At 52.5% G+C, this 115,343-nt stretch carries 112 protein-coding genes and 2 pseudogenes (1 of these 114 running past the window's edge); 113 read left to right on the forward strand and 1 reads right to left on the reverse strand.

Annotated features, from left to right (window positions below; all coding sequences use genetic code 11):
• From KQX66_RS16655 to KQX66_RS16665, 3 genes and pseudogenes are all read left to right on the forward strand, one after another.
• Positions 1-902, forward strand: a pseudogene (locus tag KQX66_RS16655) (hypothetical protein); the annotation flags it as partial.
• Positions 899-1,195 carry an EscU/YscU/HrcU family type III secretion system export apparatus switch protein gene (locus tag KQX66_RS16660; RefSeq protein ID WP_054972431.1) on the forward strand — a complete coding sequence of 99 codons (297 nt, stop codon included), beginning with the start codon at positions 899-901 and terminating at the stop codon, positions 1,193-1,195. The pseudogene KQX66_RS16655 and the gene KQX66_RS16660, both read left to right, overlap by 4 nt.
• Positions 1,192-1,566 carry a YraN family protein gene (locus KQX66_RS16665; protein ID WP_216793959.1) on the forward strand — a complete coding sequence of 125 codons (375 nt, stop codon included), beginning with the start codon at positions 1,192-1,194 and terminating at the stop codon, positions 1,564-1,566. The genes KQX66_RS16660 and KQX66_RS16665 overlap by 4 nt, the downstream gene beginning before the upstream one ends.
• On the opposite strand, the gene KQX66_RS16670 is transcribed toward KQX66_RS16665, so the two are convergent.
• On the reverse strand, positions 1,563-3,143 hold the full coding sequence (locus KQX66_RS16670) for a YifB family Mg chelatase-like AAA ATPase (RefSeq protein WP_216793960.1): 1,581 nt from the start codon (positions 3,141-3,143) through the stop codon (positions 1,563-1,565). The genes KQX66_RS16665 and KQX66_RS16670 overlap by 4 nt on opposite strands.
• 178 nt (positions 3,144-3,321) lie before the next feature.
• Between KQX66_RS16670 and KQX66_RS16675 the strand changes: the two genes are divergently transcribed.
• The 110 genes and pseudogenes from KQX66_RS16675 to KQX66_RS17215 all read left to right on the forward strand — a co-directional run.
• On the forward strand, positions 3,322-3,582 hold the full coding sequence (locus KQX66_RS16675; RefSeq protein ID WP_216793961.1) for a hypothetical protein: 261 nt from the start codon (positions 3,322-3,324) through the stop codon (positions 3,580-3,582).
• 314 nt (positions 3,583-3,896) lie between these two features.
• Positions 3,897-5,057, forward strand: a complete 1,161-nt coding sequence (gene sucC / locus KQX66_RS16680) for an ADP-forming succinate--CoA ligase subunit beta (protein ID WP_063186328.1) — start codon at positions 3,897-3,899, stop codon at positions 5,055-5,057.
• A gap of 60 nt (positions 5,058-5,117) precedes the next feature.
• Positions 5,118-6,050: a succinate--CoA ligase subunit alpha gene (gene sucD, locus KQX66_RS16685; protein ID WP_010491325.1), complete on the forward strand. Its 933-nt coding sequence runs from the start codon at positions 5,118-5,120 to the stop codon at positions 6,048-6,050.
• Positions 6,051-6,191: 141 nt separating this feature from the next.
• Positions 6,192-7,295, forward strand: a complete 1,104-nt coding sequence (dprA, locus tag KQX66_RS16690) for a DNA-processing protein DprA (protein ID WP_216793962.1) — start codon at positions 6,192-6,194, stop codon at positions 7,293-7,295.
• A 40-nt stretch (positions 7,296-7,335) separates the two neighbouring features.
• On the forward strand, positions 7,336-9,438 hold the full coding sequence (topA, locus tag KQX66_RS16695; RefSeq protein ID WP_216793963.1) for a type I DNA topoisomerase: 2,103 nt from the start codon (positions 7,336-7,338) through the stop codon (positions 9,436-9,438).
• Positions 9,439-9,472: 34 nt separating this feature from the next.
• Positions 9,473-10,801 (forward strand): FADH(2)-oxidizing methylenetetrahydrofolate--tRNA-(uracil(54)-C(5))-methyltransferase TrmFO, encoded by a 1,329-nt coding sequence (gene trmFO / locus KQX66_RS16700; protein WP_216793964.1) that lies wholly within the window; start codon positions 9,473-9,475, stop codon positions 10,799-10,801.
• 216 nt (positions 10,802-11,017) lie between these two features.
• Positions 11,018-11,560 carry an ATP-dependent protease subunit HslV gene (hslV, locus tag KQX66_RS16705; protein ID WP_010491321.1) on the forward strand — a complete coding sequence of 181 codons (543 nt, stop codon included), beginning with the start codon at positions 11,018-11,020 and terminating at the stop codon, positions 11,558-11,560.
• 11 nt (positions 11,561-11,571) lie between these two features.
• Positions 11,572-12,975, forward strand: a complete 1,404-nt coding sequence (gene hslU / locus KQX66_RS16710) for an ATP-dependent protease ATPase subunit HslU (RefSeq protein ID WP_216793965.1) — start codon at positions 11,572-11,574, stop codon at positions 12,973-12,975.
• A gap of 22 nt (positions 12,976-12,997) precedes the next feature.
• The gene (gene codY, locus KQX66_RS16715) at positions 12,998-13,771 is read left to right on the forward strand and encodes a GTP-sensing pleiotropic transcriptional regulator CodY (protein WP_216793966.1); all 774 of its coding nucleotides are present in this window, start codon (positions 12,998-13,000) and stop codon (positions 13,769-13,771) included.
• A 240-nt stretch (positions 13,772-14,011) separates the two neighbouring features.
• A complete protein-coding gene (gene flgB / locus KQX66_RS16720) occupies positions 14,012-14,413 on the forward strand; it encodes a flagellar basal body rod protein FlgB (protein WP_216793967.1) in 402 nt (133 codons plus the stop codon).
• A gap of 3 nt (positions 14,414-14,416) precedes the next feature.
• Complete coding sequence (gene flgC, locus KQX66_RS16725) at positions 14,417-14,872, forward strand: flagellar basal body rod protein FlgC (RefSeq protein ID WP_054972339.1); 456 nt, start codon at positions 14,417-14,419, stop codon at positions 14,870-14,872.
• A gap of 22 nt (positions 14,873-14,894) precedes the next feature.
• Positions 14,895-15,197 (forward strand): flagellar hook-basal body complex protein FliE, encoded by a 303-nt coding sequence (gene fliE, locus KQX66_RS16730; protein WP_216793968.1) that lies wholly within the window; start codon positions 14,895-14,897, stop codon positions 15,195-15,197.
• 44 nt (positions 15,198-15,241) lie between these two features.
• Positions 15,242-16,837, forward strand: coding sequence for a flagellar basal-body MS-ring/collar protein FliF (gene fliF / locus KQX66_RS16735; protein WP_216793969.1), 1,596 nt, complete (start codon positions 15,242-15,244; stop codon positions 16,835-16,837).
• Positions 16,838-16,841: 4 nt separating this feature from the next.
• Entirely contained in the window at positions 16,842-17,867 is a 1,026-nt protein-coding gene (fliG, locus tag KQX66_RS16740) for a flagellar motor switch protein FliG (RefSeq protein ID WP_029191232.1), read from the forward strand.
• On the forward strand, positions 17,860-18,678 hold the full coding sequence (locus tag KQX66_RS16745) for a FliH/SctL family protein (protein WP_216793970.1): 819 nt from the start codon (positions 17,860-17,862) through the stop codon (positions 18,676-18,678). The genes fliG and KQX66_RS16745 overlap by 8 nt, the downstream gene beginning before the upstream one ends.
• Positions 18,679-18,681: 3 nt before the next feature.
• Positions 18,682-20,001: a flagellar protein export ATPase FliI gene (fliI, locus tag KQX66_RS16750; RefSeq protein WP_216793971.1), complete on the forward strand. Its 1,320-nt coding sequence runs from the start codon at positions 18,682-18,684 to the stop codon at positions 19,999-20,001.
• A gap of 8 nt (positions 20,002-20,009) precedes the next feature.
• Positions 20,010-20,450: a flagellar export protein FliJ gene (gene fliJ, locus KQX66_RS16755; protein ID WP_216793972.1), complete on the forward strand. Its 441-nt coding sequence runs from the start codon at positions 20,010-20,012 to the stop codon at positions 20,448-20,450.
• Positions 20,451-20,477: 27 nt separating this feature from the next.
• A complete protein-coding gene (locus KQX66_RS16760) occupies positions 20,478-21,401 on the forward strand; it encodes a MotE family protein (protein ID WP_216793973.1) in 924 nt (307 codons plus the stop codon).
• Positions 21,402-21,428: 27 nt separating this feature from the next.
• Positions 21,429-22,901, forward strand: a complete 1,473-nt coding sequence (locus KQX66_RS16765) for a flagellar hook-length control protein FliK (RefSeq protein ID WP_216793974.1) — start codon at positions 21,429-21,431, stop codon at positions 22,899-22,901.
• A 34-nt stretch (positions 22,902-22,935) separates the two neighbouring features.
• Positions 22,936-23,385 (forward strand): flagellar hook capping FlgD N-terminal domain-containing protein, encoded by a 450-nt coding sequence (locus KQX66_RS16770; RefSeq protein WP_216793975.1) that lies wholly within the window; start codon positions 22,936-22,938, stop codon positions 23,383-23,385.
• Positions 23,382-23,759, forward strand: coding sequence for a TIGR02530 family flagellar biosynthesis protein (locus KQX66_RS16775; RefSeq protein ID WP_010491298.1), 378 nt, complete (start codon positions 23,382-23,384; stop codon positions 23,757-23,759). Before KQX66_RS16770 ends, KQX66_RS16775 begins: the two co-directional genes overlap by 4 nt.
• A 168-nt stretch (positions 23,760-23,927) precedes the next feature.
• Positions 23,928-24,752 carry a flagellar basal body rod protein FlgG gene (flgG, locus tag KQX66_RS16780; protein WP_216793976.1) on the forward strand — a complete coding sequence of 275 codons (825 nt, stop codon included), beginning with the start codon at positions 23,928-23,930 and terminating at the stop codon, positions 24,750-24,752.
• A 54-nt stretch (positions 24,753-24,806) separates the two neighbouring features.
• Positions 24,807-25,028, forward strand: a complete 222-nt coding sequence (locus KQX66_RS16785; protein ID WP_010491294.1) for a flagellar FlbD family protein — start codon at positions 24,807-24,809, stop codon at positions 25,026-25,028.
• 25 nt (positions 25,029-25,053) lie between these two features.
• Positions 25,054-25,509, forward strand: a complete 456-nt coding sequence (locus KQX66_RS16790) for a flagellar basal body-associated FliL family protein (RefSeq protein ID WP_193394388.1) — start codon at positions 25,054-25,056, stop codon at positions 25,507-25,509.
• 40 nt (positions 25,510-25,549) lie between these two features.
• Positions 25,550-26,551, forward strand: coding sequence for a flagellar motor switch protein FliM (gene fliM / locus KQX66_RS16795; RefSeq protein WP_025850745.1), 1,002 nt, complete (start codon positions 25,550-25,552; stop codon positions 26,549-26,551).
• On the forward strand, positions 26,541-27,803 hold the full coding sequence (gene fliY / locus KQX66_RS16800; protein WP_216793977.1) for a flagellar motor switch phosphatase FliY: 1,263 nt from the start codon (positions 26,541-26,543) through the stop codon (positions 27,801-27,803). The genes fliM and fliY overlap by 11 nt, the downstream gene beginning before the upstream one ends.
• A 50-nt stretch (positions 27,804-27,853) precedes the next feature.
• Entirely contained in the window at positions 27,854-28,216 is a 363-nt protein-coding gene (locus KQX66_RS16805; RefSeq protein WP_010491286.1) for a response regulator, read from the forward strand.
• A gap of 231 nt (positions 28,217-28,447) precedes the next feature.
• Complete coding sequence (locus KQX66_RS16810) at positions 28,448-28,921, forward strand: flagellar biosynthetic protein FliO (protein WP_253957220.1); 474 nt, start codon at positions 28,448-28,450, stop codon at positions 28,919-28,921.
• Complete coding sequence (fliP, locus tag KQX66_RS16815; RefSeq protein ID WP_216793979.1) at positions 28,918-29,682, forward strand: flagellar type III secretion system pore protein FliP; 765 nt, start codon at positions 28,918-28,920, stop codon at positions 29,680-29,682. The genes KQX66_RS16810 and fliP overlap by 4 nt, the downstream gene beginning before the upstream one ends.
• Before the next feature lie 25 nt (positions 29,683-29,707).
• Positions 29,708-29,977, forward strand: coding sequence for a flagellar biosynthesis protein FliQ (gene fliQ, locus KQX66_RS16820; protein WP_025850740.1), 270 nt, complete (start codon positions 29,708-29,710; stop codon positions 29,975-29,977).
• A 12-nt stretch (positions 29,978-29,989) separates the two neighbouring features.
• On the forward strand, positions 29,990-30,772 hold the full coding sequence (gene fliR / locus KQX66_RS16825) for a flagellar biosynthetic protein FliR (protein ID WP_216793980.1): 783 nt from the start codon (positions 29,990-29,992) through the stop codon (positions 30,770-30,772).
• Between the two features lie 18 nt (positions 30,773-30,790).
• Positions 30,791-31,882, forward strand: coding sequence for a flagellar biosynthesis protein FlhB (flhB, locus tag KQX66_RS16830; protein WP_216793981.1), 1,092 nt, complete (start codon positions 30,791-30,793; stop codon positions 31,880-31,882).
• 24 nt (positions 31,883-31,906) lie between these two features.
• The gene (flhA, locus tag KQX66_RS16835) at positions 31,907-33,940 is read left to right on the forward strand and encodes a flagellar biosynthesis protein FlhA (RefSeq protein WP_216793982.1); all 2,034 of its coding nucleotides are present in this window, start codon (positions 31,907-31,909) and stop codon (positions 33,938-33,940) included.
• Positions 33,937-35,235, forward strand: coding sequence for a flagellar biosynthesis GTPase FlhF (gene flhF / locus KQX66_RS16840; RefSeq protein WP_216793983.1), 1,299 nt, complete (start codon positions 33,937-33,939; stop codon positions 35,233-35,235). Before flhA ends, flhF begins: the two co-directional genes overlap by 4 nt.
• Positions 35,228-36,097, forward strand: coding sequence for a MinD/ParA family protein (locus KQX66_RS16845; RefSeq protein WP_216793984.1), 870 nt, complete (start codon positions 35,228-35,230; stop codon positions 36,095-36,097). Before flhF ends, KQX66_RS16845 begins: the two co-directional genes overlap by 8 nt.
• A 54-nt stretch (positions 36,098-36,151) precedes the next feature.
• Positions 36,152-37,267, forward strand: a complete 1,116-nt coding sequence (locus KQX66_RS16850) for a protein-glutamate methylesterase/protein-glutamine glutaminase (RefSeq protein ID WP_216793985.1) — start codon at positions 36,152-36,154, stop codon at positions 37,265-37,267.
• Positions 37,268-37,315: 48 nt separating this feature from the next.
• Positions 37,316-39,373: a chemotaxis protein CheA gene (locus KQX66_RS16855; RefSeq protein ID WP_216793986.1), complete on the forward strand. Its 2,058-nt coding sequence runs from the start codon at positions 37,316-37,318 to the stop codon at positions 39,371-39,373.
• Positions 39,374-39,424: 51 nt separating this feature from the next.
• Entirely contained in the window at positions 39,425-39,886 is a 462-nt protein-coding gene (locus KQX66_RS16860; RefSeq protein ID WP_036676403.1) for a chemotaxis protein CheW, read from the forward strand.
• A gap of 5 nt (positions 39,887-39,891) precedes the next feature.
• Entirely contained in the window at positions 39,892-40,512 is a 621-nt protein-coding gene (locus KQX66_RS16865; RefSeq protein ID WP_216793987.1) for a chemotaxis protein CheC, read from the forward strand.
• Positions 40,509-41,003 carry a chemotaxis protein CheD gene (locus tag KQX66_RS16870; RefSeq protein WP_216793988.1) on the forward strand — a complete coding sequence of 165 codons (495 nt, stop codon included), beginning with the start codon at positions 40,509-40,511 and terminating at the stop codon, positions 41,001-41,003. The genes KQX66_RS16865 and KQX66_RS16870 overlap by 4 nt, the downstream gene beginning before the upstream one ends.
• Positions 41,004-41,007: 4 nt before the next feature.
• The gene (locus KQX66_RS16875) at positions 41,008-41,424 is read left to right on the forward strand and encodes a hypothetical protein (RefSeq protein ID WP_063186383.1); all 417 of its coding nucleotides are present in this window, start codon (positions 41,008-41,010) and stop codon (positions 41,422-41,424) included.
• An 18-nt stretch (positions 41,425-41,442) separates the two neighbouring features.
• A complete protein-coding gene (locus KQX66_RS16880) occupies positions 41,443-42,225 on the forward strand; it encodes a FliA/WhiG family RNA polymerase sigma factor (RefSeq protein ID WP_054972313.1) in 783 nt (260 codons plus the stop codon).
• 23 nt (positions 42,226-42,248) lie between these two features.
• Entirely contained in the window at positions 42,249-43,658 is a 1,410-nt protein-coding gene (locus tag KQX66_RS16885; RefSeq protein ID WP_216794118.1) for a flagellar assembly protein A, read from the forward strand.
• A gap of 45 nt (positions 43,659-43,703) precedes the next feature.
• Positions 43,704-44,030, forward strand: coding sequence for a hypothetical protein (locus KQX66_RS16890; protein WP_308647246.1), 327 nt, complete (start codon positions 43,704-43,706; stop codon positions 44,028-44,030).
• A 24-nt stretch (positions 44,031-44,054) separates the two neighbouring features.
• Positions 44,055-44,654 carry a hypothetical protein gene (locus KQX66_RS16895; protein WP_216793990.1) on the forward strand — a complete coding sequence of 200 codons (600 nt, stop codon included), beginning with the start codon at positions 44,055-44,057 and terminating at the stop codon, positions 44,652-44,654.
• Positions 44,647-45,156, forward strand: coding sequence for a hypothetical protein (locus KQX66_RS16900; protein WP_216793991.1), 510 nt, complete (start codon positions 44,647-44,649; stop codon positions 45,154-45,156). Before KQX66_RS16895 ends, KQX66_RS16900 begins: the two co-directional genes overlap by 8 nt.
• Before the next feature lie 251 nt (positions 45,157-45,407).
• The gene (gene rpsB / locus KQX66_RS16905; protein ID WP_025850723.1) at positions 45,408-46,106 is read left to right on the forward strand and encodes a 30S ribosomal protein S2; all 699 of its coding nucleotides are present in this window, start codon (positions 45,408-45,410) and stop codon (positions 46,104-46,106) included.
• 94 nt (positions 46,107-46,200) lie between these two features.
• A complete protein-coding gene (tsf, locus tag KQX66_RS16910) occupies positions 46,201-46,851 on the forward strand; it encodes a translation elongation factor Ts (protein ID WP_054972308.1) in 651 nt (216 codons plus the stop codon).
• 97 nt (positions 46,852-46,948) lie between these two features.
• Positions 46,949-47,674: a UMP kinase gene (pyrH, locus tag KQX66_RS16915; RefSeq protein ID WP_010491262.1), complete on the forward strand. Its 726-nt coding sequence runs from the start codon at positions 46,949-46,951 to the stop codon at positions 47,672-47,674.
• A 3-nt stretch (positions 47,675-47,677) separates the two neighbouring features.
• The gene (frr, locus tag KQX66_RS16920; RefSeq protein WP_216793992.1) at positions 47,678-48,232 is read left to right on the forward strand and encodes a ribosome recycling factor; all 555 of its coding nucleotides are present in this window, start codon (positions 47,678-47,680) and stop codon (positions 48,230-48,232) included.
• A 59-nt stretch (positions 48,233-48,291) separates the two neighbouring features.
• Positions 48,292-49,059, forward strand: a complete 768-nt coding sequence (gene uppS, locus KQX66_RS16925; protein ID WP_216793993.1) for an undecaprenyl pyrophosphate synthase — start codon at positions 48,292-48,294, stop codon at positions 49,057-49,059.
• A 72-nt stretch (positions 49,060-49,131) separates the two neighbouring features.
• Positions 49,132-49,920, forward strand: coding sequence for a phosphatidate cytidylyltransferase (locus KQX66_RS16930; protein WP_216793994.1), 789 nt, complete (start codon positions 49,132-49,134; stop codon positions 49,918-49,920).
• Between the two features lie 23 nt (positions 49,921-49,943).
• Positions 49,944-51,086: a 1-deoxy-D-xylulose-5-phosphate reductoisomerase gene (locus KQX66_RS16935; protein WP_216793995.1), complete on the forward strand. Its 1,143-nt coding sequence runs from the start codon at positions 49,944-49,946 to the stop codon at positions 51,084-51,086.
• A 199-nt stretch (positions 51,087-51,285) separates the two neighbouring features.
• Positions 51,286-52,545, forward strand: a complete 1,260-nt coding sequence (gene rseP / locus KQX66_RS16940) for an RIP metalloprotease RseP (protein WP_216793996.1) — start codon at positions 51,286-51,288, stop codon at positions 52,543-52,545.
• A 32-nt stretch (positions 52,546-52,577) separates the two neighbouring features.
• Entirely contained in the window at positions 52,578-54,035 is a 1,458-nt protein-coding gene (proS, locus tag KQX66_RS16945) for a proline--tRNA ligase (protein ID WP_216793997.1), read from the forward strand.
• Positions 54,036-54,355: 320 nt separating this feature from the next.
• Positions 54,356-58,669 carry a PolC-type DNA polymerase III gene (locus tag KQX66_RS16950; protein WP_216793998.1) on the forward strand — a complete coding sequence of 1,438 codons (4,314 nt, stop codon included), beginning with the start codon at positions 54,356-54,358 and terminating at the stop codon, positions 58,667-58,669.
• Between the two features lie 529 nt (positions 58,670-59,198).
• A complete protein-coding gene (gene rimP, locus KQX66_RS16955) occupies positions 59,199-59,657 on the forward strand; it encodes a ribosome maturation factor RimP (protein WP_216793999.1) in 459 nt (152 codons plus the stop codon).
• A gap of 59 nt (positions 59,658-59,716) precedes the next feature.
• Positions 59,717-60,814, forward strand: a complete 1,098-nt coding sequence (gene nusA, locus KQX66_RS16960; protein WP_063186411.1) for a transcription termination factor NusA — start codon at positions 59,717-59,719, stop codon at positions 60,812-60,814.
• A 45-nt stretch (positions 60,815-60,859) separates the two neighbouring features.
• Positions 60,860-61,174: an RNase P modulator RnpM gene (rnpM, locus tag KQX66_RS16965; RefSeq protein WP_010491249.1), complete on the forward strand. Its 315-nt coding sequence runs from the start codon at positions 60,860-60,862 to the stop codon at positions 61,172-61,174.
• Positions 61,161-61,505 (forward strand): YlxQ family RNA-binding protein, encoded by a 345-nt coding sequence (locus KQX66_RS16970; RefSeq protein WP_216794000.1) that lies wholly within the window; start codon positions 61,161-61,163, stop codon positions 61,503-61,505. Before rnpM ends, KQX66_RS16970 begins: the two co-directional genes overlap by 14 nt.
• Complete coding sequence (infB, locus tag KQX66_RS16975; protein WP_216794001.1) at positions 61,486-64,299, forward strand: translation initiation factor IF-2; 2,814 nt, start codon at positions 61,486-61,488, stop codon at positions 64,297-64,299. Before KQX66_RS16970 ends, infB begins: the two co-directional genes overlap by 20 nt.
• 6 nt (positions 64,300-64,305) lie before the next feature.
• Positions 64,306-64,662 carry a 30S ribosome-binding factor RbfA gene (gene rbfA, locus KQX66_RS16980; protein ID WP_036676353.1) on the forward strand — a complete coding sequence of 119 codons (357 nt, stop codon included), beginning with the start codon at positions 64,306-64,308 and terminating at the stop codon, positions 64,660-64,662.
• Positions 64,659-65,645, forward strand: coding sequence for a DHH family phosphoesterase (locus KQX66_RS16985; protein ID WP_216794002.1), 987 nt, complete (start codon positions 64,659-64,661; stop codon positions 65,643-65,645). Before rbfA ends, KQX66_RS16985 begins: the two co-directional genes overlap by 4 nt.
• Positions 65,642-66,583 carry a tRNA pseudouridine(55) synthase TruB gene (truB, locus tag KQX66_RS16990; protein ID WP_216794003.1) on the forward strand — a complete coding sequence of 314 codons (942 nt, stop codon included), beginning with the start codon at positions 65,642-65,644 and terminating at the stop codon, positions 66,581-66,583. The genes KQX66_RS16985 and truB overlap by 4 nt, the downstream gene beginning before the upstream one ends.
• 46 nt (positions 66,584-66,629) lie before the next feature.
• Positions 66,630-67,589, forward strand: a complete 960-nt coding sequence (locus KQX66_RS16995; RefSeq protein WP_216794004.1) for a bifunctional riboflavin kinase/FAD synthetase — start codon at positions 66,630-66,632, stop codon at positions 67,587-67,589.
• A gap of 173 nt (positions 67,590-67,762) precedes the next feature.
• The gene (gene rpsO, locus KQX66_RS17000; RefSeq protein WP_010491237.1) at positions 67,763-68,032 is read left to right on the forward strand and encodes a 30S ribosomal protein S15; all 270 of its coding nucleotides are present in this window, start codon (positions 67,763-67,765) and stop codon (positions 68,030-68,032) included.
• A gap of 317 nt (positions 68,033-68,349) precedes the next feature.
• Entirely contained in the window at positions 68,350-70,452 is a 2,103-nt protein-coding gene (pnp, locus tag KQX66_RS17005; protein ID WP_216794005.1) for a polyribonucleotide nucleotidyltransferase, read from the forward strand.
• 169 nt (positions 70,453-70,621) lie between these two features.
• The gene (locus tag KQX66_RS17010) at positions 70,622-71,662 is read left to right on the forward strand and encodes a polysaccharide deacetylase family protein (protein ID WP_216794006.1); all 1,041 of its coding nucleotides are present in this window, start codon (positions 70,622-70,624) and stop codon (positions 71,660-71,662) included.
• 69 nt (positions 71,663-71,731) lie between these two features.
• Entirely contained in the window at positions 71,732-72,982 is a 1,251-nt protein-coding gene (locus tag KQX66_RS17015) for a M16 family metallopeptidase (RefSeq protein WP_216794007.1), read from the forward strand.
• Positions 72,942-73,430, forward strand: a complete 489-nt coding sequence (dut, locus tag KQX66_RS17020; protein WP_216794008.1) for a dUTP diphosphatase — start codon at positions 72,942-72,944, stop codon at positions 73,428-73,430. Before KQX66_RS17015 ends, dut begins: the two co-directional genes overlap by 41 nt.
• Positions 73,431-73,612: 182 nt before the next feature.
• Complete coding sequence (gene dpsA, locus KQX66_RS17025; protein ID WP_216794009.1) at positions 73,613-74,512, forward strand: dipicolinate synthase subunit DpsA; 900 nt, start codon at positions 73,613-73,615, stop codon at positions 74,510-74,512.
• Positions 74,509-75,102 carry a dipicolinate synthase subunit B gene (locus tag KQX66_RS17030; RefSeq protein WP_063187831.1) on the forward strand — a complete coding sequence of 198 codons (594 nt, stop codon included), beginning with the start codon at positions 74,509-74,511 and terminating at the stop codon, positions 75,100-75,102. Before dpsA ends, KQX66_RS17030 begins: the two co-directional genes overlap by 4 nt.
• A 43-nt stretch (positions 75,103-75,145) precedes the next feature.
• A complete protein-coding gene (locus KQX66_RS17035; RefSeq protein ID WP_216794010.1) occupies positions 75,146-76,186 on the forward strand; it encodes an aspartate-semialdehyde dehydrogenase in 1,041 nt (346 codons plus the stop codon).
• Positions 76,187-76,270: 84 nt separating this feature from the next.
• Positions 76,271-77,488 carry an aspartate kinase gene (gene dapG, locus KQX66_RS17040; RefSeq protein ID WP_216794011.1) on the forward strand — a complete coding sequence of 406 codons (1,218 nt, stop codon included), beginning with the start codon at positions 76,271-76,273 and terminating at the stop codon, positions 77,486-77,488.
• A gap of 28 nt (positions 77,489-77,516) precedes the next feature.
• Positions 77,517-78,392 carry a 4-hydroxy-tetrahydrodipicolinate synthase gene (dapA, locus tag KQX66_RS17045; RefSeq protein WP_216794012.1) on the forward strand — a complete coding sequence of 292 codons (876 nt, stop codon included), beginning with the start codon at positions 77,517-77,519 and terminating at the stop codon, positions 78,390-78,392.
• Between the two features lie 208 nt (positions 78,393-78,600).
• On the forward strand, positions 78,601-80,277 hold the full coding sequence (locus tag KQX66_RS17050) for a ribonuclease J (RefSeq protein WP_010491225.1): 1,677 nt from the start codon (positions 78,601-78,603) through the stop codon (positions 80,275-80,277).
• 200 nt (positions 80,278-80,477) lie between these two features.
• Positions 80,478-81,230, forward strand: coding sequence for a ClpP family protease (locus KQX66_RS17055; RefSeq protein WP_216794013.1), 753 nt, complete (start codon positions 80,478-80,480; stop codon positions 81,228-81,230).
• Positions 81,227-81,463, forward strand: coding sequence for a YlzJ-like family protein (locus KQX66_RS17060; RefSeq protein ID WP_216794014.1), 237 nt, complete (start codon positions 81,227-81,229; stop codon positions 81,461-81,463). The genes KQX66_RS17055 and KQX66_RS17060 overlap by 4 nt, the downstream gene beginning before the upstream one ends.
• Positions 81,464-81,578: 115 nt before the next feature.
• Positions 81,579-84,149 carry an FtsK/SpoIIIE family DNA translocase gene (locus KQX66_RS17065; protein WP_216794015.1) on the forward strand — a complete coding sequence of 857 codons (2,571 nt, stop codon included), beginning with the start codon at positions 81,579-81,581 and terminating at the stop codon, positions 84,147-84,149.
• A 127-nt stretch (positions 84,150-84,276) separates the two neighbouring features.
• Positions 84,277-85,086, forward strand: a complete 810-nt coding sequence (sleB, locus tag KQX66_RS17070) for a spore cortex-lytic enzyme (RefSeq protein WP_216794016.1) — start codon at positions 84,277-84,279, stop codon at positions 85,084-85,086.
• 97 nt (positions 85,087-85,183) lie between these two features.
• Positions 85,184-86,488: an EF-P 5-aminopentanol modification-associated protein YfmF gene (gene yfmF, locus KQX66_RS17075; RefSeq protein ID WP_216794119.1), complete on the forward strand. Its 1,305-nt coding sequence runs from the start codon at positions 85,184-85,186 to the stop codon at positions 86,486-86,488.
• Positions 86,489-87,781: an EF-P 5-aminopentanol modification-associated protein YfmH gene (gene yfmH / locus KQX66_RS17080; protein WP_216794017.1), complete on the forward strand. Its 1,293-nt coding sequence runs from the start codon at positions 86,489-86,491 to the stop codon at positions 87,779-87,781. It abuts the gene before it with no gap.
• Positions 87,771-88,532 (forward strand): elongation factor P 5-aminopentanone reductase, encoded by a 762-nt coding sequence (gene ymfI / locus KQX66_RS17085; RefSeq protein WP_216794018.1) that lies wholly within the window; start codon positions 87,771-87,773, stop codon positions 88,530-88,532. Before yfmH ends, ymfI begins: the two co-directional genes overlap by 11 nt.
• 75 nt (positions 88,533-88,607) lie before the next feature.
• The gene (locus KQX66_RS17090; RefSeq protein WP_216794019.1) at positions 88,608-88,862 is read left to right on the forward strand and encodes a DUF3243 domain-containing protein; all 255 of its coding nucleotides are present in this window, start codon (positions 88,608-88,610) and stop codon (positions 88,860-88,862) included.
• A gap of 140 nt (positions 88,863-89,002) precedes the next feature.
• Positions 89,003-89,839, forward strand: a complete 837-nt coding sequence (locus KQX66_RS17095; RefSeq protein WP_216794020.1) for a hypothetical protein — start codon at positions 89,003-89,005, stop codon at positions 89,837-89,839.
• A gap of 87 nt (positions 89,840-89,926) precedes the next feature.
• Complete coding sequence (locus tag KQX66_RS17100; protein WP_010491203.1) at positions 89,927-90,706, forward strand: DUF3388 domain-containing protein; 780 nt, start codon at positions 89,927-89,929, stop codon at positions 90,704-90,706.
• Positions 90,707-90,746: 40 nt separating this feature from the next.
• Positions 90,747-91,628 (forward strand): helix-turn-helix domain-containing protein, encoded by an 882-nt coding sequence (locus KQX66_RS17105; protein WP_216794021.1) that lies wholly within the window; start codon positions 90,747-90,749, stop codon positions 91,626-91,628.
• A gap of 166 nt (positions 91,629-91,794) precedes the next feature.
• Positions 91,795-92,286 carry a YajQ family cyclic di-GMP-binding protein gene (locus KQX66_RS17110; RefSeq protein ID WP_216794022.1) on the forward strand — a complete coding sequence of 164 codons (492 nt, stop codon included), beginning with the start codon at positions 91,795-91,797 and terminating at the stop codon, positions 92,284-92,286.
• A 142-nt stretch (positions 92,287-92,428) separates the two neighbouring features.
• On the forward strand, positions 92,429-93,757 hold the full coding sequence (gene rimO / locus KQX66_RS17115; RefSeq protein WP_216794023.1) for a 30S ribosomal protein S12 methylthiotransferase RimO: 1,329 nt from the start codon (positions 92,429-92,431) through the stop codon (positions 93,755-93,757).
• Positions 93,754-94,341 (forward strand): CDP-diacylglycerol--glycerol-3-phosphate 3-phosphatidyltransferase, encoded by a 588-nt coding sequence (gene pgsA, locus KQX66_RS17120; RefSeq protein ID WP_010491195.1) that lies wholly within the window; start codon positions 93,754-93,756, stop codon positions 94,339-94,341. Before rimO ends, pgsA begins: the two co-directional genes overlap by 4 nt.
• Before the next feature lie 38 nt (positions 94,342-94,379).
• The gene (locus tag KQX66_RS17125) at positions 94,380-95,627 is read left to right on the forward strand and encodes a competence/damage-inducible protein A (RefSeq protein ID WP_216794024.1); all 1,248 of its coding nucleotides are present in this window, start codon (positions 94,380-94,382) and stop codon (positions 95,625-95,627) included.
• A 185-nt stretch (positions 95,628-95,812) separates the two neighbouring features.
• The gene (recA, locus tag KQX66_RS17130; protein ID WP_216794025.1) at positions 95,813-96,868 is read left to right on the forward strand and encodes a recombinase RecA; all 1,056 of its coding nucleotides are present in this window, start codon (positions 95,813-95,815) and stop codon (positions 96,866-96,868) included.
• Between the two features lie 66 nt (positions 96,869-96,934).
• The gene (locus KQX66_RS17135) at positions 96,935-97,639 is read left to right on the forward strand and encodes a RecX family transcriptional regulator (RefSeq protein ID WP_216794026.1); all 705 of its coding nucleotides are present in this window, start codon (positions 96,935-96,937) and stop codon (positions 97,637-97,639) included.
• Positions 97,640-97,892: 253 nt separating this feature from the next.
• The gene (gene rny, locus KQX66_RS17140) at positions 97,893-99,437 is read left to right on the forward strand and encodes a ribonuclease Y (protein WP_108534252.1); all 1,545 of its coding nucleotides are present in this window, start codon (positions 97,893-97,895) and stop codon (positions 99,435-99,437) included.
• 96 nt (positions 99,438-99,533) lie between these two features.
• Positions 99,534-100,328, forward strand: coding sequence for a TIGR00282 family metallophosphoesterase (locus tag KQX66_RS17145; RefSeq protein WP_216794027.1), 795 nt, complete (start codon positions 99,534-99,536; stop codon positions 100,326-100,328).
• Positions 100,329-100,447: 119 nt separating this feature from the next.
• Complete coding sequence (locus tag KQX66_RS17150) at positions 100,448-100,708, forward strand: stage V sporulation protein S (protein WP_006286829.1); 261 nt, start codon at positions 100,448-100,450, stop codon at positions 100,706-100,708.
• Positions 100,709-100,823: 115 nt separating this feature from the next.
• Positions 100,824-100,949, forward strand: a complete 126-nt coding sequence (locus KQX66_RS37805; RefSeq protein WP_284439820.1) for a hypothetical protein — start codon at positions 100,824-100,826, stop codon at positions 100,947-100,949.
• Positions 100,950-101,065: 116 nt separating this feature from the next.
• Positions 101,066-101,386, forward strand: a pseudogene (locus tag KQX66_RS37435) (membrane dipeptidase).
• Between the two features lie 218 nt (positions 101,387-101,604).
• On the forward strand, positions 101,605-103,356 hold the full coding sequence (locus tag KQX66_RS17160; RefSeq protein WP_216794028.1) for a 2-oxoacid:acceptor oxidoreductase subunit alpha: 1,752 nt from the start codon (positions 101,605-101,607) through the stop codon (positions 103,354-103,356).
• Positions 103,344-104,210 (forward strand): 2-oxoacid:ferredoxin oxidoreductase subunit beta, encoded by an 867-nt coding sequence (locus KQX66_RS17165; protein ID WP_010491176.1) that lies wholly within the window; start codon positions 103,344-103,346, stop codon positions 104,208-104,210. Before KQX66_RS17160 ends, KQX66_RS17165 begins: the two co-directional genes overlap by 13 nt.
• Positions 104,211-104,324: 114 nt before the next feature.
• A complete protein-coding gene (pduL, locus tag KQX66_RS17170) occupies positions 104,325-104,894 on the forward strand; it encodes a phosphate propanoyltransferase (protein ID WP_216794029.1) in 570 nt (189 codons plus the stop codon).
• A gap of 273 nt (positions 104,895-105,167) precedes the next feature.
• Positions 105,168-106,643 carry a tRNA (N6-isopentenyl adenosine(37)-C2)-methylthiotransferase MiaB gene (miaB, locus tag KQX66_RS17175; protein WP_216794030.1) on the forward strand — a complete coding sequence of 492 codons (1,476 nt, stop codon included), beginning with the start codon at positions 105,168-105,170 and terminating at the stop codon, positions 106,641-106,643.
• A 28-nt stretch (positions 106,644-106,671) separates the two neighbouring features.
• The gene (locus tag KQX66_RS17180; RefSeq protein WP_063178572.1) at positions 106,672-107,115 is read left to right on the forward strand and encodes a YlbF/YmcA family competence regulator; all 444 of its coding nucleotides are present in this window, start codon (positions 106,672-106,674) and stop codon (positions 107,113-107,115) included.
• 144 nt (positions 107,116-107,259) lie between these two features.
• On the forward strand, positions 107,260-108,609 hold the full coding sequence (locus tag KQX66_RS17185; protein ID WP_216794031.1) for a cytochrome P450: 1,350 nt from the start codon (positions 107,260-107,262) through the stop codon (positions 108,607-108,609).
• A gap of 102 nt (positions 108,610-108,711) precedes the next feature.
• On the forward strand, positions 108,712-108,864 hold the full coding sequence (locus KQX66_RS17190; RefSeq protein ID WP_216794032.1) for a hypothetical protein: 153 nt from the start codon (positions 108,712-108,714) through the stop codon (positions 108,862-108,864).
• Positions 108,865-109,027: 163 nt separating this feature from the next.
• Positions 109,028-109,477, forward strand: a complete 450-nt coding sequence (nikR, locus tag KQX66_RS17195; protein ID WP_216794033.1) for a nickel-responsive transcriptional regulator NikR — start codon at positions 109,028-109,030, stop codon at positions 109,475-109,477.
• A gap of 187 nt (positions 109,478-109,664) precedes the next feature.
• Complete coding sequence (locus KQX66_RS17200) at positions 109,665-111,365, forward strand: molecular chaperone HscC (protein WP_216794034.1); 1,701 nt, start codon at positions 109,665-109,667, stop codon at positions 111,363-111,365.
• Positions 111,365-113,320: a J domain-containing protein gene (locus KQX66_RS17205; RefSeq protein WP_216794035.1), complete on the forward strand. Its 1,956-nt coding sequence runs from the start codon at positions 111,365-111,367 to the stop codon at positions 113,318-113,320. The genes KQX66_RS17200 and KQX66_RS17205 overlap by 1 nt, the downstream gene beginning before the upstream one ends.
• 22 nt (positions 113,321-113,342) lie before the next feature.
• Positions 113,343-113,984 carry a DUF1266 domain-containing protein gene (locus KQX66_RS17210; RefSeq protein WP_216794036.1) on the forward strand — a complete coding sequence of 214 codons (642 nt, stop codon included), beginning with the start codon at positions 113,343-113,345 and terminating at the stop codon, positions 113,982-113,984.
• A gap of 36 nt (positions 113,985-114,020) precedes the next feature.
• Positions 114,021-115,343, forward strand: partial view of a J domain-containing protein gene (locus KQX66_RS17215; RefSeq protein ID WP_216794037.1) — the 5' portion only. Its footprint extends 12 nt past the window's final position; only the first 1,323 of its 1,335 coding nucleotides appear in the window; the start codon lies at positions 114,021-114,023; its stop codon lies off the right edge, out of view.

Below are 115,343 nucleotides of genomic sequence, written 5' to 3' on the forward strand. Positions count from 1 at the left end.
CGGGAGCGCAAGCAGCGGCGCAGCCGGGAGCGAGCGCAAGCGCGGGAGCGCAAGCAGCGGCGCAGCCGGGAGCGAGCGCAAGCGCGGGAGCGCAAGCAGCGGCGCAGCCGGGAGCGAGCACAAGCGCGGGAGCGCAGGCGGCGGCGCAGCCTGTACAAGCGCCGCAAGAGGGCGGCAACTTGATCGGGCGTCTTATGAAAACGCTTGGCATCGAGCATGAGCATCAAGCGATGAAGCTGCTGGAGCGGACCATGCCGGATGCCCCGCAGTCGGGACTGTCTCATGCATCGGCCGGTGCGCAAGCTGACTTTGCCAAATCGGCGGACACGCTCAAAAGTCTGCTGATGCAGCTGTCACAGGCTTCCGATGCTCCGCAAGGCTTGAAGGACGCGGCCCAGCAGGCGGTGCAGCAAATTACCGGACAGCAGCTCATGTTAAGCGCCGACCGGAATGCGATGCTTTCTCATCTTACGCTGTTTGTGCCGATCATGCATGCCGGCGGCGAACAAACGGCTGCGGTCCATATTCAATCGCGCAAAGGCAAAAACGGCAGCCTGGACGCCAGTAACTGTCGGCTTGTGTTTGACCTGCGCATGAAAATGCTTGGAGATACCATGGTTGATGTGCAGGTGGTAAATAACATTGTCAGCCTGCATGTTCATAACGATTCGCCTTTTACGCAAGAGCTGCTGGAAGCGCATAAAGAGGAGATTGCGGCCGGACTTGCGTCCATCGGCTATCAATTTATTTCGATGAAGTACAGTCCGTACCCGACAAAAGCCGTTCAGGAGGGCAATGAAGCCGTTTCGGCTTTTGCCGAGACCCTTAACCATCCCGGAGCCGGCCGGCTGCCGAACGCATACTCGCAAAAACCGTATAAGGGAATGGACATTCGGATATGAAGGAGAAACCAGTCGGGTTAAAAAAAGCGGTGGCCCTGAAGTACGCCCCCGAAATGTCGGATGCCCCGAAGGTCATCGCCAAAGGAAAGGGCAGAGTCGCCGAGCAAATTATGGAGAAAGCCAAGGAGAGCGGCGTTCCGATTCAGGAAGACGCTTCCCTGGTCGAAGTATTGTCCAAGCTTGACTTGGATCAAGAAATACCGCCGGAGCTCTATAAACTGGTCGCCGAGGTGCTTAGTTATATTTACCGTTCGGATCAACGAGCCAAGGAATGGAGGAGCGATGTCCGATGAAGGAAGCCCGGCTGAGCCGCAAGGAGCTCGGAGCCCTCGGTGAAGCGGCTGCGGCCGATCATTTGCAGAGGCAAGGATTGAAGCTCCGTACCCGAAACTGGCGCTGCCGGACCGGCGAAATCGACTTGATTGCCGAGGATCACGATATTTTGGTTTTTATCGAGGTACGGACCCGTAGCATAGGCGGGACCTTCGGCACGCCGCAGGAGTCGGTCAACCCGCGCAAGCAGCGGCAGGTGATGGAGACCGCTCAAGTATACATGCATATGCAGCGGCTCCAGGACAAGCAGGTCCGTTTCGACGTCATCTCGATCCAAACGGACCCGACCGGCGCCGTCCGGGAGCTTGAGCATATCCGCAACGCTTTTTAACCGAAAAGCGTATGCGGATTTATTTTTTTATCGAGCACCCGATACTGCAGCGCCTCGGCCACATGATCTGCCCGGATTTCGGACTGCCCTTCCAGATCGGCGATCGTGCGCGCGATTTTCAGAATCCGGTCATGCGCGCGCACGCTCAAACCGAGCGCTGAAAAGGACCGCTCCAGCAGCTGCGCAGAGGGAGGGTCCAGCTTTACATGCTCCTGCAGCTTTTTGCCGTTAAGCTCACTGTTAAACATGATACCCGCCTCAGCGTATCGGCGTTTTTGGATTTCGTGCGCCCGCTCCACGGCGTCGCGCATTTCGGCAGACGACAAAGGCTGCTGCGGCCCGCGTAAGTCCTTATACTCGATTCTCGGCACTTCGACGTGCAGATCAATCCGGTCCAGGAGCGGCCCGGAAATTTTCGCGCGATAATGCGATATTTTAAGCGGACTGCATACGCAGCCTTGCTGATCGCTCGCCGCTCCCCAATACCCGCACGGACACGGATTCATCGAGGCCGCGAGCAGGAAATGCGCCGGGAAGCGATAAACGGCCCGCGCGCGGCCGATGGTCACAAACCGGTCCTCCATCGGTTGGCGCAGCACTTCCAGGGCGACCCGGGAAAACTCCGGAAGCTCGTCCAGAAAAAGTACGCCGCGATGCGCCAGGCTTACTTCTCCAGGCTTGGGAATGCCCCCGCCTCCCACAAGGCCTCCGGCGGAAATCGTATGATGAGGCATCCGAAACGGTCGCTCGCGGATGAGCTGCCGCCGGTCGGCGAATTTTCCCGAAGCGCTGTAAATTTTCGTGACGTCCAGCGACTCCGAATCGCTCATGGGCGGCAAAATGGTAGGAAGTCTTTTGGCCAGCATCGTCTTGCCGGTCCCCGGAGGACCGATAAGGATGAAATTGTGCATGCCGGCCGCACTGATCATGAGTGCCCGCTTGACATGGAGCTGACCGCTGACGTCGGCATAATCGTCCTCCGCTGTACTCGTTTCCCGAGAAGCAGCCGTTAAAGATTCCATCGGCCCGGCACTCAATTCCTCGGCTCCGCCAGCAACAGCCGCCTCCGCATCCCCCTCGGACTTCCGAAACTGGCTCAAATGCCGAACGCAGCGAACCTCGCACCCTCCGATCCAAGCGGCTTCCTCCGCATTTTCCGCCGGTACGATCACACGGGCTATTCCGTGTTCCCGGGCCGTTGCGATCATCGACAAGACGCCGGGGACCGACCGGACGGACCCGTCCAGCGCAAGCTCCCCGATAATCAACGTATCGCTTAGCGCTTCGTCCGGCAGTTGCCCGCTCGTTTTGAGAATGCCGAGGGCAATGGCCAAATCGAAGGCCGAGCCTTCTTTCCGCAGGTCCGCCGGCGCCAGATTCACCGTGATCCGCTGCAAAGGAAACGTAAATCCGCAATTTTTGATCGCGGCCCGGACGCGCTCCATCGACTCTTTGATGGCCACATCAGGCAGCCCGACGATCATCATTTGCGGCAAACCGTTGCTCAGATCCACCTCGACTTCGACGAGCTTTCCGTCCACGCCATGCAGACAAGCGCTTACCACTTTCCCGTACATAAATAAACACACCTCTCCCATGTCGATTCATGGCGAAAGGTGCTTCCTTATCTGCCGTATTCACTTACCTGTATTGTAATATGTCCCCTTGTCCAGCGCAACCGAATCGTACCGATCCAGGATGTTTCCGGATAAAAAATCAACAATTGGCAAACATACTCGATGAGGTGATCATGAGATGCAGGAAAAACCTTACTTTTGTCCGAACTGCCGTTCCAACCGGATCAAATTCAGTATGATCTCGAGCTTTTCCCAGCCTTTTATCAAGGATGCGATTTCCGGAACCGTCCAAGAGGTGGCCGAACCGCAGCGCATCGACGAAACCGAACCGACCATTCAATGCATGGTATGCAGTTTTACCGGAAACGAAATGCGTTTTTTAAAGCAAGCGGAGCGGGAGCCCCGGGCGGGAACGCCGGCCAACCCGACTTATTATTAACAGGTATTGCGTGCGGCGCATCTATTTTCGGTATGCAGAGTATCGGGTAGATGCGCTTTTTACATATTTCGCAGCCGCGCATGGTTAATTTTCCAAATAACTATTCTTTTCGACGCTTATAAAAAAGATGTATCAAATATTTAACACAAAATATAAGGAAACCGCTCGAAAAAAGTGGTACAATGATAAAGGTTTGCCGTTTAGGACATGCTAGTGTTTGGCAACCGGACGTTTATTAGCGAGTGGACTCGTCCCGAGCTTGGGAAGGGTCGATTCCATATAGTAAGTTATTACTGATAGGAGGATTTTGCTAAATGAATATCCATGAGTATCAAGGCAAAGCAGTGCTGAAACAGTACGGGGTTGCCGTACCGGAAGGAAAAGTGGCTTTCACGGTAGACGAAGCGGTGGAAGCAGCGAAATCGCTGGGTACTCCCGTAGTTGTCGTCAAAGCGCAAATTCACGCCGGCGGCCGCGGTAAAGCGGGCGGCGTCAAAGTTGCCAAGAATCTCGACGAAGTTCGTACATACGCACAGGAAATCCTGGGTAAAGTCCTCGTTACGCATCAAACCGGTCCGGAAGGTAAAGAAGTAAAACGCCTCCTGATCGAGCAAGGCTGCGATATTAAGAAAGAATATTACATCGGCCTTGTGGTCGACCGCGCTACGGGCCGCGTCGTCATGATGGCTTCCGAAGAAGGCGGAACGGAGATCGAAGAAGTAGCCGCCCACACTCCGGAGAAAATCTTCAAAGAAGTAATCGATCCGGCTGTCGGTCTGCAAGCGTTTCAAGCGCGCAAGCTGGCTTATGCCATCAATATTCCGGGCGAGCTCGTAAGCAAAGCCGTTAAATTCATGACCGCTTTGTATACCGCTTTCGTCGAAAAAGATTGCTCCATCGCCGAAATCAACCCGCTCGTTGTTACGGGTGACGGCAACGTTATGGCGCTTGACGCGAAGCTGAACTTCGACTCCAACGCGCTATTCCGTCATAAAGACATCCTTGAGCTGCGCGACCTGGACGAAGAGGACGCAAAAGAAATCGAAGCTTCCAAATTCGACCTGAGCTACATCGCGCTCGACGGCAATATCGGCTGCATGGTTAACGGTGCAGGTCTGGCTATGGCGACGATGGATATCATCAAATACTATGGCGGCGAACCGGCCAACTTCCTCGATGTAGGGGGCGGCGCTACGAAAGAGAAAGTAACCGAAGCGTTCAAAATCATCCTGTCCGACGAGAATGTAAAAGGAATTTTCGTTAACATTTTCGGCGGCATCATGAAGTGCGACATTATCGCTGAAGGCGTTGTGGCTGCAGCGAAGGAACTGGGTCTGGACCGTCCGCTTGTCGTACGTCTGGAAGGCACGAACGTGGATCTCGGCAAAAAGATTTTGAACGAATCCGGTTTGAACATCGTAGCAGCCGATTCGATGGCCGACGGCGCGCAAAAAATCGTTGCGCTGGTGAAGTAATTTCTCTTACGAAGCAGCACCTTTCTTCTTCCATACTATTAGAGGATGTGAATTTTAACCATGTCTATTTTGGTTGATAAAAATACGAAGGTCATCACTCAGAACATGACAGGCAAGACAGGCATGTTCCATACGCTGGGCGGCCTGGAGTACGGCACGCAAATGGTAGCCGGCGCGGTTCCTGGCAAAGGCGGCACGAATGTTGATTTCACGCTGGAAAACGGCACGACGGTAACTCTTCCGGTGTACAACACTGTACTGGAAGCAAAAAATGCAACCGGCGCTACCGCTTCGGTTATCTACGTTCCGCCGGCTTTCGCTGCGGATTCGATCATGGAAGCCGTTGACGCTGAGCTCGATCTCGTCATCTGCATCACGGAAGGCATTCCGGTGCTGGATATGGTCAAAGTCAGCCGTTACATGGAAGGTAAAAAGACCCGTTTGATCGGGCCGAACTGCCCAGGCGTCATCACTCCGGGCGAGTGCAAAATCGGCATCATGCCGGGCTACATCCATACACCGGGTCATGTCGGCGTCGTATCCCGAAGCGGAACGCTGACTTACGAAGCGGTACATCAGCTGACGACTCGCGGCATCGGCCAATCGTCTGCCGTAGGAATCGGCGGCGACCCGGTTAAAGGCTCCGAGTTCATCGATATCCTGAAGCTGTTCAATGAAGATCCGGATACTTATGCCGTCATCATGATCGGTGAAATCGGCGGTTCCGCAGAAGAAGAAGCGGCAGAGTGGATCGCAGCGAACATGAAGAAGCCGGTTGTCGGCTTCATCGGCGGTCAAACGGCGCCTCCAGGAAAACGGATGGGCCACGCAGGCGCCATCATTTCCGGCGGCAAAGGTACGGCAGCGGAGAAAGTCGCAACGATGGAACGCTGCGGTATCAAAGTAGCGCCGACACCTTCCGAAATGGGCTCCACTCTGGTGAGCGTATTGGAAGAAAAAGGCCTGCTCGAAAAGTGCATCACCAAGAAGTAAGCCGCCTTTCGCATCAATGACGAGATGGCAAGCAGCCTCTCAAACCCGTATGAAATACGGGTTTGAGAGGCTTTTTTATTTTTTGGCTATACCTTACAAATGAAGAAAGTTGTTTCTGACCAAAGGAGTGAGCTATACTATATGGACAACCGAAGCATGCTATTTGCCTTGCATCATATGGAAGGTGTCGGTTCGAAGACGATTGGCCGGCTGATGCGGCAGTTTCCGCGGTTATGCGATATCCTTTCGCTTAGTTATGCCGATTGGCTTGAATTTGGCCTGACCCCGGTCCGGGCCGAACAAATGGCTAGAGGACTCGGCAAATTAACCGAAGCTCAATTGGACGCCACGCGATCCCGTTACGAGGAACTGCACATCGAGTGGGTGGTCCTTGGGGATGACCGTTATCCGACGATGCTTTTGGAGACAGCCGACCCGCCTCGGATCTTGTATTACCGGGGACAACTGGATATCGTCAACCGCCCGTGCATTGCCATGGTCGGCACGCGCACTCCGACCGCTTACGGGAAAATGACGGCCGAGCGTCTGGCCGAATCATTATCTACAGCAGGCGTATGCGTGGTAAGCGGGCTCGCCCGAGGGATTGACAGCACAGCCCACGAAGGAGCTTTGCGCAGCCACGGGAGCACCGTAGCCGTACTGGGCTGTAGTATCGAGACGGTGTATCCACCCGAGAACAAAACTTTATACCGTAAAATTTCCGAATCCGGGCTGATTTTGTCTGAATACCCGCTCGGCACAAGGCCGCATCCCGGCTTGTTTCCGCAGCGCAACCGCATTATTGCCGGTTTGAGCCTTGGAGTTGTCGTAGTTGAAGCGGCACTGAAAAGCGGCTCCCTGATCACGGTCGACCAGGCACTGGAAGCTTCGCGCGACGTGTTTGCCGTTCCCGGCCCGATCTCCTCTCCCAAGAGCGAAGGCACACTATCCCTGCTGAAGCAGGGGGCCAAGCTGGTTACCGGAGCGGCGGACATCTTGGAGGAATACGCGGGCCGGATATCCTTGGATCAAAAGGCATACATTATGAATACAACGGAAGCAGTGCCTGTCTTGTCCAAAGACGAGCAAAAAATCGTTGACATGCTTCGTTACCGTCCGCTTACGATCGACGAATTGCTTTCGCAAAGCCAATTTACCTTTGGACATTTGCATTCAGTTCTGATAAATTTACTAATGACGCGCAGGATCGTCGAACTACCGGGTTCGGTGTACGCCGTACCTTGATGGTCATACATATTTCCATTGTCGAAGGGGGCAAGACCCTATGGCCGATTCGTTAGTCATTGTGGAGTCACCCGCAAAAGCCAAAACGATCAGCAAATATTTAGGAAGCAAATATATTGTAAAAGCATCGATGGGACATATTCGGGATTTACCGAAGAGCCAGATCGGAGTCGAAGTTCAGAAAAACTTTGAACCGAAATATATTACGATCCGGGGCAAAGGCTCCGTACTCAAAGAGCTTAAAGACGCAAGCAAGCGCGTGAAAAAAGTATATCTGGCGGCGGACCCTGATCGCGAAGGCGAGGCGATTGCCTGGCACTTGGCTCATTATCTTGAGCTCTCCGATCAGGAGGCGTGCCGTGTCGTGTTCAACGAGATCACGAAGCAGGCGGTCAAGGATGCATTCAAGACCCCCCGCAAAATCAATCAGGATCTGGTGAACGCGCAGCAGGCCCGGCGCATACTGGACCGGCTGGTAGGCTACAAAATCAGCCCGCTGCTTTGGAAGAAGGTCAAGAAAGGGCTATCCGCCGGACGGGTGCAATCCGTGGCTGTAAAGCTGATCTATGACCGCGAGAATGAGATTAAAGCGTTCGTGCCCGAAGAATATTGGACCATTACGGCCAAATTATCCTCGGGGAAAGCGGATTTTGATGCGAAGTTTTACAGCGTAGACGGCGAAAAGAAAGAACTGAAGAACGAAGCAGAAGTGAACGCTGTCTTGGCCTCGCTTCAGAAGGCCGAGTTTATTGTAAGCGAAGTCAAGGAAAAGGAACGTCTACGCAATCCGTCCCCTCCTTTCATTACAAGCTCGCTTCAGCAGGAGGCGGCCCGGAAATTAAACTTTCGCGCGGCCAAGACGATGTCGGTAGCGCAGCAATTATATGAAGGAATCGATCTCGGCAGCGAAGGTACGGTCGGTTTGATTACGTATATGCGTACCGATTCGACGCGGATTTCTCCTGTAGCCCAGGAAGAAGCGAAAGACTATATCGTGCAAAAATTCGGGGAGTCCTTTTATCCCGAAACGCCGCGCGTTTATACGAAGAAAAATACGAACGCGCAGGATGCGCACGAAGCGATTCGTCCGAGCTCGGTGCTGCGCGAGCCGGATCAGATCAAACAGCACTTGAGCCGCGATCAGTATCGCCTCTACAAGCTCGTTTGGGAACGCTTCGTCGCGAGCCAGATGGCTTCTGCGGTTCTGGATACGATGACCGTCGATTTGACGGCCGCCAATACCATTTTCCGGGCCGTCGGTTCGAAGGTGAAGTTCCACGGCTTTATGAAGGTGTATGTGGAAGGAAACGACGATGCTGCGGTAGATACAGGGGATGACGATAAGCTGCTCCCGCCACTGAAAGAAGGGGATAAGGTAAAAAAGCAGCAGATCGACCCGAAGCAGCATTTTACGCAGCCTCCGCCGCGTTTTACGGAAGCGCGATTGGTTAAGGCGTTGGAAGAAATGGGCATCGGACGTCCGAGCACCTACGCTCCGACCCTCGAAACGATCCAAAAGCGCGGTTATGTAGCTATAGAAGAAAAGAAATTTGTGCCGACCGAGCTCGGTGAGCTGGTTATTCAACAGATGATCGAATTTTTTCCGGAAATTTTGGACGTGGATTTCACCGCCCATATGGAAGAGGGACTGGACCACATCGAGGAAGGGAAAGAAGATTGGGTCCGCGTGCTGAGCGAGTTTTACGAGTCGTTCGAGAAGCGGCTTGAAGTGGCTGAGGAAGAGATGGAGAAAGTCGAGATTCAGGACGAGGTTTCCGATGAGATTTGCGAGAAATGCGGCCGTCATTTCGTCTACAAGATGGGACGGTTCGGCAAGTTTCTGGCCTGCTCCGGTTTCCCGGATTGCCGCAATACAAAGCCGATCGTCAAGGATACCGGCGTCACCTGTCCGAATTGCCACGAAGGGAAAATCATCGAACGCCGCAGCAAAAAAGGGCGCATCTTCTATGGATGCGACCGCTATCCGGAATGCGATTTCGTCTCGTGGGATAAACCGGTAGGGTACCCGTGTCCGAAGTGCGGCGCGATGCTCGTCGAAAAGCGAAACAAATCAGGAACGTTCGTCCAATGCGTGTCCTGCGACTTTAGAGAAGAAGCGAAAGAAGAGCAAGATCAGGACTAACTTGTCATCTGGCTTCATATAGGAGGAACGGAAGTTGACTGTCTTACCGAAAGTGACTGTCATCGGCGCGGGCTTGGCTGGCAGCGAAGCCGCGTGGCAAATCGCAAGCCAAGGCGTGCCGGTGGTTTTATATGAAATGCGTCCCGTGAAAAAAACGCCTGCGCACATTTCCGATCAATTCGCCGAGCTCGTCTGCAGCAATTCGCTGCGGGCGAACGGATTGACGAACGCGGTGGGCGTATTGAAGGAAGAAATGCGCATCCTGAACTCGTTAATATTGCGTGCAGCCGACAAGCATGCCGTTCCGGCCGGCGGGGCGCTTGCCGTCGACCGGGAAGGCTTCTCGGGCGAGGTAACGTCCTTGCTGCGCAACCATCCGCTGATCGAGGTGCGCAACGAGGAGCTGGAGTCGCTTCCTGAAGGAATTGTCGTCGTTGCGACCGGACCGCTAACCTCACCTGCGCTTTCCAAGCATTTGCAGGAGCTGACGGGCGAGGAGTACTTATACTTCTATGACGCGGCTGCGCCGATTGTGGAAAAAGAATCGATCGATATGAGCAAAGTTTATCTCGCCTCCCGTTATGATAAGGGCGAGGCTGCCTATTTGAACTGCCCGATGACCGAAGAGGAATTTACGGTGTTCTACGAGGCCTTGATCTCCGCGGAAACGGCGCCGATGAAGGAGTTCGAGAAAGAGATTTATTTCGAAGGCTGCATGCCGATCGAAGTGATGGCGAAGCGCGGCCGGCAAACCGTCTTATTCGGTCCGATGAAGCCCGTTGGGCTAATCAATCCGCATACGGGCGAATTGCCTTACGCAGTCGTTCAGCTGCGCCAGGATAATGCGGCCGGCACGCTCTATAATTTGGTAGGCTTTCAGACCCACTTGAAGTGGGGCGAACAGAAACGGGTACTTTCCCTTATTCCCGGATTGGAAAACGCGGAGTTTGTCCGGTACGGCGTCATGCACCGCAATACGTTCATCAATTCGCCAAGGCTGCTGCGTCCTACGTACCAGTTCAAAGACCGGGACAGCCTGTTCTTTGCCGGACAGATGACCGGTGTGGAAGGATACGTCGAATCGGCTGCTTCGGGGCTCATTGCGGGGATGAACGCGGCGCGCTACGCCAAAGGGGAGGAGATGTTCGTACTGCCTCCGGATACCGCGCTCGGCAGCATGGCGCAATACATCACGACGGCCGATTTCAAGCATTTTCAGCCGATGAACGCCAACTTCGGGCTTTTTGCGCCGCTTGACGAGAAGATCAAAAACAAGAAGCTGAAGTATGAAAAAATTGCTACGCGTGCAATTGAGAAAATTCAGAATTTTTCACAAAACCTATACAATTCGCCTTGTAAATAAAACATGTACTGTGTTACGATAGATCACGAATATAATCTCGCTCCGTTAATACGGAGCTTTCGCCAAACTAAGCTTGAAACAGCTTAGTTTTCGTCTTGTAGACAACTAATTTATGCACCATCTACGAAGTTCCGGAAGCCCGCAGCAAGTGCAATTGTGGGCGGAAAAGCGCTTAATCCGAAGCTTTTCTTTACAATGAGGAGGAATATCGGGCCCATGGAGCAATTTCACGCCACGACGATTTTTGCCGTCCGCCATCAGGGCAAGGGCGCTATTGCAGGGGACGGCCAAGTGACCTTCGGTAACAGCATGGTCATGAAGAGTCAAGCCAAAAAAGTGAGAAGATTGTATCGCGGCAACGTCATAGCCGGGTTTGCCGGGTCGGTCGCCGATGCGATTACATTATTCGAGAAGTTCGAGGCGAAGCTGGAGGAGCATCACGGCAATTTGCAGCGGTCTGCCGTCGAACTGACCAAAGATTGGCGTCAGGATCGCGTGCTGCGCAGACTGGAAGCGATGATGATCGTGATGGACCGAAGCGGTCTGCTGCTTTTATCCGGCAACGGGGAAATCATCGAGCCGGACGACGGTATCCTGGCGATCGGTTCCGGGGGCAGCTTTGCGCTCGCCGCAGGCCGGGCGCTGCACCGTTATGCGCCGCAGATGAGCGCGAAGGAAATCGCCCATGCCGCGCTTACGATGGCGGCGGAGATTTGCGTGTTTACGAATCACAATATCATTGTCGAAGAAATCGAATGATCCAGGAGGTTATGACGTTGAAGCAAATAGCCTTAACCCCCAGAGAAATCGTAGCCGAATTGGATAAGTATATCGTCGGACAGAAGCAGGCCAAGAAGTCCGTTGCTGTCGCGCTGCGAAACCGGTACCGCCGGAGCCTGCTCGAAGAATCGCTCCGCGACGAGATCGCACCGAAGAACCTGTTAATGATCGGACCGACTGGCGTCGGCAAGACGGAAATTGCCCGCCGCATGGCAAAGCTGGTCAATGCGCCGTTTATCAAGGTCGAGGCGACCAAATTTACGGAAGTCGGATACGTCGGACGCGATGTCGAGTCGATGGTCCGGGACTTGGTGGAAACGTCGATCCGCATGGTAAAAGCTGAGAAAACCGATAAGCTTAAGGACCGTGCGGAACAAATGGTTAACGACCGGATCGTATCCATCCTTGTACCTAGTCCATCCAAGCACCGGGGCCAGCGCAATCCGCTGGAAATGCTGTTTGGCCAGCAGAATGCAGGCCATACGGATACGGAGCCGGAAACGGATTCGTCGATTGCGTCCCAGAGGCAGGAAGTTAGGGAGCGTCTTCTGCGTGGCGAGCTTGAGAATCAAGTGATCGAAATCGAGGTGGAGGATAGCTCCCCTTCGATGTTCGATATGCTGGCGGGACAGGGCAACGACCAGGCGGGCATGAATATGCAGGAGCTGTTCGGAAGCCTGATGCCGAAGCGCACGAAAAAGCGCAAGCTCCCGATCAAAGAAGCGCGCAAGGTGCTGCTTCAAGAGGAGGCCCAAAAGCTGCTGGATATGGACGAAGTGATCCAGGAAGCGGTGAAGCGAGCCGAGCAGGGCGGCATCATTTTCATCGACGAGATCGATAAGATATGCAGCTCCAGCCGCGGCAGTGGGCCGGACGTCTCACGTGAGGGCGTGCAGCGGGACATTTTGCCTATTGTCGAGGGATCGACCGTCATGACCAAATACGGCCCTGTAAAAACGGATTATATCCTGTTTGTGGCGGCAGGGGCATTCCATATCGCAAAACCGTCGGATTTAATTCCCGAGCTTCAGGGGCGGTTTCCGATCCGGGTCGAGCTAAGCAGTTTATCGGAGCAGGACTTTGTGCTCATATTGAAAGAGCCGAAAAATGCATTAACCAAACAATATACGGCACTGCTGGAAACGGAAGGGATACGTGTCGAGTTTTCCGACGAAGCGATTCTGGAAATTGCCCGGATTGCCGCTGACGTGAATCAGAATACCGATAACATCGGCGCCCGCCGTCTGCATACCATTTTAGAGAAATTGCTGGAAGATTTGTCCTTTGAAGCGCCGGAAATCACGCTTGAGCAAATCGTAATCTCACCGGAGTATGTCAGGGAAAAGCTGTCCGGTATCGTGCAGAACCGGGATCTCAGCCAGTACATTTTGTAATGTCAACTTGGAGGCAAGACTAATGACACTTTTGATGAAAACCAGAAGGCTGAATAAACTGCTGCAAAAGGAAGCGGGGAACCCAGTCAGCTTTATGGATATGGCCGCGGTGCTGAGCGATATTTTGCAGGCGGATATATTTGTCGTCAGTCGGAGAGGAAAGGTGCTGGGGAGCGCATTCACAACGCCCGTATTCGAGGCCGGCGTCAACGAAACGGTGCTGCAGGAAAACCGGTTTCCGTCCGAATACAACCAGCTTTTGCTCAAGGTGGAGGAGACGTCCTCCAACCTGGAGGCAGGAAGCGAATTCGATATCTTTCGACAAATTTCGCACGATGCCGGCTTTTACATGACGATTGTTCCGATCATCGGCGGCGGCGAACGGTTGGGAACACTCGTTCTCACGAAGCGCAACGGCATGTTTATTGATGATGATTTGATTTTGGCAGAATATGGGTCAACTGTTGTGGCGATGGAGATTTTGCGCGAAAAAGCGGAGCAGATTGAGATCGAAGCCCGGGGCAAAGCGGTCGTTCAGGTGGCGGTCGGTTCATTATCCTTCAGCGAGCTGGAAGCGGTGGAACATATATTCGAGCAGCTCGAAGGGTCGGAAGGCCTACTTGTGGCCAGTAAAATCGCGGACCGCGTAGGGATTACCCGTTCGGTGATTGTCAATGCTCTGCGCAAGCTGGAAAGCGCCGGTGTCATTGAAACGCGTTCGCTCGGAATGAAGGGAACGTACATTCGTGTTTTGAACGATCAATTGATGGCTGGAATCCAAAGTGTGAAAGCGTAGCCAACATTCTCAAAAAGGTGAAATATTTAACATTTCGGGCTCTATATGCAAATATAGGGCTTTTTTCATATTGTATTCACTTCCAAGATCTCTCAATATAGATGTAGTTCTCGTTTACTACATTTTACGACAAACCGTATTGTATTTTTTTTATGTTTAGATGTCGAAGGAAGGAGGATATTACGTTATCTTGTTGAATAACTAGATTCAGAATCATCCTTGGAAAGTGGGAGTCAACGCATGAATATTTTAAACAAGCCCTCATTTCAAACGCTGGAGCGTGCCCTTGATGCCGCCACACTTAGGCAAAAAGTGATTGCCGACAATGTGGCAAATGTCGACACGCCCTTTTTCAAACGGTCGGAAGTTCGTTTTGAAGAACTGCTGCAGCAGGAAATGAACGGAGCCGGGATTGAAGGGTATCGGACCGATCCGAGGCATTTTTATATCGGACGTCCGGCAAAGCCGGAGCCACAAATCGTTCGTGACAACCAATCCATGATTAACAACAACTTGAATAACGTCGATATCGATTACGAAATGGCGCTCATGGCCAAAAACCAACTTCGATACAACGTAATGGTCCAGCAAGTCAGCGGCGAGATCAAAAAAATCAGAACAGCTATCGGCGGGAGAGGGTAACGGATGAGACTTACAAACGGATTTGACATCAGTTCTTCCGCACTAACGGCGCAGCGCTTTCGGATGGACGTTATTTCGTCTAATATCGCCAATGCGGATTCGACAAGAGCGCAGATGGTAAACGGCAAATGGGTCCCGTATCAGCGCAAACTGGTGTCTTTCGAACCAAAACAGCAAAATTTCGGCGAGTCGCTTGCCAATGCCATGTCCGGTAAAAATTCGGGAGCCGGGGACGGCGTACGGGTAACTCAAGTGATCCAAGATCCTTCTCCTTTTAGACAGCATTATGACCCGACGCATCCGGATGCGGACGAGAACGGCATGGTACTTTTGCCCAATGTAGACATTTTGAAAGAAATGGTCGATATGATCTCGGCTACCCGGTCCTACGAAGCCAACGTCACCGCACTGAACGCTTCCAAGGCTTTGATCGGGAAAGCGTTGGAAATCGGGAAATAGTTAACGTAAAGGAGTAATAATCATGATCGAATCCCTGAAATTGCAGCAGCCGCAGCAGATTGCCGGCGCCGTTCAGCCTAAAATAACTAGCGCATCTGAAGTGACGGACCAATTCGGAAAATTTTTGAGCGATGCGATCGCCGACCTGAATAACCAGCAGTCCACTTCGGATGTCATGAAGGATCAGTTTGTCAAAGGAGAAATTTCCGACGTGCATCAACTGATGATCGCCTCTGAAAAAGCGTCCTTGGGATTAGAGCTCACGGTTCAAGTGCGAAACAAAGTCATCGAGGCTTATCAAGAAATCATGAGAACGCAAATCTAATCTTCAAACGTACCTGACGAGGGTTCATCAGATGGGGTGAAACAGTGAACGAAAATGTGCTCCAATATTGGAACCGAACGAAGCAATATTGGAATCAATTCAGCAAAACGCAAAAGTGGACTGTTATCGCAACTGTGATTTTAGTCATACTGACGGTAGGTATTATTAGTTATAATTTTTCTAAAACCGAGTACGCCTTGGCTTACACGAACTTGCAGCCTAGCGACGCAGCGGCCATCAAAGCGTACTTGGACGGCGCCAAAATCCCGTATCAGCTCAGCGAAGACGGAAAAAGCATCGGCGTTCCGCGCAGTCAAGTCGCCAGCGTCAAGCTTGCCGTTGAATCGCAAGGCTTGAACAAAAACGGCAACGTCGGCTATGGCGCCTTCAGCCAAAGCAGCACCTTCGGCACCACGGACAGAGAGTTCGATGTCAAATACGTGAACGCTGTTCAAGGCGAGCTGCAGCAGCTTATCAACTCGAACAATGCGATCGCAAGCTCGAAAGTATTGATCAGCTTGCCACAGGAAAGCTTGTTCTTGCGGAAGGGGGAGCAACCAGAGAAAGCATCGGCCTCCGTCGTGCTTGATATCAAGCCGGGCTACACGCTTGATCAGGCCAAGGTCGATACGATGTATAACTTGGTTTCTCACAGCATCAAAGGGCTTCCGGTCGAGAACATTACGATTTCCGATCAAAACGGCGATCTGCTCGAGTACTCCAAAGCGAACGGCAAAGTAAACGGAGCTTCCAATCTCGCTTTGCAGCAGTTCGAAATCAACAACAAGTTCAGAAACGATGTGCAGCGCAACGTGCAGCAAATGCTCGGCTCTATTCTCGGCCGGGATAAAGTGATCGTAAGTGTGTTCTCTACGATGAACTTCGATCAGACGAGACGCAAAGAGCAGCTGGTGACTGCGCCGAATACGGTAGACCAAACCGGGCTCGACATTTCCATTCAGGAGATCCAAAAGAACTATACGAGTGACGGTGGTGCAGGGACGTCCGGCGTACCGGGAACGGGCTCGACGGATGTGCCGGGATACCCGGGCAGCAGCAACAGTGGAAAGACGAACTCCGAAGAACTGCAAAAAACGGTAAATCGGGAAGTCAACCGGATTACGAACGAAATTGAGATGACGCCCTACATAGTAAAAGATTTAACCATTAACGTCGGCATTGAACCACCCGATCCGCAAAATCCGGCTTCGCTTTCGCCAGAAACGGTGAATGAGATCCGGAATATGCTCGTCAACGTGGTGCGTGCAGGCTTGGCCGATAACAAGCAACCGATAACGGACGCGGAGCTACTTAAAAAAGTAACTGTGTTTCCCCATACGTTCGCTAGAACGAACGAAAGCCAGGGAACGAGCACGAATTCGATGCTGCTCTACGGTGCGCTCGGCGGATTGGCTCTTGCTTTGCTTGCCGGAGGCGCCTACTGGTTTATCCGCAGACGCAAGGCGCAGCAAGAGGAAGAAGAAGAGATCCTGGACGAGTCGCCGCGAGTGGAATTCCCGACCATCGATATCGATAACTTGAACAATGAAAATCAAGTGCGCAAGCAGCTGGAACAGCTTGCCAAGAAAAAACCGGAAGAATTTGTTAATCTGCTCCGCACTTGGTTAGTAGACGAATAGAGGTGTGCAACACTTGGCTAAAGTACAGCAACCGGGTTTAACGGGGCGACAAAAAGCCGCAATACTTTTGATTAGTTTGGGTCCGGAAGTGTCCGCTCAAATTTTTAAACATCTGCGTGACGAAGAAATTGAGCAGCTCACTTTGGAAATAGCCAATGTCAGGAAAGTTGACAACGCCGAAAAAGAAGCGATCTTGGCAGAGTTCCATCAAATTTGCTTGGCCCAAGAATTCATATCGCAAGGCGGTATCACTTATGCAAAAGAGATTCTGGAGAAAGCGCTCGGATCTCAAAAAGCATTGGATATCATCAATCGGTTGACGGCGACGCTTCAAGTGAGACCTTTCGATTTTGCCCGGAAAGCCGATCCTGCTCAAATCTTGAACTTTATTCAGAATGAAAATTCACAAACCATTGCTCTGGTTCTCGCGTACCTGCAGCCGGAGCAAGCCTCCATCATCCTGTCTTCGCTTCCTCAGGAGAAGCAGGCGGATGTGGCGAAGCGGGTTGCCTTGATGGACAGCACATCGCCGGAGGTTATCAGCCAAGTCGAGCGGGTACTTGAGCAGAAGCTTTCCGCCACGGTTACGCAGGACTATACGAATGCCGGCGGGATTTCGGCCGTCGTTCAAATTTTGAACGGCGTCGACCGCGGGACAGAGCGTACGATCCTCGATTCGCTCGAGATTCAGGATCCTGAGCTTGCCGAGGAAATTAAGAAACGGATGTTCGTATTCGAGGACATCGTCAACATCGACAACCGTTCGATCCAACGCATTATCCGCGACATCGAGAATGCCGACCTCCAATTGGCGCTTAAAGTGGCCAGCGAAGAAGTTCGGGAAGCCATTTTCAAAAACATGTCCAAGCGGATGGCCGAAACGTTCCGGGAAGAAATGGAATACATGGGTCCGGTTCGGCTGCGTGACGTCGAAGAAGCGCAAACACGCATCGTAGCTACGATCAGACGTTTGGAAGAAGCCGGTGAAATCATCATCGCCCGTGGCGGAGGAGATGATATTATTGTCTAATGTCATCAAATCATTTCAATATGTAGCTATGGAAGACAGCAAGCTTGTCGAGCCTCCGGCCCCTCCCGTTCTTAAACAAGAACATCTGCAAGACGGCGAACTGACGGAGGAACAACAGCTCGAGCTCGACAACCTGATGCAGATGAAGGAGCAAATTCTTCAAGACGCCGAATCGTTTGCCGAAGAACAAGTACGCGCCGCTATGGATGAGGCCGCAGCCATCAGACAGCAGGCCCAAGCCGAAATTGAAGCTTGGTGGGACGAACGCAGACAGCTGGATCAGGAAACGATCGAGCAAGCGATGGACCGGGGCTTCGAGCAAGGCTACCAGGAAGGGCTGGCCAGAGCCGAAGCGGAGCTTCGCCAGCAGTACGAAAGCATGCTGCAGGAAGCGTCGCAAATCTTGGAACAATCGTACGTACTAAAGCAGCAGATCATTCAAGAATCCGAACCGTTCTTAATCGAGCTCAGCTGCTCGATTGCCGAGAAAATCGTCGATCGCCAGCTGACACTGGAATCCGAATGGGTTATCGAACTGATCCAAAAGGTGCTGTCGCGGCGAAGAGAAAAGGGAATTATTGCGCTTTGCGTATCGCCTTCTCAATTCTCCTATATACAAGACGCACGAGAAGAACTTTTGTTGCACTTAGATTCGCAAGCAGAGCTACAAATTATTCCGGATGCCTCGGTACAAGATCGCGGATGCGTCATTCGGTCCTCCTTCGGAAGCATCGACGCCCGCATCGACACGCAGCTGAACGAAATCAAGAATGCGCTTCGGCAAGTGGCGCTGCGAAGCGAGGGATCTTAGATTATGCAGGTGCCATCAGCGCAGAAATACATAGAGCATTTAAGTCAAATCGACCCGGTGCGCGTAAACGGAAAAGTCACTCAGGTCATTGGATTAACGGTCGAATCGGAAGGACCGGATGCGAGCATCGGCGACGTATGCTACATCTATCCGCTCAAATCGAACCAGCCGCTCAAAGCGGAAGTTGTCGGCTTTAAGAACAACAAGGTTATTCTTATGCCGCTCGGGGAGCTTCATGCCATTGGTCCAGGCTGCGATGTGGTCGGTACCGGCAAGCCGCTAACGGTGCAGGTAGGGCATGAGCTGCTTGGCAAAGTGCTGGACGGGCTCGGTCAGCCGCTCGACGGAACGTTTTTGCCGTCGCGCATGACCCAATATTCTACTAATAATATACCTAACAATCCGTTAAAACGGCCGCGCGTTCTAGAGCCGATTAGCGTCGGCGTACGATGCATCGACGGCCTGCTGACGATAGGCAAGGGACAGCGCGTCGGTATTTTCGCCGGGTCCGGCGTCGGCAAAAGTACGCTGATGGGAATGGTCGCCCGCAACACGTCAGCCGATGTGAATGTGATTGCGCTTATCGGAGAACGCGGCAGAGAGGTGCTCGATTTTATCGAACGCGATCTCGGTCCCGAAGGATTGGCACGCTCGGTTGTCATCGTCGCAACGTCGGATCAACCGGCGCTCATCCGGATCAAGGGTGCGCTGATCGCTACGACGATCGCTGAATTTTTTCGCGATCGCGGGATGAACGTGATGCTGATGATGGACTCGGTGACCCGATTTGCCATGGCACAGCGTGAAGTCGGCTTGGCGGTAGGCGAACCTCCTGCAACTCGCGGCTATACGCCTTCCGTATTTGCGACACTACCTAAGCTGCTGGAACGGTCGGGTACCGGACCTAAGGGCTCCATTACGGCATTTTATACGGTTCTAGTCGATGGGGATGATATGAATGAGCCGATTGCGGATGCTGTACGGGGAATACTGGATGGTCATATCGTGTTGAACCGTAACATAGCCAACCGCGGGCACTACCCCGCTATCGACGTTCTTGCCAGCGTTAGCCGGGTGATGAAAGAAATTGTTCCTCACGAGCAGCAGCTTGCGGCCGAGAACTTGAAAAGATTGCTATCTGTGTATAAAGATTCGGAAGATTTGATCAATATCGGGGCGTACCAGCGAGGATCAAATTCGGAAATTGATCAATCTCTCGACTCGATACAAGCGATATGGGATTATACGCGACAGCGCGTCACGGAGAAGCTGACATACGCGGAAGCGCAGGAAAGGCTAATTCGAGAATTTTACAGGGGATGAGAAGGAGCATGCGGTTTCGATATACTTTTCAAAAAATCGTTGATTTGAAGATGAACGAGAAAACGCAAGCGGAATGGATGCTGTCTGAAGCCATTGGTAAAATGCGTGCGGAGGAATCCTCTCTGGCCGAGCTGGAGAAAGCCAAGCACGAGATGCAGGAGGAGCTGCATAAGTCTTCCAGCCAAGTGACAACGGTATCCAACCTGCTCATGATGCAAAGTTACGTGAACCATATTGACGGCCGCATTCAGCTCAAGCATCGGGATGTGCAAGCAGCCAAAACGATCGTGCAGCTCAAGCAGGATGATTTAACCGGTAAGATGATTGAAGAAAAGGTTTGGACGAAAGCAAAGGAAAGAGCGTTTCAGCAATTTTCCAGTGAGGTTTTGAAGAAAGAACAAAATCAATTGGACGAAATGGCGACGAATCGTTTTAAACGGCTTTCGTAACTAATGAACATGCGGGGAGGTGAGGAAGTGGCAAACACAGATACGGAGCAGTCCTCCTCTTACGGAGCTATGGAGCGGTTTTTAATATGGTTCCTGATCCCTTTTGTTTTTACAGCTGTACTGCTCGGCGTTCTGTTGACGATTTTCGATTATGACGTGATGAACAACGTCCTTCGGGCGGCCAATAAAATTCCTATCGTGAACAGCATCATCCCTGATCCGAAAACGAAGGAGACGGCAGCCAATCCGGAAACGGCTCAACCCGCCGGGACCGAGTCGTCCGCTCCGGCGCAGGAGAATGCGAATGCCGGCACGACGGCCAAGCTTCAGGAATTGGAGCAGGCGCTGAAAAAGGCGGAAGCCTCGCTGCAGCAGCGGGATGAGACGATAAAGGAATTGCAGCTCAAGAACAGTACATTGGAAGAAAGCGCAAAAAGCAAGACTTTGAGCGACGAGGAGTATGCGCATCAAATTCAACAGCTTGCTACCATGTATGCGAAGATGTCGCCGAGCAAATCGGCGCCGATTATGGAGAACTTAACCTCCAAAGAATTGGTTCTGGTGCTTGGGATGATGAAGCCGGACGAGCGCGTCAAGGTGCTGGAGAAAATGGACCCGAAGAAGGCTGCTGATGCCTCGATTCTGCTGAAGGACCAAACGAACGTAAGGGATACGGAAATTGCGGCCCTGCAGGAACGCGTGAAGGAACTGGCGGCGCAAAGCAAGCAGCCTGCGGACAAGCTGAGCAAAGACGATTTAGGCAGCACGTTTTCGAATATGACGCCCAAAAGCGCGGCTACTGTCCTGATGGAAATGCAGAAATCGAATCCCGACAAAGTGATCTCCATCCTGAGCTCTATGGATAGCGGCGGGCGTTCCAGAATTTTGGCGGCTATATCGGATCAGTCCAAAGAAACCGCAGCGCTGATCTCGGCCCGACTGGTTCAATAAATACAATGGAAAGGAGGTGAAAAAAAGATGGAAATTTCGACACAAACTTCTGTGGCCGCATCTGCCGGGACATCCGCTGCCGGATCGAACGCCGCCAGTACGGGAAGTGCAGCCGGAGGGGCCGGATCCTTCTCGTCGGCTCTAAACGGAATGATGACAGGCGATGCTTCCGGAGCGGGAGCCAGTACCGCAGGAACCGCCGGTTTGTCGGCACTTGCTCAGCTGATCGCTCCTTTAATTGCCGCGCTTCCGCAGACGGCGGATCAGGCGCAGGCTCAAACGGCACAACAAATCGACGGCTTAATCCAACTGCTCGACTCGGCAAAAGGCGAGGATGCGAACGCGCTGATAAACAACCCGGATTTGCAAGCCTGGTTGCTGCAGCTTCAAGCGCTGCTTGCAGCACTTCCCTTGAATCAGCCGGAGAACAATCAAGCGGCCGTTCCAACAGGCGAAGGAAACAACGCGGAAGAGAGTGCGGATGCGCTTAATCCGCTGCTGTTTATTCCTTTGACACCTACTGTAGATACGCCTGCGGGGTCGGAGACGGATGAACTTGGCGCGATACAGCAACCTAAAGCGCTGACGGCACAGGAAGCCGCTGCCATTTTGAAACAGTTGAAAGACCTGGTAGCGGAAGGGAAAACGGATTCGAAGCTTCAGCAAGCCGTGAAAGAGTTGCCGGCTGTTCTGATGTCGGCTGCGTCCAAATCAAGCGAATTGCAAAAGCCTAGCGCCGATCAACGCCGCGTTTCTTCTACTATACAGACTGCAGCGACAGCGGAAGCAGCTCCGTCTTCGGATGCCGGGAAGCTTGTCCAAGTGGTCTCCAGCCCGGTGCAAAAGCTCGAAGCGCTTACAGCCAAGGCTACGATGGTTCAGCTTCATCTGGACCCGCCGAAAGCAGACGAAGGGCCTCTGTTTGAACCGCTGAACGCGGGGATGGCAGACGGGACGGAAGGTCAGCCGATGCCGCTGCACGAGTACATCAAGCAGCAAGGCAATCATGCGCAGATAAAAGCGCCGGTCGTGCAGATGCAGGCAGCGACGTTTTCGGAGGACATGACGCAGTTTGTCGTTCGTTCCATATTTATGGGAACCTCGGCAGACGGGATGACCGAGGCTAAAATTTCGTTGTATCCTCAGCATCTCGGACACGTTGAAGTTAAATTGACTATGCATAACGGACAACTGATTGCCCAGTTCGTAGCGGACAGCTTGGCTGGTAAGGAAATGCTGGAGAGCCAGTTATCGCAGCTGAGAACGACACTGCAAAGTCAGGGCATTCAGGTGGAGAAGCTCGAAGTAAGCCAAAGCCAGAACTACCAGTCCGGCATGTTCCAGGAAGGACGCCAACAGCAGCAGTCCGGACAATCCTCCAAGCAGCAGAAAGCGGCCAGCGGCCGAATTGCCGCAATGGAAGATGAGTTGAAGGAAGAAGCAAAGACTTCGAGCACCGCAGGCAGTCTGGGAACCGGATCGATTGACGTTACGGCCTAAGTAAGCTTACACCGATGGAGCAGGGGGTGAAACCGTGCCCGATTCAAATGTCAGCACCAGAAATATATGGCCGTATTACGCCAAAGGAAATATTCAGAACGCCGGCAAAGCTGAGGAAAAAGGGAAATTGGGACAAGATGAATTCCTTAAGATTCTGATGACCCAATTGCAAAACCAGGATCCGACGCAGCCGCTGCAGGATAAAGAATTCATCGCTCAGATGGCTCAATTTACATCCGTCGAGCAGCTTGCCAAAATGAGTTCGGAAATGAAAATGCTTCGGCAGTCGCTAGGATTTGCATCCAGTTTGATTGGTAAAAAGGTTACCTACACCTATGTTGACAAAAACAACAAATCTATCGTCAAAACCGGAACTGTGGAGTCCATCCTTATGAAGAAGGACGAGCAGTACGCGAAGATTAACGGCGACGAAGTGAAGATGGATCAGATCAGCCAGATTTCCAATCCGGAGGTAACTCCATGACGGATCGAATAACGGTTGGTCGCCTGTTTCCGAATGCTGTGGCGCCGCAGCCCGTACGACGAACGGACCCGGAACCGAGGGTCCAGACAACCTCGTTCGATGCGATGCTGCAAAATCAACTCGTGCGTTTCAGTCATCACGCGGAAGAACGTTTGCGGCAGCGGGGCATTCAGCTAGGGCCTGAGCAGCTTGTCAAGCTCAACACCGCGATAGACAAAGCCGCGAGCAAAGGGGCAAAGGACTCGTTGATGCTGATCAACGATACCGCTCTGATTGTCAACATCAAGAATCGCACGGTAGTTACAGCCATGGACGGAGCATCGATGAAGGACAACGTATTTACCCAAATCGACTCGGCCATGATTATTTCGTAGCGATAGGCCGGCCCGAATTTCGGAGGCCGAGGTTGTGGACCGACTGAAACAACCGCAGAACGAACGTATTATAGAGCTTGCTGTAACTAACCTTAATTACATCATCATTGACAACTGTATTCATCCATCGATGCGATGCGCAGTTGCAATATGGGAGGATAACTATCGATGTTAAGATCGCTTTATTCCGGCGTTTCGGGTATGAGAGGCTTTCAAACGAAGCTTGACGTCATCGGCAACAACATCGCGAACGTGAATACGTACGGCTTCAAAGCCAGTCGTGTAGCGTTCAAAGACATCATGAGCCAAAAGATTTCAGGCGTAACAGCCCCGACGGATACGGTGGGCGGCGTTAATGCCAAACAAATCGGACTTGGCGTGACGGTTGGCGCTATCGATACTCTCCACACCCCGGGCAGCGCCCAGACGACGAATAAAATAACGGATTTGCGTATTGACGGAGACGGGTTCTTCCTTGTATCGCCAACTACGGATGTTAATGGGCAGCCGCTCCTTACACGTGCCGGCAATTTTGATTTGGATGCCCAGCGCCGTCTCGTGACGGCGGACGGTATGTTCGTTTTGAACACCGGAGGTACGGCTGTGGCGCTGGAAGACACCGTTACCGCATTCTCGATTTCGCAGTCCGGCGAAATTATCGCCATCGGAGCTGACGGGGCTGCAACGCCGACCAATCAATTCATCGCCGTTGCCAAAGTAACAAATCCGGGCGGATTGGAGAAAATTGGAGGAAACCTGTACCGGACGACGCCAAACTCGAATACGGAAGAAATCGATCCCGCTGCTTCCTTGGCCAACAACCCAGCAACGGGAACCGGCGCTATCGTTTCCGGTCAGCTTGAAATGTCCAACGTGGATTTAACGTCCGAATTTACGGAAATGATTGTCGCTCAGCGCGGCTTCCAGTCCAACTCGAGAATTATTACTACATCCGACGAAGTGCTTCAAGAAGTCGTCAATCTGAAACGATAGTTTGCTTCAAGGGGGAGTGATTCTCCCCCGATTTTATCCTTTCGGAGGTAACCGATGGTCCGCCTGACACGGCTTAATGGGAAAGCAATCGTTCTGAACGCGCTTTTGATCGAATCAATTGAAGAAACGCCGGACACGATGATCACGCTGGTGACCGGTAAAAAAATCATGGTGCTCGAGCCGGTGACGGAAGTAATGGACACCGTACACCGCTTTTTGCAAACCGTAGGTCTTGTCGGCGGTACGGTTAAGAGCCTGAATTCGGAGGGGTCGTAAGTTGTTTAAAAGCAGAATTTTCATAATGGTTGTTGCTATTCTTATTGCGATTACATTGATATTGACGGCTGCGTTCGTCCTGTGGAACTATATGGATAAAGCCAATCAGAACCCTCAAGAGCAGGCGCAAAGTTCTGCCCGCGACGTAAAACAAGCCAAAAAGCTGACCCCGGATGAGGTCAAGCAAAATACAGTCATCATGAAAGACGTGCTTACCAATTTGGCCGGGGGCAATGGCAAATTCATTAAATTGAGCTTTGCCTTTGAACTGGAAAATAAGAAGGCCAAGGAAGAGTTTGAGAAGTTGGACAGCCAAATGAAGGCCATTGTCATTCAAACGCTATCCGATATGACACCGGAGCAAGTATCGGGAAGCAAAGGCTTCGACAATCTCACTTCCGCCCTTATGAATAAAATGAACCCGCTTCTCCAATCGGGAAAAATGAATCAAATCTTGATTACGGATTTCGTACTCCAATAACTACATAGCATGATGCAGCAGTTCAAAGGAGGTGACGCTAATGGTTGATGTTCTTTCACAGAATGAGATTGACGCCCTGCTAGCGGCGCTTTCTTCAGGGGAAATGGATGCGGAGGAGCTTAAAAAGGAAGAGACGCAGAAAAAAATACGGGTGTACGATTTTAAACGTGCTGTGCGTTTCTCCAAGGATCATATCCGGAGCTTAACCCGAATTCATGAAAACTTTGCCCGATATTTAACGACATATTTTTCCGCTCAGCTTAGAACCTTTGTCCAGATTAACGTAGTGCAGGTCGAGCAGCTGCCTTATGACGAATTCATCCGCTCCATTCCGAAGATGACGATTCTGAACATTTTCGAAGCGGAGCCGCTGGAAGGACGCATGGTGCTTGAAGTTCACCCGAACGTAGCCTTTGCGATGCTGGACCGGCTGTTAGGCGGAGCGGGGACATCGCCAACGAAAATCAATGCGTTGACCGAGATCGAGACCATTGTCATCGAACGGATTTTCAGTCGGGCCTTCGACAGTTTGCAGGAGGCTTGGAAGACAGTTATTGATTTGTCTCCGCGGCTGGAAGCGCTCGAAACGAATCCGCAGTTTATGCAGATCGTATCGCCTAACGAAACGATCGCGCTGATCTCGCTCAGCACCAAAATCGGTGACACGACCGGGATGATCAACCTGTGTATTCCGCATGTGGTCATCGAACCAATTATGCCGAGACTGTCGGTACACCATTGGTTCGTTTCCCAGAAAAAAACAAGCGCGCCGGAGGAGCTGACGGCTCTGCAGTCTAGGCTGCATAAAGCGAAACTGCCGATTATCGCGGAGCTGGGTTCTTCCCAAATTTCCGTGAGGGAGTTTTTGAACCTCAACGCCGGGGATGTCATCACGCTTGGCAAATCCGTGAATGAGCCGTTGGACATTCGCATAGGGGAAAAGTTGAAGTTTTACGGCAGTCCCGGAACGACGCGTGGCAAGCTGGCTGTCCAAATCAGCGAGATTGTCCAAGAAGAAGGAGTGGAAGAGAATGACGAATAACAAGGATTATTTGTCTCAAGAAGAGATCGATGCGCTATTGAGACAATCGGGCGATGGCGAATCCTCCGCTATTTCCGAGTTTGTTCCTCAAGTAGAAGATTATTTGTCTTCTTTGGAGCAAGATGCGCTTGGCGAAATCGGAAACATTACATTCGGAAGCGCGGCTACTGCACTTTCCACCCTGCTTGGAAAAAAGGTGGATATTACGACGCCGAAAGTATCCATCATCGCTCATTCTGAACTCGCCGACGAGTTTCCGAAGCCGCACGTGGCTGTCCATGTGAACTACGTCGACGGCTTTCACGGGATCAACCTTCTGGTGATCAAAACCCGGGATGCCCAGGTCATCGCCGATTTGATGATGGGCGGAGACGGAACGGGACAAACGGAAGAGCTCAGCGAAATTCATATCAGCGCGGTTCAGGAAGCGATGAACCAAATGATGGGCTCGTCCGCTACGTCGATGTCGACGATTTTCAACCGGTTTGTCAATATTTCACCGCCGGGAATCGACATATTAAATTTAGCGTCAGGGGAAGGAACTGCCTCCCTGCCTCGAGAAGATGTATTTATCAAAATCTCTTTCCGACTGACAATCGGCGACCTGATTGATTCGACAATCATGCAGCTGCTGCCGGTTCCTTTCGCGAGAGAGATGGTGTCTACTTTAATGGGAGGTGGAGACGCAATAGAGGAACCTGCACCGGCGCCTGCACAATCCGCGCCCGTTTCCCAACCGGCACCGGAGCCGCCAGCCCATGCCGCGCCAAGCGCTTACGCACAAGATCCTTATTCGCAGCCTCCGGTAGGGCATCAAGCGCCGCCGCAGCACGGTTATCAGCCGCCGGCGTACCAGCCGCCGATGACTCCGCCTGCAGCGCAAGCTTATCCGCCGCAGCCGGCCAATTACGGTGTTCCGACGGCACGGGGAGTGAACGTCCAACCGGCTCAATTCGCTAATTTCAGTCATCCGCAGCTATCTCCTGCAGAAGATACGAATTTGAACCTGCTGCTGGATATCCCGCTTAAGGTGACGGTCGAACTGGGTCGTACGCATAAGGTCATTAAGGACATCCTCGAATTGTCTCAAGGATCGATCATCGAACTGGACAAGCTGGCCGGGGAACCTGTTGATATTTTAGTCAATAACAAATTGATCGCCAAAGGCGAAGTTGTCGTCATTGACGAAAACTTCGGTGTCCGCGTGACGGATATTGTGAATCAATGGGATCGGATTCAAAAACTACAATAATAATCAACCAACAAGATTACTTAAGCATCCTATAGGAGGAATGGTTACCCATGGCAAACCGTATTTTGATTGTAGACGACGCAGCATTTATGAGAATGATGATTCGCGATATTTTAACGAAAAACGGCTATGAAGTTGTCGGAGAAGCAAACGACGGCGCACAAGCGATTGAAAAATTTAAAGAGCTCCGCCCCGATCTGGTTACGATGGACATCACGATGCCGGAAATGGACGGTATTCATGCACTTAAAGAAATCAAGAAGCTTGATGGAAATGCCAAGGTCATTATGTGCTCCGCTATGGGGCAGCAAGCGATGGTTATCGATGCGATCCAGGCAGGGGCCAAAGATTTCATCGTGAAGCCGTTTCAGGCAGACCGTGTTATTGAAGCGATTAAGAAAACCTTGGGATAATTTCAACAGGGGTTAAACGATGGGTCTTGCGCAAATTGAAAGGAAAGTGAAATGTTGAGAAGACTCAGAGCCAAGTTATCGTCCGGTGTAGCCATGGTTTTGATGCAAACAGCAGTATGGCCTGCTGCTGTTTGTTTTGCGGAATCGGAGAACCCGGCCCCCTCTGGGGCGGGAATGCTCGGAACACCGGATCGGCTTGTAACGGAAGGCAGTTCAGGGGGCACGTTCTGGATGATCTTCCAAGTCCTTTTTTTTCTACTACTTATTATCGGAATTTTTCTGGTCATCGTGAAGATGATTTCGCAGAAAAATAAATTTTTATCCGGGCGGTCGATACGATCCTTGGGCGGATTGCCGCTCGGACAAAATAAATCGATTCAAGTTGTCGAAATCGGCCGTTCGCTTTATATCGTCGGAGTAGGGGAGAACATTCAGCTGCTCGAAAAGATCGAGGATGAAACCGAGGTCGCTTTGATTACGGAACTGATGTCTTCCGGTCCGGCGTTTGCGGGCCCGACCTTCGATTCCATAGGAGGCTGGCTCAAAAAGCTTCGCAACAAGCCGGCAGTCGAAGAAGAAATGGAAGTGACAGCCTCGTTCCAAGAGGTGTTTCACACGAAAATCCAGCATATGTCGGATCAGAAGAAACAAATGGAGCAACTGCTCAAGCAAGACACTAATTCAGATCGGTTGAATGATAAATGATGAAATTCAATAAAAGGCTCATTTTCCTGCTGATTCTTCTTGTTCTGTGCGGTTCGCTCGCAAGCCCAGCCTATGCGGCCGATCCGATTCCCGGAATGAACATCGATATCGGGACATCCGACAATCCGCAGGGGGCTTCGAGCGCCATTACCATCGTGCTGCTGATTACCATTCTCAGCATCGCTCCGGCCATTCTGATCATGATGACCAGCTTTACCCGAATCGTCATCGTGCTCGGCTTTGTCCGGACGTCGCTCGGTACGCAGCAAATGCCGCCGAACCAAATGCTGATCGGTCTTGCGTTATTTCTGACCTTTTTCATCATGGCGCCAACGCTTGGGGACATCAACCAAACGGCTGTGCAGCCTTATCTTAAGGGCGAGCTGACCCAGACGGCAGCGCTGGAGAAAGCATCCGTTTCGATCAAGAAGTTCATGTTTCAGCATACGCGGGAGAAAGACTTGAAGCTGTTCCTGGATTACACCAAGGCGCCACGGCCCAGCGGAGTGGAAGATACGCCGCTTACGTCGCTTGTACCCGCTTATGCGATTAGCGAGTTAAAGACGGCGTTTCAGATGGGCTTTATGATCTTTATTCCGTTTTTGGTCATTGATATGGTTATTGCCAGTACGCTGATGGCGATGGGGATGATGATGCTGCCGCCGGTAATGATTTCGTTGCCGTTCAAAATCTTGCTGTTCATTCTTGTGGACGGTTGGTATCTCGTCGTTCGTTCGCTTCTGCTTAGTTACAATACATAGACGGACCAGCCGGGAGGAGAGCGCATTGAGCTCGGAATTTGTAATCAGATTGGCCGGAGAAGCGGTATACACCACGCTTAAAGCCAGTGCTCCGATGATGGTGCTGGCGCTGGCAGTCGGCTTGATCATCAGTGTGTTTCAAGCGACGACGCAAATCCAGGAGCAGACCCTTGCCTTTGTTCCGAAAATTGTCGTTGTGCTGCTTGCGATACTTATATTCGGCCCTTGGATACTGACGACACTTGTTGATTTTACCTATAATCTGTTGAATAACCTGTATAAATACGTGGGATAGGTTGTGGGTGAAATGGAGTGGGTTTTGCAGTATCTTCCCGGATTTTTGTTGTTTTTTTGTCGGATTTCATCGTTTTTTGTCATCGCTCCCGTATTTGCGGCCCGTAATGTGCCGATGCAGCTGAAGGTAGGGCTATCGTTTTTCGTTGCTTTCATTACGTTCTTCAGTATCGGGTTGACGACGCCGGTGGCTATGGATTCGCTGTATATTCTTTCCGTTTTCCGGGAAGTGTTTGTGGGACTAACCCTCGGGTTTATAGCGTATATGTTCTTTCAGGTCGTTCAAATCTCCGGTGCATTCATCGACCTTCAAATGGGGTTCGGTATAGCGAACGTAATCGATCCGCTAACAGGAGCGCAAAGTCCGATTTTGGGCAATCTGAAGTACATGATCGCCATGCTGTTGTTTTTAAGCTTCAACGGTCATCATTACTTGCTCGAAGGAATTATGCGAAGCTACGAATGGATTCCTTTGAATAACGAGTTGTTTGTTGAAAATTATAACGGTCAGCTTTCGGACTTTATGCTGAAGACGTTCTCTCAAGTTTTTGCCATAAGCTTTCAAATGGCGGCGCCGCTAGTCGTCGCGATGTTTCTGACCGATGTCGGTCTTGGGCTTCTCGCTCGGGTAGCCCCGCAGTTCAACATTTTCGTCATCGGGATTCCGGTGAAGATTATCGTTGGTTTTATTCTGCTGCTTCTCTTGTTTCCAGGATACGAATTGATCTACAAAGAGAAATTCTCAACTATGCTGGAAACGATGGCCAAGTTTTTCGGATTGTTCACTGGCAGTTAGCGCGTGAGGAGGCAGGCCGTGGCTGCATTACGTTTAAAGCTGGATTTGCAATTGTTCTCGGGAGAGAAAACGGAAGCGGCGACGCCTAAGAAAAAACAAGAAGCCCGCAAAAAAGGACAAGTGGCCAAAAGCATGGAAGTGCCGGCCGCCTTCATCTTGTTTTTCTCCTTCTTATCGTTTTTCTTGTTCGGAGGCTATATGAAAGAGCGACTTGTCAGTTTGTTTCGCTCGATCTTCATCGACTTTCTCAATATGAACGTCACCATGGATAACAGTATGGTGTTATTCGAAAAGATCGCTACACAAATGTTGTTGATTCTCGGCCCAATTTTTTTGATCTCGATGGTCATCGGCGTTGTGGGAAATTATGTGCAGATCGGCTTTTTGTTTACGGGCGAACCGCTCATGATGAAGTTCAGCAAAATTAACCCTCTCGAAGGGGCAAAGCGGCTGTTCTCCATGCGGGCTATCGTCGATTTTCTCAAATCGGTGCTCAAGATGACGGTAATTGGAGTAGTTGTTTATTCGACGCTAATGGCGGAAAAGGACAACATCTTGCAGCTTGCGCGGCTGCCACTGGAAGAAATTATCGCTTTCACCGCTTCCTTGACACTGCAGCTTGGGATTAAAATCGGATTGATTTTGATCGTCATGGCAATTTTGGATTACATATATCAGCGTTACGAGCATGAGAAGAGCTTGCGGATGTCCAAGCAGGATATTAAAGACGAATACAAGAAAACGGAAGGGGATCCGCTGATTAAAGGGAAGATCCGCGAGAAGCAGCGCCGCATGGCATTGCAGCGGATGATGCAGGACGTTCCTAAAGCGGACGTCGTCATCACGAACCCGACGCACTTTGCCGTCGCGCTTCAATACGATGCCTCCAAGATGCAGGCACCTACCGTTATCGCCAAGGGGACCGATTACATCGCCTTGAAGATAAGGCAGATTGCCAAGGATAACGGCATCATAACGATGGAAAACAAACCGCTCGCCCGCGCGTTATACGCGCAGGTTGAGATCGGAGAATCGATACCGGCCGATATGTTTCAGGCCGTAGCCGAGGTGCTGGCATACGTATACAAAGTTAAAGGAAAAGCGAACTAATCCCGGAAAGGAGGACACCCTGCAATGAAAGCAAAAGACCTGGTCGTGCTGATCGGCGTGATCGGCATCGTTCTGATGATGGTCGTCCCGCTGCCGATATGGTTGCTGGATGTCCTGCTGATTATTAACATATCGGCTGCTCTCATGATCATTTTGATCGGCATGAACACACAGGATGCGCTTCAGTTCTCCATCTTTCCGTCGCTCCTGCTCATCACCACCTTGTTCCGGCTTGCGCTGAACGTATCGACAACCAGAAACATTTTGGCCCATGGGGACGCAGGCAACGTGGTCAGCACCTTCGGATCGTTCGTTGCCCAAGGCAACATTGTCGTCGGCTTTGTGGTCTTTATCATTTTGGTGCTGGTGCAGTTTATCGTCATTACCAAAGGCTCGGAGCGGGTTGCCGAGGTAGCCGCACGGTTTACGCTCGACGCGATGCCGGGGAAACAAATGAGTATCGACGCGGATTTGAACGCAGGGCTGATCAACGAACAGCAGGCCAGAGAACGACGCGAGAAAATCTCACGCGAGGCCGACTTTTACGGCGCTATGGACGGTGCGAGCAAATTCGTCAAAGGGGATGCGATCGCCGGCATTATCATGCTGCTGATCAATATCATCGGCGGCTTGATTATCGGAATGGCGATGAAAGGGATGTCGCTTAGTGAAGCGGGAGCGCTCTATTCGATCCTGACGATCGGGGACGGTCTCGTCAGCCAAATTCCGGCACTGCTGATCTCTACCGCAGCAGGGATTATCGTGACGAGGGCGGCTTCCGAAGGAAACTTGGCCCACGACTTGACATCGCAAATCTTTTCTTACCCGAAGCTGCTTTATATTGTAGCGGGAACGATTACGGCGCTGGGCATTTTCACGCCGATCCATCTGATCACGACATTGCCGATCGCTGCCGTGCTGGCATTCGCGGCTTACAAGATGCAGCAAACCATGAACCGCAAGCAAGCTGCTGAAGTCCAGCTTGAGGAGGAACAGCAAATCGAAGAAGTACGAAGCCCCGAAAGTGTCATCGGCTTGCTGCAGGTCGATCCGATCGAGTTCGAGTTCGGATACGGACTTATCCCGCTGGCGGATACGCAGCAGGGCGGCGACCTGCTCGATCGCGTCATTCTCATTCGCAGACAGTGCGCGCTCGAGCTCGGAATCGTCGTGCCGGTGATCCGGATTCGCGATAACATTCAACTGCGCCCGAACGAATATGTCATTAAGATTAAAGGCAATACGGTCGCGCGCGGCGATTTGTTACTCGGCCACTACTTGGCAATGAGTCCGGGAATCGACGACGATTCGATTACAGGGATCGATACGCTGGAGCCGGCTTTCGGGCTGCCGGCGCTATGGATTGACGAACAGACCAAGGAACGGGCCGAGCTTTCCGGCTACACGGTCGTCGATCCACCATCCGTTGTCGCGACGCATTTGACGGAAATTATTAAGAAGCATGCTCACGAGCTGCTGGGCCGCCAAGAAACGAAGGCGCTTATCGAGAATGTCAAGGAGCATCACCCGGCACTGGTCGACGATTTAATCCCGAACGTACTGTCGATCGGCGACGTGCAAAAAGTGCTGGTCAAGCTGCTTCGCGAAAAAATATCCGTCCGCGATCTCGTCACCATTCTGGAGACGCTTGCCGATTACGGCACATATACGAAGGATCCGGAAGTGCTGACGGAATATGTCCGGCAGGGCTTGTCCAGACAAATTACGCAGCAGTACACGACCGGCGGCGAATCGCTGAAAGTCATTACCGTAGGGCCGACGCTCGAGAAAAAAATTGCGGAATCGGTACAGCAATCGGATCAGGGCAGCTACCTCGCGCTCGATCCGACGTCCAGCCAAGTGATCTACCAGAAGGTGACCGATCAAGTAACCAAGCTGCTTCAAGCAGGGCAGCAGCCGATCGTTCTTACCTCGCCCACCATTCGCATGTACTTAAGGCAGCTGCTCGAACGCACCATGCAGGACATTCCGGTTTTATCTTACAGCGAGCTTGAACCGAGCGTTGAAATTCAGAGCATGGGGGTTGTTAATCTATGAGAGTGAAGCGATATGTCGTAGACTCCATGCCGGATGCCCTGCAAAAAATTCGCACGGACCTCGGGAAAGACGCTGTCATCATCAATACGAAAGAAATTCGTTCCGGCGGATTTCTCGGCATGTTTTCGAAGAAAAAGATCGAAGTGATCGCTGCCACGGATTCCGCAGCCGGAAGCGTTCAGCCGGCTTCCGGTAAGTCGGCGACCGCTACGTTAGCGAAGCCGGTCGCCCCGGCGCCGACTTCGCTTATGGGCAGTACGGCCGTGTCTACAGCTTACGGGATGCAGCGTGACCGGGAGCGGGGAGCGCAGCCGGCGCTGGCGTTTCCCGAAGTGCCGGACGTGCTTCCGGCAAGCCCGCCTCCTCAGGCCGCACCTGTTGGGGCACAGCCGACATCTGTCAGCAGCAGAGCCAAGGAAGATACGCTGCTTGAAGAGATCAAGCAAATGAAAGAAATGATGCAGAAGCTTTCTTCACAGCGTATGCCGGAGGCAGCCCAAGATCCGGTTTTAGTGGAACTGGAGCGCCGGCTGCTCGATCAGGAGATCGACTCGCAGATGGTTCAGGAGCTTCTGGCCCGGGTATCGGAGGAAGCCGAAGCCGAGGACGTTCCGATCACGGAACAATTCGCGGTCCATTCGCTCCGGACGCAGCTCCAAACGCTGCTTCAGCCGCAGGGCGGCAAAGGGATCGCTTCCGATACCCGAATCGCTCATTTTGTCGGGCCTACGGGCGTCGGCAAAACGACGACGATTGCCAAGCTGGCTGCCGAACAAGTGCTGAAGCACCGCCGCAAGGTCGGGTTCATCACCTCGGATACGTACCGCATCGCCGCGGTGGAGCAGCTCAAGACGTATGCTACCATTTTGAACGTGCCGCTTGAGGTTGTCTTTTCTCCGCTGGATTTGAACAAGGCACTCGAGAATTTGAAAGACTGCGATCTTATTTTTATGGATACGGCCGGTCGGAACTTCCGCAACGAAATGTACGTTTCGGAGCTGAACGCGCTGCTTCAATCCGGAGGGAAGAGCGAAACGTTTCTGGTGCTCAGCTTAACGACCAAATATAAAGATATGAAGGCCATTACGCACAACTTCAGCAAGTTCAAATTAGATAAAGTATTGTTCACGAAAAAGGACGAGACCGATTCGTACGGCGCCGTCGTTAACCTGATCCGCGATTTTGGATTGCATACTTCTTATATCGCCAACGGACAGAGCGTTCCCGACGATATCGAGGAGTTGAACGAGAGGCAGCTGATCGATTGGATTCTGGAGGATAACACCCATGAATGATCAGGCACAAGAGCTTCGGAATCTGATCAGGCATCGAGCCAACTCCGCAGAAAAGCCGACACGCATTCTCGCCGTTACAAGCGGTAAGGGCGGGGTCGGCAAATCGAACTTTACACTTAATTTTGCTCTTGCGCTTCAAAAAAAAGGATTCAAGGTACTCGTTTTCGACGCCGATATCGGTCTGGCCAATATCGACGTGCTCATGGGCATTGCGCCGAAGTACAATTTGTATCATTTGTTGAAAAAGGAAAAGACGATTTGGGACATCATTCATAAGGGCTATAACGATTTGCAATTTATTGCAGGAGGCTCAGGTTTCAACGACCTGATCCGGCTGTCCGAGGAACAATTGGATTATTTTCAAGAGCAAATCGGTCAGCTGAACGGACATGCGGACTTTATCATTTTCGATACGGGGGCCGGGTTGTCGAAAGAAACGCTCAAGTTTATCGTTGCCGCACAAGAGACGATCGTGGTGACGACGCCGGAGCCGACCTCGATTACCGATGCGTATGCCATTATTAAGATGGTAAGCGCGATGGATTACGACATTCGCTTCCGGCTGGTCGTCAATCGGGTGACCGATTGGCGGGAAGGCAGACAAACCGCCGAAAAGATCAGCATGGTCGCCAAGCAATTTTTGAATCTGGACATTCCCACCATCGGCTACGTGCTTGATGATGCTGCGGTATCCAAAGCCGTAAAAAAGCAGGTGCCTTTTACCGTAGCTTTTCCGTCGAGCGGCGCATCCAAATCGATCTATGATCTGACCGATGATTTTATTGCGAACCAAAAGCCGGCGGACATGAGCTCGGGGGCGGTCAAAGGCTTCTTGAACCGAATGATTAAGCTGCTTAAATAAAAGAGAACGTCCTCCGACCTTCAGAATCAGACACAACGCAGAGGAGTGAAACGTATGCAGCCTTACGATGTGCTCGTGGTGGATGATTCGGTTTTTATGAGAAAAATCATCACCGACCTTATTTCGGGGGACCCGGCGCTGCGGGTAGTAGGAACCGCAAAAAACGGCAAGGAAGCCGTCGAGCTGGTCAAAAAGTTGAACCCCCATGTTGTAACCATGGATATTGAGATGCCGGAAATGAACGGGTTGGATGCGCTTCGCGCGATTATGAATGAGCACCCTGTTCCGGTCATCATGTTAAGCAGTCTGACTCAAGAAGGCGCGGCGGAGACCATCAAAGCGCTCGAATGGGGGGCTGTCGATTTCGTCGGAAAACCGTCGGGTTCGATTTCACTCGATTTGCATAAAGTCAAGCAGTTGCTGCTCGAAAAACTGCACATCGCGGTAAAAACAAACATGCGTAAGCTGTCGCGTTCCGCGTTGAGCAAACCGTCGCCTAAAGCGGCGGAGGTGCCGAAAGATCCGCGGCCGTTCTCGGAACCGGCCCCAAGAATGGAACGGCGCCCCGCTACAGGTGCGGCTGGATTCGAACATATCGTCGCCATCGGCACCTCAACCGGGGGGCCTCGGGCGCTGCATCAGGTGTTGTCCGATTTCCCGGAGTACTTTCCCGCTCCCGTCGTTATCGTCCAGCATATGCCTCCTAACTTTACCAAGTCGCTGGCACAGCGGCTCGATTCCGTTTCGAGGCTGCGGGTGGTTGAGGCGGAAGCCGGCATGATTCTGGAGAGCGGCACCGCTTATGTGGCCCCTGGCGGCTATCATATGACCGTAGCCCGCAATGGGAACCATTCTTACAAGATCCATCTGACAAAAGAAGATCCGCGCGGCGGACACCGGCCGTCGGTGGACGTGCTTTTCGAATCGCTGCTGCCGATGAGGGAGCTTAAACGCCACATCGTGCTCATGACCGGTATGGGCTCTGACGGAGCCAAAGGGATGCTGGCGCTGAAGCAATCCGGAGCCGTAACGACGATTGCCGAATCGGAGGACACCTGCATCGTTTATGGGATGCCCCGCGCGGCGGTGGAGCTGAATTGCGTAACGCATGTGCTCCCCCAGCAGGAAATTACCGCGAAGCTGGTCCAAGCCGTCGCCCGCGAGCCCTGACTTCCGGGTAAGCCTTGATAGAGCAATTACCATGATGGAGGTGTAGATATGGAAATGAATCAATACCTCTCGATGTTTATCGATGAGTCGAGAGATCACTTGCAAGCGATGAACGAACAGATACTCAGCCTGGAGAGCAGCCCGGAAGACATTACGATCGTGCAAAATATTTTTCGGTCGGCGCATACGTTGAAAGGCATGTCGGCGACGATGGGATTCGAGGATCTGGCGTCGCTGACTCACGAGATGGAGAACGTGCTGGACCTCGTCCGCAACCATAAGCTGAAGATGGATTCGTTTATTTTCGACTGCCTGTTCAAAAGTCTGGATTCCTTGGAATCCATGGTGGAGGACATCATTCAAGGCGGCACAGGTCAAGCGGACGTTACCGAAATCGTCGCCGCGCTGAAGTCCATCGTTTCCGGCGATTACACCAAGGGTGGCGCAGCCGGAGGGACGACGGCCAAAGCGGCGCAGACAACTGTCGCCGGGGGAGAGCTTGACGAATTTCAATTTTCGATTCTTCAGCAGTCCATCGAAGCGGGCATTCCTGTGCTCCGCCTCGAAGTAACCGTTCGCCAAGATTGCGTGTTAAAAGCAGCGCGCGCTTATATGGTATTCAACGTGCTCGAGCAGAACGGGGAGGTCATCAAATCCAACCCTTCCGTGGAAGATATCGAGCAGGAGCGATTCGATCAATCGTTCGTCGTTTATTACATAGCTCAAATCGACACCGACGATCTGCAAAAGCAAGTCGCAAGCGTATCCGAAATCGATAAAGTGGACGTTATCGTTTTGGATCAGGCCAAGCTGACGGAGCTCATGAGTCCGCCTTCCGGGTCCAACGCAGCGGCCGCACAGGCACAGGCTCTAGCCGAGACTGCCGCCGCATCGACGCAAGAAGCGCCGAAGCAGGAAGCCAAAAAAGCGCCTGCCGCAGGCGGTGCCCCTGTAGCCGGACGGACGATCCGCGTCGACATCGAGCGGCTTGATACGCTGATGAACCTGTTCAGCGAGCTGCTGATCGATCGGGTACGGCTGGAGCAGCTTGCCAGCGAAATTCGCCGCAGCGAATTGACGGAAACCGTCGAGCATATGTCCCGGGTCAGCAGCGATTTGCAGAATATCGTACTGAAGCTGCGCATGGTGCCGATCGATACCGTCTTCAACCGCTTCCCGCGCATGATCCGGGATGTCGCGAAGACGCTGGACAAAAAGGTAGATCTGATCATTACCGGCGCCGATACCGAATTGGATCGTACCGTCATCGACGAAATCGGCGACCCGTTGGTGCATTTGCTTCGAAATGCCGTCGACCATGGCGTGGAGCCGTCTGCCGAACGAGTTGCCATCGGAAAGCCCGAGACCGGAACGATTCATCTGCGCGCGTATCATAGCGGAAACCATGTGTTTATCGAGATCGAGGAAGACGGACGCGGCATTAACCGGGACAAAGTGTTGAAAAAGGCGCTGGAAAACAACGTTTTGACCAAGGAACAAGCCGAGCGCATTACGGATGACGAGGTCAATCAGCTGATTTTTGCCTCCGGCTTCAGCACGGCGGACAAGATATCGGACATCTCCGGACGCGGGGTCGGACTTGATGTCGTGAAGACGAAGATTCAAAGTCTCGGCGGACAAGTCCAAGTCGATTCGACATGGGGGAAAGGCTCTAAATTTTCCGTTCAGCTGCCGCTGACGCTGTCGATTATCTCGGCGATGCTGATCCGGCTCAATAACGAGAAGTACGCAATTCCGCTTTCTTCCATTGTGGAAACGATGGCTGTCCGTCAAGAACAGATCCGCTCGGTTCACGGCAATCGCATGGTCGAGTACCGTACCGGGGTCATCCCGCTCGTATCCTTGGCCGATCTGTTCGATGTGCCGGGAGGAACGAATATTTCCGAGAACGAAACGCAAGTAGTCATCATACGCAAAGGCGACAAAATGGCGGCTCTCGTCGTTGACGAATTTATCGGGCAGCAGGAAATCGTGCTGAAGACGCTCGGCAAATATTTGACCAAGCTGTTTGCGGTTTCCGGCGCAACCATTCTGGGAGACGGACAAGTCGCGTTAATTATCGATACGAATGCCTTGATTAAATAGCGGGACGCAAAGACGGCTACATTCACGCGATAACTTAAGGAGGCTGCGAGTATGGGAGAAGAATTGAAAGTCATCGTGTTTACATTAGGAAAGGAAGAATACGGGGTAGAGGTCGAGAAAGTCCGCACCATTGAACGGATGCAGCCGATGACCCGTGTTCCGAAAACGCCTGAATTTGTCAAAGGCGTCATCAATTTGCGCGGCGTTGTTACCCCCGTCATCGATCTGCGCGGCCGCTTCGGATTTCCGGAAACCGAATATACCGACAACTCGCGGATCATTATCGTTGCCGTCGGCGATATCGAAGTCGGCTTGATTGTCGATTCGGCCAACGACGTCATCGATGTGGATTCGGATCATATCGACGATCCGCCGGAAATCGTAGGCGGCATTAAGGCCAAGTACCTTCACGGGATTGCCAAAGTAGGCGAAAGCCGGCTGCTTGTGCTGCTGAACCTGAAGGAAGTATTGACCAAGAGCGAGATCGTTCAACTGGAGAATGTAGAGGAGTAGGCCTAGTGGAAGCATTTAATTCTTTTGCCGATTTTCAAATGGATGTGCTGAAGGAAGTCGGGAATATCGGTGCCGGACATGCGGCTACTGCGCTCTCGCAGCTGCTCGATAAGCCTGTGGATATGCTTGTGCCCAAAGTGCGAATGGTTCCTTTCGAGGAAATCGCGGACAGCGTCGGAGGAGCCGAGGAAGCCGTTATCGCTATATTTCTGAGAGTCGAAGGGGAAACGCCGGGAAATTTGTTTTTTATCCTGAAGTTCGAGTCGGCCAAGAAGCTTCTTCGCAACTTGGTCGGGATCGACGCGGTGGAAGGCGAAGAGTACTCCGAAATGGAGTTGTCCGCGCTGAACGAAATCGGCAACATTTTGGCGGGCTCGTACTTATCGTCCCTGGCGGATTTCACACAGCTGAACATGCAGCCCACCGTTCCTTCGCTTGCGATTGATATGGCGGGAGCGATTCTGAGCTACGGCCTGCTCCAATTCGGTCAAATGGGAGACCAGGCGCTCTTGATCGACACGAAGTTTCTGGACGGAAGCGACGAGGTGGAAGGGCACTTCTTCCTCATCCCGGACCCGGAGTCCTTCGAACGTATTTTCGTAGCTTTGGGAGTGCATACTCCATGATCCAAGACAATCTGATTAAAGTAGGAATGGCCGACCTGAACGTCGCTCACTTGACCGGTGTGCTCAAAACGACGGGGCTCGGTTCGTGCGTGGGCGTTACCTTGTTCGATGCCAAGGCCAAAGTAGCCGGAATGGCCCACGTCATGCTGCCGACCTCGGATATTGCCAGAGAAGGGAAACTGAACATCGCGAAATATGCCGATACGGCGATCCCCGAAATGATTCGCCTGATGGAGGATCTTGGGGCTCAAGTGAAGCGCATGGTTGCCAAAATGGCCGGGGGCGCACAAATGTTCGCGTTCGGCTCCCAATCGGACACGATGCGGATCGGACCGCGGAATGTCGAGTCCTGCAAGGAAATGCTCGGCCGGTACCAGATCCCGATTATTGCCGAAGATACCGGCGGCAATTACGGGCGAACCATCGAATTCGACTGCGAATCCGGTATGCTCATGATTCGCAGCGTACAACACGGAGTGAAGGAATTGTAAACCTATGATCGGATCGATACGTTGGAACTTTATTGTAGGAGCCGCGGCATTCGTCATTACCTTTGCATTGTCGATAACCGACAATATTTGGCTGACTACCTTGATTCGCAGCTTCTACAGCTTTGTCCTGATATTTGTAATCGTATTTTTGTTCCGTTGGCTGCTTGGCACGGTTGCCGGATTCGCGGGCGCTCCGATTCCTGAGCATTCGGAAGAAGAGGATGAGCTTAAAGGGACGGCGGTCGATGTTGTAACGCCCGATCAGGATGCGGAGCTGCATCAGATGTTGAAACCGTCGCCGGGTCCGAAGGACGCTGCTGATACCGATTTTTCCCCGCTGAATCCGCCGAAGCTGTCAACGAAGATCCAAGGGAGTCCTGACGAATTGGCACAGGCGGTTCGCCGAATGTCTGAAGAATAAGGATGGTGACTATCTGTCATGATCGCGCAAAAATCCCATTTGGCGAATATCGATGTTTGGAAGCAATGGAGAGAAGACAGACAGTTGAAAGCGAAGCAGGCGCTCATCGAAACGTATTTGCCGCTCGTAGATTACGTTTCGGGTCGTCTTTCCATCGGTCTGCCTAAAAACGTTTCGAAAGAAGACTTATCCAGCTGCGGTATTATGGGCTTGATCGATGCCATCGAAAAGTTCGACTACGAGCGGGGACTGCAATTTGAAACGTATGCCTCCTGGCGCATTCGCGGAGCGATGATCGACGGGCTCCGTCAAGGCGATTGGGTTCCCCGTTCCGTGAGGGAGAAGGCCAAGAAGATCGAGGACGCTTACCAAAAGCTCGAACAGCAATACTTGCGTTCCGTAACCGATAGCGAAATCAGCTCTTATCTGGATGTCAGCGAGCAGGAGTTTCAACAGATGGTACAGGAAATCGCAGTGACGACCGTCTGCTCGATCGACGATCCTATCCGGGAGGAAGATTCGGAGACGCGGCTTTCTTTGTTAATTGACGAAAAGGCGAAAAGTCCGGAATCCAAAGTAAATGAAGTCTATTTAAAGGAAACGTTAGCTAAAGCTATCGAACGGTTGACGGAAAAAGAGCGGACTGTCGTATCCCTCTTTTACTACGAAGAATTGTCTTTAAGCGAGATCGCCGAAGTCATGAATCTTTCCCCATCCAGAATATCACAGCTGCACTCAAAAGCGATTCTGCGGTTAAAAGGTTCTTTGAGCCGTCATAAGTCGCAGCTATTTTATGACTAAGGGGTCGGAAAGTGGGGAGAATGATGGCCGATCTGGCGATGCCGCTCAGCTATTATATGGATATTTCGTTGTCCGACGACAAGCTGTTCGCTTACCTCAAGTTTGCGAATTGCGAGGAATCGTTCCGCGTTTCCAAAGGACAGCTTATGGAATTGATTGCCTCGTATCACATCGTATACGGCATAGATGAGGAGAAAATCGCCGCGATCGTAGACGATCCGAAGGCTTTCTTCTTCTCCCAGACGGTGATTGCCAAAGGCGATGCGCCGCAGAACGGTCAGGACGGGCGCGTCCAGATGATGTACGATTTGGACGACAAGTCCAAACGCCCGGCCGAACTGGAGGACGGCAAGGTTGATTATAAAGAAGTGACTACGATCCATAACGTGAAAAAGGGGCAATTGATCGCGCAAAAAATTCCGGCCGCCTTAGGCGTCCAGGGACGCGCGGTGACCGGAGAAACGCTTTTTGCGAAGGACGGGAAGGATGCGCGTTTCAAGCTCGGCAAAAATGTCGTGACCGATCCGGAGCAGACGGCCATTTATGCCGCCATTGACGGAATGGTCACGAAGACGGACCGGGATAAAATCAATGTTTTTCCGATCTTTGAAGTGAACGGGGATGTCGACTATAATGTCGGAAATATTGATTTTGTCGGGTCTGTCGTCATCCGAGGCAACGTTCTGCCGGGTTTTCGCATCAAAGCGGCGGGAGATATCCGCATTACGGGCAGCGTGGACGCCGCAGACTTGGAGGCAGACGGCTCCATCGAGATCAGCGCGGGGATCCTTGGGCATAACAAAGGAACAATCCGTGCCGGAAAACGGGTAAAGAGCTCTTTCATCCAAGACGCCAACATCTATGCAGGTGAGGAAGTGCTGGTCAGCCAGAGCATTATGCACTCTCAAGTGCGCGCGGGTAAACAAATTGTATGCAAAGGCACCAAGGGACTGATTGTTGGAGGAATGATTCAAGCGGGCGACGTGGTGATTGCCCGAACGATCGGCAACTCTATGTCGACGGCCACGGTCATCGAAGTCGGCGTTCTGCCGGAGCTCCGCAACGAGCTTCAGCAGCTTCGCATCCAACAAAGAGCTCTGAGCGAGAACCTGGACAAAACGGATAAAGCGCTCGTACTGCTCGACCAGTTGGCAGCCACGGGACAGCTTGGGCCGGACAAAGTGGCGATGCGGGTTAAGCTGAACCATACCAAGAAACAGGTGACGGAAGAAATTGCGAGCTCCAGAGAGCGAATGCTGGAAATTGAGAGATCGCTTGAGGACTCGGAAAAAGCAAAGGTCGAAGTCATTGCCAACGCCTACAGCGGCACGAAAATCGTGATCGGCCGATATACCAAATTCATTAAAGATACTTCTCCCCGCGTCAGGTTTCAATTGGTCGACGGAGATATCGCGATGCTTCCTATCGTATAAAGGCTGACGTACGCGTACAGCTCGAAGGAGGGGATGCCGGTGAGCATGAAACCGGTTGAAATGCAGTTTGCGCTGCATAAGAACGACGAAGCCGGTCTGAAGCAGCATCAAATGGTGCAAAAGCGAGTGGAAGACCAGGCCATGCTGAACAGCTCCAACGAGAAGTCGACGATAAAAGAGCGTCAGGTCAGTGCCAAGACGGAGGAGACCGGTCAAGCTTCGATCAAAGACGATCAGTCGGGCCGTTCGGGCGAACGGGACCCCCGAGGCGGCGGTGGAGCGAAGAAGTCGGCCGAGGAAGCCAAACAGGCGCCGGGCGGCACCGCACCGGAGCATCCGTTCAAGGGGCATCATATCGACTTGACCTTATAACTATTATGTTGTGAAACTAGGTGAATGCAATTGGACCAACCTTGGGTATACATCGTGCTGGTCGGGCTTCTAATCGTGGTCTATGCGAAGATTATCCCGCGAAAATCCGAAGGAGCGGCCAAACCCGACGGCGCCATCGTAAAAGAGATGGAGCAGGCGATGGATCACTTGGCTATGGAGCTTGAGGAGCAGAACAAAGCGCTGATCGAGCTGTTCTCCGGGACGAAACATACGTACGAGGAACATACGGCTAAACTGACCTCGCGTGTGGAAACGCTTGAAAAGCAATGTCAGGAGCTGCGGCACGAACTGGGCCGGCTGACGTTCTCGGAGGAACAGCGGCGCCTGTCCCTTCAAGCGGACGCATCGAAGCCCGGAGAGGCGTTGGGAGCGAGCGCTGGAGCCGCGGTATCGCCGGCCTATACGGAGCCTGCCGCACCTGACAAGCAGACGGAAGCGGCGAACAAAGCCCCGATGAATATGAAGGAGCGCTACGGCGAGCTGTTCGGATTGTACGAGTCCGGCAAATCGACGGACTATATCGCCAAGAAGCTGGGCATGAACAAAGGGGAAATCAGTCTGATCCTGCAGCTTGCCAAACAGGAGGAACGGTCGAATGCTTAAGAACAAATCGCTTCTGTACGGGCTCGGCACCGGGATGATTTTGGGTGCCGTTCTGCTTCAGCTGATGAATGCGGTTGCTCCGTCGGGCAGCGCCGCTTCCAAACAGCCCGCGGCAGGACAGGCGCCCGAGGAGATGGACCGCGTTCGGCTCAAGGAAGTCGCTTCTACCTATTTTAATGTGTACGACAAAAGTCAAAAGCTGTACGACCAGCCGCAGGTCGAAGCCATGATCGCCCAGAAGCTGAAAGAAGAGAAAGACAAGCAAGCCGCACAGCCGCAGTCCGCCGCGCCGGATAAGGAAACGTACATTTATGTCTCCAAAGGCATGACTGCGGCTCAAGTCGCCGATTTGCTGCAGCAGAGCGGCGTTATTGCCGACCGCACCGCCTTTGTAGATACGATGAAACAAAAGCAGCTGAACGACAAAATCATCTCGGGTCTCCATGTATTTAAGGGGCCTCTCGAGCTGACGGAAGTCATTGCCAACTTAACGACACAATAAACATGGTCAGACTCGGGCAGTTGGGGTCTGAATTTGTCTTTTTTCGTCGGACTGCCGCGGGTGTTGCATACGGTTGTCAGTTATGGTATAGTAATTTTCGGTGTTAAAAACCACACGTCGATTAATTCCGGTAACGGTGCTCCCACTGGCTTCGGCAGATGCTTTTCAAGCGTCTTGGTCAAGGAGTTTTACCGGGAGATGCGATCGGCGGAGGAAACCACAAAAAACCAATTTAGAGGAGGTGCGTGAGGATGGCAGTTATCTCCATGAAACAGCTGCTCGAAGCTGGGGTACACTTCGGTCACCAAACACGTCGTTGGAACCCGAAAATGGATCGATACATCTTCACCGAAAGAAACGGAATTTACATCATCGACCTGCAAAAAACGGTCAAAAAAGTTGAGGAAGCTTATAACTTCGTCAAGTCCGTAGCCGCAGAGAACGGCACGATCTTGTTCGTAGGTACGAAAAAGCAAGCTCAGGATTCGGTTAAGGAAGAAGCTGAGCGTTGCGGAATGTACTACATCAACCAACGTTGGCTCGGCGGTACGCTGACTAACTTCCAAACGATCCAAAAACGGATCAACCGTTTGCACGAGCTTGAAAAATGGGAGCAAGACGGCACGTTCGAAGTGCTGCCGAAAAAAGAAGTTATCATTCTTCGCAAAGAAAAAGATCGTCTTGAGAAATTCTTGGGCGGTATCTCCCATATGAAAGGTCTGCCAAGCGCACTGTTCGTCATCGACCCGCGCAAAGAGCGCATTGCCGTTGCGGAAGCACGCAAGCTTGGTATTCCGATCGTTGGTATCGTAGACACGAACTGCGATCCGGACGAAATCGACTACGTGATCCCGGGTAACGACGACGCAATCCGTGCCGTGAAATTGCTGACGGCTAAAATTGCTGACGCAGTTATCGAAGCTCACCAAGGCGAAGAAACTTCAGCTTAATGCATTGAATACGAGAAAGGGTGGTTTAAAGGTGCAAAATCCTTTCACCGCCCTTTTTTTGGGAATACATATCACATTCCAAGGAGGCCAAATCATGGCAGTTAGTGCAGCAGCAGTAAAAGAATTGCGCGAAAAAACAGGAGCAGGCATGCTCGATTGTAAAAAAGCATTGGAAGAAGCAAACGGCGACTTGACCAAAGCTGCTGAAATTTTGCGTGAAAAAGGTCTTTCCGCAGCGGCCAACAAAGCAGGCCGCGTCGCAACGGAAGGCATGATCGAGTCCTACATTCACGCTGGCGGCAAAATCGGCGTATTGGTTGAAGTAAACAGCGAAACTGACTTCGTTGCGAAAAACGAGCAGTTCAGAACGTTTGTACGCGACGTTGCTCTGCACATCGCAGCTTCCAACCCGAAATTCCTTCGCCGTGACGAAGTTCCGCAAGAAGCGCTGGACAAAGAGCGCGAAATCTTGACGAACCAAGCGCTGAACGAAGGCAAGCCGGAAAAAATCGTCGAGAAAATCGTCGAAGGCCGTCTGGCGAAATACTACGAGGAATACTGCCTGCTTGAGCAGCCTTTCGTAAAAGACCCGGACAAAACTGTAGAAGAAGTGCTGAAAGAAAACATCGCAACGATCGGCGAAAACTTGTCGATCCGCCGCTTCGTCCGTTTCGAGCTCGGAGAAGGCCTGGAGAAGAAACAAGAAAACTTCGCTGAAGAAGTTATGTCCCAAGTTAAACTGTAATTCAACAACATAAATGCAAGGTAACGAGGAACACGCTGTGTTCCTTGTTTTTTAAAAGAAAGCTTTAGCGGTCTGATCGAAATGGAGGGGTTGGAGCTTGGAACGTCCGATTTATAAAAGAGTCATTTTGAAATTAAGCGGAGAAGCGTTAGCCGGACAGCAAGGTTACGGCATCGACTCCGAGATGATTTCGTCCATCGCCCAGCAGGTGAAGGAAGTAGTGGATCTTCAGGTGGAGGTCGCCATCGTCGTAGGCGGCGGCAACATCTGGCGCGGCATTGCCGGAAGCGCAAAAGGCATTGACCGGGCAACCGCAGACTACATGGGTATGCTGGCTACGGTGATGAACTCGCTGGCGCTGCAGGATGCGCTGGAAACGATCGGCGTACCGACACGAGTACAAACGTCCATCACGATGCAGCAGGTCGCAGAACCGTACATCCGCAGAAGAGCGATCCGGCACTTGGAAAAGGGCAGGGTTGTCATTTTTGCGGCAGGAACGGGCAATCCGTATTTCTCGACGGATACGACCGCGGCGCTTAGAGCAGCTGAAATCGAAGCGGAAGTGATCTTGATGGCGAAAAACAAAGTGGACGGCGTCTACACGGCCGATCCGTTCAAAGACGCTACCGCGCAAAAATTCGAAACGCTGACCTACCTCGAAGTGCTGAACAAAAACCTTGGCGTTATGGACTCGACCGCATCCTCCTTATGCATGGACAACAATATTCCGCTGGTCGTCTTCTCGATTACGGAAAGCGGCAATATCAAGCGCGTCGTAGTTGGGGAGAAGATCGGCACGATCGTAAAAGGGAGTGTGTAATCTATGCCGCAATCCATTAAAAAAAGTGCGGAAGAACGCATGGAGAAAGCGATCGTCGCGCTGAAGAAGGAGCTGGCTTCGCTTCGTGCGGGGCGGGCGACCCCTGCTCTGCTGGATCGCGTTCAAGTCGAATATTACGGTTCTATGACACCGGTAAACCAGTTGGCGAACATCAATACGCCGGATTCCCGCACGCTGATGATTCAGCCGTGGGACAAAAGCTCGGTTGCCGCTATCGAAAAAGCGATTATGAAATCCGATCTCGGGTTGACTCCTTCCAATGACGGCAGTTCGATCCGTATCGTCGTTCCGGCTTTGACGGAAGAACGCCGTTCCGAGCTCGTCAAAATGACGCGCAAGTTCGGCGAAGAAGCGAAAGTGGCAATCCGCAACATCCGCCGCGACGCAAACGACGATATCAAAAAGCTGGAGAAGACGGGCATATCGGAAGACGAGTCCCGCCGTCATCAGGACGACATCCAGAAGTTCACGGACAAGCATATCGCGGAAGTTGACAAAGTATTAGCTGCCAAAGAAAAAGAAATCATGGAAGTGTAACCGGTAAAGACCCCCTTATTCGAGGGGGCTTTTAGTCTTTCCTGATGGGGGATTCAGACATGATGTCATTCAAAAAATGGTTTGGAAGCAAGCCGGAAGGAGAGCAAGCCGCTCTCAAGCTGGATGCGGACAACATTCCGAACCATGTGGCCGTCATCATGGACGGTAATGGCCGATGGGCACAAAAGCGGGGACTGCCGCGGGTGGCAGGCCACCATTCAGGTATGAAAAACGTAAAAAAAATTACGATGGCCGCAAACAGCATCGGTGTGAAGGTGCTGACCATGTACGCTTTTTCTACGGAAAATTGGAAAAGACCGAAGGAAGAAGTCGATTACTTGATGAAGCTGCCGATGGAATTTTTTCCGAAAGAAATCGACGAGCTGATTGCGAATAACGTCCAGATCCGTATGACAGGCTGGCAGGAAGGACTGCCTGATTTCACGCTGAAAGCGGTTCAGGACGCGATCGATCAAACGAAACATAATACCGGCCTTATTTTGAACTTTGCGCTCAATTATGGAAGCCGTAAGGAAATGCTTAAGGGCATTCAGCGGCTCGCTCAGGATATGAAAGAAAATAAAGTGGCCCCGGACGAAGTGGATGAGGCGCTTTTCTCCAAATATTTGTTAACCGATCCGCTCCCGGACCCCGATCTTCTGATACGCACCAGCGGAGAGCTTCGGATCAGCAACTTTATGCTCTGGCAGTTAGCCTATTCGGAGCTTTACTTTACGGATTTATGCTGGCCTGAATTTACAGAGCCGCATTTCTACGAGGCAATCGGGGAATATCAACGCCGCGCCAGAAGATACGGTGGTTTATAGCGGCAGTTGACAACAGGTAGGGGCAGTTGGGCTTTATGTCTGTCTGCCAGCATAAACGATGGAGGAATCGATTTGAAGCAGCGAATTGTCACAGGAGTCGTGGCAGGGCTCGCCTTTTTCATCCTGTTGTATTTGGGAGGCTACTGGTTTGCCGGGTTAATCCTGGCCTTGTCGCTGATCGGATACGACGAATTTTTACGGATGAACGGTCTCAATAAGAACAAAACGATCTCGATTTTAGGCTCTCTAGGAGTGATTGGCCTTGTCATTCCGTGGCAGGAGGCAGGGATTTCGATAGAGCATTTGATTTGGTTGTTCTTGTTTGTACTTCTGGCCGTTACCGTTATTTCGAAGAACAAGATTACGATCGATCATGTGACTACGGCATTTTTGGGCATGGTGTACGTCGGTATCGGCTTTCATTACATGGTGGAGACGCGCTGGCTTTCCGAGAACGGGCTTTATTGGACGCTGCTCGTTTTTTTATGTATTTGGTCAACGGATTCCGGGGCGTATTTTACCGGATCGATGATTGGAAAAACACCGCTCTGGCCTACCATTAGCCCGAAAAAATCCGTCGAGGGAGCTATCGGCGGCACCGCGTTATCCGTTGTCGTTGCACTCGGCTTTGCCTGGTACCGTCCGGACCTTCTTAGCTTTGCGCAAGCGATTTGGATCGGCCTTGTTATTGCGATTGTCGGACAGATGGGCGATTTGATTCAATCCGCTTATAAGCGGGTGAAGGGCATCAAGGATACGGGAACGATCCTGCCGGGACATGGCGGCGTGCTAGATCGGACCGACAGCTGGCTGATCGTGTTTCCCTTCCTCCATTTAGCGGCTCTGCTCCCGCACGTATAACTATTGCCCCGAGGTGAACGTTGGTGAAAAAAGTCAGTATTCTGGGGTCGACCGGTTCCGTTGGAACCCAGACCTTGGATGTCATATCGCATTACCCGGAACGTTTCGAGGTGGAAGGGCTCGCCGGCGGTTATAATATCCCGCTCCTGCTGGAGCAAACCGAGCGCTTTCGTCCCCGCAAGGTATCCGTTGCGACGAAGGAAGCGGCGGAACAACTGCGCGCGGCAACAAATTCGGACGTTCAGGTTTTATACGGTGAAGAGGGGCTGCACGAAATTGCGGCAGGCACCGATGCCGAGCTCGTCGTCACCGCGATTGTCGGCAGCCAAGGACTTAAGCCGACGCTGGCCGCGATCGAAGCGGGCAAGCACATCGGTATTGCCAACAAGGAGACGTTAGTTAGCGCAGGGCATCTCGTTACGGAATTGGCGCAGCGCCGCGGCGTCGCTTTGCTTCCGGTCGACAGCGAGCATTCCGCCATATTCCAATGCTTGAACGGAGAATCACGGGACCGCGTACATAAAATTACGTTAACCGCTTCCGGAGGCTCGTTTCGCGACCGCACCCGGGAAGAGCTTGCTCACGTAACCGTTGAAGATGCGCTCAAGCATCCGAATTGGTCGATGGGCGCGAAAATCACGATCGACTCGGCAACGATGGCGAACAAAGGGCTGGAAGTGATCGAAGCCCATTGGCTGTTCGGTTTGCCGTACGACCAGATTGAGGTGCTGATTCATCCTGAAAGCATTATCCATTCGTTCGTCGAGTACGTGGACTACAGCATCATCGCCCAATTGGGGATGCCGGATATGCGGGTGCCGATTCAATACGCGCTGACTTATCCGGACCGGATGGCGACGCCTTCCGAACGTTTACGTTTATCCGATGTCGGGAAGCTGCAGTTTCGCGAGATGGATTTTGACCGGTATCCGTGTCTGCGGATGGCTTATGAAAGCGGACGGACGGGCGGCTCGATGCCCACCGTGTACAATGCGGCCAACGAAGTTGCGGTCGAACGGTTCTTGAAAGGGGAAATTTCATTCCTGGCCATTGAAGAGGTAATTGCCAAGGTCATGGACAAGCATTCCCCGGTCCCGGCCCCGGATTTATCCGCTATTCTGGAGATCGATCGATGGGCCCGGGAACAGGCGTGGAGCCTGGACTAAAATGGGCCGTTTGAAGATGCGACGCCAGGGCATCTTTCGGCGAAGCCGCTCATATGTTCATATCATGAGTCCCGGCTTGTATTCCCTTTGGGATTAATGTTAATCTTAAAGGAAGGCTTCGGACGATTTTCATGCAGCCAATAACATTTGCCCATAACTTGGATATGAACATTTGCGACTTAAGGAGGCCGTACACCCATTGGCTAACATCCAGAACGTATTTCAAATTGTTCTTTTGTTTTTTGTTCTAGTCACGATTCACGAATGGGGACATTTTTACTTTGCCAAGCGAGCGGGCATTCTTGTTCGCGAATTCGCGATCGGCTTTGGTCCCAAGCTGCTCTCCTTCAAGCGCGGAGAAACCCGGTATACGCTTAGACTTCTTCCAATCGGCGGCTTCGTACGAATGGCCGGAGAAGATCCGGAAATCGTGCAGATCAACCAGGGTCAACGGATTGCCGTGCAGTTGGAGGATAATCAGGTTACGCACATTTACTTGAACGAGTTCGAAAGCCGCCGGGATGCGATTGAAGGCGTCGTCGAGCAGATCGATCTGGAAAAAGATTTGTTCCTCCGCCTGGATGTCGACGGGGAAATCGAACGTTATTCGATTCATCCTCAGGCGATGATGGTGTCCAAGGAAAAAGAGACCCAGATTGCCCCGTGGGACCGTCAGTTCGGAAGCAAGACAGTAGGTCAGCGGGCGATGGCTATCTTTGCCGGACCGCTGATGAATTTTATTCTTGCGTTAGCGCTTTTTGTAACCTTCGTGTTCGTCGCAGGAGTGCCCAACCGGGTGAAAATTCAGGAAACCGTTTCGGCATCCGCAGCGGAGAAAGCGGGATTGCAGTCGGGGGACATTATCCTTCAGGTGGATCATGTGCAAATCGGCTCCGACCGCAGCAAGCTGACGAACCTGATTCAACAATCTCCGAATAAACCGATGGTCTGGATCATTGAGCGCAATAAGGAGCAGATCCGTAAAGAAGTGACTCCGCTCATGGACAAGGACGGCGTGATTCGCGTCGGCGTCTCGCTGCTAACCGAAACGCGGCCTGCCACGGTTCTGGAAGGATTTACCGGAGGCTGGCACAGCCTTGTTTCCGCAACGACCATTATCATGGATGGTTTTGGCAAGCTGGCGACGCTTCAGGTAAAAATGGACGATTTGGGCGGTCCGGTAAGGATTGTCGAATTTACAAGCGAGCAGGCTAGCGCAGGATTTGCCCAATACATCTCGTGGATGGCTATTATGAGTCTTTATTTGGGACTGTTCAATCTGCTGCCGATCCCGGCGCTGGACGGAAGCCGGCTGGTGTTTTTGCTGCTGGAGGCGCTCCGCGGCAAGCCTGTCGATCCGAGCCGGGAAAGCATGGTGCATTTTGTCGGCTTTGCGATGCTGATGCTGCTTATGATAGCTGTCACTTATAACGATATATTACGTTTGATTAAAGGATAACGAATTGCCGTCCGTAGGGGGAAAACAGAACGATGTCGAACCAAAAGCAAGACAAACAGTTTGTGAAAGAGATTACGCCGCAGGGCGAGGATTTCTCCCGCTGGTATATTGATGTCATTAAAAAGGCCGATCTCATGAGCTACTCGCCGGTCCGGGGATGCATCGTATTTAAACCGGACGGGTACGAGCTTTGGGAAAATATTCAGCGGGAGCTGGACCGCCGCTTTAAGGAAACGGGACACCGCAACGCTTATTTCCCGCTGTTCATTCCCGAGAGCTTTTTCCAAAAAGAAAAAGAGCACGTGGAAGGGTTCAACCCGGAGCTGCCGTGGGTAACGGAAGCAGGGGGCGAGAAGCTCGAGGAGCGGCTGGCGATTCGCCCGACGTCCGAGACGATGATCGGCCATATGTATGCGGAGTGGATTAATTCTTACCGCGACCTGCCGCTCTTGATCAACCAGTGGGCCAACGTGGTTCGTTGGGAAAAGCGGACGCTGCCGTTCTTGCGCACGAGCGAATTTTTATGGCAGGAAGGCCATACGGCTCATGAGGACGAAGCTGATGCACGCAAAGAAACGATGCAGATGCTGGAAATTTATCGTTCTTTCGCCGAAGAATTCCTCGCGATTCCGGTCATCATGGGCCAAAAGACGCCTTCCGAGAAATTCGCCGGCGCTGTCGACACCTATTCCATCGAAGCGATGATGAAGGACGGCAAAGCGGTGCAAGCGGGAACTTCCCACTATTTGGGCACGAACTTCGCCGTGGCGTTCGATATTAAATATTTGGACCGTGAGAACCAGCATCAGTTCTGCCATACGACTTCCTGGGGCGTAAGTACCCGTCTCATCGGAGCTTTGATCATGGTCCACGGCGACGACCGCGGTTTGGCTTTGCCGCCGAAGATCGCGCCGACGCAAGTCATCATGATTCCGATCGGTCCTCCGAAGACGAGAGAGCAGGTTGTCGGCCGCGTCGACGAGTTGTATGCCCAGTTGAAGCAGGCTGGCGTACGCGCGAAAGTGGACGATCGTCCGGACCAAAGTCCGGGTTGGAAATTTAACGAATACGAAATGCGCGGCGTACCGGTCCGCGTCGAGCTGGGACCGCGGGACATGGAAAACGGGCAAGTGGTCCTGGTATCCCGGATTACCGGAGAGAAGCGTGTCGTCCAGCAGGACCAATTTGTAGAAGAAGTGCAAAAATTGTTGACGGAAACGCAGCAGGAAATGTATGATCGAGCCAAGCGGTTCCGCGACGAAAGCATGACTGAAGCGGATACGGTGGACGAACTGAAATCGTTCCTCGAGCAAAAACGCGGCTTCGCATTGTCGGGCTGGTGCGGCTCCGCAGCCTGCGAAGCGCAGGTCAAAGAAGAGACCGGCGCAACGAGCCGCAACATTCCGTTCGAGCCGGGCGTATCCAAGCCGAAATGTCTCGTCTGCGGCGAAGACGCCAAGCACACGGTCGTCTTCGGCAAATCGTATTAACATCATGTTTTTTACTAACGCCATGTAATTAGGAGTTTGTGTTTGCTTTTGATTGTAAAGCATTGTTCTTACAGCCCTAGGGAAAGTGTTGTCACGGAAAGTGAAACGGCCGCCTTTGAAATCAAGTTGCTACCTTGTGAGTTTTTGTAAAATATGGAAACTTGATTTCAAGAGCGGTGGAGTGGCAGCACTTTCCCACCAGGCCAGTAGAAACAAAACTTTTCCACTTAGCTAACAAACGCCTAACCTTTTACATAAGGGGCAACGGGAAAGCAACACTCCTTTTGCCCCTTTCATCGTTTTACGGGGGGAGGAGCACCATGAGCAATGACAGTACGGCGCTGAAACGGGAGCGCTTTGAAATGCTGATGCAGCAGGCCAGTGTACCGGCGGACGTGGTTCGGTCTTTTTTTTCGGACGGATATATCGATAAAGTGGAAACGAGCCGCAAAAACAGGGAATGGACGTTTCATATCGTCAAAACTCAAGTGGTGCCGCAAGATATTTACCGTTCCTTCTGCAAAATGATCCGGGACAAGTTCTCGCATATCGCTGCCATTCGTTTCGTGCTCCAATACACGCCGGATGTGAAGCCGGAAGAAGTGGCGCACGAATACTGGAGCATGTTTCTCGAATGGGTGCAGCGGGAAGCGGCGTCGATTAACGGCTGGATGACCAAGGCCAAAATTGAAACGAACGGGAACGTGCTTACGCTTTATTTGCTGGATACGATCGGCTTGGAATTGGCTAAGAAAAAAAATATCGGCGGACTGATTCAGCGGTATTTCAGCGGATTTTTCGGCGTCGATTTTCATGTGAAGTATGCGGTCAGCGATTCCCGGGAAGAAGAGCTGGAGAGATTCTCGAAGCAGATCGAGCAGGAAGAGAAAGAAGTGACGATCAATATCTTGACGGCCGTGGAGGCGGAGAACGAAGCGGAGTCGCAGCAGGATGCGGAGCTGAAACTGATGGTCGGCTATGACATTAAAGATCAGGCCGTTCCGCTGCAGGACGTCAGGGACGAAGAGAAGAAAGTTACGGTACAAGGTACGGTTTTCGGCCTGGACACGAAAGAGCTTAAAAATGGCAGCACACTGTTCATGTTTAACGTTACCGACTTTTCCGATTCGATTATGGTCAAGGCGTTTGCCAAGACGAAGGAAGACGTTAAAATTTACAGCCTGATCACGAACGGCAAGTGGCTGAAGCTGCGCGGCCGTGTCGAGTACGATCGGTTTATGCAGATCCCCGAGCTCGTGATGATTCCATCCGACGTTAATGAAATCGTAGCCCCGCCGGACCGGAAGGACGATGCGGAAGAGAAGCGGGTGGAGTTTCACCTTCATACTGCAATGTCCACCATGGACGGTATCACACCGGTCGACCAATACATCAAAACGGCGGCCAAGTGGGGCCATAAAGCGATAGCGGTGACCGACCACAGCGGTATTCAATGCTTCCCGGAAGCATATAAAGCCGCGAAGAAAAACGGGATCAAGGTCATCTACGGTTTGGAAGCCAACGTCGTAGACGATTCCGTACAGGTCGTTATGAACCCGACGGACATCAACCTCGCCGATGCGGATTATGTTATTTTCGACATCGAGACCACAGGTTTGTCTGTCACCAGCAACAAAATTATCGAACTTGCCGGCGTCCGGATGAAGGACGGTAAAGAAATCGATCGTTTTGCCACGTTTATCGATCCGCATGAGCGGATTCCATATAACATTCAGCAACTCACCAACATTACGGACGACATGGTCAAGGGTGCGCCCGAGCTGGAGGAGATGCTGCCCAAGTTTATCGAGTTCGTAGGAGACAGCGTTCTGGTAGCGCACAATGCGCGATTCGATATCGGGTTCATTCAAGCGAACTGCAAACGGCTCGGTTTGCCCGAAGTGACTAATCCCGTGCTGGATACGCTTGAGCTTGCCCGGTTGCTGTTCCCGACGCTTAAAAATCACCGGCTGAACACGCTCTCCGATAAGTTCAAGGTCAGCTTGGACAACCATCACCGGGCGATTGACGACTCGATTGCGCTCGGACATGTGCTTTTTCACCTGTTGAAAGAAGCAGGGGACCGCGGCTATAAGCAGCTGTCCCGTTTGAACGACGAGGTCGGCAAAAACCTCAAAACGCAACGGCCGTTCCATTGCTGCATTTACGCCAAAGATATGGTCGGCAAAAAAAATCTGTTCAGTCTCGTATCCCTTTCACACACGGAGTATTTTCATCGGGTGGCCTGCATTCCGAAGAGCAAGCTGCAGGAAATGCGCGAAGGCTTGATTATCGCTTCGGGCTGCGAAAAGGGCGAGTTTTACGAAACGGTGCTGAACAAATCGGTCGAAGAAGCGGAAATGGTCGCAGAATTTTACGACGTGCTCGAAATTCAGCCGATTGGCGTAAACATGCACTTGGTGGACAAAGGCTTGGTCGGCAGCCCGGCACAGCTGGAGGATGCCAATCGCAAAATTGTCCAAATCGGCCGCAAGCTCGGCAAGCCTGTTATTGCGACGGGCAACGTACATTATCTGCATCCGCGTGAAAAAATATACCGTGACATTACCATTCACGGGATTACCGGCTTTAGCCCGCTTAAAGATATCCGCAAGCCGGACGTCCACCTTCGCACAACGAAAGAAATGCTTGCAGAGTTTGAATATTTGGGGAAAGAAACGGCTTACGAGGTCGTCGTGAAAAATACGTCGGAGCTTGCCGACCGGTTCGAGGAATTGGAGCTGTTTCCGACCAAGCTGTTTACGCCGATTCTCGAAGGGGCGGACGATGAAATCCGCAACACCTGCTACGATACGGCAAAGCAGATTTACGGTGACCCGCTGCCGGAGGTTATTGTAGCGCGTCTGGAGAAGGAGCTTGTACCGATTATCAAATACGGTTTCTCGGCCAACTATTTGATCTCCGAGCGGCTCGTAAAGAAGTCGAATGCCGACGGCTATCTCGTCGGTTCGCGGGGCTCGGTCGGTTCCTCGGTCGTAGCGACGTTCCTCGGCATTTCCGAGGTTAATCCGCTGCCGCCGCATTACATTTGCAAATCGTGCAAGCACAGCGAATGGATTCTCGACGGATCGATCCCCAGCGGCTTCGACCTGCCGGACAAAAATTGCCCGAACTGCGGAGAAAAGCTGAAAGGCGAAGGCCAGGACATTCCGTTCGAAACGTTCCTCGGCTTCAAGGGCGACAAAGTTCCCGATATCGATTTGAACTTTTCCGGCGAATACCAGCCGCACGCGCACAACTACACCAAGGTGCTGTTCGGCGAGAAAAACGTGTTCCGGGCGGGCACAATCGGTACGGTTGCGGAAAAAACGGCATTCGGTTTCGTAAAGAAGTATGAAGAAGAGCATGGCAAAAAGTGGCGCGGCGCGGAGCTGAACAGGCTGGCTGCCGGCTGCACGGGCGTAAAGCGAAGCACCGGCCAGCATCCCGGCGGGATCGTAGTCGTACCCGATTACATCGAGGTCGACGATATCACTCCAGTGCAGTATCCGGCCGACGATACGAGCGCCGAGTGGAAAACGACTCACTTCGATTACCACGCCTTCGACGCCAACCTGCTGAAGCTCGATATTCTGGGGCACGATGATCCGACGATGATGCGGATGCTGCAGGATTTGACCGGCGTCGACCCGACAACCATTCCGATGAACGATCCGAAAGTCATGAGCATGTTCAACTCTGTGGACGCGCTTGGCGTAACTCCGGAGAAAATTCGGACGCCGGTAGCGACCTACGGGGTGCCGGAGATGGGGACGAAATTCGTGCGCCAGATGCTTGAGGAAGCGAAGCCGTCCAGCTTTGCGGACTTGCTGCAAATTTCGGGTCTCTCTCACGGAACCGGCGTTTGGCTCGGCAATGCGCAGGAGCTGATCCGGAAAGGCATCTGCACGATTAAAACGGTGATCGGGTGCCGCGACGATATCATGCTGTATTTGATTTATAAAGCAGGTATGGACGCGGGGCTGGCATTTAAAATCACCGAGAGCGTGCGGAAGGGGAAGGGGCTCACCGACGAGTGGAAAGAAGATATGAAGAAGCATAACGTTCCCCAATGGTACATCGATTCGTGCGAAAAGATCGAGTACATGTTCCCGAAGGCGCATGCTTCCGCTTATGTTATTTCCGCGGTGCGCACCGCTTATTTTAAGCTTTATCATCCTATTGCTTACTATGCGACCTATTTTTCCGTCCGTGCGCAGGATTTCGAAATCGAGCTGCTGTGCCAAGGCTACGACGCGATTTTGCGCAAGCTGATCGAAATTGAGGAAAAAGGGTTCCAGGCGACGCCGAAAGAGAAGAGCATGATCTCCATTCTCGAAATGGCGCTGGAGATGACGGCCCGCGGCTTTTCGTTTAAGCCGATCGATTTGTACAAATCGGACGCGACAAAGTTTCTTATCGAAGAAGACTCGCTTATTCCGCCGTTTTCCGCCATTGCGGGGATCGGGGAGAACGCGGCGAAGAACATCGCAGCCGCCAAAAACGACGGCCCGTTCTTATCGATTGAGGACTTTCAGACCCGAAGCAAGGCATCGAAGACGATCGTCGAAATTCTTAACGGTATGGGCTGTTTCCGCGGCCTTCCGGAGACGAATCAGCTTTCGCTGTTTTAGGACTCCCGAAGAAGTCTTCTTTGCTTCCTCAGGCGCCTTTTTACGCCTTATTGCATGATCTCTGTACTTATGGTATAATCTTCTTCGGTAGCAACGTAATATCTCGTGACCAAAGAGTGGGGAAACCCACTCTTTACATTTTGTATAAGGCCCCGAAGCGAGTGAAGCGTTGGTTCGGCGCAGATGTGCGCTAAGCGGTCAGCGGGTTAAGCTGGCACGGACGTTGGATTGAACGGCCATTTTAGGGGTATAGGATTGTGAGTTTTTGCCCTTGCTTGAAGTCAGGGGTTGCTCGCAGATGAGCAGGCGAGAGGGAAATCGCGATTGGCGGCGAGTTTTTTGCCCCGATCCTTTCCTCTACCAAGCAAAATCGAAGGATCGGGGCAAAACGTGTCTGAGCATTAGCCAATCGCGATATCCCGGCAGCCCGCACTAAATGAATTCCAACGAGCCTTCCGTTCTCAACCGCCAAAGCTTCTATACTCTAACTATCGCTCGCTTTCTCACCCTACTAAGGAGGAACGCACGTTTGAGCACAAACATCAAATCCACTGTGGAAGAGCTGGTTCGCCCCTTTTTGGACGAAAACGGATTTGAGCTGGTCGACATCGAATATGTAAAAGAAGGCGGCAACTGGTTTTTGCGGGTATATGTGGATAAAGAAGGCGGCATCGATATCGATGACTGCGGCCGCATCAGCGAATACCTCAGCGCCAAGCTGGACGAGAAGGACCCCATCGAATCGGCTTACTTCCTGGAAGTGTCTTCGCCCGGGGCGGAGCGTCCGCTCAAGAAGCCTCAGGATTACCGTAAAGCAATTGGTGAGCACGTCTTCGTGACGACGTACGAACCGGTAAACGGTTTGAAGGAATTCGAAGGCACGCTTGTATCGTACGACGAACAAACGGTTGTGGTCGAAGTCGGCAAGAAAAAGCACGAAATCCCGTTTGACAAAGTGGCCGGCGCCAGGCACGCCATCAAATTCTAGGCTCGATCTGCCAATGCGTCGGGCGGCTCGTATTTTATGAGAGGGGGAACTCCATTCAAATGAACATGGATTTTATCGAAGCGCTAAACGAAATCGAGAAGGAGAAAGGCATCGCCAAAGACGTGCTGATCGACGCGATTGAGGCAGCGCTGATTTCGAGCTATAAGCGCAATTTTAATACCGCGCAAAACGTGCGCGTCGACATCAACCGTCATACGGGGCTCATTAAAGTATACGCCCGCAAAACGGTCGTCGACGACGTGCTTGATCCGCGGCTGGAAATATCGCTCTTCGCTGCAAGAGAAATGAACCAAAATTATCAGCTGAACGACATCGTCGAGCTCGAGGTTACTCCTCGCGATTTCGGCCGGATTGCGGCTCAGACGGCCAAGCAGGTCGTCACGCAGCGGATCCGCGAAGCGGAGCGCGGGCTGATCTACAATGCCTATGTCGATAAAGAGGAAGACATCGTCAACGGCATCGTGCAGCGTCAAGACACGCGCAACCTGTATATCGATTTGGGCAAGATCGAAGCGGTTATGCCGCTGAACGAGCTGATGCCCACCGATAAATTCAAGCACGGAGACCGTATTAAAGCGTATATCACCAAGGTTGAGAATACGACCAAGGGACCGCAGATTATTTTGTCCCGTACGCACCCCGGGCTGTTGAAACGGTTGTTCGAGCTGGAAGTTCCGGAAATTTTCCAAGGGGTCGTCGAAATTCGTTCCGTCGCCCGCGAAGCCGGCTTCCGTTCCAAAATTGCCGTATACTCCCGCAATCCGGAAGTCGATCCCGTCGGTTCTTGCGTAGGGCCGAAGGGTATGCGCGTGCAAACGATCGTCGGCGAGCTAAAAGGCGAGAAAATCGACATCGTCCGTTGGATGGAAAGTGTGGAGGAGTATGTCGCCAACGCGCTCAGCCCGTCCAAGGTGCTGGAGGTGCAAGTGTTCGAAGCCGAGAAAATGGCCCGGGTTATCGTGCCGGACTATCAGCTGTCGCTTGCCATCGGCATTAAAGGGCAGAATGCACGGCTGGCCGCCAAACTGACCGGTTGGAAGATCGACATTAAGAGCGAGACGCAAGCCGAGCAGGAATACGGCCGACCGAAGACATATGCTGAAGAAATGCACCAGGATTCCGTCAGTATCGATTAATTCGCAGACATCGGTCTGACGGCCATGCGGGAGGGGGATGATCCGATGAAACAAAGAAAAATACCTCTGCGTAAATGCGTAGCCTGCCAGCAGATGATGCCTAAGAAAGAACTAATCCGCGTGGTGAAAACGCCGAATGATGAACTACTCATCGATTTGACGGGAAAAAAAGCCGGACGCGGCGCCTATTTGTGCGGTAAACTATCCTGCTTCAAGCTGGCCAAGAAATCGCGTGCGCTGGATCGCGCACTGAAATCGTCGGTCAGTCCGGATATTTACGATGCTCTCGAGCAGGATTTTATTAAAGTGGAAGACGAATTTATTGCCGGAAAAGACGCGGTGGATGATGAACAAGAATAGTGACAAATTTTTCTCGAATCTGGGGCTCGCCATGCGGGCGGGAAAACTGGTTACCGGTGAAGACATGGTGATCGAATCGGTCCGAAACGGCGAAACGAAGCTTGTGATCATGGCCGAGGACGCTTCCGCAGGCACCTTCAAGAAAGTGAACGATAAGTGCATTTATTATCAAGTTCCTATCCATCAGTACGGCCGTCGGGATCAGCTTGGAGCCAGTATCGGTAAAGAAGCGCGAGTCGTCATTGGGGTAAACGATGCGGGATTTGCGCGGATGTTGTTGAAGCAGTTAGATCGTACGGAGGTGGACGGTATTGACCAAACAAGACAATAATAAAGACAAACTTAGAGTGTACGAATATGCCAAATCTTTAAATATGAGCAGTAAAGAGATCATCACAATTTTAAAAAGACTGGATATTCCGGTCAACAATCATATGAGCGTAATGGAGAATGATGCGGTGTCGAGTGTAGAGAAATTTTTCAGAGACGTTAAAGCCAATGCAGCAGCAAAACGGAACGAGGGCGGAGCCAAAACAGGGGATAAGCCGTCCAATCGTCCGGAATCCAAACAACAAACCGTAGCGGCGCAGCCGAGACCGGAACAGCGCCCGCAAACGGCGCAAGTACAATCGGCTGAACCTAAACAAAACAATGGTCAGGGACAAAACAGACCGCAAGGTCAAGGTGGCGAAGGCCGTCAAGACCAAGGCCAGTCCCGCCAAGGCGATCGCCAAGGAAACGACCGTAATCGCGGCGGCCAAGGAGGCCAAGGCGGCAACCGTGGAGGTCAAGGCGGCTATCGCGGCGGTCAAGGCCAAGGTCAAGGAGGCCAAGGCGGCGGCAATCGTGGAGGCCAGGGCCAAGGTGGTCAAGGCGGCGGCTATCGCGGCGGTCAAGGCCAAGGTCAAGGAGGCCAAGGCGGCGGCTATCGCGGCGGTCAAGGCCAGGGACAAGGAGGCCAAGGCGGCGGCTATCGCGGCGGTCAAGGCCAGGGACAAGGAGGCCAAGGCGGCGGCTATCGCGGTGGTCAAGGCCAGGGACAAGGAGGCCAAGGCGGTGGCAATCGCGGAGGTCAAGGCGGCGGCCAGCAGGGCCAACGGCCGGATCAACGCAGAAGCGGCGGCTTCGAGCAGCGCAATAACGACCGCGGCGGCAACCGTCAGGCGTCCATTCCTCCGAAACCGACGACAGCGACCATTGGTCTGGATGTAGACGATTCGGCAGCGAACAGAGGTGCGAAGAAATCGAAGCCGAATAATAATAATAAACGATTTGAAGATAACCGGGGCGGCGGCGGAAGAGGCCAAAACCGCGGTAAAGCTCAAGGCCGGGGTGGCAGAAATCAGGAGCCGCCGAAACCGAAGATCGACAATACACCGAAGAAAATTATCGTTCGGGGAACGATGACCGTAGGCGAGACGGCCAAAGCGCTGCATAAGGACGCTTCCGAAGTGATCAAGAAGCTTCTGTTCCTCGGCGTGATGGCAACCATCAACCAGGAGCTTGATTTGGATGCGATCCAATTGCTTGCGTCCGAATACGGCGTGGAAGTCGAATTGAAAATTCCGGTTGAGGAAGACAAATTCGAACAATTCGAAGAGCAGGACGAAGAAGCGGATCTGATGGAGCGTCCTCCGGTAGTGACCATCATGGGCCACGTCGACCACGGTAAAACGACCCTGCTCGATGCGATCCGCAAGACAAGCGTAACCGAAGGCGAAGCGGGCGGTATCACGCAGCATATCGGCGCTTACCAGGTGGAAACTCACAACAAAAAGATTACGTTCCTCGATACGCCGGGCCACGAAGCGTTTACGTCTATGCGTGCCCGCGGCGCACAGGTGACGGATATCACCATTATCGTGGTTGCAGCCGATGACGGCGTCATGCCGCAAACGGTAGAGGCGATCAGTCACGCTAAAGCGGCTAAAGTGCCGATTATCGTTGCGGTGAACAAAATCGATAAGCCGGATGCGAACCCGGACCGGGTCAAGCAAGAGTTGACCGAATATGAACTTGTTCCCGAAGAATGGGGCGGCGATACGATTTTCTGCAACATTTCTGCGAAGCAAGGGATCGGGCTGGAAAATCTGCTCGATATGATTTTGCTTGTCGCCGAAGTGCAGGAGCTTAAAGCCAATCCGAACAAGCGTGCCAGAGGTACGGTCATCGAGGCCGAGCTGGACAAAGGCAAAGGGCCGGTGGCGCGTGTCTTGATCCAACACGGTACGCTTAAAGTGGGCGACAGCTTCGTCGCGGGCGTCTGCTTCGGACGTGTGCGGGCCATGATGAACGACAAAGGACGCAAGCTGAAAGAAGCCGGGCCTTCGACTCCTGTTGAAATTACCGGTTTGACCGAAGTGCCTCAAGCCGGCGATCCATTCCTGGTCTTCGAAGACGAGCGCAAAGCGAGAGATATCGCCGAGAAGCGTGCCATCACGCTGCGTCAATCCGAGATGGGAGCAAACGCCCGCGTAACGCTGGACGATCTGTACAAACAGATTAAAGAAGGCGAAGTTAAGGACCTTAACGTCATCATTAAAGCGGACGTACAAGGTTCTGCCGAGGCGCTCAAAGGCTCCTTGGAGAAAATCGACGTCGAAGGCGCACGCGTTAAAATTTTGCATAGCGGCGTAGGGGCTATCACCGAGTCCGACGTTATTCTGGCATCGGCTTCCAATGCGATCGTCATCGGCTTTAACGTCCGTCCGGAGCCGCAAGCGAAAAACACGGCCGAGCAGGAAAAAGTCGATATCCGTCTGCACAGCATCATTTACAAAGTCATGGAAGAAATCGAGCAGGCCATGAAGGGGCTTCTCGATCCGGAATATAAAGAAGTCGTTATCGGGCATGCCGAAGTCCGCAACATCTTCAAAGTGTCCAAGGTCGGCACGATTGCGGGCTGCATGGTGACGGACGGCAAAATTGTCCGTTCCGCCGAAGTACGGATCGTCCGCAGCGGAATCGTCGTATTCGAAGGCAAGATCGACTCGCTGAAACGATTCAAGGATGATGCGAAAGAAGTGGCGCAAGGCTACGAATGCGGTATATCTTTGGAGCGTTTTAATGATCTTAAAGAGGGAGACACGATTGAAGCCTTCGTTATGGAAACTGTAGAGAGGTGATCCGCTATGGCAAAAATTCGCGTGGGCAGAGTCGGGGAGCAAATCAAGAAGGAACTAAGCCAGATCATTCAATCTGAGCTGAAAGACCCGCGCATCGGTTTCATTACCGTGACCGGCGTCGATGTGACGAATGATTTTTCCCAGGCCAAAGTATACTTGAGCGTGCTTGGCAGCGACGAACAGAAGGAAGAAACGCTGAAGGCACTCGCCCGCGGCACCGGCTTTATCCGTTCCGAGCTTGGCAAACGAATTCGGATGCGCAAAATTCCGGAACTGCTGTTTAAGTTTGACGCCTCGATCGATTACGGCAGCAAGATCGAAACGCTCATTCACCAAATTAACGACGGGAATGCAGAAGCATGACCACAGCGGAATATGCCGTTCAGCTTCAAGCGGCGGCCGGTTTTATCCGCGAGCAGGATGATTTTCTGGTCGTAGCCCACGTGCAGCCCGACGGCGATGCTGCCGGGTCCACGTTTGCGGTCGCCTGGATGCTGCAGTCGTTAAACAAACGGTTCACATTGATCAACGAAGGCCGGATCCCGGATAAGTTCATGTACATGGCCGGGACTCACGCGGTCATCGAATACGAGAAAGCTCCGCCCGAGCGCAAGTTCGCGGCGGTGATCTCGGTCGATTGCGCGGATTTCGGACGAATCGGCTTGGTGAGCGAATGCTTCGAGCCGGAACGGAAGCTGTTGAACATTGATCATCATGCCACCAATGACGGCTTCGGAACCGTCAATCTGGTGCGTTCCGATGCCGCGGCTACCGTGGAAGTGTTGTACGATCTGGCGCTGGAGCTGAACCTGGAGTTCACGCCGGAGCTGAACGATTGTATTTACACCGGTTTGCTGACCGATACGGGAGGCTTCCGTTATTCCAATACGACGCCTAAAGTGATGCAGATAGCGGCAGATATGCTGGCGCGTGGCGTGAAGGGGCATGAGCTTGCCGAAAGGCTGCTCGAAACGATGACGCTCGGTCAGGTGTCCTTGCTGAAGCGAAGCCTCAATACGTTGTCCTTTGCACATAGCAATAAGGTGGCTTGGCTGTCCGTCACTTTGGACGATTTGTCCGCTACCGATGCATCCAGCGAAGATATGGACGGACTCGTCAACTATGCCCGCAATGTCGAAGGGGTAGAAGTCGGCATGCTGTTTAAGGAAAAAGAGCCCGGAATCGTTAAAGTCAGCCTACGCTCCGGAGGCGTGGCCGATGTCGCGGCGCTTGCCCAAAAATTCGGCGGCGGCGGACATGTCAAAGCGGCCGGCTGTACGATTCGCGGTTCGATGTCCGAAGCGGTTGAGCGAGTCGTTCGGGAAGTAGGGATGGCGCTCGCATGACAACGGAATTGGAAGGGATTTTGCCCGTGTGGAAGCCGAAAGGCTTTACTTCCCACGATGTGGTGGCTAAAGTGCGCCGCATCGTTAGAATCAAGCGGATTGGCCATACGGGAACGCTTGATCCGCAAGTGACAGGCGTCCTGCCGCTCTGCATAGGCAGGGCGACCCGGCTTGTCGAGTACATTCAAGAGCTGCCGAAAGCGTACGAAGCGACTCTGCTTCTGGGACTTGCTACCGATACGGAAGACTTGTCGGGGGAAGTGCTGGAGCGGGTGGAGGGTCTTGGAGAACGGTTGACGCCGGAGCAAGTGACGGCGGCGGTCTTAAGCTTTATCGGCGACATCGAACAGGTGCCGCCGATGTATTCTGCGGTCAAGGTAGACGGCAAACGATTGTACGAGCTGGCGCGGCAGGGCGTTCAAGTGGAGCGGAAATCCCGGACGGTCACCATTTACGGCATCGAAGTGCTGGAGACGGACTGGTCGGGAGATTACCCGAAGGTCAAGTTTCGCGTCGACTGCTCCAAGGGAACATATATTCGCACGCTATGTGCGGATATCGGACAAGCTCTCGGCGTTCCGGCCGTGATGGCGGAGCTGGTGCGAACCTCAACCGGACATATCGGGCCGGAACGGTGCTTAACGCTTGAACAGATCGAAGCACTCCACAAAAACGGTGAGCTTGCCGGGTGGTTGATTCCGATGGAGCAGGCGGTTGCCCATTTGCCGTCCGTCCGGCTTTCTTCCGTTCAAGCACAGAAGGCGCTGCAGGGTCAGAAGATTCGCGTCAGCGAAGGGCAGAAGGCCGCATTAAACGACTTTTCGTCCACGGACGAGCGGGCGGTCGCCTGCTTCACGGAAGAAACGGGTGCGTTAATCGGGCTTTTTGAATGGGATTCGGAACCGGGATTGCTGCTGCCGGTCAAAATATTTTCTTGAGCTTGAGCGGTCAAACGCACCAAAGAAATGTAGGTGAAAGACATCCATGGAAACGGTACAGCTATCGTATCCGCTGCCGCAGGACGGCCGTCCGGACGATTCCGCCAAGGTGCTGGCGATCGGAGATTTCGACGGCGTTCACCTCGGTCACCGGGAAGTGATTCAGAGGGCGGTCGAACGCGGGGCCGAGCTTCAACTGCCGGCTGCCATCATGACGTTTCATCCGCATCCCAGACAAGTGCTCGGGATGGACAAATACACCAAGCTGCTAACACCGCTCGCGGCCAAGCAGGAATTGCTGCAGCAGCTTCAGGTCGACACGACCTATGTCGTGGATTTCAGCGAATCGTTTATGCGCGTAACGCCCGAACAGTTCGTCGAACACATGCTTGTGCCGATGAAGGTCAGTACGGTTTTCGTCGGATTTGACTTTACCTTCGGCTATAAGGGCGCAGGGACGCCGGATACGCTGTGCGATTTGGCCAAGGGGAGATTTGCGGTCGAGGTGGTTCGTCCGTTTCACAGGAACGGCGAGAAAGTCAGCAGCACATTGATTCGCGAATGCTTGCTGCGCGGCGATATTGCCGAAGCCAATGCGTTGCTTGCCCGGCCTTACCGGCTGGAAGGGACGGTCGTGCACGGAGACGGGCGGGGCCGTACCATCGGTTTCCCGACCGCGAATCTTGAGGTGAGCCAGCCATACGTCATTCCGGCTAATGGCGTCTATGCCGTACAGGTCACTGTCGGGGGCCGCAAAGTAGGCGGGGTTATGAATGTCGGGGTGAAGCCTACCTTCGTCACCGGCCTGACGCAGCCCGCGCTGGAGGCGCATTTGTTCGATTTTCACGAAACGATCTACGGAGAGAACGTGCAGGTGGAGCTGCTCGCATTTATTCGCGAAGAACGGAGATTCGCTTCGGTTCAAGAGCTGATCTCCCAGATCGGTCAAGATGCGGATCAAGCACGTTCGATTCTTGCGGCTCGGAAAACGATTCAAAACTCGTAATTTTATTTTACTTTTATAAACCAACTATGGTATACTATGAAACGTTGTCGATTCAACATGCTATCGCATGAGGAATTCAGGACATCAAATGAACCTTGGCATGGAGAATCGAGTTCTCCACCGGTCTCTGGGCCACAGGGGATATACTTATTATTTTCGGAGGTGACTCAATCATGGCATTGACACAAGAACGCAAACAGGAACTGATCCAAACGCACAAGACGCATGAGAGCGACACTGGATCTCCAGAAGTGCAAGTTGCAATTCTTACGGAAAACATCGTGAACCTGACCAGCCACTTGAAGACGCACAAGAAAGATCATCATTCTCGTCGCGGTCTGCTCAAAATGGTCGGCCAACGCCGTAAGCTTCTGACGTACTTGAAAAACAAAGACGTCAAACGCTACAGCGCTTTGATCGAAAAACTCGGTCTGCGCCGTTAATCCAGCCTTACAACTAAAGCAACCACGTTTGTCCTTTGTGCACGCCGGAGCGTCTGGCGTACGGATGCACGGGCTGCGGGGTTGCTTTTTTAAAATATCGGGACAGCACTATTTTCATAAAAAGCAGGAAATACTGACTAATATGCAGAATGGTTAAGGAAGACCGGCGTTTTGGCGATCCGGAGGCAAGCTTGCCCTGATCGGTCACTAGGCAATGGCGGTAGTGCGGGGACCCCGGCTTCGATCAAGTGACCCTACATAACGAATTCCGGGTGTAAAATTTCAAAAGCTTTAAACGAAAATTGAGGAGGTTGAATATGGAGAAACAAGTGCAGATGGATCTCGGCGGACGTCCGTTGATTCTGGAAACCGGACGTCTGGCGAAGCAGGCGAACGGCGCTGTCGTTGCGCGCTACGGCGAAACCGTCGTGCTTTGTACGGTAACGGCTTCCGCCGAGCCGAAAGATTTGGATTTTTTCCCTCTAACCGTCAACTATGAGGAGCGTCTTTATTCGGTAGGTAAAATCCCCGGAGGCTTTATTAAAAGGGAAGGACGCCCCAGCGAGAAAGCGATTTTGTCCAGCCGCTTGACAGACCGTCCGATTCGTCCGTTGTTTCCGGAAGGATTCCGCAATGACGTGCAGATCGTTGCGATCGTCATGAGCGTGGATCAGGAATGCGCGCCGGAAATTGCGGCTATGATCGGAACTTCCGCAGCGCTCAGCATTTCTGATGTGCCGTTTAACGGTCCGGTGGGCGGGGTTATTGTCGGACGGGTGGACGGACAGTTCGTCATTAATCCGACCCTTGAGCAGTCGGAAAAAAGCGATATCCACCTCGTCGTGGCAGGTACGAAAGATGCTATCATGATGGTTGAAGCCGGTGCGGAAGAAGTGCCGGAGGAAGTGATGCTGGAAGCGATCATGTTCGGTCATGACGAAATCCGCAAAATCGTTGCCATTCAGGAACAATTCGTACAGGAAGTCGGCAAGCCGAAAATGGAAGTCAAGCTTCACAGCGTCGATAGTGACGTAAACCAAGCGGTTCGTGAGTTCGCTCAAGCCCGTCTGGTGGAAGCGGTCAAAATTCCGGAGAAGCATGCAAGACAAGATGCGATCGACGCGATTAACAATGAAGCGAAGGAGCATTTTGCCGCGGTTTACGCCGAAACGCCGGAAAAAATGGCCGACGTCAAAGAAACGCTGTACGATATTGTGAAAGAAGAAGTGCGCCGCTTGATTACGCACGACAAAGTTCGTCCGGACGGACGCGGGCTCGATGAAATCAGACCGATCGAATGCGATATCAACCTGCTGCCGCGTACGCACGGCTCCGGTTTGTTTACCCGCGGCCAAACGCAGGCACTCAGCGTATGTACGCTCGGAGCACTTGGCGACGTGCAAATTCTCGACGGTCTCGACCTGGAAGAATCGAAGCGGTTTATGCATCATTACAATTTCCCGCCGTTCAGCGTAGGCGAAGCTCGTCCGCTGCGTGCGCCGGGTCGGCGCGAAATCGGACACGGGGCGCTCGGAGAACGTGCGCTGGAGCCAGTTATTCCTTCTGAAGTCGACTTCCCGTATACGATCCGCCTGGTTTCCGAGGTGCTGGAATCGAACGGTTCGACTTCGCAGGCAAGCATTTGCGCGAGTACACTGGCGATGATGGATGCGGGCGTTCCGATCAAAGCTCCGGTAGCAGGTGTAGCCATGGGTCTAATCAAAGACGGAGAGCATTACTCGATCTTGACGGACATCCAGGGGATGGAGGACCACCTCGGCGATATGGACTTTAAAGTGGCAGGTACCGCCAAAGGGGTTACTGCGCTGCAGATGGATATCAAAATCGACGGCATCGACCGGGCCATTTTGACGGATGCGTTGGAGCAGGCGAAAAAAGGCCGCATGCATATTTTGAACAAAATGCTGGATCGCATTTCGCAGCCGAAATCGGACCTGTCGCCTTATGCGCCGAAAATCGTCACGATGCAGATCAACCCGGACAAAATCCGCGATGTCATCGGAGCAGGCGGCAAAATCATCAACAAGATCATCGAAGAAACCGGCGTAAAAATCGACATCGAGCAGGATGGCCGCGTCTTCATCGCTTCGTCCAACAGTGAGATGAACGAAAAGGCGCGTCAAATCATCGAAGGCATCGTCCGCGAAGTCATCGTCGGGGAAACGTATCTCGGTACTGTGAGGCGGATCGAAAAGTTCGGCGCCTTCGTCGAAATTTTACCGGGCAAAGAAGGCTTGGTGCACATTTCCCAGCTGTCGACCGAGCGGGTAGGCAAGGTAGAAGATGTCGTCAAGATCGGCGATACGATTACGGTGAAAGTAACGGAAATTGACAACCAAGGCCGTGTCAATTTGTCGCGTAAAGCGGTATTGACGGCGCAAGTGCCAGCCCAAACCTAATTTAACGCTTGAGATTTCAAGCGAGCATGCAGAAAGAGCCAGAGCAGTCTGTCTCTTTTTTGTTTGCCCGAAAATCCGGATTTCAGCCGCGGCACTCTCTAGATGTTGGTCTAAACCTGTCCTGCCGGGCATAAGATGGGGACAAACAGGTGTGGACAGGAGAATGGGCATGAAACGCAAACGATGGTTAGCTGCGTCATTATGCTTTGTAGCGCTGCTGCTCGGCCTGCAGTTCTCTCCAGCGGTCGACCGATTTGTACAGCATGCCAGAGAGAAGAACGGTCATGAACGGGCTGCAGACGATGCACGGACGCTGTCTTCTCTGCTGTCGCTTAGGGCATGGAGCGACGCAGGGAATGAGCGGCGGGCCAGAGTGCTTGAAAGAATTAAGGCCGAGGCGGCGAAGCGAAATATACCGCCGGTGGACGCCAAAATCGATCGTGTCTGGAAAGCGATACCGGGCTACAACGGGCTCGAGGTCGATGTCGAGAAATCGTTGGAGCTGGCGGAGCGACAGTCGTTTCCGGAAACGCCGCAGCTCGTGTTCCGCGAAGTGCCGCCTCAAGTCGATCTGGATCAACTCGGACCGAATCCGATCTACAAAGGCAACCCGGCGAAGCCAATGGCAGCGCTTATGATCAACGTGGCGTGGGGCGACGAGTATTTGCCGCGAATGCTGGATATTCTTCGTAAGGAGCAGGTGCATGCGACCTTTTTTTTCGACGGGATGTGGCTGAAAAAAAATATTCCGACCGCGCGCAAAATTATGGAGGAAGGACACGAAGTCTCCAATCATGCCTACTCTCACCGGGACATGAGCAAGCTCAGCCGGACGCAAGCCGTTGCCGAAATCAGCAAGACTGAGACGATGCTGAAGCAGGAGCTTGGCGTGCAGAACCGTCTGTTTGCCCCTCCATCGGGTGATTACAATCAAATGACCGTAGACGTTGCGCATGGGATGAACCTGCGCACCATTTTGTGGACGATCGATACGGTAGATTGGAAAAAGCCGGAGCCCTCTTCCATCGTGCAAAAAGTAACCACACGGATCGAGCCCGGCTCTCTGATCCTGATGCATCCTACGTCTTCGAGCAGCGTCGCGCTGCAGGGCATCATTCGCGCAATCCGGGCCAAAGGGCTGTCTTTGGGCACCGTCAGCGAGGTCATTTCGCCGGCGCGGATTCCGAAGGTTGAGTCCGCCGGACAATAATGGTAATATCAGAATGTTATACCTTTGCAGGGAATCAAGACTTCGCCGTACCGAGGAGGCTTAAAGCGTTTGGACAAATACACACTTACCAACGGACTGCGGCTCGTCATCGAGAAAATTCCGACGTGCCGCTCCGTTGCTTTCGGCATCTGGGTCAAAACCGGATCGCGCAGCGAAAACGAGACGAACAACGGCATTTCGCATTTTATCGAGCATATGCTCTTTAAGGGCACGGAAAAATATTCCGCCAAAGATATCGCCGAAATTTTCGACGGCATCGGAGGCAACGTAAACGCCTTCACTTCGAAGGAGTACACATGCTATTATTGCAAGGTGCTGGACGAGCATCTGCCGCTCGCGGTGGAAGTGCTCTCCGATATGTTTTTCGGTTCGGTCTTCGATGAGACGGAATTGGAAAAGGAAAAAAATGTCATCTACGAAGAAATCGCGATGTACGAAGATACTCCGGACGATATGGTGCATGATTTGATTGCCCGGGCCGCTTTCGGCGGGCATTCGCTCGGACGTACCATCATCGGCACGCAAAGCAATTTGGCGGCGATGACCTCTGATACGCTTAAGGAGTACATGAAGTCGCAGTATACGATTGCCAATACGGTTATCAGCATCGCCGGCAACATTAACGACGATGTCGTAGGCTTGATCGAGAAACATTTCGGGAGCTTCGCGAATGCGGGTTCACAGGCCCCGCTTGATCCTTTGGCGTTTCGGAGCGATTCCGAGTATCACCAGAAGAAGACTGAACAAAATCATATCTGTTTATCGCTGCCCGGACTGGCCGCGAAGGACGACCGGCTGTATGCGATGATCCTGCTGAACAATGCGATCGGCGGCGGCATGAGCTCCCGGTTATTCCAGGAAATCCGCGAGAAACGCGGTCTGGCTTACTCGGTATATTCCTATCATTCTTCCTACCAGGACGGCGGTCTGTTTACCGTCTATACCGGTACGGCGCCTAAGCAGACCGAAGAAGTGCTTAAGGTGACGCTGGAGCTGTTGGCCGACATCAAGGAAAAGGGATTGACGCCGACCGAGCTGAAGAAGGGCAAGGAACAGATGAAGGGCAGCTTGATTTTGAGCCTGGAGAGCACCAGCAGCCGGATGAACCGGATCGGGAAAAACGAGTTGATGCTGGGCAGACATTACAATCTGGATGAAATGATACAGCGTATCGAAAGCGTGGAGATGGAGCAAGTTCAAGCGCTGACGGCGGAGATGCTGTCCGTGCCGTTTGCATTGGCTATGGTCGGGCAGACGAATGAGGCCATCGCCGGATTTAGGAGGGATCAGCTTGTCTGAACGAATCGAAGTGTTAATTAAACGGCTGCCGGGGAACGAGGATATCGCGCTGCCGCAAAAGATGTCCGAGCTGGCCAGCGGCTTCGATCTGTATGCCGCTGTAAGCGAGCCGGTCGATCTCGGGCCGGGGGAACGGACGCTCATTCCGACCGGATTTTCGCTTGCCATGCCGGCAGGGCTGGAAGCCCAGATCCGTCCGCGAAGCGGGCTTGCTTTTAAACACGGGATCACATCCTTGAACACACCGGGCACGATCGATGCCGATTACCGCGGCGAAGTCAAGGTGCTGCTGATCAATCACGGCAAAGAAACGTTCACCATTAACCGTAACGAGCGTATCGCGCAAATGGTGTTTCAAACGGTGCCGCTCATTACGCTGACCGAGGTAAGCGAGCTGGACGAGACGGAACGCGGAGCGGGCGGCTTCGGGCATACGGGAACAAAATAAGTAAGACGGGCGATCTAAGCGCTTTTCCGCAGACCGGCAATTCGGCCTGACGGGGGAGCGCTTTTTGTTCGCAGCCGAACGATGCGGCCGTCGGCGTTTGGGGGCTTGATCTGCCGGAACCCATCTCTGGGCTGTCGCATATCATGATTTATCGAGAGCGACATGGAAAGAGGTGAGAATGAATGCTGACCGGGATTCAAGTAGCGTTGATCGGCGGCGATGCCAGGCAGCTCGAGGTGATTCATAGATGCTCCGAACTCGACGCATCCGTCGTCTTGTTCGGCTTTGATAATTTGCAGAAGGGTTCAAGCGGGATCACCAAGGCAGAATTGACGCCCGAGGCACTTGTGGCTTTGGATGCCGTCATTTTGCCTGCTGTTGGGACGGACGATCAAGGAAATGTGGACAGTCTGTTTTCATCCAAAGAGTTACGACTCAACCATGAACATATAGCTGCTCTGCCGAAACATGCCATTGTCTTTACGGGCATGGCCAAACCTTACTTACGCGAATTGTGCTCGAACGAAGGCATCGCACTGATCGAACTGTTCGATCGCGACGATGTGGCGATTTACAACTCCATTCCGACAGCCGAAGGCGCGGTGATGATGGCGATTCAGAACACGGATATCACCATTCACGGCTCGGAATCTATGGTGCTTGGCTTCGGAAGAACCGGAGCGACGCTTGCCCGCACACTGCAAGGCATGGGCGCGAAGGTGAGGGTGGGCGTCAACAAGCCCGAATATTACGCCCGCGCGATCGAAATGGGAATGAATCCTTTTTATACGCAAGAGCTGATTTCCTACGTATCCCAAGTGGATTTGCTGTTCAACACCATCCCGGCCATGGTGGTCACCGCTCAAGTCATCGCCAATATTCCGCATCGCGCGATTATTATCGATCTTGCCTCCAAGCCGGGCGGAACCGATTTCCGCTATGCCGAAAAACGTGGAGTGAAGGCGATGCTTGCGCCGGGGCTGCCCGGGATTGTCGCCCCGAAGACGGCCGGGCGCATCATTGGCGATACGCTGACCCGCATCATCATGGAGGACGCAAGACGAAGGAGGAACGGGGAATGAATTGGGATCAATTGACGGTGGGCTTCGCCTTGACCGGCTCTCACTGCACGTTTGAAGAAACGATGCCGCAAATCCGTCGTTTTGTCAACGCCGGTGCTAAAGTCGTGCCCATCGTATCCAATACGATCATGACCACGGACACGCGTTTCGGCACATCGGCAAATTGGCAAAAAGAGTTGAAAGAGATCACAGGAAATGATATTATTTCTTCAATTGTAGATGCAGAACCGCTCGGTCCTTCGAAACTCCTAGACATAATGGTGATTGCTCCTTGTACCGGGAATACGACCAGCAAGCTTGCTAACGCCATGACGGAAAGTCCCGTGCTGATGGCGGCCAAAGCGCAGATGCGCAACGGGAGACCGCTCGTGCTGGCGATTTCGACAAATGACGGATTGGGACTGAACGCCACGAATATCGGTAAGCTTCTGATTACCAAAAACATTTATTTCGTCCCGTTCGGACAGGATGCGCCGACGGTCAAACCGAATTCGCTTGTGGCGCGCATGGATTTGATTATGGAAGCTTGCGAGGCGGCCCTTCAAGGCAAACAGCTGCAGCCGATGCTGATTGAACGGTTTAATTACTGATCCTGCATTTTTTATCATTCATCTTTAGGGGAGAGGACAATACATGTCGAATCAAAAGTTGTTTAACGTCGCAGTAGTAGGCGCGACAGGTGCCGTAGGAGAACAGATCCTCCGTTTGCTGGCTGAACGGAATTTCCCCATCCAAGAGCTGAAGCTCTTGTCCTCGGCCCGGTCCGCAGGCAAGAAACTTCAGTTCAAAGGCCGTGAAGTGACGATTGAAGAAGCAACGCCGGACAGCTTCAAAGGCGTAGACATTGCCCTGTTCAGCGCAGGAGGCGACGTCAGCCGGGCACTGGTTCCGGAAGCGATCAAGCATGGAACCGTATGTATCGACAACACCAGCGCGTTCCGGATGGACCCGGAAACGCCGCTTGTCGTGCCTGAGGTAAATATCGACAAAGTCAGCGACCACAAAGGCGTGATTGCCAACCCGAACTGCTCTACGATTCAAATGGTGCAAACGTTGAAGCCGCTTTACGACCGTTACGGCATTTCCCGCATCATCGTGTCGACTTACCAAGCCGTATCCGGCGCAGGCGCCAGCGCGATTAACGAGATGCTTCGCCAGTCCCGCGAAGTACTGGAAGGAAACGCTGTAGAGCCACAAATTTTACCGGTAGGCTCTTTGCCGGTCAAACATCAAATCGCATTCAACGCTATTCCGCAAATCGACAAATTTGTGGACAATGGCTTTACTTACGAAGAAATGAAAATGATCAACGAAACGAAAAAAATTATGGGCGACGAATCGCTGGAAGTAACCGCGACTTGCGTGCGGATTCCGGTCGTTTACGGCCATTCCGAATCGGTTTATGTCGAGCTTAAGCAAGATTTCGATATCGAAGAGGTGAAACGCCTGCTGGCTGACGCACCGGGGATTGTAGTACAGGATAACGCTGCCGAACAGCTGTATCCGCTGGCTACGGATGCAGCAGGTAAGCTTGAAACGTTCGTCGGCCGTATTCGCCGCGATCTCAGCAACCCGAGAGCCCTCAATCTGTGGATCGTATCCGACAACCTGCTCAAGGGAGCGGCTTGGAACGCCGTTCAAATTGCCGAATACATCGCGATCGAGCAGCAATAAATGGAACTAAACTGGCTTTCTGAGACACTCAGGAAGCCAGAATTTTGCTATTAACTATGGCACATGGACAAGGGGAGAGATCACATGAGGATCTTGGTGCAAAAATTTGGGGGCACATCTCTTTCCACAGCCGAGGCTAGAACACACGTTATTGAACACATCCAAGATGCTTTGAACCAAGAATACAAAACGGTTGTTGTTGTTTCGGCTATGGGTCGCAGAGGGGAACCTTACGCAACGGACACGCTACTGGATTGGATAGGGCAAAATGGAAATAACCTGCCTGCGCGCGAACGGGATATGCTGCTATGCTGCGGCGAATTTATCTCGGCCGCTACGCTGTGTAGTCTACTGAACGCCGAGGGGATTCCTGCCGTTGCTTTAACCGGCGCGCAAGCGGGAATTTTAACGAATGACGAACACGGCAATGCTCAAATCGTGACGATTCGGCCGGGGCGGATGCTTGAACTGCTGGAGCAGGGGAATGTCGTCATCGTTGCCGGTTTTCAAGGCGAGACGGCGACAGGCGATTTCACGACGCTCGGCCGGGGCGGAAGCGACACGTCGGCTACCGCACTTGGAGCGGCTTTAAATGCGGAGCTCGTCGAAATTTTCACCGATGTGAGCGGTATTTTGACGGCGGATCCGCGAATCGTGGAAGAAGCAAGACCGCTTTCGGTCGTGTCTTATATGGAAATCTGCAACATGGCGCATTTAGGCGCGAAGGTCATTCATCCCAGAGCGGTAGAAGTCGCTATGAATGCCGGAATTCCGGTAAGGGTACGCTCCACGTTTTCCAAAGATAAAGGAACGCTTGTTACACATGCCGACGCGCTTCGGAACGAATCCGGCGCCGTGCAGGACCGGTTTGTGACGGGGATCGCTCACGTGCCGAATATCTCGCAAATTCGGGTAGCGCCTCAGGAAGGCAGCTACGATCTTCAGCTTAATGTATTTAAAGCGATGGCGCGGCAGCGAATCAGCGTCGATTTTATTAACGTCAACCCATCCGGCGTCGTGTACACGGTCTTTGATCATGAGGCGGAGCGGGCGGCCGAAACGCTTCAGGGAATGGGCTATACGCCGCACATCACGCCGAACTGCGCGAAAGTTTCGATCATCGGGGCCGGAATGAACGGCGTTCCCGGCATTATGGCCCACATTGTCGAAGCGCTTACGGAAGAAGACATCCAAATTCTGCAATCTGCCGATTCGAATACGACCATCTGGGTATTGGTGCAAGGCGACGACATGGTCAAAGCCGTTCGTGCGCTGCACCGCAAATTCGAGCTCCATAGATAACGCATAATGTTTTAGGGGGAGACAACACGTGGATTTTGGCACAATGATAACCGCCATGGTTACACCGTTCGATGACAAGCTTAACATCGACTGGACGCAATTTGAGAACGTGATGGACTACTTGATCGAGGAGCAGCAAAGCGACAGTCTCGTTATCTGCGGCACAACCGGCGAATCTCCTACGCTAACGGAAGAAGAGAAGCTCGAAAGTTTTGAAAGGGCCGTAAAGTACGCACGCGGCCGCTGCAAAATTATTGCAGGGACCGGCAGCTACGATACCGCTCATTCCATTCATTTGTCGCAAGCGGCCGAAAAGCTTGGTGTCGATGCGCTGCTTCTGGTAGCGCCGTACTACAATCGGCCTTCGCAAGAAGGACTTTATCAGCATTACAAAACCATTGCCGAGTCGGTTAACATCCCGATCATCCTTTATAACGTGCCCGGGCGGACCGGTGTCAATATCGAGCCGGAGACGACGATTCGCTTGTCCCGCATTCCGAACATCGTTGCGACGAAGGATTGCACGGATACGGACCAGTTGACGCAGATCATTACCGGCGCCGCCCCGGGCTTTCTTGTCTACAGCGGCGACGACAGCGCCACGCTCCCCGCTTTGGCGGTCGGAGCGAGGGGAATCGTCAGTGTTGCGAGCCATGTGATCGGCAAAGAAATGAGAACGATGATCGATTGCTATTTGCAGGGTGAAGTAAAAGAGGCGGCGAGACTTCATGGCCGACTGCTTCCGGTATTCCGCGGGCTGTTCCTGTGCCCTCATCGCGTACCGAGCCCGGCTCCGGTCAAGCATGCGCTTAACCTGAAAGGATTGCATGTGGGTGGGGTTCGCCTTCCGCTCGTGGACGTTACCGAACAAGAAAAACAATTTATCGCTTCGCTTTTTGCATAAGCTTGACGACTACCGGTGCCCTGCGGCATCGGTTTTTTTGTTTTGGGAATAATACGCTTTACGCAAGGTGGATGGCCGATTGACTGGCTCACTTGTAAAGAGTCATTTTTTTCATGTATAATGATGTCAAGTGACTGGTGCGGTTAAAATTTGGTTTTGAATAATCATATGGAAATCGTCGTCAATTACATTGAGGAGGTTTAGTTACTTGTCCAAGAAAAATATAGACAAATTAACGATTTTTGCCCTGGGCGGCGTGGGTGAAATCGGGAAGAACATGTATGTCGTTCAGTATGCGAACGATATTGTAGTCGTAGACTGCGGATTGAAATTTCCGGAGGAAGATATGCTCGGGATCGATATCGTCATTCCCGATATTTCTTACTTGACGGAAAATCGCGATAAAGTGCGCGGAATCGTCATTACACACGGCCACGAGGATCATATCGGCGGCTTGCCTTACGTTCTTAAGCACCTGAACGTTCCGGTGTATGGAACAAGGCTGACCATGGGTTTGATCGAGATGAAGCTGAAGGAAGCGAATCTGCTCGGTGAAACGAAACGGATCGTCATTACGGCCGAATCGGAATTGAAGCTCGGCTGCATGACGGCAACGTTCTTTAAGACGAACCACAGTATTCCCGACTCGGTAGGGGTATGCCTGGAGACGCCGGAAGGCAACGTGGTTCATACCGGTGACTTTAAGTTCGATCAGACGCCGGTCAACGAGCAGTACGCGGATCTTCACCAGATGGCAGCGATTGGCCGCAGAGGCGTTATTGCGCTGTTATCGGATAGTACCAATGCGGAGCGTCCGGGCTATACCGGTTCGGAGCGCAGCGTAGGCGCGGAAATCGAAGACGTATTCCGTAAAGCGAAGCAGCGTGTTGTTATCGCAACCTTCGCCTCCAATATTCACCGGATTCAGCAGGTCATTGACGCGTGCGAATCGACCCGCCGCAAGCTGACCGTGATCGGGCGGAGCATGGTGAATGTCGTGAGCATCGCCAGCGAACTGGGCTACTTGCGCGTTCCGGATGGCATGCTGATCGAACCGGAGGAAGTAAACAAACTCGCGGCCGACCGCGTAGCCATTTTATCTACAGGGTCCCAGGGTGAGCCGATGTCGGCGCTGACCCGGATGGCCCGCTCCACGCATCGCAAGATGGACATTTTGCCCGGCGACACCGTTATTATCGCCGCTACGCCGATTCCCGGGAATGAACGGTATGTAGGGCGTACGGTGGATGAACTGATGCGCATTGGCGCGCATGTCATTTACGGGCCTGGTTCGATCACAGGGGTACACGTATCCGGACACGGCAGCCAGGAAGAATTAAAGCTGATGCTGAATATCATGCGTCCGAAATATTTTATCCCGATTCACGGGGAGTACCGAATGCTTCGCCAGCACGGAATGCTTGCCGAATCGGTCGGCATCGCGCGCGAAGATATTTTTATCGTGGATAACGGCGATACGGTGGAAATCCAGGACGGCGTGGCCCGCAAAGGCTCCAAAGTGCCTGCAGGCAACGTTCTCATCGACGGCCTCGGCGTCGGCGATGTCGGCAACATCGTGCTGCGCGACCGCAAGCTGTTGTCCCAGGACGGCATTCTGGTCGTCGTCGTAACGCTCAGCAAGCAGGATGGGACTATTCTGTCCGGTCCGGACATCATCTCCCGCGGCTTCGTGTACGTGCGGGAGTCGGAAGGATTGCTGGAAGAAGCGAACCGGATCGTGACAAGCACGCTCCATCGCTTAATGAACGAAAATGTCAATGAATGGGCTTCGCTTAAAACCCATGTCAAAGACGCGCTTGGCCGATTTTTGTATGAGCAAACCCGAAGAAGACCGATGATTTTGCCAATCATCATGGAAGTGTAAAACTTCCCACCAGTCATATGAACTCACTTGAGAATAGAGTGTAGAACTAGCAGCTTTTGTAGAAAGACCACGTAAACGGCGGGGCAATTTCCCTCGGTTACGCGGTCTTTTTTCATATATCCTTTACCGGTACCCCGCATAGTTTTGTCCGACTGCACCATACTAACAAGGACATTTCAGCTAACGGAGGGATGTTCTTCATGCAATCCAACGATAAACAAGAGCAACAGCCTGTGCAGCCGCCGCAAGCGCCGACGACGGAAGAAGGACGCAAAAGCACAACGGTCGATACGATTCAGCAGTTGGGGCAGACAGGTGCGCCTACGACCGAATCCAACATTTTTTGCATGACCATCATCGGGCAGGTGGAGGGTCATATCGTTTTGCCTCCGCAAAACAAAACGACCAAATACGAGCATTTGATTCCGCAGCTTGTAGCCGCGGAGCAGAACGCGAAAATCGAAGGCGTGCTTATTATTTTGAATACGGTAGGCGGAGACGTGGAAGCCGGGCTGGCAATCGCCGAAATGATCGCGACGTTGTCCAAGCCGACGGTAACGCTCGTGCTCGGGGGCGGGCACAGCATCGGAGTTCCGATTGCTGTCTCGGCCAACTATTCAATCATCGCCGAAACCGCGACGATGACGATTCATCCGATCCGTCTGAACGGTCTGGTGATCGGCGTTCCCCAAACCTTCGAATATTTGGACAAAATGCAGGAAAGGGTCATCCGGTTCGTCACCAGGCATTCCCGGGTAGATGAGAACAAATTCAAGGAACTGATGTTTAAAACGGGCGAGCTCACGCGCGACATCGGCACGACGGTCATCGGAACGGATGCCGTACGCTACGGACTCATCGATTCGCTGGGCGGCATCGGGGAAGCGATTCGGAAGCTCAATGCCTTGATCGATGAGCGGCGAGCCGGCAATGGAGGAGGCATGATCCAATGATTCATTATTCGATACTGCCGCTGGAAACCGTCTACGAAGGAATCGAGGCGATGAAATCGTCCACCGTCGATATTGTGATGAACGGGGTCAGGATGCAGGTCGAGCCGGTCAATGCGCAGCAAGCGAAGATCGTCCGGCTGATCAGCTGCAACCCGCAAGATTTTTTGAATCCCCAATACGCTCCCGGGCGAATGATCGAGTTTCAGCCGATGGCCCCGGAAGCCGGCGAATAAAGGGGCACTGACGCTTTTTCCCGCTCCTTATTTGCCGGAGGGGAATATATTTTCGCATTCTTCGTTTAGCTTCACCCCAGTTTATGGTATAATGAAAGCTCGGGGGTGAGCGGCCTTGGCCAGGAAAAGGAAAAAGGGCAAGGGAATCAAATCAAATCTCAAATTTGAACTGTACGGCATCGTTATTTTGATTTTTTCGATCATCGCTTTATCCCGTGAAGGTTCGGTAGCCCGTTCGTTGACCTATCTGTTTCGGTTTGTGATCGGAACTTGGGATTTTCTCATTCCGCTCGTGTTTATATACGCCGGATTGTACGCGATGATGAAAAGGGAATGGCCGGTTTGGCGGACGCACCGCAAGCTCGGGGTGCTTCTGATCATCCTGTCGCTGCTGCTGATGAGCCATATCAGCCTGTTCTCGCAGCTTTACCCGAATGGGAATTTCACGGAAGGCCAAGTGCTGTCCCAAACTTGGGCGAGCATGGTAGACGGATTGGACCCGACGGAAAAAGGAATGGCGATTCTGACCGACGGCGTCGGCGGGGGAATGATCGGGGCGGTGCTCTACGCGGTGCTGCACTTTTTGTTCAGCAACCTGGGCGCCCGTCTGATTCAATACACGCTGTTCGTCGTAGGGTTCATTCTCATTACGGGATTGTCGGTCGGCGATATCATGAATAAAATCAGCGGGCGCAAGCCGTTTGCCGAGACGCTGCTTGGCCAATACATAAAGCGCAAGCTGCTGGAGAGAAGCCGTGCGAAGGCGGCGGCAGCGAGCGCGCAGCGCAAGAAGAAGCCGTCGGTCGCAGCGGTCTATGTGCCGCCGCCGGAGGACGAGTTCGACGAAGAGACGTTGAAGCCGGAACGCAAGGAACGGAAGCCGGGGAAAATGCGCAGCCTGTTCTTCGAGTTGCTGAATCCGTCCGAAACGCCGGAGAAGAGCAAGACGGAGGGCAAGAAGAAAGACCGCGTTCAATCGGAAGAGGAGGGAGAAGCGGTCACGGTCTATTCGGCGGCTCAGGATTCGCACGACAGCGATTCCGGCTTCCCGGAGCAGCCTATCCCTTACGAAGAACAACACGAACCGGCCATCCCGGTGATCCGCGATTTTCAAGAGCAGGTTCATCAGGAGGCGGCGCGAACGTCCGACAGTTCCGTTTCGACTGAAAATGCCGCAGAACGCAAACCTGATCCTGTGGCTAATGAGCAGGAAGGAGCGGAAGGGGCGGACGATTTTGATATCAAAAACAAACCGCTCGCTGTTCCCTACGAGCTGCCTTCCTTGCAACTGCTGGCCAAGCCGGCTTCGGGCAAAGGAAGCGACTCTCTGGATTACAAGGCGGTTGCCCGCAAGCTGGAAGCAACACTCGAAAGCTTCGGCGTGCGCGCCAAGGTGCTGGAGGTCGTCCGCGGCCCTGCGGTTACCCGTTACGAAATCCAGCCGGACGTCGGCGTAAAGGTGAGCCGCATCGTCAGCTTGACGGATGATATCGCCCTCGCTCTGGCGGCGAAGGATATCCGTATGGAAGCGCCGATTCCGGGCAAGTCCGCCATCGGGATCGAGGTGCCGAATTCCGAGGTATCCGTCGTTACGATGCGCGAAGTGATGGAAAGCCCTGCCTTTCAGGACGCGGCGTCCAAACTGTCGATCACGCTGGGACGCGATATTTCCGGGCAGCCGATCGTCGGCAATCTCGCACGAATGCCGCACTTGCTCGTCGCAGGGGCGACGGGCTCGGGGAAATCCGTTTGCATTAACGGGATCATCACAAGCGTTCTTTATAAAGCAAAGCCCGACGAAGTCAAATTTCTGATGATCGACCCGAAGATGGTCGAGCTGAACGTTTACAACGGGATTCCGCACCTGCTGGCTCCGGTTGTTACCGATCCGAAACGGGCTTCGCTTGCGCTCAAAAAAGTCGTCGTCGAAATGGAGAAGCGGTACGAGCTTTTCTCCAAAAGCGGCACGCGCAATATCGAAGGCTACAACTCGATGCTGGTGGAAACGCAAACGGGGGCGCCGCTGCCTTACATCGTCGTCATCGTGGACGAGTTGGCCGACCTGATGATGGTTGCGGCCAACGACGTGGAGGATGCGATCTGCCGCCTCGCCCAAATGGCGCGCGCCGCAGGTATCCACCTCATCATCGCTACGCAGCGGCCGTCGGTCGACGTTATTACCGGCGTCATCAAAGCGAACATTCCTTCGCGGATCGCCTTCGGAGTCTCCTCGCAGGTAGACTCGCGGACCATTCTTGATTCTGCGGGCGCGGAGAAGCTGCTTGGCCGCGGAGATATGCTCTACTTGCCGATGGGCGCTTCGAAGCCTGTCCGGGTTCAGGGAGCCTTCCTTTCCGATCAGGAGGTCGAAACGGTCGTTGGCTTCGTCCGGACGCAGCGACAGGCGGAATACGTGGAAGACATGGTTCCGCATGTTGAAGATAAGCAAGAGGAAACGGAAACGTTCGAGGATGAATTGTACGATCAGGCGGTCCAAATTATTCTTGAAGCGAAGCAAGCGTCCGTCTCCCTGCTTCAGCGCCGCATGCGCGTCGGTTATACGCGTGCCGCCCGGTTGATCGATACGATGGAAGCGCGCGGCATCGTAGGTCCTTACGAGGGCAGCAAGCCGCGTGAAGTGTTGATGTCGCTTGAGCAGTATCAAATGAACCGAATGAGCTCCTGAGCGGCTTCCGGACGCGTGACCCGGGCCCCAGCGATTCCCAGTTTAGGCTGAATAGAAGCTGACTCCCTTTCTCATAATAACCTTAAAAAGGTTGCCACAACGAAGGCGGGAAAGGTGAGGTTACAGAATGAATAAACGATTGATTATCATCACGCTTGGCTTGGTGTTTATTCTGTTCGCCGGACTTCAGTTCAAGCAGTATCTGAAGGTACAGCAGACGTTCAGCAAGAACGAAATTCGCTATGGAGCGTCCGGCACGGCCGACGTATACGAGCTCCAAGGCCGCTTGAAGCATCTCGGGTTTTATTACGGCAAGGTGGACGGCGACTTCGGCTATCAAACCTTAAAGTCGCTTAAATGGTTCCAGTCTGAATTCGGGTTGAATGTGGACGGCATCGCCGGGGACAAAACGAAGCTGAAGCTGTGGGAAGCAACGAAAGGATGGAAGGCTAAAGCCGAAGAACTGCCTCCTTGGGTAGCCGGCGCCGGACAAGGACAAGCCGCCGCCCCGGGTACACCCGCGCCGGAAAGCGCTGCGCCACCGGCGAACGCAGGTATACCGCGTTCCAACCGGCTCGGTCTTTCTGAAGAGGACCTGAACTTGATGGCGAATGCGGTCCACGGCGAAGCGCGCGGGGAGCCGTATATCGGCCAAGTCGCCGTTGCCGCGGTTATTCTCAATCGCGTCAATTCGCCAAGCTTTCCGAATACGGTCTCGGGCGTCATTTTCCAGCCTGGAGCGTTTACAGCCGTAACGGACGGACAAATATGGCTGACACCGAACGAAACGTCTCGCAAGGCGGTTCAAGACGCGCTGAACGGGTCGGATCCATCCGGCGGATGCATTTATTATTTCAATCCGATAACGGCCACATCCAAGTGGATTTGGACCCGTCCGCAAGTCAAGCAAATCGGCAAACATATTTTCTGCAAATAGCGCATGTAGTAGAAGTAACCATCTTCACGGTTGCTTCTTCTGTTTATAGAGGAATATAATGGAATATACCCGGGAAGGCGAAAGTGAAGCCATGATGATGAGAGGAGTTGTTTCGTCTTTGAAGCAAATACAATTCGAACGGGGAACGGTGCAGGGCGTGCGTGTGCACGTGCTGCCGACGGAGCAGTTCAAAACTTATGCATTATCCGTCTATGTGGGCAGTCCGCTTCAGGAGGATACGGTTACGCCTAACGCGCTTATTCCTTTTGTGCTGCGGCGCGGCAGCAAGGCCTATCCGGAAACGAAGCAGTTTCGCGAGAAGCTGGACGATTTGTACGGGGCCGGATTCGGGTTCGACGTGTACAAGCGCGGGGATTACCAAATGCTTCAATTCCGCATGGATGTCATTCAGGACGATTTCGTTTCCAGTCCGCAGCCGCTGCTCGATCAAGCCATTCAATTTTTGGGCGAAGCGATTACGCAGCCGGCGACGGAAGGTGGAACCTTGGTCCGCAAATATATCGATTCCGAGAAAACAACGCTGCAGAAGCGGTTGGAATCCATCGTTAACGACAAAATCCGCTACGCTGCGGAACGGTGCATCGCCGAAATGTGCAGCAGCGAGCCATATCGGCTCCATCCGCTAGGTTCCATAGACCGCATCCCTTCGATCGAAGCGGAGGCTTTGACCGAACGGTATGAAGCCTTGCTGCGGCAGTCGCCGATTGATATTTATGTGGTAGGCAATACGAATCTGAAACAGGTGCTGCCCTTGATCGAACGCTATTTTGCTGCCAGGGGCGAGCGTACTTCGGACTACTCGCTCAGAGCCGAGCACCGCAGCGTCGGTCAAGTGAAGGAAGTCGTCGAGCGTCTGGATGTCAACCAAGGGAAGCTGAATATGGGGCTTCGCGTGCGTACCTCGTATGCGGACGATTCGTATCCGTCGGCGCTGCTATATAACGGTATTTTGGGGGGATATCCGCATTCCAAGCTGTTCACCAACGTCCGCGAAAAGGCAAGTTTGGCCTATTACGCTTCCTCCCGTTTGGACGGACACAAGGGCATTCTGACGATCCAATCGGGCATCGAAATCGCAAATTACGAGAAAGCCGTCTCGATCATTAAGGAGCAGCTGAAAGCGATGGAAGAGGGGCAAATCAGCGACACGGAACTACAGCAGACGAAAGCCATGATTACGGGGCATTTGCGCGAGCTGCAGGACTCGGCTTTCGAACTCATCGCTTTCGATTTCAACAACCGTCTGTCGGGCGCCGACCGTACGGTTCCGGCGCTGATCGAAGCGGTGGAGCAAACGGATAAAGAGCAGATCCGCCGGATGGCCCGCCAGGTGCAACTGGATACGATTTATTTTTTACGCGACAACAAAGGGGGACAATAAATGCGCACGATCCCTTATCCGCATGTGAAGGAAACGCTGTACGCCGAAGAGCTTCCGAACGGACTGAGCGTTTTTGTTTTACCAAAGGAAGGTTTCCAGAAAACGTATGCCACCTTTACGACAAAGTACGGTTCTATCGATAACGATTTTCAGGTCGAAGGCGAAACGCGACGCAAAGTGCCCGACGGCATCGCGCACTTTTTGGAGCACAAAATGTTCGAAGAGCCGACTGGGGACATCTTTTCCGTGTTCGCTGCCCAAGGGGCTTCCGCCAATGCATTCACAAGTTTTGATCGCACGGCGTACTTATTTTCCGCAACCGAGCACATCCAGGACAATTTGATGACGCTGCTTAACTTTGTGCAAAATCCGTATTTTACGGATGCGAACGTCGAGAAGGAGAAGGGCATTATCGGCCAGGAAATCAACATGTACCGGGACAATCCGGACTGGCGGGCGTATTTCGGACTGATCGAAACGATGTATCATAAGCATCCGGTACATATCGATATCGCCGGAACGATCGAATCCATCGCTGAAATTACGAAAGAAATGCTGTATGAGTGTTACCATACGTTTTATCATCCGAGCAATATGAGCTTGTTTGTCGTAGGCGGGGTCAATCCGCAGGAAATTATGGAACTCGTCAAACAAAACCAAGCGGGGAAAACGTTCAAGCCGCAGGGAGCGATCAACCGTTATTTTGAAAACGAGCCGCACCAGGTGAAGGCTGCGCGCAAAGTGACCGTGCTGCCGGTCTCGCTGCCCAAGTGCTTGTTCGGCTGCAAGGAGCCGGGCCAGCCTTTGCGGGGGCGGGAGCTGCTGAAGCGGGAGCTGACCATGAAGGTGCTGCTTGACGTGCTGGTAAGCCCCAGCTCGGCCATCTACCAGAAGCTGTACGACGAGCAGTTGATTTCCGACAGCTTCGGCTCCGAGTACAATATTGCCGAAAATTATGCGTTCACCGTAATCGGCGGAGATACGAAGGACCCTGATCGTTTGATCGGCCGCGTGCAGGAGGAAATCGACCGGGTCAAAACGGACGGCATTGCCTCCGCCGATTTCGAGCGCAGCAAGAAGAAAAAAATCGGCGCTTTCCTGCGCCAGCTTAATTCGCCTGAAGCGATCGCCAATGAATTTACGAAGTACCGGTTTAAGGGCATCGATTTATTCGATATCCTGCCTGTTTATGAAGAGCTGACCCTGGAGGATGTCAACGATCGGCTGCGCGCGCATTTCGATTGGAGCCGTCTGGCAGCTTCCATTGTGACAAGTGAAGCGAATGGAGCCTAGTCATTGCAAGCCATTTCCGGAGCAAACGGTGCTCGTTACGGGGGCGAGCCGCGGGATTGGCGCCGCGATCGCCTGCCGTTTCGCTTCGGTGGGCATGAATGTGGTCATCCATTACCTGAATTCGCACGAAGGGGCGAATGAAACGGCCCGCAGCTGCATGAAGCTGGGAAGTCGCGTGTTAACGGTAACGGCAGACCTGCGGTCGAGGGAGCAGATCGAACGGATGCAGGAGAAGCTGGCGCAGCACGACCTCGTTCCGGATATTTTGGTCAACAATGCGGGCATTTCGCATTACGGCCTGTTCTCCGATCTGGAGGAAGCCCAGTGGGACGAAATCATGGACATTAACTTGAAGGGCGCGTTTCTGATGACGCGTCAATTTATGCCGGCGATGATCCGTCAGAAGTACGGCAGAATCATTAACGTGTCCTCGATTTGGGGCATCTCCGGCGCTTCCTGCGAGGTCGCCTATTCGACCGCCAAGGGCGGCATCAATGCTTTTACGAAGGCGTTGGCGAAGGAGCTTGCACCGTCCGGAGTCACCGTAAACGCTGTCGCTCCCGGCGCGGTCGATACATTGATGATGGCAGGCTTTGACGAGCGGGAAAAAGAAATGATCGAGAACGATATTCCCGTCGGGCGCTTCGGTAAGCCCGATGAGATCGCATCGCTCGTTTATTTCCTTGCGCTGCCCGAATCCGGCTACATCACAGGTCAAATCATCAGTCCCAACGGGGGCTGGCTGACCTGACGGCCTGTATAAATCCTTATCGAAATGCAAACATTAACGTCGTAACGACATTCATTTCGATAGGAGGATGCATACATGGCTACGATGCTTAAAGTGTTCGATCGTTGGAAAGAATTTTTGGGAGAGCGTGTGGAGCAAGCGGAACGGGCGGGGATGACGGAAGAAACCATCTCGCAGCTCGCTTTTCAAATCGGTGAATTTTTGTCTGACAAAGTCGATCCGGAAAATAAAGAAGAACGCGTCCTGAAGGACCTGTGGGACGTTTGCGATGAAGAGGAGCGCAAGGTCATGGCGCGGGCCATGGTTAAATTAGCTAAAGCACATCATTAATTATCCGGTATTGTACACGAGCCTCCTATCCAGGGAGGCTTTTCTCTTTTTTCCTGCTGCTGCGGTATGCCGCATTGGCTTCGCGGCCGGTTTTCTTATATACTGGTATAGACGAACGGGAGAAAGAGGTTGAACCGCAAGTGAAGAAGCTGAAACGTTTGTTGGTAGGAATAGGCATTCTAGGTTTGCTTAGCGGCTGCGGCAAAAACATCCCGGCGATCGATCCTGTCTTGCTTCAAGCCAAATCGTCGATTCTCGTCGTAACGGGACAGGAAATGCCGGACAATGTAAAAGCCGCCCTGCAAACGACACTCTTGAATTGGCGCGATCAAAAGCAGACGGCCTTCGAATGGATGGACAACACAACCGCGTTGACCGAAGAACAACTGACCAAAATTAAAACCAGATCTTATGACTATATCCTTGTTGCCGGACATAATTTAGTACAAAACACGCTTCCTGCCGCAGCGAACATTCCGGAACGCAAGTGGGTGATGCTGGACGACCAGTTGGCGCGGCAATCCCCTGTTGTCAGCGGCAGCAACATCATGGTGAAGCTGGTACCCGAGGACCGGTTCCGGCAGGAATGGAACGATTGGGTAGGGCAGCAGCTTGACAACGGCCGGGCGATCGAATGGGTAACGACATCGGCTTACCCGATTCCGTCCGAATGGGCGCCTTCCGAAGAAGCGGATTATATCAATCTGGCCGACGCTGACGGCTGGTATACACAATTTCAATTCCAGGTACGCAGTCACGGGCCGTCGTGGATCGGGGTATTCGCCCCGCTGGAAGCCGCGCAATTACAAAGACTGAAGAACATGCAGGTTCCGGTAATCAATATGGCGTCCACCGGCATTGAGCTGCAATGGGGAGGCATACTTACCTCCATCGAAGACATGATGGCTAAGAAAGCATGGACGCCGGGGATTCAGCCGTATTCGAACGCCGAAGCGAAGATCAATAAAAATTTGTGACTTTATGCCCTGAAACAGGGAGGATTTTAGCGAATATTGTAGAATTCTTTTGTAACCAATCACAAACTTAGGATCGGAGAACGACGGATGATAGCGGAAACAAACGAAATCAAGCAATGGTACATGGAATACCGAATCCATAAAAACCGTCCGGGGCTTCTCGGGGACATCGCCTCCCTGATGGGGATGCTCGATATCAATATCGTCACCATTAACGGGGTAGATAACCGAACCCGCGGCATGCTTTTGCAGACGAACGATGAAGAAAAAGTTGAATTAATGGGTAAAATGTTGAAAAAAGTGGATAATATAACTATAACGGCATTGCGTCCGCCCAAGCTGGTCGATATTCTTGCCGTCCGTCACGGCCGTTATATCGAACGGGACTCCGACGATCGCAAAACGTTCCGCTTCACCAGGGACGAACTGGGACTTTTGGTCGATTTTCTGGGGGAGCTGTTCAAACGTGACGGAAACCACGTCGTCGGGCTTCGCGGGATGCCGCGCGTCGGCAAAACCGAGTCGATTATCGCCGGGAGCGTCTGCTCCAACAAGCGGTGGACGTTTGTCTCCTCGACCTTGCTCCGCCAGACTGTGCGCAGCCAGTTGTCCGAGGATGAAATGAATCCGAATAACGTATTTATTATCGACGGGATCGTCTCGACGCTCCGTTCCAATGAGAAGCATCATATGCTGCTGCAGGAAATTATGGCGATGCCTTCGACCAAGGTGATCGAGCATCCGGATATTTTCATCCGGGAATCGCAGTATACCTACGATCATTTTGACTGTATCGTGGAGCTTAGAAATACACCGGACGAAGAAATTACATACGAGACGTTCACGGCCGGATTTGACGAATATTAATGCCCTGTCCAGGTTCTGAGCGTCGGAAAGGGGTGACCACGTGTCCGATCTGGGTCAATTGCTAAGAAAAGCCAGAGTCGAAAAGAAAATATCTCTCGATGACCTGCAGGAAACAACCAAGATTCGCAAACGGTATCTGGAAGCGATTGAGGACGGCAACTATAAGGTACTGCCCGGGAACTTTTATGTCCGGGCTTTTATAAAGAGCTATGCCGAAGCGGTCGGGCTGGACCCGAACGAAGTGTTGAACATGTATCAGAATGTCATCCCGCAACCGGAGCCGGAGCAAATCGAACCGATCCGCACGAAGCGGACTACCCGCAATACGGAATGGCTCGGGAAGTGGGCGTCTAATGTGATGGTCATTTCCTTCGTCGTGCTTATTCTTGGGGTTATCTACTACTACATGAGCCAAAGCTATACTGGCAACACAGATGATGCGACTAAAGATTTGCCGAAGAAAATTACCGAAAAGGTCGAACCCTCCGCCCAGACGCCCAATCTCGGAAATGCCGGAGCGAATGGAGCTAACGGAACGAATGGAGCGCTTGCGGATAACAAGCCGGTGCAGGTGCCTACGCCGCCCCCGACGCCGCCTCCGACAACGGAGGTCAAGCTGGTCAAAAGCGAGCGGGGAACCGATTATTACGCGGTTACGGGTACGGATAAACTGAAAATCGAAATGAAAGTGACCGGGGATTCCTGCTGGATCGAAGTCGATTCGCCGCCTGGCGGGAACAAAAAGGTGATCGACTCCATGACGTTCAATAACGGGGAAACGAAAACGTGGGAATTGACCGATACGGCTTTCCTGATTTTCGGAAAAGCCAATGCGGTCGAGTTGAGCGTTAACGGCTCGCCGGTTGTCGTAGGCGATCAGCCGAACGTGAAAAAAATTCAAGTCGATATTCAAAAGTCATAGTTGGGTCTTCTTGACATGTTTCGCTAATCGGCCGACAGCAAGAACGCTTAAGTTTCCGGCGCATTTGAACAATACGGCTTCAAGACACGCGAAAGCTTTGTGCTGAGGGTGTCTTTTTTGTTACAATAGAGGGCGTGGAATTTAGAATGAAAGGGGAGCGGATTTTGTGAGCAGTGAAAACTCGTTTGATATCGTATCGAAGCTGGATCTTCAAGAGATGAACAACGCCATTAACCAGGCGGAAAAGGAGATCGCGACACGCTTTGATTTCAAAGGAAGCAAGAGCAGCATCACGTTGGAAAAAGAAGAGCTGGTGATCGTCTCCGACGATGATTTCAAGCTTCAAAACGTGTTGGACATTTTGCAGTCCAAGATGGCGAAGCGAGGCATATCGCTTAAAAATTTGGAGTATGGAAAAGTCGAGCCTGCTGCGGGCAGTACGGTGCGCCAAAGGATTAAAGTCAAGCAGGGGATCGATCAGGACAACGCCAAAAAAATCAATGTGCTGATCCGCGATTCCAAGCTGAAGGTGAAAAGCCAGATTCAAGGGGATCAAATTCGCGTAACCGGAAAAAGCAAGGACGACCTGCAGCAGATTATGGCGCTGCTCCGGAAGGCGGATCTTTCGCTCGACCTTCAGTTTATCAATTTCAGGTAAGGCCAAAGAACGGTTCGGCTGCCTTACGGAAACGGGTCCGTAAGGTATTTTGCTGCTTTTGACACCTTTTCATGCGGTATATTATACTTGAACCAAACCGTTTAGTAGTAAAAGGTACTAACCATGGTGGAGGATTTTAGACATGACAGAGAAAGTGAAAGTGGTTACCTTAGGATGTGAGAAAAACCTGGTCGATTCGGAGATCATGTCCGGGCTCGTGCATGAGCGCGGGTATTCCCTTGTTAACGATAAAGAAGAAGCGACCATCATTATTGTAAATACATGCGGCTTTATCGATGCGGCCAAAGAGGAGTCGGTCAATACGATTCTCGATTTGGCGGAGCTGAAGCAGACGGCCAATCTCAAGGCGCTGATCGTATCGGGCTGCCTGACCCAGCGCTATAAGGAAGAATTGATGAAGGAGATGCCGGAGATCGACGGAATCGTCGGCACCGGAGATTTCCATAATATCAATGACATTATCGACCAGGCGCTGGTCGGCCGCAAGCCAGTCATGGTCGGCAATCCGGTGTTCAACTACGAGCAAAAGCTGCCGAGACGAATGGCGACTCCTCGCTATACGGCTTATGTGAAAATTGCGGAGGGCTGCGACAACGCCTGTACGTTCTGCAGTATTCCGATCATGCGGGGCAAGTTCCGCAGCCGTTCCGTGGAATCGATTCTGGACGAAGTGGCCCAACTGGCCTCGCAGGGGGTCCGGGAGATCAGCCTGATCGCTCAGGATTCGACCAACTACGGGACGGATCTGTACGATACGTTCATGCTGCCGGAACTGATGAACCGGGTAAGCGCCGTGCCGGGCATCGAATGGGTGCGGCTGCATTATGCGTATCCCGGCTTCTTTACGGACGAGCTGATCGATGTCATCGCGAACAACCCTAAAGTTTGCAAATACGTCGATATGCCCTTGCAGCACAGCGAAGACAGCATTTTGAAGCGGATGCGTCGTCCGGGACGTCAGCGGGACGCACGGGAGCTGATCCGCAAAATCCGCGACCGCATTCCGGGCGTATCGCTTCGCACGTCGCTTATTGTCGGTTTCCCGGGGGAAACGGAAGAAGATTTCGAGAATCTGAAATCGTTTATCCGCGAAGTGAAATTCGACCGTCTAGGCGTGTTTACTTACTCTAAGGAGGAAGATACGCCGGCTTCCCGTCTGCCGGATCAAGTGCCGGACGAAGTTAAAGAGTACCGCTCGAACGTGCTCATGGAGCTGCAGCGCGAGATTTCAAACGAGCGCAACGGCGAGCGCATCGGTCAAGTGATCGACGTTCTCATCGAAAAATACGACGGGCGCAACGACGTCTACGTTGGCCGTTCGCAGTATGATGCTCCCGAGATCGACGGGGAAGTGTTTGTCGGCGGCGGGCAGCTTAAAATCGGCGAAATTGCCAAGGTTCGCATCACCCACTCCTTCGAGTTTGATTTGTCCGGGGAGGTCGTGGCATGAATCTGGCCAACCGGATCACTCTGGCGAGAATATTTCTGGTTCCGATCATCATGTTATTTCTGCTCGTCAACGTTAAGTTTCCGCACATTCGCATCGAGCAGTTCAGCATTACGTATAACCAGATCATTGCGGCGCTGATCTTTATCATCGCCGCCAGCACCGACAGTTTGGACGGATATATCGCCAGAAAACGGAAGCTTGTCACCAATCTGGGCAAGCTTCTCGATCCGCTGGCCGACAAGCTTTTGGTGTCTGCCGTATTGATCTCGCTCGTTGAAATGAACAAGGTTGACGCCTGGATCGTCATTGTGATCATCAGCCGCGAGTTCGCCGTCACCGGCTTGCGGCAAATCGCTTTGCTCGAAGGGTCCGTCATAGCGGCCAGCAAATGGGGGAAATGGAAAACGGCGGCGCAGATTACGGCAATTATCGCTCTGCTCATCAACAATTTTCCGTTTGCGTTTATCAACTTCCGCTTCGATATCGTGGCCAGTTGGATTGCCGCTATCATCACGATTTATTCGGGCTTCGACTATTTTATCAAAAACAAGCATGTCATTAATTTTAGCGATCAAAAACAGTAGGGACATCCTATTGTTTTTGTGCTGTTTGGAGGCGTACCGTGAGAGCTGAGATCATAGCCGTCGGCACCGAGCTGCTGATGGGACAAATCGTAAATACGAATGCGCAGTACTTAGCCAAAGGCCTCGCGGATATCGGCGTGGGCGTTTATTTCCAGACGGTCGTCGGCGACAACGTCTCGCGGATCAAAGAGTCGCTGCATATCGCCAAGGGCCGTGCGGATCTCATTATTTGCACGGGCGGACTCGGACCGACGCAGGACGATTTGACGAAGGACGTGCTGGGCGAGGTGCTCGGGCAAAAGCTTGTCATTCATGAGCCTTCGATGAATAAAATGACCGAGATGTTCCAGCGGCGGGGCATCCCGATGGTGGAAAGCAATGCGCGGCAGGCGTTGATGCCGGAGCTAAGCGAACCGCTCCCGAACGACACGGGGCTTGCAGTGGGCGTAGCGGTGACGCACGAGGGTACGCATTACATTTTGCTTCCCGGCCCGCCCAAAGAAATGAAGCCGATGTTCGACCGGTATGCCAAGCCTTGGATTGAATCCAAAATGGACCACGTGCAGCCGCTTTACTCGGTCATGCTGAAATTCGCGGGGATCGGAGAGTCGGCGCTGGAGCATGCCTTGATCGATTTAATCGAAGCGCAGACGGACCCGACCATTGCCCCTTATGCCAAGGAGGGCGAGGTGGCGATCCGGCTTACGACGCGCGCCTCTTCACCTGACGAGGCGATGACCAGACTCCGGCCGCTGGAAGCGGAAATCCGGAGCCGACTGGACGAACATATTTATGCGGCGGAGGACCTCACCCTGGAGCAGCAGGTGCTGCGTATGCTGGCGGAGAGCGGGCAAAAGCTTGCCGTAGCCGAAAGCTGCACGGGGGGGCTGCTAAGCGATCTTCTGACAGCCGTTCTGGGAAGCTCGCAATCGTTTTTGGGCGGCATCATTTGCTACTCTTCGGCGTTAAAGCATAAGCTGCTCGGCGTGCCGATGGAGCTGCTGGAAGGACCGGACGCGCCGGGGGCCGTCAGCGAGGAGACCGCGGCGGAGCTTGCGCGCAATACGCTTCGTCTGCTGGAAGCGGACGTCGCCGTATCGATTACCGGCGTCGCAGGGCCGGGCGAGACGGAAGGCAAGCCGGTCGGCTTGGTCTACGTAGGTCTCGCGCACCGGAGCGGTCGTGCCTTTGCCGTCAAGCTCCAGCTGTCCGGCAACCGCGAAACGATCAAGCTGCGGGCAGCGAAAAGCGCACTCTATCATTTGTGGAAAACGATAAAATCATAGTTGCCAGAAAACCCAGAATAAAGTATAATAGATGTTAGCGGAAGAACCGTAACATTTTTGAACTAAACGTGTTACGGTTTTTCTTTTGCCAAGCAAGCGAATGTATGTTCGGAAAAATGCTTGTCAGCCGATTCAAAACACGGTAATATGGTATCAGCAGATAAATCAAAAAGGACGTGATTCTTTTGTCAGATCGGCGCGCAGCCTTGGAAAATGCCCTTCGTCAAATTGAAAAGCAATTCGGGAAAGGTTCGATCATGAAATTGGGCGAATCGACCCATATGCAGGTAGAGACGATCCCGAGCGGATCGCTGGCCTTGGATATCGCCCTGGGCATCGGCGGATTTCCGCGAGGTAGAATTATAGAGGTATACGGACCGGAATCGTCCGGTAAAACGACGGTAGCGCTTCACGCCATTGCGGAAGTTCAGAAAATCGGCGGCACCGCGGCGTTCATCGATGCGGAGCACGCGCTGGACCCTTTGTATGCAAGCAAGCTCGGCATTAACATCGACGAGCTGCTGCTCTCCCAGCCCGATACGGGCGAGCAGGCGTTGGAAATCGCGGAAGCGCTGGTACGCAGCGGTGCGGTCGACATCATCGTTATCGACTCGGTTGCGGCTCTCGTACCGAAGGCCGAAATCGAAGGCGAGATGGGGGACTCCCACGTCGGCTTGCAAGCCCGCCTTATGTCGCAGGCGCTGCGGAAGCTGTCCGGGGCAATCAACAAGTCAAAAACGATCGCTATCTTTATCAACCAATTGCGCGAGAAGGTCGGCGTTATGTTCGGCAACCCGGAAACGACTCCAGGGGGCCGCGCGCTCAAGTTTTATTCGTCCGTCCGGCTTGACGTACGCCGCGTAGAGACGATTAAGCAAGGCAATGATATGGTCGGTAACCGGACCCGGATCAAAGTCGTCAAGAACAAAGTAGCGCCTCCGTTCAAGCAAGCGGATATCGATATTATGTACGGTGAAGGCATCTCCAAGGAAGGCAGTATCGTCGATATCGCCACCGAGATGGATGTCATTCAGAAGAGCGGCGCGTGGTACTCTTACAATAACGACCGTCTCGGCCAAGGACGTGAAAATGCGAAGCAGTTCCTGAAGGAAAACCCACATATTGCCGATGTCATCGAGAAAAAAATTCGCGAGAACAGCAACCTGATTCCGGTAGTAGGGCCGAATACGGACGACGAAGAAGAAGACGAAGAATTGGCGCTGTTTGAAGAGAAAGAATAAACGTTCCGGCACCTTTAATCCAGATTAAAGGTGCTTTTGCCATTTTCAAGGGAGGTACTTGGATTCATGACCGAACAGGAAGGGCCGCAGCTTCAATCGGGGCTGATTACGAAGGTGGAACGGCAGCGGAGGGGGCCGCACCGTTATAACATTTATATCGACGAGACCTTTGCGTTCTCGGTCCATGAGGACTTGATGATCAAGCACAGGCTGCTCAAAGGCGAAGCCGTCGAAGCGGCGCAGCTTGAGCGGATTTTGGCCGAGGACGAAGCGCATAAAGCTTATTTGGATGCGATCCGTCTGCTGTCCAGCAGGCTCCGGTCCGAACATGAAATGAAGGCCCGGCTGAAGCAAAAAGGATACACGCCGGAAATCACGGCATCGACGGTCGAGCGTCTGGCGAAGGAAGGCTACTTAAACGACGAGCAATTTGCCGAGCAGCTCACCAAACAGCGCCTCGAATCGCAAAAAAAAGGGCGGCATTGGATCAAGCAGGAGCTGCAGCAAAAAGGGATTCGTAAAGATCATATTCAAGCAGCGATGGAGCAGGTGGACGAAGAAACGGAATTTGCGATGGCGTACAGCCTTGCCTCGAAACGGTATCGTTCGGAGCTGGAGAAAGACCCGTTGAAGGCAAGGCGTAAAATTGCCGGCTTCCTGCAACGCCGGGGGTATCCGGGAATGGTCGTTAGCAAAGTGCTGGCGCGTTTGCTTCGAAAAGGACCGGAGGGGGATTGGGACGAAGAAATGTTCCCGGAAGAGCAATTTTAGCAAATATGGAAAACGTAATCATGCGACGGGCGGAATATCGACTCATTCGGACCGAACACCTTGACAAGCTTCTTTGTCAAAAGATAAAATAATCATGTAAATGCGATACACAGAATCTTCCTGAACAGCCCGAGGGAGATTCGAACAAAGTAAAATCGCCAATTTTTACTTTTTACTAGCGCTTGTAGAATGGATTAAACAACCTGATTATCCCAAGCTTACCCCTTGGAGAAACAACGAGGAGGTGAACTGGATGCCTATGACAGTCATCTGGATCATAGTCGTTCTCGTTGTTGGTGCTCTATGCTTCGGGATCGGTTATTTTATCCGCAAGTCCCTTGCAGAGGCGAAGATTTCCAGTGCTGAACATGCTGCCGAGCAGATCAAGGAAAATGCCCGTAAAGAGGCAGAAGCACTGAAGAAAGAAGCGGTTCTGGAGGCGAAAGACGAGATTCATAAGCTCAGAACCGAAGCTGAAAAAGACATTCGTGACCGTCGAAATGAAACTCAACGACAAGAGAGACGATTGTTGCAAAAAGAGGAATCGCTGGATAAAAAATTAGAATCTCTTGAGAAAAAAGAGGAGCAGGTCGCCAACAAGGAGAAACGAATCGAAGAAACCCAAACGCAAATTGATCAGATTTACAAAGATCAAGTTGCCGAGCTGGAGCGAATTTCTGCGTTGACGATGGACGATGCCAAACAAATCATTTTGACCAACGTAGAGCAGGAAGTTCGCCATGAAACCGCTCAATTGATCAAGGAAATCGAACAGCAAGCGAAAGAAGAAGGCGACAAAAAGGCCAGAGAAATCATCACTCTCGCTATTCAACGCTGTGCGGCCGACCATGTGGCCGAAACGACCGTATCGGTCGTAGCGCTTCCGAATGAAGAGATGAAAGGCCGGATTATCGGCCGCGAAGGCCGCAATATCCGGGCGCTGGAGACGCTCACCGGCATCGATTTGATCATCGACGATACGCCGGAAGCGGTCATTTTGTCCGGGTTTGACCCGATTCGTCGGGAAATCGCCCGAACTTCCCTTGAGAAGCTTGTAGCAGACGGACGAATCCATCCGGCCCGCATTGAAGAAATGGTCGAGAAATCACGCAAGGAAGTCGACGAGCGGATCCGCGAATACGGGGAGCAAGCAACGTTTGAAACCGGCGTACACGGCCTTCACCCTGACTTGATCAAAATTTTGGGCCGACTCAAATTCCGTACAAGCTACGGCCAAAACGTGCTCAAGCATTCCATGGAAGTGGCTTACCTCGCCGGACTGATGGCAGGAGAACTCGGAGAAGACGTGACATTGGCGAAACGTGCCGGTCTCCTTCATGACATCGGGAAAGCATTGGATCACGAAGTGGAAGGCTCTCACGTCGAGATCGGCGTTGAGATCGCCAAGAAGTACAAGGAGCATCCGGTGGTCATTAACAGTATCGCTTCGCATCACGGCGACTGTGAAGCGACTTCGGTCATCGCTATGCTGGTCGGCGCGGCTGATGCGCTGTCTGCAGCAAGGCCGGGCGCGCGCCGGGAAACGCTCGAGACGTACATCAAAAGGCTCGAGAAGCTCGAAGAGATCTCCGAATCGTTCGAAGGCGTCGAGAAATCGTATGCGATCCAAGCCGGACGTGAAGTGCGCGTAATGGTTCAACCTGAAAAGGTGGACGATACCGAGGCATTCCGGTTGGCAAGAGACATTACGAAGAAAATCGAAAGCGAGCTCGATTATCCGGGCCACATCAAGGTCACGGTCATTCGGGAAACGCGCGCTGTAGAATACGCCAAATAATTGCATACACTACGGAGGGAAGTGGCGATTTTGCCACTTCCCTCTCTAATTCAGCGGAAAGTTGCAGTAAATTAAAGTGAGGCAGGGGGAGACCCGATGAAAATACTGTTCATTGGAGATATTGTCGGTTCGGTCGGCCGCAAAGCGTTGAAAACGTGCTTGCCGACCCTCAAAAATAAATATAACCCGCACTGGATTATCGCGAACGGAGAGAACGCGGCGGCAGGGCGGGGCATCACGGCGGCTATAGCCAAAGACTTCTTCGAGCTTGGCGTGCATGGGATCACGATGGGCAATCATACGTGGGACCAGAAAGAAATTTTCGATTTCATCGACAAGGAAGACCGGATGGTCCGGCCGGCCAATTTCCCGCAGGGAACGCCTGGAAAAGGGATGACGTTTATCAAAGTAAAAGACATCGAGCTGGCCCTCATCAATTTGCAGGGACGCACTTTTCTGCCTCCGCTCGATTGTCCGTTTGAGAAAGCGAATGAGCTGGTAGAGCAGGCCAAAAAGAGAACGAAGTACGTCTTCGTCGATTTTCATGCCGAGGCGACTTCGGAGAAGCTGGCGATGGGCTGGCATTTGGACGGTAAAGTATCCGCCGTCGTCGGGACGCATACGCATGTGCAGACGAACGATGAACGGCTGTTGCCCCAAGGCACGGCTTATGTGACGGATGTAGGCATGGTCGGCCCGCGGGACGGGATTCTCGGGATGGAGCGGAACGCCGTGCTGCAAAAGTTTAAAACCCAGCTTCCTGTCCGCTTTGTCGTGGACGAAGGCAAATGGCATTTTCATGCCGTCAGCATCGAGCTGGACCCGGCTACAGGGCTCGGAAAAAAGATTCAATTGATTCGGATGGATGAAGACTCGATCTTGTTTGATTAAATTGACGAACAATTCAAATATTTTCGAAAATACCATCTTCGGGTAGAAGGAATTAACTGCAAATTCCTAGAATATGATTAGTACTGGAAGCAATCATCATTCCCGAGGAGGTACTTTTCATGGAAGTATTAAAAGTGTCAGCAAAATCCAACCCAAATTCCGTCGCAGGCGCGTTGGCTGGAGTATTGCGTGAACGCGGGGCTGCTGAGCTCCAGGCCATCGGGGCAGGGGCCCTCAACCAAGCGATCAAAGCCGTAGCCATCGCGCGAGGATTTGTGGCTCCCAGCGGGGTTGATTTGATCTGCATACCAGCATTTACCGATATTGTCATCGACGGCGAAGACCGGACAGCCATTAAGCTGATTGTAGAACCAAGATAATGGCTTTGCATCTTATAACCGAACGACCAAAGCACCTGTTTACTTCTGTAGACAGGTTTTTTTTGGTTTTATTTCATTTTGGCCAGTCAAGCCTGCTCCCGAGGGGGGAGAGCCAATGAATGGGATCGACGGGCACTGTGATGCTTTGCTCAAGATGGTTGAGAACCCGGTCATTGATTTTGTCGATTCTCATGTAAGCGGTTTGGACGTCTCTTATGCGAAAATGGCTCAAGGGGGCTAAAAGCTGCAATTTTTTGCGATTTATTTGCCTGAACGTATAACTCGGCCGCAATTTGACCATTACTTGGAATATATAAATATTTTTTATCAGAAAGTGATGCGGGACCCGCGATGCTGATGCTTGAAGGCGCGGATGCGCTGCAGGGAAATCCCTTATATCTTCGGACGTTATACCATCTGGGTATCCGAATGATCGGGACGACATGGAATTACGCCAATTGAGCGGAGGATGGGGTGCTTGAGCCAAGGCAGGGCGGATTTACGCGGCGCGGCAAAACGTTTATTAAAGACTGTGACGATTTGGGTATGCTATTGGATGCATCCCATTTGTCCGAGGCTGCGTTCTTGGACTTGGCGGCGGTCAGCTTGTGTTCTGGTGAAGGGTTCATGTACCGCAACTGGTTTACGTTCTTGCGTCGTCACTTGCCCGTTCATTAAAAATTAACATCTGATTTGTAGATATAAGACAACTAAATTATTCTCTAATCGATATGGATTTGATCTAAAATAGCTATCTATGCATTTTGTCGAAAACCCTTGCTTTTTACGTGTATTAGTCATAAAATTTGATGAGACAACTGAAAGATTTTTTTTATAAAATCTTTACAGTTCATGGTTTAGCTGCATGTCAGCGAATTTAAAAGGAGTGGACAACGTTGATTAGCCAATTATCTTGGAAGGTCGGAGGACAACAGGGGGAAGGCGTGGAAAGTACCGACAAAATCTTTTCCACGGCATTGACCAGACTGGGGTACTACTTGTACGGGTACCGCCATTTTTCCTCGCGGATCAAAGGCGGCCACACAAACAATAAAATCAGAATCAGTACGAAACCGATTCGCTCCATTTCCGACGATTTGGACATTCTCGTGGCCTTTGACCAAGAAACGATTGATGTGAATGCGCACGAGCTGCGCGAGAACGGCGTAATCATCGCCGACGCAAAGGTTAATCCGGTCGTTCCGGAAGGCGTTAAAGCAAGACTGTTCCCGGTGCCGATTACGGCGATTGCGGAAGAGCTTGGTACTTCCTTGTTTAAGAATATGGCTGCTTCCGGCGCATCTTGGGCTTTGCTTGGTTTGCCGCTTGAAGTGTTTAATAAAGCAGTAGAAGAAGAGTTCGGCCGCAAAGGCGCTGCCGTGGTGGAGAAAAACGTGGAAGCGGTTCGCAAAGCGGCCGAGTTCGTTCTCGAATTGACGGGCGGTCCGCTGCCGGAATTCCAGCTGGAGCCTGCCGACGGCAAGCAAAAGCTGTTCATGATCGGCAACGACGCTATCGCTCTTGGCGCAGTCGCCGCAGGCTGCCGCTTCATGCCTGCCTACCCGATCACGCCGGCTTCCGAAATTATGGAATATCTGATCAAGACGCTGCCGAAATTCGGCGGAACGGTAATCCAAACCGAAGACGAGATCGCAGCATGTACGATGGCCATTGGGGCCAATTACGGCGGCGTTCGCGCCCTGACGGCTTCTGCTGGCCCTGGTCTTTCCTTGATGATGGAAGCGATCGGCTTGGCCGGTATGACGGAAACGCCTGTCGTTATCGTCGATACGCAGCGCGGCGGTCCAAGTACGGGACTTCCGACGAAGCAGGAGCAATCCGACGTGCTTGCCATGATTCACGGGACGCACGGCGAAATTCCGAAAATCGTTCTGTCGCCTTCGACGATCGAAGAGTGCTTCTACGATTCGATCGAAGCGTTCAACTTGGCGGAAGAATATCAGGTTCCGGTTATTTTGCTGACGGACCTGCAGCTTTCCTTGGGTAAACAAACAAGCGAATTGCTCGATTACAATAAAATCCAGATCAAACGCGGCGAGCTGCAAACCGGCGAACTGCCTGCTCTGGGCGAGAACCAAATGTTCAAACGCTACGAATTCACCGAGAACGGCGTTTCCAAGCGTTCGGTACCGGGTCAAAAATACGGCATCCACCATGTAACCGGGGTTGAGCACGCCGAAGACGGACGTCCGTCGGAAAGCCCGGTTAACCGTAAGAAAATGATGGACAAACGTTTGGGCAAAATGAAGCAAGTGAAAGTAACGAACCCGATTCTGGTCGACGCTCCTCATGAAGAGCCAGATCTGCTCATTATCGGTATGGGCTCCACAGGCGGCACGATCGACGAAGCAAGACGCCGTCTGGCTGACAAAGGGTTGAAAACGAACCACATTACCGTTCGTTTGCTGCATCCGTTCCCGGTGGAAGAGATCAAGCCGTACCTGGAAAAAGCGAAAACGGTCGTTGTTCTTGAAAACAATGCTACCGGTCAGCTCGCTTCCTTGATTAAGCTGAACGTTGGCTACGCCGATAAAATTAAGAGCATGTTGAAATATGACGGTAATCCGTTCTTGCCTGCCAAAATCACTAAATACTGTCAGGAGTTGAACCTTGTATGGCAACGTTAAAAGATTTCCGTAACAATATCAAACCGAACTGGTGCCCAGGTTGCGGCGACTTCTCCGTGCAAGCGGCTATCCAAAGAGCGGCTGCCAATGTCGGTCTGGAACCGGAACAGCTTGCGGTTGTCTCGGGGATCGGCTGTTCCGGCCGGATTTCCGGTTACATCAACGCTTACGGCTTCCACGGTGTTCACGGACGTTCGTTGCCAATCGCGCAAGGTCTCAAAATGGCTAACCGCGAGCTGACCGTCATCGCTGCAGGCGGCGACGGCGACGGCTTTGCGATCGGGATGGGTCATACGGTTCATGCGATCCGCCGGAACATCAACATTACCTATATCGTTATGGATAACCAAATCTACGGTTTGACCAAAGGCCAAACGTCTCCCCGCAGCGCCGAGGGCTTCAAGACGAAATCGACGCCGTCCGGCTCCATCGAGTCCGCGCTGTCTCCGCTTGAAGTAGCATTGGCTGCAGGAGCAACGTTTATCGGTCAATCGTTCTCCAGTAACTTGAAACAGCTGACTTCCTTGATTGAAGAAGGCATGAAGCATGAAGGCTTCTCCTTCATCAACGTGTTCAGCCCGTGCGTAACGTTCAATAAAGTGAACACGTACGAGTGGTTTAAAGAGCATATCGTCGATCTGGAAGAAACGCCGGACTACGACGCTTCCAACCGTGTGGCAGCCATGACCAAAATCATGGAAACCAACAGCCTCGTGACAGGACTTATCTATCAAGACAAGAGCAGAAAAAGCTACGAGGATATGGTTGCTGGCTTCAAGCCGGAAGGTCTCGCGAAGCAAAATATTCAAATCACCGAGCAAGAGTTTGAAAAATTGGTGGCGGAATTCAAATAATTTTTCGAATTTTCATAAGCATGCGGCCTTGGGCCGTATGCTTTTTTTATGTCGTGCGGGTATAATAGACTTGAGCTTCATGGAATCTTTTGCATAAGAGAGGGGCACACGGACATGAAACAAGTACCGATCGGCGTTTCCGCCAGACATATTCATTTGTCGAAAGAACATATCGCTTTGCTTTTTGGCGCAGGGTATGAATTAAAGGAGATGAAGGCACTGTCGCAGCCGGGGCAGTACGCCGCCGAGGAAACGGTTGCGGTCGTCGGACCGAAAGGCCGTTTTGACAAGGTTCGCATTTTGGGACCGGCCCGCAGCAAGTCGCAGCTTGAAGTATCCCGTACCGATGCGTTCGCTCTCGGGGTGAATCCGCCTGTTCGCGAATCTGGCCATACGGCGGGAACACCCGGCATTAAGGTCATCGGACCGGCCGGCGAAGTGGAGCTGGAGGAGGGCGTCATCGTGGCGGCGCGCCATATCCATTTTCATACGGACGATGCGGCCAAGTGGGGCATTGCGGATAAACAGGAGCTTACGGTGCGCGTCGAAGGAGAGCGCGGCGTAACGTTCGAGCACGTGATTGCTCGGGTATCCGACCAATTCGCGCTGGACATGCATATCGATACGGACGAGGCGAATGCAGCCGGAATTAAAACCGGCGATATCGGCGTTATTTTAGCCTAAAAAGGCCGGTGAATAAAAAGCGGAGGAGCGGAATCGTTCTGGAGAAGCGGTAGCGTTCGCCTTTGTCTCCGGATTCTAACCACTAAGTGGGTTATTAGATTCAAGAATACGGGGACAAGAGCGATCGGAAGAATGATGCCGCTCACGTAGCGGGCTTTTATTCACCGGACTACTACTCACTCATGAATTTCTTTGAAATGCAGGCTGCAAGCATGATATAATGAAAGGTATGATCTTTGCAGCATACTGCAAGCTTCAGGAGGAATTCATTTCATGACGACAAAAAATAAATCCGAGAAAGATTACTCGATATATTTCCAGCCGCCGTCTCTCAACGATGCGAAGAAGCGGGGGAAAGAAGACATTCAAGTGCACTACGATTTCGACATCCCGGAAGAGATGCGCGAGATCGGCAAGGACAAGTATTACTTGATTCAAACGTACGGCTGTCAAATGAACGAGCACGACACCGAGACGATCAAAGGGCTGCTTGAGCAGATGGGCTACCGGTCCACCGATGATCGCAAACAAGCGGACATCATCCTGCTCAACACCTGTGCCGTACGGGAAAATGCGGAAGATAAAGTGTTCGGCGAGCTTGGCCATCTCAAGCATCTGAAGATCGAGAAGCCGTCGCTCATCCTGGGCGTATGCGGCTGTATGTCGCAGGAAGAATCGGTCGTGAACCGGATTTTGAAGAAGCATCCGTTCGTTGATCTGATCTTCGGCACGCATAACATCCACCGTCTTCCGTTCCTGTTGAAGGAAGCGATGTTCAGCAAGGAAATGGTGATCGAGGTATGGTCCAAGGAAGGCGACATCATCGAAAACTTGCCGAAGAAGCGCGAAGGCATCAAAGCATGGGTCAACATCATGTACGGCTGTGACAAGTTCTGCACGTACTGTATCGTGCCGTATACGCGGGGCAAGGAGCGCAGCCGTCTTCCGCAGGACGTCATTGCCGAAGTACGGGATTTGGCGCGTCAGGGCTTCAAGGAAATCATGCTGCTTGGCCAGAACGTAAACGCCTACGGCAAAGATTTCGACGATATGAAGTACGGGCTCGGCGATTTGATGGACGAAGTGCGCAAGATCGACATTCCGCGTGTTCGCTTCACGACGTCGCACCCGCGCGATTTTGACGACCGATTGATCGAGGTGCTGGCCAAAAAAGGCAACCTGATGGAACATATCCATCTGCCTGTGCAGTCCGGCAGTAACGAGATTTTGAAGCGGATGAGCCGCAAATATACGCGCGAGCATTACCTGGAGCTGGTTGTTAAAATCAAAAAGGCGATTCCGGATGTCGTGCTGACAACGGATATCATCGTAGGTTTTCCGGGCGAAACCGACGAGCAGTTCGAGGAAACGATCTCGCTCGTGCAGGAAGTCGGCTACGACAGCGCCTTTACGTTCATCTACTCCCCGCGGGAAGGTACGCCGGCAGCGGGCATGGAGGATAACGTGCCTTATGAGGTGAAGCGGGACCGCCTCATTCGTTTGAACGACGTGCTTAACGTCTACGCCAAGCAGAGCAATGAACGGTTAAAAGGACAGACGCTGGAAGTGCTGGTCGAGGGCGAAAGCAAGAACAATGCCGCTGTATTGGCCGGCCGCAGTCGCACGAACAAGCTCGTTCATTTCGAAGGGCCGAAGGAATTGGTAGGCCGGTTTGTCCAAGTGAAAATAACGGAAACCCCGACATTCTACATCAAAGGCGAATTGGTCGGAGAAGCCGTGGCTCAATAAATCGAATGCAGGGGCGTGACGAATCCTAATGGCAGAGCAAAAATTTACGAATTGCGGCATGGAGCTGTATACGAATACGGAAATGATCGTGCGCGAAGACATTTTAGATAAAGCCAAGGAACTGGCAGGGTTGCTGGCTACCTCGAACGAGGTGCAGTTTTTCCAACAGGCGGAGCAGCAAATTGCCGGAAACGATCACATTCAGACATTGATTAGCGCGATCAAAAAGAAGCAGAAAGAAATCGTCGCTTTCGAGTCGTTCGAGAATAAGAAAATGGTTGAAAAAATCGAGAAGGAAATCGACGAGCTGCAGGATCAGCTCGATTCGATCCCGATTGTCAGCCAATTCAAGCAGTCGCAGGAAGATATCAATTACTTGCTTCAGCTCGTCATGAGCGTTATTCGCGATACCATCTCCGATACGATTACGGTGGAACAAGGAGCCGTGGCCCGTTCGGGTTGCAGCGAGTAAATAACATTATATGGATAGTTAGCTTGAGGACCGGCGTGCAGCCCCGGATGGGGAGGCAGGCCGGTTTTTTTGTCGGTTTCGGCTGGTATAATGTGGGGGTAATCACCGGATAATAGTAGAAAAACTACTAGGAGGCGCAGCTTGATGTCATTGACAGCCAACATTCCCGGTCCGAAAGGCCTGCCCCTTTCCGGCAACTTGCTTGCATTCCGCAAAGATCCGTTAGGGTTTCTCGTGAAGGCGCAACAGCAGTACGGAGACGTGGTGCACATTCGCTTCGGGCCATCTCGGCACGTCTATTTGATCAGCGATCCGGAGCAAATTAAAGAGGTGCTGCTGACGAAGCAAGGCGCTTTCCGCAAGGCCAAAGGCTTACAGACGGCAAAAGCGGTCGTAGGCGAAGGTATCCTAACAAGCGAGGGCGAGAAGCATATGCGGCAGCGCCGCTTGATGCAGCCGTCGTTCCGCAAGGACCGGATCGGCAGCTACGCCGAGGCGATGATCGATTACGGCGAAAAGATGCTGGCGTCTTGGAAATCCGGAGAAACCCGGGTCATTACGGACGATATGATGCAGCTGACGCTGGATATTATTACGCACACGATGTTTGGGACAAGCATTACGAATGGCGTGGACGATATTAGCCATGCGATTGACGTGGGGATGAAATACGTCACGCATAAAGCGACTTCCGTGATCGACATTCCGGAAAGCTTGCCGACGAAGAGCAATCTGGAATTCAAGCAGTCGGCAGCGACGCTGGATAAGGTGATCTTCGGAATTATTGAAGAGCGCCGGAAAAATCCGGACGCGAGCCGCGGCGATCTGCTGTCCATGCTTCTCGCGGCCCGAGATGAGGAAGACGGCTCAGGGATGAGCGACCGGCAGGTGCGGGATGAAGTGATGACGATTTTTCTCGCGGGCCACGAAACGACGGCCAACACGCTCTCTTGGACGTGGTATTTGCTGTCTCGGAACCCGGAGACGGAGAAGGCGTTTCATGAGGAGCTGGATCGGGTCTTAGAAGGCCGTAGACCGACCTACAGCGACTTAGAGAAGCTTCCATATACGCAGCATGTCGTCTCGGAGTCGATGCGGCTGTACCCGGCGGCGTGGGCGATCAACCGGGAGGTGCAGCAGGAGGTGGAGATCGGCGGGAATACGTACAAGCCGGGAGATACGCTGATGATGAGCCAATATGTTATGCACCGCAGGCCGGACTACTTCGAGGAGCCCGAACGATTCAAGCCCGAACGTTTTGCGGGGGATCTGCTCAAAAAAATTCCGGCTTTTGCCTATTTTCCGTTCGGCGGTGGCCCGCGGGTATGCATTGGTAACAACTTCGCCCTGATGGAGGCGGCTCTGCTGCTCGCGACAATCGGCAGTCGTTACACGCTTAGGTTGACGCCCGATCATCCTCCGGTAGAGCCTGAACCGCTTGTTACGCTGCGGCCGAAGGGCGGCTTGCAGATGATCGTGACGGCAAGAAGGTAGAAATGGGCTATGACCGACATTGGCTCTGGGGCGGGATAGACTGCACCGGTTTCGGGGAAGCTTTGGGATGCCGGAAATGTTGGCGAAAAGGAGGAGCGGAGGTTGGATATCGTTAAATTTACGATTGATCCGCGCAATGAGGAAGAGCGTGAAGCGCTGTTGAAAGAGATTCGCGAACACGGCGCTTTGTCGGAAGCGGAGAAGCAGCAGCTGACGGAGGAGCTGAAAGAGCTAGTGCCCGAAGCAGCTCCCTGAGGCGGTTTGACAAGCCTATGCAAACGCAACTTCAAACGATTATTACCGAAGATCCTCTTTCGCCGATTGCCCGGCGGAGGGGGTATTTCGTTTTCGGCTGAATTCAGTTTAGGCGGCGGGTGTGCTACAATAATCGGGAGAGTGTGCGGATTGAGGTGAACGATTGTTGGAGAAAGACGTATTGACCCGGTTTGGCGTGTCTATGCCGGAGGAACTGATCAAGAAGTTCGATCAATATATCGCGGAGCAAGGCTACACGAACCGGTCGGAAGCGATCCGGGATCTGGTACGAAAAGTGCTGCTGGAGCCCGGGGGCTTGAAAGCCGATCAGCTCGTAGCGGGGACGATCGTTATGGTATACGATCACCATGCGGCCGATCTTCCTTTGCAGCTTATCGAGCTGCAGCATCATTACCATCACGACATTATTTCGACGATGCATGTGCATCTGAATCACGATCAATGTCTCGAAATCATTGTCGTTCGCGGCTTGTTGTCCAGGCTTCGGGAGCTGCAGCACAAGATTCAAGTACAGAAGGGCGTGCTTTACGCCGAGCTTTCCGTCACGTATTTGGACGAGCGGGAGGCCGGACAGGAGCATCATCATAGTTAGCCAACTTCAAATGGCGGCCGTTTCTTTGTACGCAAAGAGGCGGCCGCCGATTTTATGGCAGCAGCTTCAATTTGAAAATCCCCGATTTCGATTTAAAAAAAAGAGAACGAGCGACCGATAAACTAATGGTATGGAAAAGAAAGGTGTTTTTCTAAGCCATCAACACAAGGAAAAGAGGTAACCGGGAATGACGATGATTGGCATTGATCTGGGGACGACGAACAGTCTGGTCGCTTATTGGACGGAGGACGGCCCTGCAATTATTCCGAATGTGCTCGGGGAGCGTTTGACCCCTTCGATAGTAAGTGTGGACGAAAACGGCGAGATACTGGTCGGTCAAATCGCAAAAGAACGATTAATTACTCATCCGGATCTTACGGCAGCTACCTTCAAGCGCTATATGGGAACGGAGAAGACGTATCGTCTGGGACCGTATACTTTTTCTCCGGAAGAGCTGTCTTCGTTCGTCATCAAATCGCTTAAGGCAGACGCAGAGGCTTTTTTCGGGCATCCTGTGACGGAGGCCGTGATCAGCGTTCCGGCCTATTTCAACGATACTCAGCGCAAGGCGACGAAGCGTGCGGCTGAATTCGCTGGCTTGAAGGTGGAGCGGCTCATCAGCGAACCGACGGCCGCGGCGATCTCCTACGGTCTTCATCAGCAGCAGGACAATACCAAGTTTCTCGTCTTCGATTTGGGCGGCGGCACGTTCGACGTTTCTATCCTGGAGTTTTTCGAGAGTGTGATGGAAGTGCAGTCGATAGCCGGTGACAATTACTTGGGCGGAGAGGATTTTACCCAGCTGCTTGTATCTTATTTTATCGAAACCCATGGGATTGATTTCCAAGAGCTGGATTTTAAAGCCCGATCCGCACTGTTCAAGCAGGCCGAAATATGCAAAAGACTCTTGGGTGCGGAGAACGAAGGGAACATGAGCTTCACGCTGGAAGATCGTACGTATGAGACGACTTTGAACCGCAACGATTTTGAGAAAATTGCCGGGCAGCTTATGTTGCGGCTGCGTCATCCGATCGAGCGCGCACTGCGGGACGCTTCCTTGTCCCCGGACGATCTGGATGCGGTTATTTTGATCGGAGGGGCGACCCGTATGCCGATCATCAAATCGGTGGTCAGCAAAATGTTCGGCCGGCTGCCATTTACGCAAATCAATCCCGATGAAGCTGTTGCCTTGGGAGCTGCCATTCAAGTTGCGCTGAAGGAAAGAAACGAAGCGTTGAAAGAGGTTGTTCTAACGGACGTATGTCCTTATACGCTTGGTATTGAAACGACGAAGCGGATGGGGAACGATAAATTTGACGACGGCCATTTCTGCCCGATTATCGAGCGGAACACGCCGATTCCTGTCAGTAAAGTAGAGTCGTTCCAGACGCTTCACGATAATCAGTCAAGCATACGCGTCATCGTTTATCAAGGGGAAAGCCGGCGGGTGGAAAATAACTTGAAGCTTGGCGAGCTGCTGGTCGAGGTGCCTCCCGATAAAGCCGGTGAGCAATCCATTGACGTCCGGTTTACGTATGATATTAACGGCATTCTGGAGGTCGAAGTCACTACGGTCAGCACGGGCGTGAAAAAGAAGACGATTATTCAGAAAAATCCGGGCAAGCTGTCGGAGCTGGAAATTGAGGAAAGGTTGAACCAACTGAAAGACATCAAAATCCATCCCCGCGAAAGGACGGAGAACCGGCTGCTGCTTGCCAAGGGCGAACGGCTGTACGAGGAAGCGCTCGGGGAGAAGCGGTCGGAGATTGCGTTTTTGCTGGAGCAGTTCGAACGGGTTCTCGCCTCTCAAAATGAGTACGAAATCAAAAAAGCTTCCTCGGTTCTCCGGAAGCAGCTGGAGCATTTGGAGAGGTGGCGTGACTATTAATGCAAGTGTGGGAAATACTGGGAATCGAGCCGACGCATGAGATATCGGCGATTAAGAAAGCTTATGCCGCTAAGCTGAAAATCCATCATCCCGAGGACGATCCGGCAGGGTATCAGCAGCTAAGGGAAGCGTATGACCAGGCGATCAAGCTGGCGAAGCGGCAGCAGAAACAAACGAGTCGATCGAACGAAGAGCAGGAAGTTTACGCGACATTAGACGTTACGCAGGAAGACGGAAGCGAAGCGGAAGACATCGCGGAGCATGAGGAAGACGAGCTGTATGATGAAGACGACGGGCCGCAGCGCATTCCCCGTATGGTCATTTGGAAGGAGCAGGATCAGGGAAGAGACGACCCTGAAAGCGAAGCGGAGCATTTTATAGGGCGGGTGGAGCGACTGTACCGCGATTTTCCGTCACGAATCGATAGCGCCCAATGGGCGGAGCTGTTGAATTCCGACGTCGTATGGAACATCAAGCTGCAAAGCGGCATTTCCGGCAGGCTGCTTGATTTTTTGGAAGAACATTACTTTTTGCCTAAAGAGGTTTGGAAGCTTCTGGACAGCGCGTTTCATTGGAGTGGGCTGGTTGCGGAAGACAAGGAAAGCTTCCTGGAACAATACCCCAAAGTATACCGTTATGCTTTTGCGGAGTCGTACGAAGCGGCCAACATGGGGTATTCCCTTCTGCTGAGTGCGGGGGAGATCGATCATGAAGCCTATCTTCATTATCGTGAGGAAGCCTGGTTGGCTTTGAAGAATCATGATTTGGCGGCTGCCAATCATTCGCTGCAGAAGGCTAGGGAGCTTTTCGATGCGGACCCGGACGTGATCCGTTTAGAGGCCGAATACGGCTGGCGCAGCGGAGAGTCGGAGAGGACGTTTGCCATGAGTAATCGTCTGAATCAGTTGTGTCCCGACCAGATAGACGGCTATTTATACCGTTCGCGTATTTGGATGCAGGACGGAAAGCTGCCTGAGGCGGTTCAAGACCTGCAGCGCATTCTTGCGCAATTTCCGGATCACGTGCTTGCGCTATCGCTGGCCGGGACCTGTTACAAAAAACTGGGTGATCTGGAAAAGGCCAAGGAGATGTTTCAACGCATTCTTGCTTTGGATGCGAACGATATCGATGCGGTTTTGGCTTTGGCGGAAATTAATGCGCTGACCATAAAAGACCTGAGAGCACGGCGTGTAAAAGGCCGCGGACGCGTCATCAGGAAGCTTTACCGGGAATTGGGAAAAACGCCTTTGCTTAAGCAATTGAAGAAAGCGGCCTATTTTTTTGTTTCCTATAAATGGCTCAGCTTGATTTGCATTGTGGCGCTGCATTTTTGGATAGCGAGTTCGTTTGTCAAGCATACGGGGGAAACGCCCTTAGCTTATTTGAGCGAAATGGTGAGGCCGCTCAAAATCACGAACGTATCTTCCGCGTCCAAATGGGAGCTTATGCCTCCGGAAGAGGCCGCCGTGCGGATCGAGCTTACCGATGCGTCTTATATGGCTATTCAAGAAGTAAAGGCTAAAGACGGCAACGGGAAGGAGACGACGAAGTACCTTTCTTTGGATGAGGCCAAGAAGCAGGGACTTCAATCGAACATTACGGGCCATCTCAGTATGGGTTATCTCGATGGAAAAGCGATCCTTGTCGTCGGTAATTACAAGCAGGTCAAAGAAATCTATGATTTTCAAAGGATAGAACTGGAAGGAACCGTTCGTTCCATGCCTGACGAGCTAAAAACGGAAATCGAGAATTGGAAAAACCGAAGCTCGAATAGTGGGATTTCGAAGCCGCTTCCTCTGTCCGACAAATATATCGACGCTACGACAAAGCCGAGCAAGAAGGCTCTCCCAAGCCTGCCATTGCGGATTTATTTTTATCTGTTCATCTTAGGGTTGTTTTATATTTCGGTGCTGCGGGAGCTGCGGAGAGTTAGCAAGCTCTTCGGGTATAACTGATAAGTGGGGAGAGAACATGCGTATGACCGATACAGCGGCGCAAAAGGCCTTGAATGATTACGTTGAGGCGATGACTTCGTTATGTATCGTCGGGAAATTCGGTGAATATTTTTTGCACAATCCCGAGATGATCTTCGAGCGGCGAAGCATTTTACGGGGGCTGCTCAGGTTTTGGAACCTCGAAAATGCAGAGGACCTCAAACGAAATATAGAGTGGACGATAGCGGAAGGAGCCAGAAAGGAATTTGCGGAGCTGTACAGTAGGCTATCATCCGTTTCGGAGGCCGAACGAGCTTTTTCGATCGGACAAAATACCGACGATCCTACACGCAAACATAGGCTGTCCGTTGTCACGCAATATTTGTGGCGCATGCCAACCGTCGGCATAGCGGCGCACGATTATTCCATGGCGGTATACAGAGCCTGTGCCGGACGGAAGCTGGGTTATTTAACGGAACAGGAGAAGTGGGCTTATATCGAAAAGGTCATCCCGAGGGTCAAGGGCGATTTTTCCAGTTGGAAGGACTACCTATTTAGCTTTCATGTGGGCGCCGTCTTTACATCCCATCTCTTGAATGGAGATTATGTAAGCGAAAACAGCGTATTGCTGACGAAGCTGCTATTTTCGCGTAACGATTCCTTTCGAAGGACCACCTTGGGCTAGCCCTTGGTCGGAAAGGGAGTGTGAAGTCTTATACAAATGTGGAACATTCTAGATATCGAACCGACGAATGAACTATCCGTCATCAAAAAGGCTTATGCGCGAAAATTAAAGCAGCACCATCCCGAGGACGATCCGGAAGGCTATCAGCGGCTTCGGGAGGCTTACGATCAAGCGGTTCGCGCGGCAAAACGAAAACTTACGCTCGATTCAAGTCATGATTTGACGGAGGAGGCTGCCGTCAAGAGAGCAGAGAGCGGACAAAGCGATACCGGGCAAGATGAGCAAGAGGGGGATGCCAATCTGGTTGTCGCCCCTTCCCGGATGCTGTTCGCGGACCCGGCCCCTATGATACGAACCGCCGAACAACGGTTAAGCGAGTTCATGGAAAAAGTAACCGTCGTATACCGCGACGTCGCGCAAAGGATCAACATCGACTCGTGGCTGAAGCTGCTCAATGACGATATTATGTGGGATGTGAAGCTTCAACGCGAGGTCTACAAACGAATGACCGTGTTTTTGGAACGGCACCCCTATTTGCCGAGGGACGTCTGGCAGCTGCTCGAAAGCAGCTTCTGCTGGAAAGAAAGGGCGCAGGACGATCGTGAATCGTTTTCCAGGCAGTTTCCAAATGTGTTTCTTCATGCGGTTGCCGAACCTTATTACGCCACGAGCTTGCGCTTTACTTTCCTTGCCAATGCGGGCGACATCGATTGCGAGGCTTTTCTGGCGTATCGGCTGGGCGCGCTGCTGGCCTTGAAGCATCATCACATGGAGCAAGCGGAAGAGATGCTGAACCGGGCTTATGAGCTGTTTCCCGACGATCCGGACCTGCTGCGGCTGCAAGCGGAATATTTTCTCCGGCTTGGCACCTTGAGCCGTGCACTGGCTGCCATCGACCGCTGGATAGCTTTGACTCCCGACGATCCGGAGCTGTATTGGTATCGTGCCCGAATTTATGTTAAAAGCAACCGGCTGACCGAGGCGATTCAAGATGTGACATACTTTCTATCGCTTAATCCGGGTCATCCCGGCGCGTTGTCTCTTGCGGCAAAATGCTATACAAAGCTGGGAGACCCGGCATCTGCACACGACACGTACCTTCGTCTGCTGGAGCTGCAACCTGACGACATCGAAGCGCTTGTATGTCTCGCCGAAGGCGGCCATCCGGAGACTGGACCAACGAGCTTGACAGCGTCTTCGGCGGCATCGGTCGATCAATTGCCGGCTCAGGATACGGAGCGTACGGGTTCACGCCTTCCGGAAGAGCACGCTAGGGCAAATAAATCGGCGTTTTTTTCCATAAAAAACTTGACTCTTATATTGGTATTGGGCTGGTTCTTCTTAAACTTAATTCGGATG

The organism is Paenibacillus oleatilyticus, assembly GCF_018998565.1.
GTDB lineage: Bacteria > Bacillota > Bacilli > Paenibacillales > NBRC-103111 > Paenibacillus_G > Paenibacillus_G oleatilyticus.

Coding starts and splice junctions, on each gene's coding strand:
- KQX66_RS16970 (WP_216794000.1), top strand. CDS start 61,161: ATGAACAAGAATAGTGACAAATTTTTCTCGAATCTGGGGCTCGCCATG.
- pduL (WP_216794029.1), top strand. CDS start 104,325: ATGAAACAAGTACCGATCGGCGTTTCCGCCAGACATATTCATTTGTCG.
- codY (WP_216793966.1), top strand. CDS start 12,998: ATGACACTTTTGATGAAAACCAGAAGGCTGAATAAACTGCTGCAAAAG.
- KQX66_RS17185 (WP_216794031.1), top strand. CDS start 107,260: ATGTCATTGACAGCCAACATTCCCGGTCCGAAAGGCCTGCCCCTTTCC.
- nusA (WP_063186411.1), top strand. CDS start 59,717: ATGAACATGGATTTTATCGAAGCGCTAAACGAAATCGAGAAGGAGAAA.
- flgC (WP_054972339.1), top strand. CDS start 14,417: ATGAGACTTACAAACGGATTTGACATCAGTTCTTCCGCACTAACGGCG.
- truB (WP_216794003.1), top strand. CDS start 65,642: ATGACAACGGAATTGGAAGGGATTTTGCCCGTGTGGAAGCCGAAAGGC.
- hslU (WP_216793965.1), top strand. CDS start 11,572: ATGACGTTGAAGCAAATAGCCTTAACCCCCAGAGAAATCGTAGCCGAA.
- KQX66_RS16805 (WP_010491286.1), top strand. CDS start 27,854: ATGGCAAACCGTATTTTGATTGTAGACGACGCAGCATTTATGAGAATG.
- KQX66_RS16765 (WP_216793974.1), top strand. CDS start 21,429: ATGGAAATTTCGACACAAACTTCTGTGGCCGCATCTGCCGGGACATCC.
- KQX66_RS17090 (WP_216794019.1), top strand. CDS start 88,608: ATGGCTACGATGCTTAAAGTGTTCGATCGTTGGAAAGAATTTTTGGGA.
- KQX66_RS17165 (WP_010491176.1), top strand. CDS start 103,344: ATGGCAACGTTAAAAGATTTCCGTAACAATATCAAACCGAACTGGTGC.
- pnp (WP_216794005.1), top strand. CDS start 68,350: ATGGAGAAACAAGTGCAGATGGATCTCGGCGGACGTCCGTTGATTCTG.
- flhA (WP_216793982.1), top strand. CDS start 31,907: ATGAAAGCAAAAGACCTGGTCGTGCTGATCGGCGTGATCGGCATCGTT.
- proS (WP_216793997.1), top strand. CDS start 52,578: ATGTCGAACCAAAAGCAAGACAAACAGTTTGTGAAAGAGATTACGCCG.
- rpsB (WP_025850723.1), top strand. CDS start 45,408: ATGGCAGTTATCTCCATGAAACAGCTGCTCGAAGCTGGGGTACACTTC.
- fliJ (WP_216793972.1), top strand. CDS start 20,010: ATGCGGTTTCGATATACTTTTCAAAAAATCGTTGATTTGAAGATGAAC.
- KQX66_RS16665 (WP_216793959.1), top strand. CDS start 1,192: ATGAAGGAAGCCCGGCTGAGCCGCAAGGAGCTCGGAGCCCTCGGTGAA.
- fliR (WP_216793980.1), top strand. CDS start 29,990: ATGGAGTGGGTTTTGCAGTATCTTCCCGGATTTTTGTTGTTTTTTTGT.
- ymfI (WP_216794018.1), top strand. CDS start 87,771: ATGGAGCCTAGTCATTGCAAGCCATTTCCGGAGCAAACGGTGCTCGTT.
- yfmF (WP_216794119.1), top strand. CDS start 85,184: ATGAGAGGAGTTGTTTCGTCTTTGAAGCAAATACAATTCGAACGGGGA.
- sucC (WP_063186328.1), top strand. CDS start 3,897: ATGAATATCCATGAGTATCAAGGCAAAGCAGTGCTGAAACAGTACGGG.
- KQX66_RS16790 (WP_193394388.1), top strand. CDS start 25,054: ATGGTTGTTGCTATTCTTATTGCGATTACATTGATATTGACGGCTGCG.
- flhF (WP_216793983.1), top strand. CDS start 33,937: ATGAGAGTGAAGCGATATGTCGTAGACTCCATGCCGGATGCCCTGCAA.
- KQX66_RS16850 (WP_216793985.1), top strand. CDS start 36,152: ATGCAGCCTTACGATGTGCTCGTGGTGGATGATTCGGTTTTTATGAGA.
- KQX66_RS17150 (WP_006286829.1), top strand. CDS start 100,448: ATGGAAGTATTAAAAGTGTCAGCAAAATCCAACCCAAATTCCGTCGCA.
- KQX66_RS17055 (WP_216794013.1), top strand. CDS start 80,478: ATGCAATCCAACGATAAACAAGAGCAACAGCCTGTGCAGCCGCCGCAA.
- rnpM (WP_010491249.1), top strand. CDS start 60,860: ATGAAACAAAGAAAAATACCTCTGCGTAAATGCGTAGCCTGCCAGCAG.
- topA (WP_216793963.1), top strand. CDS start 7,336: ATGGCCGATTCGTTAGTCATTGTGGAGTCACCCGCAAAAGCCAAAACG.
- KQX66_RS16860 (WP_036676403.1), top strand. CDS start 39,425: ATGGGAGAAGAATTGAAAGTCATCGTGTTTACATTAGGAAAGGAAGAA.
- KQX66_RS16785 (WP_010491294.1), top strand. CDS start 24,807: ATGGTCCGCCTGACACGGCTTAATGGGAAAGCAATCGTTCTGAACGCG.
- fliI (WP_216793971.1), top strand. CDS start 18,682: ATGCAGGTGCCATCAGCGCAGAAATACATAGAGCATTTAAGTCAAATC.
- KQX66_RS17145 (WP_216794027.1), top strand. CDS start 99,534: ATGAAAATACTGTTCATTGGAGATATTGTCGGTTCGGTCGGCCGCAAA.
- dut (WP_216794008.1), top strand. CDS start 72,942: ATGAGGCCATCGCCGGATTTAGGAGGGATCAGCTTGTCTGAACGAATC.
- KQX66_RS16670 (WP_216793960.1), bottom strand. CDS start 3,143: ATGTACGGGAAAGTGGTAAGCGCTTGTCTGCATGGCGTGGACGGAAAG.
- rimO (WP_216794023.1), top strand. CDS start 92,429: ATGACAGAGAAAGTGAAAGTGGTTACCTTAGGATGTGAGAAAAACCTG.
- miaB (WP_216794030.1), top strand. CDS start 105,168: ATGACGACAAAAAATAAATCCGAGAAAGATTACTCGATATATTTCCAG.
- KQX66_RS17100 (WP_010491203.1), top strand. CDS start 89,927: ATGATAGCGGAAACAAACGAAATCAAGCAATGGTACATGGAATACCGA.
- sleB (WP_216794016.1), top strand. CDS start 84,277: ATGAATAAACGATTGATTATCATCACGCTTGGCTTGGTGTTTATTCTG.
- KQX66_RS16985 (WP_216794002.1), top strand. CDS start 64,659: ATGACCACAGCGGAATATGCCGTTCAGCTTCAAGCGGCGGCCGGTTTT.
- fliM (WP_025850745.1), top strand. CDS start 25,550: ATGGTTGATGTTCTTTCACAGAATGAGATTGACGCCCTGCTAGCGGCG.
- KQX66_RS16890 (WP_308647246.1), top strand. CDS start 43,704: ATGAAACCGGTTGAAATGCAGTTTGCGCTGCATAAGAACGACGAAGCC.
- KQX66_RS17200 (WP_216794034.1), top strand. CDS start 109,665: ATGACGATGATTGGCATTGATCTGGGGACGACGAACAGTCTGGTCGCT.
- dprA (WP_216793962.1), top strand. CDS start 6,192: ATGGACAACCGAAGCATGCTATTTGCCTTGCATCATATGGAAGGTGTC.
- pgsA (WP_010491195.1), top strand. CDS start 93,754: ATGAATCTGGCCAACCGGATCACTCTGGCGAGAATATTTCTGGTTCCG.
- dapG (WP_216794011.1), top strand. CDS start 76,271: ATGAGGATCTTGGTGCAAAAATTTGGGGGCACATCTCTTTCCACAGCC.
- KQX66_RS17205 (WP_216794035.1), top strand. CDS start 111,365: ATGCAAGTGTGGGAAATACTGGGAATCGAGCCGACGCATGAGATATCG.
- KQX66_RS17135 (WP_216794026.1), top strand. CDS start 96,935: ATGACCGAACAGGAAGGGCCGCAGCTTCAATCGGGGCTGATTACGAAG.
- KQX66_RS16875 (WP_063186383.1), top strand. CDS start 41,008: ATGATCGGATCGATACGTTGGAACTTTATTGTAGGAGCCGCGGCATTC.
- KQX66_RS17210 (WP_216794036.1), top strand. CDS start 113,343: ATGACCGATACAGCGGCGCAAAAGGCCTTGAATGATTACGTTGAGGCG.
- flgB (WP_216793967.1), top strand. CDS start 14,012: ATGAATATTTTAAACAAGCCCTCATTTCAAACGCTGGAGCGTGCCCTT.
- KQX66_RS16810 (WP_253957220.1), top strand. CDS start 28,448: ATGATCTTCCAAGTCCTTTTTTTTCTACTACTTATTATCGGAATTTTT.
- KQX66_RS16855 (WP_216793986.1), top strand. CDS start 37,316: ATGGAAATGAATCAATACCTCTCGATGTTTATCGATGAGTCGAGAGAT.
- fliY (WP_216793977.1), top strand. CDS start 26,541: ATGACGAATAACAAGGATTATTTGTCTCAAGAAGAGATCGATGCGCTA.
- KQX66_RS16895 (WP_216793990.1), top strand. CDS start 44,055: ATGCAATTGGACCAACCTTGGGTATACATCGTGCTGGTCGGGCTTCTA.
- rbfA (WP_036676353.1), top strand. CDS start 64,306: ATGGCAAAAATTCGCGTGGGCAGAGTCGGGGAGCAAATCAAGAAGGAA.
- KQX66_RS17030 (WP_063187831.1), top strand. CDS start 74,509: ATGAATTGGGATCAATTGACGGTGGGCTTCGCCTTGACCGGCTCTCAC.
- KQX66_RS16775 (WP_010491298.1), top strand. CDS start 23,382: ATGACGGATCGAATAACGGTTGGTCGCCTGTTTCCGAATGCTGTGGCG.
- KQX66_RS17010 (WP_216794006.1), top strand. CDS start 70,622: ATGAAACGCAAACGATGGTTAGCTGCGTCATTATGCTTTGTAGCGCTG.
- KQX66_RS16870 (WP_216793988.1), top strand. CDS start 40,509: ATGATCCAAGACAATCTGATTAAAGTAGGAATGGCCGACCTGAACGTC.
- yfmH (WP_216794017.1), top strand. CDS start 86,489: ATGCGCACGATCCCTTATCCGCATGTGAAGGAAACGCTGTACGCCGAA.
- KQX66_RS16885 (WP_216794118.1), top strand. CDS start 42,249: ATGGCCGATCTGGCGATGCCGCTCAGCTATTATATGGATATTTCGTTG.
- KQX66_RS17180 (WP_063178572.1), top strand. CDS start 106,672: ATGGCAGAGCAAAAATTTACGAATTGCGGCATGGAGCTGTATACGAAT.
- KQX66_RS16845 (WP_216793984.1), top strand. CDS start 35,228: ATGAATGATCAGGCACAAGAGCTTCGGAATCTGATCAGGCATCGAGCC.
- KQX66_RS16995 (WP_216794004.1), top strand. CDS start 66,630: ATGGAAACGGTACAGCTATCGTATCCGCTGCCGCAGGACGGCCGTCCG.
- KQX66_RS16880 (WP_054972313.1), top strand. CDS start 41,443: ATGATCGCGCAAAAATCCCATTTGGCGAATATCGATGTTTGGAAGCAA.
- dpsA (WP_216794009.1), top strand. CDS start 73,613: ATGCTGACCGGGATTCAAGTAGCGTTGATCGGCGGCGATGCCAGGCAG.
- rpsO (WP_010491237.1), top strand. CDS start 67,763: ATGGCATTGACACAAGAACGCAAACAGGAACTGATCCAAACGCACAAG.
- frr (WP_216793992.1), top strand. CDS start 47,678: ATGCCGCAATCCATTAAAAAAAGTGCGGAAGAACGCATGGAGAAAGCG.
- KQX66_RS16660 (WP_054972431.1), top strand. CDS start 899: ATGAAGGAGAAACCAGTCGGGTTAAAAAAAGCGGTGGCCCTGAAGTAC.
- fliE (WP_216793968.1), top strand. CDS start 14,895: ATGATCGAATCCCTGAAATTGCAGCAGCCGCAGCAGATTGCCGGCGCC.
- uppS (WP_216793993.1), top strand. CDS start 48,292: ATGATGTCATTCAAAAAATGGTTTGGAAGCAAGCCGGAAGGAGAGCAA.
- KQX66_RS17060 (WP_216794014.1), top strand. CDS start 81,227: ATGATTCATTATTCGATACTGCCGCTGGAAACCGTCTACGAAGGAATC.
- KQX66_RS16950 (WP_216793998.1), top strand. CDS start 54,356: ATGAGCAATGACAGTACGGCGCTGAAACGGGAGCGCTTTGAAATGCTG.
- KQX66_RS16900 (WP_216793991.1), top strand. CDS start 44,647: ATGCTTAAGAACAAATCGCTTCTGTACGGGCTCGGCACCGGGATGATT.
- fliP (WP_216793979.1), top strand. CDS start 28,918: ATGATGAAATTCAATAAAAGGCTCATTTTCCTGCTGATTCTTCTTGTT.
- flgG (WP_216793976.1), top strand. CDS start 23,928: ATGTTAAGATCGCTTTATTCCGGCGTTTCGGGTATGAGAGGCTTTCAA.
- KQX66_RS17035 (WP_216794010.1), top strand. CDS start 75,146: ATGTCGAATCAAAAGTTGTTTAACGTCGCAGTAGTAGGCGCGACAGGT.
- KQX66_RS16675 (WP_216793961.1), top strand. CDS start 3,322: ATGCAGGAAAAACCTTACTTTTGTCCGAACTGCCGTTCCAACCGGATC.
- tsf (WP_054972308.1), top strand. CDS start 46,201: ATGGCAGTTAGTGCAGCAGCAGTAAAAGAATTGCGCGAAAAAACAGGA.
- rny (WP_108534252.1), top strand. CDS start 97,893: ATGCCTATGACAGTCATCTGGATCATAGTCGTTCTCGTTGTTGGTGCT.
- hslV (WP_010491321.1), top strand. CDS start 11,018: ATGGAGCAATTTCACGCCACGACGATTTTTGCCGTCCGCCATCAGGGC.
- sucD (WP_010491325.1), top strand. CDS start 5,118: ATGTCTATTTTGGTTGATAAAAATACGAAGGTCATCACTCAGAACATG.
- KQX66_RS37805 (WP_284439820.1), top strand. CDS start 100,824: ATGAATGGGATCGACGGGCACTGTGATGCTTTGCTCAAGATGGTTGAG.